This is a genomic window from Streptomyces sp. NPDC005820, from assembly GCF_040630255.1.
In the GTDB taxonomy this organism is placed as follows: Bacteria; Actinomycetota; Actinomycetes; order Streptomycetales; family Streptomycetaceae; genus Streptomyces.
The window spans coordinates 1-83,564 of the sequence record NZ_JBEXXE010000034.1 but is presented as its reverse complement, the minus strand read 5'-3'; the positions used below and the strand labels follow the sequence as shown (position 1 = coordinate 83,564).

Sequence of the window (83,564 nt, the reverse complement as noted above, 5' to 3'; positions counted from 1 at the left end):
CTCCCGGCGAACGCCGACGACACACCGCCGACCGGCTCGGCGCCCGCACTCCCGGCGAACGCCGACGACACACCGCCGACCGGCTCGGCGCCCGCACTCCCGGCGAACGCCGACGACACACCGCCGACCGGCTCGGCGCCCGCAGTCCCGGCGAACGCCGACGACGCAGCGCCGGTCGGCTCGGAGCCTGCCGGGCCGGAGACGGCCGGGTCGGCGCCCTTCGCCGCCGCGCGCCCCGCGCCTCCCCCGGCCAGCAGTGCCGCCCCCGCCCCGGCCACGAACGCCCGCCGTCCCAGAGGGTCACGGCCGCCGGTCATACGGCCTCCAGTCCCCGAGGTAGGTTCGCCGGGTGTGGAGGGCCGCCTCCTCGGCCGTCAGCTGGGGGCGGTTCTCCGGTGCCGAGATCTCCGCACCGGGGCCGGAGTTGGCGTACTCGCGGAAGCGCATGGTCTGCCAGGGGTAGGCGTCCCGCATGTTGGTGTAGGGGGCGGCCGCGTCGATGCCGGGGCCGATCCAGGTGTCCCGGACGACCAGGGAGGGCCAGGCGGTCGTCTCGTACGACGGCACCCAGGGCCGGGCGATCTTGTACGCCGCGTCCTCGGCCCCGGAGGTGATCCGGGAGCGGAGGGCGAGGAAGCCGTAGGGGTTGGCCCGGGCGGTGGAGGGGGCGAAGACCATGCCCTTGGGGGTGAAGGTCACGTCCCGCTGGAGGGTGTGGAAGCGGCAGCCCTCGAAGACGGCACGGGCACGCCCGAAGACGAAGTCGACGTCTCCTTCGATGTGGCAGTGGCGGTAGTACTGCCGGTCGAAGGCGTCCAGCGCGGTGGTGTCCGCGAAGAGGGTGTCCTGGTGGGCGAGGAGGCGCACGTTCTCGAAGTGGCTGCGGTCGCCGGTGACGTAGGCGGCGACGGCCTGGGTGCCGGTGATGTCGGGGTGGTCGGCGCGCAGCCAGTCGTTGGCGAGGGTGAGGCCGTGGACGGTGAGGCCGGGGGCGGCGGAGGTGAAGGTGGCGGAGCCCGCCGTGCCGTAGGTGCCGGAGCCGTCGGGCCGGGGCGTCCCGTTGGCGTTGTCGTGGACGATCACGGCGGCGCGGGGGTCGCGGCTCGCGCCCCGGAGCGTCAACTCGCTTGTCTGCGCAGGGATGTTGACGACCTCGCGATACGTCCCGGGATGCACGACGATCGTCCAGCCGGGTCCGTCGACCGCGTCCACGGCCGCCTGGACGGAGTCGCCGGGGCGGACGTGCAGGACACGGCGGGGGTGGGCGAGGGCCGGGGTGGCGGGGAGCAGGGCGGCGGCCGTGAGGCCCGTGAGGAGGGTGCGTCTGCGCAGTGCCATGTCAGCACTCCCCCTTCCAGGGCTCCCAGTCGCCGAGGTGGGCCGCGCGGGTCGCCGCCCCGGCCTGTTCGTCGGTGAGCTGGGGCCGGTTCTCGGGGACGGTGATCTCCGCGCCCGGGCCGGTGTTGCGGTACTCGGCGAACCGCTGGTTCTGCCAGGGGAAGGAGGCCGACATGTTCGTGTAGGGGGCCACCGCGTCGATGCCGGGGCCGAGGTGGGTGTCCCGGACGGTGAGCGAGGGCCGGGCGGTGGTGTCGGAGCTGGGGACCCAGGGGCGGGCCAGCTTGTAGAAGGCGTCGGGGGCCTCGCTGCTGACCCGGCTGCGGGTGACCAGGTACCCGCGCGGGTTGGCGCCCGCCGTGGAGGGGGCGAAGACGAACCCGTAGGGGGCGGCGGCCAGGTCGGTGCGGTTCAGGGTGCGGAAGTGGCACTGCTCGTAGACGGCGGTGGCCCGGCCGAAGACGAAGTCGACGTCGCCCTCGACGTAGCAGTGGGCGTAGTACTGCCGGGCGAAGGAGGTCAGGGCGATCGAGTCGGCGTACAGGGTGTCCTGGTGGCCGAGGAAGCGGCAGTGGTGGAAGGCGGAGCGGTCGCCCTGGACCTTGATGGCGACGGCCTGGGTGCCGGTGATGTCGGGGTGGTCGGCGCGCAGCCAGTCGTTGGCGAAGGTGATCCAGCGGGCGGTGAAGCCGTCGGCCTGCACGGTGGTGGTGGCCGATCCGGTGGTGCCGTAGGTGCCGCCGCCGGGTTTGGGGGTGCCTGCGGCGTTGTCGTGGACGATGACGACGGCCCGCGGGTCCTCGGGGGCGCCGATCCAGGTGGCCTCGGTGCGGGTGGTGTCGAGGACGACCGTCTCGCGGTACACGCCCGCGGCGAGGACGAGGGTCCAGCCGCTGCCGGTGGTGGCGGCGACGGCGTCGCGGACGGTGGTGACATCGCCCCGGCCGAGCGGGTCGACGTACAGGGTCTGGGGGGTGAGGCGGGCGGCCGGGCTGCCGTGGCGGCCGAACGGGCCGCGTCGGCCGGGGGCGGCCTGCGCGGCCGGTGCGGCCAGGGCGAGGGCGGCGGCCGTTCCCGCGGTCGCGGCGAGGAACCGCCTTCTGGACAGGGGGTGCATGCGGGTGCTCCTTGGCGGTGCGGCTCTGCTGGGGAGGTGGCCGGGGCGGCGGGCGCCGCCGCCCCGGCACGGGGGTGCGGACCGGTCAGCCGAGGCGTCCCGCGCCCGCGCCGCAGTCGACGATCCGGGGCACGGATTGGGTGGGGTCGACCTTGGTGCGCAGGGTCGGGGTCCAGCCCGCGCCGGACTGGAGGACCTCGCCGGGGATCTCGGCGTTGTGGACGGCGATCAGGTCGGTGGCGGTGCCGTTGACGTAGTTGTCGTCGGCGGTCAGCGGCGAGACGTTCCAGCGCTTGAGAACCTTGGCCGCGCTGACCCCGTCGGGCAGGGTGAACGCGTTGTGCTCGGCGACGAGCTGGGACTCCTTGCCGATGCCGAAGCTGTAGGCGTAGTCGCCGTTCGCGACGAAGTGGTTGTTGTAGGAGTCGACCTGGCCGAAGCGGACGCGGGGCGCGCGCTCGACCAGGTTCGAGAACAGGTTGTGGTGGAAGGTCACCTTCAGGTGGCCGCGGTCGCCCGCCGCGGTCGACTCGCTGTCGCTGTTGCCGATGAGGATCGTCTTGTCGTGCTCGGTGAAGACGTTCCAGGAGGCGGTGACGTAGTCGGCGCCGCGGACGATGTCCAGCTCGCCGTCGTGCTGCTGGTAGAGCATCCCGAAGTAGGTGGGGGCGGCGCTGTCGGGGTGGGAGCCGTCGGTGAAGGTGTTGTGGTCCAGCCACACATGGGTGGCCCCGTACACCACGGCGGTGTCGTACTCGGAGTTCCAGTTGCCGTTGGAGCCGTCGGTGGGGTCCCACTGCGGGAAGCAGTCGATCGGCGACTCGAAGGACAGGTTCCGGACGATCACGTTGTCGACGGCCTTGATCTGCAGGCTGACGCCCTTGAACCCGGCGTTGCGGCCGACGCCGACGATGGTGGTGTTGGAGGGGACGACCGCCTTGATGGCCTTGTCCTGATTGGCCTGGGAGGTGCGGCGCAGGCCCTCCGGGCTGTCGTCGGGCTCGGCGCCGAGGTCGGTGTCCAGGCCCCAGGCCTGCGGGGAGTACTTGGCGAGGTAGGCGTCGAAGTCGTAGCCGGGCGCGGCGAAGGCGTCGCAGCCCTCGGCGACGGCGTCGATGACGCCCTTCACCTTGATGATCTTCGGGGCGGAGCCGCCGGCCGCGAGGGCGGCCTTGAACTCGGCCCAGGTGGTGACGGTGTAGACGTGCTCGGCGTCGGCGGCCGCTCCCCCGGTGGTGCCGGTCCCGTAGGAACCCCAGCCGTCTCCGGTGGGCAGCGTCTGGCGGCCGAGGTCCCGGGACGCGGCGTGGGCCGAGGCCGCCGTACCGGTGACGGACAGCACCAGCGCGGTGCACCCCACCAGGGCAGCAATGACGCGTCCATGACATTTCTGTGTACGCACTGTGCGGTTCTCCTCTTACTTACGACGGGTCGGGCTACGACGGGTCGGGCTACGACGGGTCGGGCCAGGTGATCCAGGACGTGGGGATCTCGTCGTGCAGCCGGACCACGTCCCGAGGTCCGAGCACCCGGGTCCGCAGCAGCTCCCGCGCGACGAGCCGCGCCACGGCGATCGCGCCCGGCGGATTGAAATGCGTGTTGTCCTGCTCGGTGTCGGTCCAGTTGAAGTAGGTCTTCGTCGCCTCGACGCCCAGCTCCTGCCAGAGCGCCAGCGACAGCGCCTGGAGGTCGAGCAGCGCCACCCCCTCCTCCTCGGCGAGCGCCCGCATGGCCGCCGGGTACTCCCCGTGCGTCGGCAGCGCGTTCCCCTCGGCGTCGAAGCGCCGCCGCTCCACGGGCGTGGCGAGCACCGGCCGCGCCCCCTTCGCCCGGGCACCGGAGAGGTACATCCGCAGATAGTCCTGGTACGTCGTCCAGGGCTCGGTGTAGCGGGTGGGGTCGGTGGTCTTCTCGTCGTTGTGCGCGAACTGGACGATCAGGAAGTCGCCGGGCCTGATGGCCGCGAGGACGGCGTCGAGGCGTCCCTCGTCGACGAAGCTCTTGGAACTGCGCCCGTTGACGGCGTGGTTGGCGACGGGCAGACCGGAACAGAGAAAGAAGGGCAGCGCCATGCCCCACCCGGTCTCGGGCGCGGCATCGGAGTACTTCTGGGCGGCGGTGGAGTCACCGGCGATGAAGACGGTACGGGACCTTCGGCCCCCGGCATGAGCGGGCCCGGCCGCGACGGCACCGAGCGGAAGGGCGGCGAGCGCCGCCGTGGTGACCTGCCTACGGGTAAGAGACAACGAACGTCCACCTCATGTTTGTCGGGGGCGCGGGGAACTGCGCGACCGGCCACAACGGACCCGCAGCCGCCCCGCGCCCGAACCACCCGAGTTATCCGTGGTTCTTCTTCCAGTCGGCCTGAGCGGCGTTCAGCTGCTCCGCGAGCGTGTCCAGGAAGTCCTTCGCGCTCATCTTCCCGAGCAGCACCTTCTGGAAGTTCGGCTCGTTGTCGGCCTTGGAGATCGTGTTCCAGTCGGGCAGGTAGTACGGCAGCTGCACGATCTTCGTGCCGTCCCCCGACAGCGCCTCGGCGGCGAGCTTCGTCGGCTCCGAGGACTGCACCCAGCTGTCCTGCGCGGCCTCCAGGTTCGCCGGCACCTGCCCGGCGGTCTCGTTCCACTTGCTGTTCGCCTCGTGGCCCGCGGCGAACTCGATGAACTTCCAGGCGGCGGTCTTGTTCTTGCTCGACTTGAACAGCCCGAGCCCGTCGACGGGGTTGGACACCTGCACCCGGGTGCCGTCGTCCTGCGTCGGCGCGGGGATGCCCTTGAACTTGCCGGCGAGCGCCTTCTGGTGGTCGGCGTAGGAGCCGAGGTTGTGGCTCAGCATGCCGATGGTGCCGCTGTCCCACTGGGCGACCATCTTGGTGAAGTCGTTGTTGACGTCGGCGGTCGGGGTGTCCTTCTTGTACAGGCCGACGTACTTCTCCAGCGCGGCCACGTTCTTCGGGTCGTTGACCGTGGTCTTGTCACCGCTCCAGAACTCGGTGATGCCGCTCTGCCCGTAGGTGGCGTCCAGCGCCGGCGCGATCGAGCCCGCACCACCGCGGATGGTGTAGCCGAACGCGTTCTTGCCCTTGTTCGTGAGCTTGTCGGCGGCCGTGTAGAACTTCGTCCAGGTCGTCGGCGCCTCCAGGCCCGCCTGCTCGAACAGGTCGGTGCGGTACCACAGCGTGCCGTTGTTGGCGGAGGTCGGCACGCTGTACGTCTTGCCGTCGACCCCGGCCGCCTTGACGCTGTCCAGGAACTTGGCGTTGAGCTGGTCCTTGAGGTCGCTCTTGGCGAGGCGGTCGTCCAGCGGTTCGAGGGCGCCCTGCGCCGCGACCTCGGCGAGCATCGCGGCGCCCACACCGCCGACGTCGGGCAGACCGCCGCCCTGGATGGCGGTGTCGTACTTGGACTGGACGCTGTCGGCGGGGACACCGACGTACTTCACCTTGATGTCCGGGTTCGCCTTCTCGAAGTCGGCGATGATCTCCTTCCAGATGTCGGTGCGGACACCGCCGTTGTTGTCCCAGAAGGTGATCTCGCCCTTGCCCGAGCCCTCGCCTCCCTTGTCCCCCGCGCTGCCGCTGCCGTCGTCACCGCAGGCGGTGGCGGTCAGCGCGAGCACGGAGCCCAGGGCGACGGCCAGTGCGGCGCGCCTGCTTCTGCGGATGCTGCTCTTCATGTGGTCGGCTCTCTTCTTCTGGTTCTTCTGGATCCAACGGAGATATGAAGTTGTGGGGGGTCAGGGGGTGGCGGGGGCGCAGGGCGCCCAGCCGTCCGTGCCCGCGAGGTAGGCGGCGACCGTGTACGCCCGGGCGTCCTCGTCGCTCAGCTGCGGCCGGTCCGCCGAGACCGCCGCGCCCGGCCCGTGGTTGCGGTACTCGGCGAAGCGGGCGTCCCGCCACGAGAAGCCGCTCATGTCGGTCCACGGCGCGGACTTGACCGCGGCCGGCAGTTCGGTGTCCCGGATCAGCACCTGCGCGACCGCCTCCGGCTCGCCGCCCGGATGCCAGGGCCGGCCCAGGTGGAAGGACTGCTCGGGGGCGTCGCTGACGACCTTCGAGCGGGTGATCAGGAACCCGTACGGGTTGCCCGTCCAGGTCGAGGCGGCCGTCAGATAGCCGTTGTTGGTGGTGGAGCCCCGGCTGAGCAGCCGGATCACCGACCGCTCGATCACGGTCGTGGCCCGCCCGTAGACGAAGTCGACGTCTCCCTCGATGTACGAGTCGCGGAGGTACACCCGGCTGACGGTGGTCAGCTTGGGGCTGTCGGTCATCAACGTGTCCTGGTTGCCGAGGAAGGCGGTGTCCTCGAAGACGATCCGGTCGCCGGTCGTCTTCATCGCCAGCGCCTGCTCGCCGTTCAGTTCGACCGCGGCCTCGTCGAAGTCGTTGCTGAAGGTGAGACGGCGGGCGGTCACGTCGTTCGCGGCGATCCGCACGGTCGCACTGCCCGTCGAACCCCCGTACGCGGCCGGGGTGTCGTACACGATGACGGTGTCGGAGCGGTCGCGTCCGGTCCCGCGCAGCACCACATGCGGCTTGGTCGCGGGGATGTAGACCTTCTCGCGGTAGGTGCCGGGGGCGATCGCGAGGGTCACGGTGTCGGCGTTGCCGTCGGGCACGGCGTCCACGGCCGACTGCACGGTCGGGTAGGCGCCCGGCACGTCCAGCGTGACCCCGATCCGCTTCTGCGGGCCCGAGAACCGCTTCACCAGGGCGGGGACGGCCGCCGCCGGGTCCAGCCGGTAGGCGTAGAACTCCCGCGGATCGAAGGCCGTGCCCCAGGCGTCCGTACGCCCGCTCGTGTTCCTCAGGATCGAGCCCCGCTGCACCAGCTCCGCCGTGGCGTCGGCCTGGTAGGGGTGCTGGACCCCGTCGTAGTAGCTGTTCTCGATGACCATCCTCGTGCGGCCGCGCGACCAGTTCCCGTACGTCCACACCGGGTCGCCGTCCGCGACCTGGGCGGACAGGTAGTTGTTGTAGAGGTGGGCGTAGGCGCAGTTGTCCGCCGAGGGGTTGCGCTGCTTGGTGCCCGTGAACCAGTTGTGGTCGAGGGTGATCTGGGTGAGGACGTTGGTCGTCCAGCCGATCCCGAAGGCCTTGTTGTGGTGCGTGAACTGGTTGTACGAGACGGTGATGTACTGGCTGTCCTTGCGGATGTCGAGCAGCCCGTCGCCCATGTGCGTGAAGCGGTTGTGGTCGATCCAGACGTGATCGGCGGTGTCCATCTGGATCGCGTCGAAGTCGGTGGTCTTGCCGTCCCAGTCGCCCTCGACGTACGAGTCCCGGATCGTCAGATTGCGGATGACGACGTTGTGGGTGCCCGGGTTCAGGTGCAGCTCGCCGTGGACGATCTCGCCGGTGTCGCCGACGCCGATGATCGTCTTGTTCGAGCCGACCACGATGTCCGAGCCGAACGGCTCCACCGCCACCGACCCCTTCACCCGGATGACGTACGGCTCCTCGGCCGCCGCGTACCGCGCGAGCGCGGCCTGGTCGGTGACGGTGACGACCTTGCCGCCGGCCCCGCCCGTGGTGCCCCCGGCGAGGGAGGCGAATCCATGGGCGCGGTCGGTCCAGCGGTCGGGGGCCGACATCGCGGACTGCGAGGCGGTGGACCGCGGTGCGGCGGCCCTCGCCTCGCCCGCCACGCCCAGGCCCAGGGCGGCGAGCAGGCAGACGACGGCGGCCAGTACCGCACCCGGTCCGGGCGTCGGCCTTGGCAAGCGCTTGCTGGGGAAGTGCGTCATTGCGGCTCCCGACAGGCGTGTGGGGGGAAGGGGTCAGAGCTGTCTGATCCGGAACTGCGTGAACGAAGCCGCTCCGGCGTGCCCCGGTCCCGAGGGGGCGAGTGCGAAGAGACCGAGCAGGGCGCCGACCCAGCGCCAGGGGGTGGCGGCGAAGACGGGGCCGGAAGCGCGCGGGCCCTCGCCGATGTCGTAGGAGAACCGGCAGCGGGCGCCCGCGCCGATCTCGATCCGCAGCCGGGCCCGGCCCCCGGGGACGAGGAGCGGGTGGGCGGCGTCGCGTTCGTGTGCGGCGACCGGCTCGGCGAACCGGTGGACGAGGTGCACGCCTCCGTCTCCGGCGCGCTCCAGCCCGATCCAGGCGAACGCGTCGCCGAGGACCGCGAGTCCGGCGCGGGCGCCGGGCTCCTGACCGTGCAGGGTCAGCTCCACCTCGACGGCCGACGGGACGCCGGGCAGCCGCTGGGTGAGGACGCTCGGCAGCTTGCGCAGGTCGTGGGCGTCCGCCGTACGGACGCAGGACAGCCGCAGGCCGTCGCCGGAGTGGTGGGTGGCCCAGCCGTCCTGGGGGTTGGCGGTCCACTGCCACTGGCGGCCGAAGCGTCCGCCGGGGAAGTCGTCGTCGGTGGCGGGCGCGGCGGGCGGCTGCGGGGGCAGGGAGGGCTTCCGGTGTACGGCGACGGGGGCGCCCTCGGCACCGAGCACCGGCCAGCCGTCCGTACCCCAGCGCATCGGCTGGAGGTGGACGACCCTCCCGTAGGCGCCGCGCTGCTGGAAGTGCAGGAACCAGTCCTCGCCGGCCGGGGTGCGCACCCAGCCGCCCTGGTGGGGGCCGTTGACCTCGGTGTCCCGCTGTTCGAGGACGACCTTCTCCTCGTACGGGCCGAAGAAGTCCCGGGCGCGGAGGGCGCCCTGCCAGCCGGTCTCGACTCCCCCGGCGGGCGCCAGGATCCAGAACCAGCCGTCGTGCCGGTAGAGCTTGGGGCCCTCGAGGGTGAACCAGCCGGGGATGCGGTCCCCGTCGACGATCAGTTTGCCCTCGTCGAGGAGGGAGGTGCCGTCGGGGTGCATCCGGTGGCCGGTGAGCCGGTTCTTGACGCCCGAGCGGGACTTCGCCCAGGCGTGCACGAGATACGCCTCGCCGCTCTCCTCGTCCCACAGGGGGCAGGGATCGATGAGCCCCTTGCCCTCCTTCACCAGGTGCGGGCGGGTCCAGGGGCCCCTGATCTCCGGGGCGTTGACCTGGAAGACGCCCTGGTCGGGGTCGCCCCAGAAGATCCAGAAGCGGTCGTCGTGGTGGCGGATCGACGGGGCCCAGACCCCGCAGTCGTGCCGGGGGGCGGTGAACTCCGCGGCGGGTTGGAGGCGTTCGAGGGCGTGGCCGACGAGCGTCCAGTTGACGAGGTCCCGGGAGTGCAGCAGGGGCAGTCCGGGGGCGCGGCCGAAGCTGGAGGTGGTGAGGTAGAAGTCGTCGCCGACGCACACGACGTCCGGGTCGGACCAGTCGGCGTTCAGGATCGGGTTGGTGTACACGTCGTCGGTCACTGGCTGACCGCCTTCCGCACCAGCGCCGCCGCCTCGTCGCGGCCCAGGCGGCCGTCGGCGACGACGGTGACGATCCGGCGTACGGCGGTGTCGTCGGGGGCGATCGTGAGCCGGGTGTCCGAGGCCAGCGAGGAGCCGACGCCCGGGTACTCGGCGGTGCGCACGAACCAGGGGTCGCGGCGGGTGGCGTCGGTGGCGCCCGCGAAGACCAGGGTCCAGCCGGTGCCGGCCAGCGCCAGCCAGTCGGCCCGGCCGCCGTGGACCTCGGCCTCGCCCTCGGTGTGCGCGGTGAAGACGTCCGGGGCGGTGTCCTCCTTGCGGGCGCGCCAGAAGAAGCCGCCGTAGGCCGCGCCGGGGCGTCCGTTGGTCGCCGGGCTGCCGACGGACAGCGGGGCCCCGGTGACGTTGGTGAGGGAGAAGGTGAAGTCGAGCGCCCAGGCCGTGTCGGTGAGTTCGGTGGCCGCGACGGTACGCCGCTCACGCAGCAGCTCGGCGCCCGGGGCGACCCAGCGCAGCTCCTCCACGAAGCCGTCGGGGTCGCGGAGCTGGAAGGAGTGGTGGCGCTGGACGCCGTGGTTGTCGAGCTCGGTCGGGCCCCGGTCGCGGACGTAGGTGCGTCCGCCCCAGAAGTTGTGCCCCTCGACGTCGGGTACGGCTACACCGACGCCGAGGTGGTGGAGGTGGTCGGCGGGGGCGAGTTCGGTGACCTCGGTGCCGGCCAGGGTGGTGACGGGGTGGAGGTAGGGGCGGGGGGAGAGCCGGACGGGCAGCTCGGGCCGGGTGACGTAGCGGCCGACCGGGCGGCCCGCGACGCGCAGCACGACCGGTGCGTCGGCGGCTGGTGCCATCAGGTGCTCACCTCTTTCGGATGCGCGGTCGTGAGCGCCCAGGGGGCGCCCAGTTCGGAGTAGAGGGCGAGGGTGTCGGCGGCGGCGGCGACCAGTCCGTCGATGCCGGGGACGACCCTGCGGTCCTCGTCCTTCAGCAGGTGCCAGGTGTCCTGGTCGAGCTGTACGGGGTCGGGGGCGACGCGGATCGCCTCGACGACGCGCATGAAGGCCTCGGTGGCGGCGGGCGGGACCAGCAGGTCCGTGCCGTCGGCGAGGTGCTCGACGAGGTTCTCCAGCAGGTCGGTGCGGCCGTACTCGAACTCCTCGGGTCCGTGGCCGGCGCGCTGGAGCAGGACGCGGTCCTGCTTGTACCAGTAGGTGATCCGGCCCCGGCCGCCGTGCACGACGACGTACGGGTCGTCGGGGTCCTCGGCGCACAGGGTCGCGGCGACCACGATCGGCAGGCCGTCCTCGGTGGTGACGCGGACGCAGGAGGTGTCGTCGGACTCGATGGCGTTGGCGTGCGCCAGCTCGGTCTCGATGCCGCCGATGTCCTCGGCGCGGGTGGCGCCGGCCAGGGCGAGGGCGGTGGCGACGGCGTGCGCGAGCGGGTTGGTGAGGGCGCCGTCGATGACGTCGACCCCGTTCAGCCGTCGCTTGCCCGCCCAGGGGGCCCGCCGGAAGTACGCCTCGGCGCGGGCCCAGGCGCCGGCGCCGCCGACCCCGGCGATCTCGCCGATCACCCCGTCGGCGATCATCCGGCGGATCGCGGGCACGGCGTGCGAGCCCAGCGACTGGAAGCCGATCTGGCAGACCACGCCGGCCTCGGCGACCCCGTCGGCCATCCGGCGGAACTCGGCGTAGGACGGGGCGGGCGGCTTCTCCAGCAGCACGTGCACGCCGCGGGCGGCGGCCGTGAGGGCCAGGTCGGTGTGGGTCGGGATCGGGGTGCAGATCACCGCGATCCGGGCGCCGGTGGAGTCGAGGAGCGCGCCGAAGTCGGCGGACTGCTCCGGTGCGCCGAGGCCCTCGGGGATCTCGTCGGGGGTGAGCGGGGTCAGTTCGCAGATGCCCGCCAGCCGGACGATGCCCTTGTCCTGGAGCCGGCGGATGTTGTCCAGGTGCCAGCGGCCGTGGCCGCGCGCGCCCGCCAGAACGATGTCGATGGTCATGGGATCCTCCCTGCGCCCGCGCCGTGGGCCACCTCGCGGTCGGCCACCGCGGCGCTGTCGATCTTTCCGTGCAGGGTAGGCGTCCAGCCGACGTCCGCGGTGAGATCGCGCTCGCTGCCGCTGTTGTAGGCGTTGTGGATGGCGAGGAGGTCGACGGGCCAGCCGTTGAAGAGGGTGCCGCTCTGCTGCAGGGCGGTGCCGTTCCAGCTCTTGACCAGGTCGGCGACCTCGATGTGCCCGGGGGTGTGGAAGGCGTTGTTCTCGGCGTACATCCCGGATTCGGTCGACACGCCGAGCGAGTAGCGGTACTCCGCGCCTTCGGGGACGACGTACCGGTTGTCGTAGAGGTGCACCTGTCCGAAGCGGACCCGCGGGGCGCGCTGGACGACGGACTCGAACTGGTTGTGGTGCAGGGTGACCCGGAGCCTGCCCCGGTCCCCGGTGGCCGAGTCGCTGTTGCCGATCAGCATCGCCTTGTCGTGGTCGGCGAACCGGCTCCAGGAGACGGTGACCAGGTCGGAGCCGTTGGTGATGTCCAGCAGGCCGTCGTGGCGGAGGTAGTTGCGGGCGAAGTAGGTGGGCTCGTCCTCGTCGGGGTGGCCCCGGTCGCTCGCGGTGATGTGGTCGACCCAGACATGGGTGGCGCCGGTCAGCCAGACGTTGTCGTACGCCGTCTTCCAGTCGCCGAGGCCGCCGGTGTTGGGCTGCCAGACGGGGAAGCAGTCGTAGGCGTCACGCAGGTCGAGGTTGCGGAGGATGACGTTGTCCGCGTTCCTGACCTGGAGACTCGCGCCCTTGAGGACGGCTCCCTTGCCGAGGCCGACGATCGTGGTGTTCGAGCCGACGGTCAGGACGATCCGCTCGGCCTGCCGGGCCGCCGAGGCCTGCCGGGCCTCCTCCTGGGCGCCGGCCGGTTTGGCGGAGCCCCAGGTGCGGGGATCGTAGGCGGCCAGGTACTTCTTCAGGGTGTAGCCGTCGGTGGCGTAGTCGGCGCAGTCCAGGTGGTCGCCGTCGTCGTCGGTGCCGGCGTCGATCGTCCCGGCGATCTTGATGATCTTCGGGGTGGCGCTGCCGTTGTCGAGGGCGCGGACGAGTTCGGCGCGGTTCGTGACGGTCTGGACATGGGCGTCGTCGGCCGCGGCGCCGCCGGTGGTGCCGGTGCCGTACGCGGCCCAGCCGTCGTCCGGTGCGAGGGTGTCGCGGCCGATGTCCCGGGCCTCGGCGTGGGCCGGGAGGCAGAAGGCGCCCACCAGGACCCCCACGAAGGCGATCTGACGGAGTCTCATCCCTTCACCGCCCCCGCGCTGAAGCCGGTGATCAGCCACTTCTGGATGAAGGCGAACACGATCACGACGGGGACGGCGGCGATGATGCCGCCCGCGGCGAGCGCGCCGAGGTCGACGCTGTCCGCGCTCATCAGGGTGTTGAGGCCGACCGGGATGGTCTGCTTGGTCTGGTCGGAGAGGAACATCAGGGCGAACAGGAAGTGGTTCCAGGCGTGCACGAAGGCGAAGGAGCCGACGGCGATCAGGCCGGGGCGGAGCAGCGGGAGGACGACGATCCGGAAGGCGGTGAGCCGGCCGCAGCCGTCGACCCAGGCGGCCTCCTCCAGGGAGTAGGGCACGTTCCGGATGAAGCCGCTGATCAGGATCATCGACAGGGGCAGCTGGAAGACCGTCTCGGCGATGACGACACTGCCCAGCGAGTTGATCATCTTCAGCTCGGCGAAGATCTGGAAGAGCGGGACCAGCAGCAGCGCGCCCGGGACGAACTGGGTGCAGAGCAGGGCCAGCATGAAGCCGCGCTTGATCTTGAAGTCGAAGCGGGCCAGGGCGTAGCCGCCGGTCAGCGCGACGAGGGTGGTGAGCAGCAGGGTGGCGACGCCGGTGAGCACGCTGTTCTGGAAGTAGATCCCGAAGTCGCGTTCGTTCCAGACCTTCTCGAAGTGCTCGAAGGTCATCGGCCAGGGCACGAGCGAGGTCGAGCCGGCCGGGCGGAGCGCGAAGAGCAGGATCCAGTAGAACGGGATCAGGGTGAAGAGCAGGTAGATCGACAGGGGGACGTAGATCTGCCAGCGGGGGGCCTCGTCCCAGGCGCGGTGCTTCCTGCGCGGCCGCTGATCGGCGGCGGGGGTCACGGGCGCGGGTGCGGGCGCGACCTCGGTGGCCTCCTTGGTGATCACTTGCCTCCACCTCCGAACTTGCTGAGCCGCAGATAGACCATCGAGCAGAAGAGCAGGATCACGAACGCCACCGTGGTGAGAGCGGACGCGTAGCCGAAGTTGTGGGCGTCGACCGAGGTGTTGGCGATGTAGAGCGGGAGGGTGGTGGTCTCCCCCGCCGGGCCGCCGCCGGTGAGCGTGTACAGCAGGTCGACGTTGTTGAACTCCCACACCGCGCGCAGCAGCGTGGACAGGACGATCGCGTCCTTGAGGTGCGGCAGGGTGATGTGCCAGAACTGCTTGAGTCGGCTCGCCCCGTCGACCTCGGCGGCCTCGTACAGGTCCTTGGAGACGGACTGCAGGTCGGCGAGGATGAGGATCGCGAAGAAGGGGACCCCGCGCCACAGGTCGGCGACGATCGCCGCCGGGAAGACGGTGGAGGTGTCCGACAGCCAACTGGTGCCGTACTCGCCGATGCCCATGTCGGCGAGGTAACGGGTGATGCCCGTCTGGGAGTTGTAGAGGAGCACCCAGATCGCGGAGGTCAGCACGCCGGAGACGGCCCACGGGGAGAAGACCAGGGCGCGGCCCAGCGCCCGGCCGACGAAGGTCTGGTTGACGATCAGCGCCAGCGCCAGACCGAACAGCAGCTGCAGCCCGACCTCGACGACGACCCATTTGGCGCTGAAGGTCAGCGTGTCCCAGAACTGCGGGTCGTCGGTGAAGGCGTGGACGAAGTTGTCGAAGCCCGCGTAGCCGTTCCGCCACGGCTTGGTGGGGTTGTAGTTCTGCAGGCTGTAGTAGAAGACGCTGATCACCGGGTAGGCGATGAAGCCCAGCATCAGCAGGGCCGCCGGCGCGATCAGCAGGTACGGGAGCCTGCGGGGCGTGGCGGAGGCACGGCGCCGCCGGGGTGGCGCGGGCGGTTTCGCCACGGCTGCGGCTTGGGCCATGACTGTTCTCCGATCTCAGTTGCGTCGTGCATGCGTCGTGCATGCGTCGTGCATGCGTCGTGCATGCGTCGTACAGGAAGCGCTTTCTCCGTGTGCAGGGGTGTGCGAGGTCGTGCCGGGTGCTGCGGTCAGCCCGCGTAGGGGTCCTGCACCGTGCCCGGCCGTGCGAGGAACTCGAAGTCGCAGCCGGTGTCCGCCTGGGTGATCTGCTCGTTGTAGAGCGCGCCGTAGCCGCGCTCGTAGCGGGTGGGCGGCGGGGTCCAGGCCGCCCTGCGCCGCTCCAGCTCCTCGTCGTCCACGTGGAGGTGGAGGGTGCGCGCCTCGACGTCGAGGGTGATGGAGTCACCGGTGCGGACCAGGGCGAGCGGTCCGCCGATGTACGACTCCGGTGCCACGTGCAGCACACAGGCGCCGTAGCTCGTCCCGCTCATCCGGGCGTCGGAGATCCGGACCATGTCCCGCACACCCTGCTTGAGCAGGTGGTCGGGGATGGGCAGCATGCCGTACTCGGGCATGCCCGGGCCGCCCTTGGGGCCGGAGTTGCGCAAGACCAGCACGCTGTCGGCGGTGATGCCCAGCTCCGGGTCGTTGATGGTGCGCTGCATGGTCCTGTAGTCGTCGAAGACGACCGCGGGACCGGTGTGCTTGAGCAGGTGCGGCTCGGCGGCGATGTGCTTGATGACCGCGCCGTCCGGGCAGAGGTTGCCGCGCAGCACGGCGACCCCGCCCTCGCTCGCGACCGGGTTGTCGCGGGGCCGGATGACGTCGTCCTGGTGGACCTGGGCACCGGCGAGCTGCTCGCGCAGGGTGTCGTACGAGACGGTCGGCCGGTCCAGGTGGAGCAGGTCCGGGATCCGGGAGAGGAAGCCGGGCAGGCCGCCGGCGAAGTGGAAGTCCTCCATGAGGTACTTCTGGCCGCCGGGACGGACGTTGGCGAGGACGGGGACCGTGCGCGCGATGCGGTCGAAGTCGTCGAGGGCGAGGCGGACGCCGGCGCGGCCGGCCAGGGCGATGAGGTGGATGACGGCGTTGGTGGAGCCGCCGAGGCCGAGGACGGTGGTGACGGCGTCCTCGAAGGCGTTGGCGGTGAGGATCTCGGAGAGGACGCGCCCCTTGTGGACTTGTTCAACGATCCTCATGCCGGCTTGTGCGGCCATCCGATCGTGTCCCGAGTCCACGGCGGGAATGCTCGACGCCCCCGGGACGGTCACGCCCAGCGCCTCCGCGGCGGCGGTCAGCGTGGACGCCGTACCCATCGTCATGCAGTGGCCCGGCGAGCGCGCGAGGCCGTTCTCCAGCTCGGCCATCTCGCAGTCGCCGATGAGGCCGGCCCGCTTGTCGTCCCAGTACTTCCACATGTCGGTGCCGGAGCCGAGGACCTCGTTGCGCCAGTGGCCCGGCAGCATCGGCCCGGCGGGCACGAACACGGCGGGCAGGTCGACGCTGGCCGCGCCCATGAGCAGCGCGGGGGTGGTCTTGTCGCAGCCGCCCATCAGGACGGCCCCGTCGACCGGGTAGGAGCGCAGCAGCTCCTCGGTCTCCATCGCGAGCAGATTGCGGTAGAGCATCGGGGTCGGCTTCTGGAAGGTCTCGCTGAGCGTGGAGACCGGGAACTCCAGCGGGAAGCCGCCGGCCTGCCAGACGCCCCGCTTGACCGCCTGCGCGCGCTCACGGAGGTGCACATGACAGGGATTGATGTCCGACCAGGTGTTGAGGATCGCGATGACGGGCTTGCCGAGGTGTTCCTCGGGGAGGTAGCCGAGCTGCCGGGTGCGGGCGCGGTGGCTGAAGGAGCGCAGGCCGTCGGTGCCGTACCACTGGTGGCTCCGCAGCTCCTCGGGCCGCTTGCGGGGAAGATCGTCGAAGCGCTTCATATCGACCACCCGGCGGCGATGGCGGCGACCTCGGCCCGCTCGTCCTCGGGCAGCCGACGGCTCGGCGGGCGTACGTCGCTGCGGCACAGCCCAAGGGAGGCAAGGGCTTCCTTGACCACGGTGACGTTGTTGGCGGAGCCGTTCGCCGCCCGGAGCTCCTCGAAGCGGCGGATCTGCTCCCAGACCTTCATGGCCGCCGGATAGTCCCCTGATCGAAGCGCTTCAATCATGTTCAGCGAAACGGCCGGGGCGACGTTCACGAGCCCCGAGGTGAAGCCGGTGGCGCCCGCCGAGAAGTAGGAGGGGGCGTAGGGCTCGGCGAGTCCGGCCACCCAGACGAAGCGCTCCAGACCCGCATCCCGGGCGAAGGCGGCGAACCGGGACGCGTCCGGGACCGCGTACTTCACACCGATGACATTGGGGCAGGCGTCGGCGAGTTCGGCGAGGCGGTCGCCGTGCAGCTGCGCGTTGCGGATGTACGGGACGACGCCCAGCTCGGGCACGGCCTCGGCGATGGCCCGGTGGTAGTCGACCCAGCCGCGCTGGGAGACGTACGGGTGGACGGGCTGGTGGACCATCACCATCTGGGCGCCCAGGTCCCGGGCGTGCCGGGCGGAGGCGGTGGCGGTGGGTACGTCGTGCCCGACCCCCACGAGGATCGTTGAACGATCCCCCGCCTCGTCGATCGTCAGTTCCGTGACCAGCCGGCGCTCCTCGGGGGCGAGGGCGTAGAACTCTCCGGTGTTGCCGTTCGGCGTGAGCGTGGTGATCCCGCCGTCGAGCAGCCGGCGCAGCAGGGCCCGGTGGGCGGGCCGGTCGACGGTGCCGTCCTCGGCGAACGGGGTCACCGGGATCGCCACCACGTCGGCCAGGGCCGCACGCTGGGTCTCGAACGCCACGCTGCTCATTCCTGACCTTCCTGGTTCGCTGCCTCGGGGAACGCTCGCTCGACGAACGACGCGATGTGGGCGTACAGGGCGCGGGCCGCGCCGTCGGCGTCGCCGTCGAGGGCGAGCCGCAGGATCTCGCGGTGCTCGCCGGCCTCCCGCTCCCAGGAGGGGGAGGCGGCCCAGGCGACGGCGGAGACCAGGGCGGCCTGGTCACGGACCTCGTCGAGCATCCGTCCGAGCAGCGGGTTGCCGCAGGGCAGGTAGAGGGCGCGGTGGAACTCCCGGTTGGCGAGGGAGCGTTCGGCGGTGTCGGCCGCGTCGTCGGCCCGGGCGAGCGCGTCCCGGGCGGCGTCCAGCGAGGCCCCGCGCCGGACGGCCCGCTTGAGCGCCTCGGGCTCCAGCAGCAGCCGTACGTCGTAGACCTCGCGCGCCATGTCCGCGTCCACCATGCGCACCGTGACGCCCTTGTACTGGCTCATGACGACCAGTCCGGTGCCGGCCAGGGTCTTGAGCGCCTCGCGCACCGGGGTCTTGGACACCCCGAACCGTGCGGCGAGCTCGGTCTCGACCAGGGCCTGGCCCGGCGTCAGCTGCCCGGTGAGGATGCGGCGTTTGATCTCCTCCAGCACGTACTGCGTGCGGGAGGGGATCGGCGTGGGCACAGAGGTCATGCGCGCCTCTCGGATCTCAGATCTCGGATCGGATCTCACATATCGCGTCTCATATATGACGTACGAAGTACGACGCGTTGAAGGTAGGGAGGGGTCCCGTGTTTCGTCAATGCTTCTGACAAAGGAAGTTGGCGTTGCCGGACGCCGGCTCAGAAGGGGATGGTCTCGCCCTCGCGCGCGGTGCGGGTCGGCCCGCCGAAGGCCGCCGCGGCCCGTGCGGTCGCCTCCTCGCGGGTCAGCGTGGGCCCGACATGGGTGACGTACAGCTCGCGCACGCCCGCCTTGCGGGCCACGTCACCGGCGTCCTCCGGAGTCAGATGCACCTGTTCGCTTCCGCCAATTCCGTCCTGCCGGTCGATGTCCGCCTCGCACAGGAACAGGTCGGCCCCGGAGGCGGTCTCGGTGAGCGCGTCGCACGGGCCGCTGTCCCCGGAGTACACGAAGACGCTCCCCTGGGACTCGGCGCGCAGGGCGTACCCCTCGGTGTCGTGCGCCACCGCGCGCGAGGTGAGCCGCACGTTCCAGTGCCGGACGGTGTGGCCGTCGTACAGGGGCCGGAAGTCGAAGACCTCGCTCAGGAACCGGATGTCCGGCCGCCCGAAGAAGCCCGCCAGTCGCCGGGCGCAGTCCATGGGCGCGTACACCAGGATGGGCACCGGCGGGGTCATGCCGCCGTAGGCGAACGCGTAGGCGGCGGAGAGCAGATCGGCGCTGTGGTCGGCGTGGAGGTGGGAGATCCAGATCGCCGTGAGCCGTTCTGGATCAGTGTGCCGCTGCAACTCTGCGAACGTTCCGGGGCCCGCGTCCACCCAGATCTCGGCGCTCCCGCCGCGCAACAGATAACCGGAGCAGGGGCGGCCCGGGCGGGGGTACGGGGAGGCGGTACCGAGGATGGTGAGGCTCAGGGGCATGGTGGGGAGCGTACGGTCCGCCCCTGCCGGGCGGGCCCCGATTGCGTAGGTCTACGGCATCCGTACAAGACCGTCTACGGCCCGCCGGAGCCTTCTGCGGCGGTCACCGAGGCGTCCAGCCCGGGGCCCGGCCGCTCAGGCCGACCGCCCGGTCCAGCAGCGGGGCGTCCTGCGGTACGGGCACCACGGGGCCGAAGATCCCCCCGCCGCGGGTCGGATCGTCGGCGGCGGCGCGCAGGAAGGTGGACGCCGATCGGAGCGCGGCCGGGTCGGGGGTGTACTCCTGGCCGGTGGCCCGGGCCAGGTCCCACCCGTGGATCACCAGTTCGTCGGCGGCGACGGCTCCGGCGACCGCGCCGGGGAGGTCGACGCCGCCCGCGCGGGTCATGCCGGTCCAGGCGGCGGGGTCCCGCCAGGCCTCGGCCAGTTCGTCGAGGACCCGGGGCAGCTCGGTGCGCCAGCCGGGCGCGAGCCGGGGTTCGGCGTCGGTCGGCGGGGTGTCGGTGGTGGCCCCCAGGTCCTTGCGCGCGGCGTCCCGGAAGGCGGCGGCGAGGCCGGCCAGATGGCCGAGCAGGGTGCGCACGGGGTAGGCCGGGCAGGGCGTGCCGTCCGCGAGCTGCTCGTCCCGGACGGCCGCGGCGAGGCGCGCCACGATCCGGGTCTGGGGTCCGAGGTCGAGAAGGTGGGCCGTCGTATCGGTATCGGTCGTCGTGTCGGTCATACAGGGTGGACCGGCCGGGAAGCGGAAACTCATCGCTCCCGGACGGACCGGCACCCCGGGGGCACCCTGTTCAGCGCGCCGCCAGCGCCTCCCGTACGGCCGTCAGGTCCGCGTCCGACGCCAGGCCCGCGTGGTACAGCCGGATCTCCGTGGCGCCGAGGTCACGCGCGCGTGCCGCGTCCGCGGTGAGTGTGGCCGGGCTGCCGCCCATGCCGGAGACGACGCCGAAGTTGGCGGCGATCACCGCGTCCGCCCGGCCCTGCTCGGCGAACGGCGTCAGCAGGCCAGGCCCGCCGGCGCACGGCACCACCACGCCGTCCGCGACGGACAGGATGTGCGCGGGGTCGACGCCCGGGTTGGCGCCCACGTGGTGGGTCACGGGGTCGGCGTGCAGCAGCACCTGGAAGCCCTCGGGGGCGGCCGCGCGGACGGCGACGACCGCCGTCTCCTGGAGCGTGCGGGCGGTGTCGTCGCGCCACGCGCGCGTGGCCGCCGCCGTCTCCTCCCCCAGCAGCTTCTCGACGCCCGCCCAGCCTCCGTCGTCCGGCGCGGAGGCCGCGGCCCCCTGCCACAGAGGCTCCAGCGCCTCGCGCACGGCGGCGGCGAGCGCGTCGGCGTCCAGGCCCTGCGCGCCGTAGCCGGCCCGGCAGGCGGGGCAGAAGCAGAGCGCCATCAGGTACTGGCCGGCGTCGCCGAGACCGACCCCGCCGGTCTTGTCGTGGGCGTGCAGATGCTGGAGGCCGTACCAGCCGAGGGACTCCAGTTCGGTGCCGTGCGCGCCGGGGCGCACGGCGGCCTCGGCGGCGAGGTCGACGAGGTACGCGCGCGTGGCGGGCTGGGCGATGCACGGCGCCCAGGGGTAGCGGTCGCCGTAGGCGTTGACGACGGAGGTGTCCGGCCGGTCGGCGCCCAGCCGGGAGTTGTGGGCGAGGACCACCCAGGTGTGCACCTCCAGGCCGGCGCCCGCGAGGGCCTCGGCGGCCTCGCCGTAGGCGTCGCCCGGGGCCCAGTCGCCCGCCGGGTAGGGGCGCAGCTCCCGGCCCTCCCAGCGGGCGTCCGCCGGGTAGAGCACGGCCGCGTGCTCGGCGGTGACGATGCGGTGGCGCGGGTGGCGGGGGGTGAGGGCGCGGGTGGAGTGGTAGGCGGCGGCCAGGGTCACCTGCTCCACGCCGAGGGAGGCGATCCGGGCGGGGGCCGCGGGATCGCCGTTGACGTCCCAGGGGTAGACGAACGTAGACGCCTTCACTTGTTCTTGTCCTCCTCCAGGAGCGCGTGGCCGCGCTCGATCACCCGGGCGAGCTGCTTGATGTGATCCTCGCCCGGTTCGTGCAGCGGCGGGCGGACTTCGCCGACGTCGAGGCCGCGCAGCCGGACGCCCGCCTTGACGAGGGAGACGGCGTAGCCGCGGCCCCGCGCGCGCAGTTCGACGAACGGGCGGTAGAAGCCGTCGAGCAGTCGGTGGACGGTGGCCTCGTCGCCGGTGGTGAGCGCGCGGTGGAAGGCGAGGGCGATCTCGGGGGCGAAGCAGAACACGGCGGAGGAGTAGAGCGTGACCCCGAGGGCGCGGTAGGCGAGCTGGGTCTGCTCGGCGGTCGGCAGGCCGTTGAAGTAGAGGAAGTCGCCGGGGACCTCGGTGCGGACGGCGCTGACGATCCGCTGCAGGAGGTCGAGGTCGCCGAGGCCGTCCTTGAGGCCGATGATCCCGTCGGTGCGGGCGAGTTCGACGACCGTCGCGGGGGTGAAGACCGCGTTGTCGCGCTGATAGACGATCACGGGGAGCGCGGTGGCCGCCGCCACCTCCCGGTAGTGCCGCAGCAGGCCCTCCTGGGCGGCGGCGACGAGGTAGGGCGGCAGGACGAGCAGCCCGTCGGCCCCCGCGGCCTCGGCGAGGCGCGCGTACCGCACGGCGAGGGCGGTCCCGTACCCGGCGCCCGCGACGACCGGCACCCGTCCGCCGGTCTCCTCGACGGCCGCCCGGACGCAGACCTGGAACTCCTCCGGGGTGAGCGCGTGGAACTCCCCCGTGCCGCAGCAGGCGAAGACGGCCGCGGCGCCCGCCTCCACCCCTTGGCGCACATGCGCGCGGTAGACGTCGAGATCGAGGGCCCCGTCCCGGCCGTACGCCGTGACGGGGAAGAACAGCGGTCCGCTCGGGATGCGGAGGCGGGCGGAGAGAGGGGCGGCGAGCGGGGCTGACGTCACGGGCTCTCCCTGGAACGACTCGTACGACTCGTGCGTTCTTCTGACCGGTGTCCACATTTCTGAACACGCTCACCCTAGGGACGCCGTTCCGAACCGGTCAAGCTCGGACACCGCACCTCAGGGACGGAATCACCAGGTCCGCGGCACACTTGACGGAGGGCGCGGGAGATCCTTAGCGTGTCCACGCATGTGAATACCGTCCATGCATGCGGCCAGACCCAAGGAGACCCGAGGATGCCCGCTCCCCGCACCGTCCTGCTCACCGGGGCCGCCGGCGGCCTCGGCACCCTGATGCGGGACCTGCTCCCCGCCCACGGGTACGAGCTGCGCCTGCTGGACCTGCGCCCGATCGAGGGCGAGCCGGACGCGATCGTCGCGGACCTCGCCGACCGGGAGGCCCTACGGGAGGCCGTCCGGGGCGTCGACGCGATCATCCACCTCGCGGGCATCTCCCTGGAAGCCCCCTTCGAGAAGATCCTGAAGGCCAACATCGAGGGGACGTACAACGTCTACGAGGCCGCCCGCGAGGAGGGCGTCGAACGGATCGTCTTCGCCTCCTCCAACCACTCCGTCGGCTTCACGCCCCGCCCCCGGAGCGGCGACCCCCTGATCCCGGTCGACACCCCGCACCGCCCGGACACCTTCTACGGCCTGTCCAAGTCCTTCGGCGAGGACCTCGCCCAGCTGTACTGGGACAAGCACGGCCTGGAGACGGTGTCGGTGCGCATCGGCTCCTGCTTCGCCGAGCCCACCAGCGTGCGCATGCTGTCGGTCTGGATGAGCCCGGCCGACTGCGCCCGCCTCCTCCACGCGGCCCTGACCGCCGAGAACGTCGGCCACACGATCGTCCACGGCTCCTCCGCCAACACCCGCCTGTGGTGGGACCTCACCTCCGCGCGGGCGCTCGGCTACGCACCGCAGGACGACTCCGAGCCGTACGCCGAGAAGCTGATCGCCGAACAGGGCGAGCTGGACCCGGAGAACATCGCACACGCCTACCTGGGCGGCCACTTCGTCAGCGACCCGCCGATCTGGCCGTACTGACACCCCCACGAGGAGAACGGGCGGGCACCGAACGGGCCCGCCCGCAGGCATGTTCGGGCACGGCGGGCAGCCCCGACCGTGGCGCGACAGCGCCACGGTCGAGGTGCGCCACGCCCGAACGGGCGTTCCCGGTCACCATCACCCCCGTAACAGACCTGGTCACCACCACCCGCCACCGGTACAACTTCCTCCACGGGGCCCGAACGGGCAGCACGGCGCAGGAAGGCGGGTGACGCACTTGACCGGCACCGCGGAGGAACGCCAGCGGCACATCGTCCACGCCGCCCGCACCACCGGCTCCGTCGACGTCAACACGCTCGCCGCCCAACTGGGCGTGGCCAGGGAAACCGTACGGCGGGACCTCCGCGCCCTGGAGGACCACGGCCTGGTGCGCCGTACGCACGGCGGCGCCTACCCCGTGGAGAGCGCCGGCTTCGAGACGACGCTCGCCTTCCGCGCCACCAGCCACGTCCCCGAGAAACGCCGGATCGCGGCCGCGGCGGCCGGGCTGCTCGGGGACGCGGAGACGGTCTTCGTCGACGAGGGCTTCACCCCGCAGCTCATCGCCGAGGCCCTGCCCGCCGACCGGCCGCTGACCGTGGTCACCGCCTCCCTGCCGGTCGCGGGCGCGCTCGCCGGGAACGGCCACGTGTCCGTGCTGCTCCTCGGCGGCCGGGTCCGGGCCGGCACGCTGGCGACCGTCGACCACTGGACGACGAAGATGCTGGCCGGTTTCGTCGTCGACCTCGCCTACATCGGGGCCAACGGCATCTCCCGCGAGCACGGGCTCACCACCCCGGACCCGGCGGTCGGCGAGGTCAAGGCGCAGGCGGTGCGGGCGGCCCGGCGGGTGGTCTTCACGGGCGTGCACACCAAGTTCGGGGCGGCCGGCTTCTGCCGGTTCGCCGAGGTCGGCGCCCTGGAAACGATCGTGACGAGCACCCTGCTGCCCGTCGCCGAGGCCCACCGCTACACACTGCTGGGACCCCAGGTCATCAGGGTCTGACACCCCGACCGACCAGTTCTCGACGCGGCGGCGGTCCAGGAGGTCCTGGTAAGGGAACGGTAAAGCGGGTTCGTTCGTTCTACCCGGCATGACAGCTATGACCCCGGGCTCGAACATCCCTCTCCCCGCCTCCCGGGTGGCGGTGGACGTCGCCGCCCCCGTGCGGCTCGACGTGTCGGGCCTGCTGCTCACCGGCGACGGCAAGGTGCGCTCCGACGACGACTTCATCTTCTACAACCAGCCCGCCGGCCCCGGGGTGACGTACCGCTCCGGCGGCGGTACGTCACCGGACGCGATCACGGTCGACACGGCCGCCGTCCCTCCGGGCATCGAGAAGATCGTCGTCACGGCGAGCCCGGACGCCGCGGGACAGACCTTCCAGGGCATCGAACCGACGGCGACCATCCGCAACGCGGACGACAACAGCGTCCTCGCCACCTTCACCCCGCCGCAGCTCGGTGCCGAGACGGCGCTGGTGATCGTGGAGATCTATCTGCGCAACGGCGCCTGGAAGGCCCGCGCGGTGGGCCAGGGGTACGCCAACGGTCTGGCGGGCATCGCCACCGACTTCGGCGTGACGGTGGAGGAGCCGGCGGCGCCGGCCGCCGCGCCCGCGGCCCCGGCCCCGGTGGCCGCCGCCCCGGTCGCCCCGGCCGCCCCGCCGATGCCGCAGACCCCGCCGCCGCCCGCCCCGCCCGCGCCCGGCGCCGGGAAGATCAATCTGGACAAGGGCCGGGTCAGCCTGCAGAAGAACCAGACCGTGTCCCTCGTCAAGGGCGGCCGGCCGCTGCTCTCGCAGATCAAGATGGGGCTCGGCTGGGAGCCCGCCTTCCGGGGCGCGGACATCGACCTCGACGCGTCCGTGATCGCCTTCGGCCCCCAGCGCAACCACATCGACAGCTGCTACTTCGGCAAGCTGTCCATCGTGAACGGCGCGATCAAGCACTCCGGCGACAACCTCACCGGTGAGGGCGGGGGCGACGACGAGGTGATCGCCGTCGACCTGGGCCGGCTCCCGCAGGAGGTCAGCGGTCTGGTCTTCACCGTCAACTCGTTCTCAGGCCAGAAGTTCACCGAGGTCGCCAAGGCCTACTGCCGCCTCCTCGACGCCACCACCGGCGAGGAACTCGTCCGCTTCGACCTCACCAACGCCGAACCCCAGACCGGTGTGATGATGGCCAAGCTGATCCGCCAGTTCTCCGGGGAGTGGGACATGACGGCGATGGGCGACTTCGTCAAGGCCAGGACCGTACGCAACATGGTCAAGCCGGCGGCACAGGCGTTGTAACGGGTCGTCGTCCGGGTGCAGGTGGCGGGGGCTGGTCGCGCCCACGCGGCGGAGCCGCACAGCGCATACGGCCCCGCTCCCCTGAGGGCTATGCCCCCAGCCCCTCCACCAGCAGGCCCACATACCGCCGGATCACGGCCCCGTCCCCCTTCGCCAGCTCCGACGCCGTGGCCACCCCGTGCGCCAGCCGCAGCACATCGATCGGCTCGACGTCCCCCCGCAGCGCCCCCGCTCCCTGCGCCGCCGACACCAGCCGGGTCGCCGCCCCCTTCATGCTCGTCGCGCAGGCCGTCACCGCGGCCACGCTCCCGTCCGTGACGGTGGACCCCAGGAGCGCCTTCATCCCGCGCACCTCGATCGTCCCCACGCACAGCTCGTTGAGCCACTCCACCAGCGCCTCGCCCGGCGGCAGCGCCTCCCCCAGCTCATCGGCCCGCGCCGCGAGCGCCTCGATCCGGTCGACGTACGCCGCCTCCAACAGCGCCTGACGCGTGGGGAAATGCCGGTACAGCGTGCCGGAGCCGACCCCGGCCCGTTTGGCGATGTCGTCCAGGGACGCCCCCTCCCCATGCTCGGCGAAGGCCTCGGCCGCCACCTTCAGCAACCGCTCGTAGTTGCGGCGAGCGTCCGCGCGCATGGGTCTGACCTGCGTCATCCAGTTACTCCTTGCGAACCGGGGACTCTCTCCGTATTTTATCGAAGACTAAACGGAGACAGTCCCCGCTTACTGCGCTTGTCTCTGCGGGCTACGTCGTGCTGCCCGCATGCTCCACCACTTCACGCGGGGACACCAGACAGGGAGCACTCCATGTCCACCCCACCGTCCACCCCGCCCGCATCCCCCGCCGACGCACCCCCACACCCGGCACCCGAGTCCGCGCCCCGGCTGCGCGCGGTCCTCCTCGTCATCGTCACGGCGTACCTGATGGTCGGCGTCGACTCCACCGTCGTGAATGTGGCCCTCCCCGACATCCAGCACGACCTGGGCTTCACCCCCACGGGACTGTCCTGGGTGCTCAACGCCTACACCCTCGCCTTCGGCGGCCTGCTCCTGCTCGGCGGCCGCACCGGCGACCTGCTGGGCCGCCGCCGTACGCTCACCGTCGGCGTGCTGCTGTTCGCCGGCTCCTCCCTGCTGGGCGGACTCGCCGCGGACGACAGCCGGCTGCTCGCCGCCCGCGCGCTCCAGGGCGTCGGCGCCGCGCTCATCGCGCCCAGCACCCTCGCCCTGATCACCACCCACTTCCCCGAGGGCCCCCGCCGCCACCACGCCCTCGGCGTCTACTCCTCCATGGCCGGCATCGGCGCCTCCGTCGGACTGGTCCTCGGCGGCATGCTCACCGCGTGGGCGTCCTGGCGCTGGGCCCTGCTGATCAACGTCCCCATCGGCCTCGCGGTCGCCCTCGCCCTGCGCCGGTTCGTCACCGAGACCCCCCGCCACCCGGGCCGCTTCGACGCGGCGGGCGCACTGACCGGCACCGCCGGGACGACCTCACTGGTGTACGCCTTCATCCGGGTGTCGGAGGAGGGCTGGAGCGACCGCCAGGCGCTGTCCGCCTTCGGTGTCGCGACCGCGCTGCTGGCGGGCTTCGCCCTGATCGAGGCACGCGCACCGCAGCCGATCATGCCGCTGCGGCTCCTCGCCGACCGCGACCGCGCGGGCGCCTACGCCGGTGTCCTGCTGCTGCCGGCCGGAATGTTCGGCGCCTTCTACTTCCTCACCCTGATCTGCCAACAGGTCCTGCACTACAACCCGTTGCGCGCCGGGTTCGCCTTCCTGCCGATGACCGCGACGATGTTCACGACCGTACGGTTCGTGCCCCGGCTGCTGGCCCGGTACGGCGCCAAGCCGCTCGTCCTGACCGGTATGGCGCTGCTCACCGGGGCGGGCGCCTGGCTCTGGCGGCTGCGGCCCGGCGACGGTTACGCACCCGCCCTGCTGGGACCGCTCGTCCTCCTCGGTCTGGGCATCGGTCTGGCTCTGATGCCGCTGAACGCCACGATCCTCGCGAAGGTCCGCCCGCAGGAGGCCGGCGCGGCCTCCGGACTCCTGCAGACCGTGCAGTGGATCGGCGGCACGGTCGGTCTGTCCGCGCTGGTCACGGTGTACGGCACGGCCACCCGGCAGGCCACGGGCACCCCGGCGGAGATCCTCACCCACGGCGCCTCCCGGGCCTTCGGCACGGCCGCCCTGATCGCCCTGACCGCCCTCCTCACGGCGGCCTTCGCGATCAGGGCACGCCGGGGCGCCCCGGCCGCCGGTCAGAACAGCGCGCTGTAGGCGTTCAGGGCCGGCTGGCCGCCCAGGTGCGCGTACAGCACGGTGGAGTCGGCGCCGATCTCGCCGCGGGCGACCAGGTCGATCAGACCGGCCATCGACTTGCCCTCGTAGACGGGGTCGGTGACCATGCCCTCGGTGCGGGCGGCGAGGCGCATCGCCTCCAGGGTGGTGTCGTCGGGGACGCCGTAGACACCGCCGTGGTAGCGCTCGTCCAGTTCGATGTCGTCGACGGTCAACTCACTGCGGACGCCGATGAGTTGTCCGGTGCGGTGGGCGATGCGGGCGATCTGCTCGCGGGTCTCGGCGGGCTTGGCCGAGGCGTCGATCCCGATCACCCGGCGGGGCCGGCCGCCGGCCTCCTCCAGCGCGGCGAACCCGGCGACCATACCGGCCTGGGTGGAGCCGGTCACCGAGCACACGATCACGGTGTCGAAGAAGACGCCCGACTCCTGTTCCTGCCGCGCCACTTCGTACGCCCAGCCGGCGAAGCCCAGTCCGCCGAGCGGATGGTCGGAGGCGCCGGCCGGGATGGCGTACGGCTTGCCGCCCGACTCCTCGACCTCGCGCAGGGCCAGTTCCCAGCTCTCCTTGAAGCCGATCCCGAACCCGGCCCGCACCAGCCGTACGTCGGCCCCGGCCAGCCGGCTGATCAGGATGTTGCCGACCTTGTCGTACACCGCGTCGGGCCAGTCCACCCAGCTCTCCTGCACCAGCACGCACTTCAGTCCGGCGCGGGCGGCGACGGCGGCGACCTGGCGGGTGTGGTTGGACTGCACCCCGCCGATCGAGACGAGGGTGTCGCAGCCCTGCGCGAGGGCGTCGGCGACCAGGTACTCCAGCTTGCGGGTCTTGTTGCCGCCGTACGCGATCCCGGAGTTGCAGTCCTCCCGCTTGGCCCACAGGGCGGCGCCGCCGAGGTGGGCGGTGAGCCGTTCCAGCGGGTGGACGGGCGAGGGGCCGAAGAGGAGGGGGTAACGCTCGTACGAGGAGAGGGACTTCGCGGGCATGGAGCCTCCTTGGCTCATTCGGTGTCGGCCAGGTCGGCCAGGGTGCGCCAGATCTCCGCCGTGATCCGGACCGCCTCGTCCACGTCACCGTCGGCGCAGGCCCCGATCAGCCGCCCGTGCAGCCCGGCCGAGCGGCAGGTGCCGCCCTCGCCGAAGCGCCGTCGCTCCAGCCGCCGGATCAGGGGGGTGTAGCGGGCGATGGTCGCGGCGGCCGCGCGGTTGCCGGCGGCCCGGACGAGGACGTCGTGCAGTGCGTCGTCGGCGCGCAGGGCGGCGTCCACGTCCCCGACCCGTACGGCGGCCGTGAACCGCTCGTTGGCCGTGCGCATCGCCTCGACGTCCGCGGCGAACAGACGTGGCACCGCGATCCTCGTCACCAGCTCGTGCAGGGCGCCGACCACCGCCGCCGCGTCCCGTACGTCGGCCGCGACCACCGGTGTCACCCGGGTGTAGCTCTGCGGCTTGCTCTCCAGCAGCCCCTCGTCCACCAGCCGGGCGAACGCCTCCCGCACCGGCCCCCGGGACAGCCCGAGCCGCTCCGCGAGATCGGCGTCCCGCACCACCGCACCGGGCTCGATGGCCCCGGTCACGATGGCGTCCCGGATCGCGGCGTAGGCGCGGTCCCTGAGCAGGGTGCGGGGTACGGCTTCCATGAACTGAAATGTTAGATGTCAGTACGAGGCGCAACAAGGGTGGCGGACGAAGTGCGCCCCGCAGAGATGTGGCAAAGGTCAACGAACGGCGGGACCCGCCTGATCCCCAGCGCCCACCACAAGACCATTGATCAGGTACAGACGAGAGGGGCTTACGACAACGCTGTACACGGGGCGCACCCCCACTGGCTCAATGCTCTTCACTCGATCCAGCGCCACCGACTGGTCATAGCCGTGCATCTCACTGCGCGCCGGGGCGACGTGCCCGACGAGGCACACCAACTTCTTCAACATGGCCGCCTTGTAGCCGATGCGAAGCTCCAGAAGCCCGGCCAGACGGACGAGTGCGGAAGCCCTTGAAATCTCCACGATGTGGAGGGGCCTTCGACTTACAACGGCATATCCATTGATTGAACGCTGCTGTCCCGGTTTCCTCTGGACGACTCGAACCCTGTTGGCGACGCCGAGCCGCAAGAGGACATCCGACACCTGCATGGCCAACAGGAACGATACCGAGGCGAACTCGACAGATGCGTGAATTGTGCCTCGAGGGTTGACTCGTTCACGGACACAACCATCGGTGTCGACGAGACCCGAAAGACATCCGATCCAGAAGTCGCGACTCAGCAGCATGTCAGGGAGACGCTTCTTTTCACACCGTAGACCCCACACACCGTAGCTCCGAAGGATTTCTGTGATCGGGTTGCGATGGCCTGCCCTGAACGGGAACCGCACCCGCACGATGGTCCCCATGGGAATCTCGCGCAGCCCGCATCCGTGCTCCGCGGCAAAATCCCGCATGAACTCCACCGCTCCATCCAGCGGATCACCGTGGAACTCCGGAGTGCAGGACGTCATCCCACCGTCACCGAGCATGGCACCGACGAAATATCCATCGCGGGCGTGCCCCTCCGATCCGAACTGAGCGGCAGTCAAGGGAAACGGCACGCGATCGCCGGGGACCAGAGCATCGGTCCGCTTCCATTCCCATGCCTGCCGACCAGTCCGGCGTTGGGTCACCCATTGCTGATCCAACGCCGCTTCGAGGGTTCTACCGGAATCGAACCCAATCCTGCTCACTTCCCGGGAAGGCCCTGCGAACCAGGCGTCCGGAACCACCGGAAACGAGGTCACCGACAGAATGGTCCCGGGCACCTTGGTTGGGCCCGTATCGAACCGGCCTGGTATCCCATTCCTTACTGAACGAAAGAACGGGAAGGCGACGTTCGACGACCTCCTCGACCGCGCGAACCGATCCATCAGGAAGCCAAACCCGGGAGCCTTCGGTGAACCCTCCCCGTTCCTGAGATCTCACAGCCCCTCCCCACCTCGACCGATAACCAGTACGAGACAGAAACACTAAGCCGATGCAGGGAAGGGCTGGGCAAAGCAGGCGAGAGTCACTCGTACGAGCGAATTAAATCCTTACCGCTTCTGGCGCTTCCACGGGCCCGTGATCGCGAGCATGATGCCCGGGTCCTGGATGTTGGCGAAGAGGGTCTTGCCGTCCGGGGAGAAGGTGACGCCGGTGAACTCGCTGTACTCCGGCTCCTCCGCGGTGCCGATGTTGAGTTCGTTGCGGGCGATCGGGTAGGTGCGACCGCTGTCGGTGGCGCCGAAGAGGTGCTGGACGCCCTCGCCGTCCTCGGCGATGACCAGTCCGCCGTACGGGGAGACCGTGATGTTGTCCGGGCCGTCGAAGTTTCCGTCCACGTCCGGGTCCGGGTTGACGCCGAGCAGGACCTTCAGGGTGAGGGTGCGGCGCTTGGGGTCGTAGAACCAGACGGCGCCGTCGTGCTGGACGGGGCTCTCGCTGCGGGCGTACGAGGACACGATGTACGTGCCGCCGTCGCCCCACCACATGCCCTCCAGCTTGCGGGCGCGGGTGACCTTGCCGTCGGCGAACTGCTTGCGGACGGCCGTGGACTTGGCGTCGCGGTCGGGGACGGTGACCCAGTCGACGCCGTACACCGTGCCGATCTTCGTGGCGCGGGAGAGGTCGTCGACGAACTGGCCGCCGGAGTCGAAGCACTTGAAGGCCTCGAGGACGCCGGCGTCGTCGGCGAGGGTGCGCAGCTTGCCGCGGCCGTGGCAGAAGTGCTCCGGCGGGGTCCAGCGGTAGAGGAGGCCGTTGGGGCCGGCCGCGTCCTCGGTGAGGTACAGGTGGCCGCGCTTGGGGTCGACGACGACGGCCTCGTGGGCGTAGCGGCCGAGCGCCTTGATCGGCTTGGGGTTCCGGTTGGCGCGGCGGTCCTCGGGGTCGACCTCGAAGACGTAGCCGTGGTCCTTGGTCATGCCGTTCTGGCCGGCCTTGTCCTCGGTCTCCTCGCAGGTCAGCCAGGTGCCCCACGGGGTGTTGCCGCCCGCGCAGTTGGTGGAGGTGCCGGCGATGCCGACCCACTCGGCGACCTTGCCGCCGGGGCGGACCTCGACGACCGTGCAGCCACCGGAGGCGGCGGGGTCGTAGACCAGGCCCTCGGTGAGCGGCACGGGGTAGGTCCAGTTGGCGCGCGGGCCCTTGAGCTCGTGGTTGTTGACCAGCAGGGTCGCGCCGCGCGGGCCGTCGAAGGTGGAGGTGCCGTCGTGGTTCGAGGGGGTGAACTCGCCCGACTCCAGCCTGGTCCTGCCGCTGTACGTGATGATGCGGTACTTGAACCCGGCGGGCAGCGCGAGGATGCCGTCGGGGTCGGGGACGAGCTCCCCGTAGCCGACGCCGCCGTGTGCGGCCGCGGACTCCTCCGTCGCGCTCTCGGTCTCGGTGGAGGCGAGGGCGTTCGGCGCGGTGGCGAGGGCGCCGACGGTGCCGGCCAGTGCCACCCCGGCACCGGTGAGGGCGGATTGTCTGGCGAAGTCCCTGCGGGTGAGCGACATGATGTCTCCTGTGACGGTGGACGTGCCGTGGAGGGTGGCGGACCTCGGTTCGGGCGACACCGTCCCGCCCATGTCTGAACGGGAGTTGAACGACGGGAGGCGGGCGGGGACCCTGTTCCATGAATCCGTACGGATCCAGCCATGGAAGCCAAAAGAGACCTCTCCGGCTCCTCCTCCCCTCGCTCCTCCGACCGCCCCGGGCGGCCCCGGGCGCGGCGCGTGGGCCGCTCTAGCCGTTCTGCTGGGATCTGGCCTTGAAGGCCGCCTTGCGGGCCTCCTTGGCGATGCGCTTGTCCGGGTGGAGGCGGCCCATCGCCTCGAGGACGTCGGGGGTCGCCGGGTGGTCGACGCGCCAGGCCGCCGCGAAGAAGCCGCTGTGCTGGGCGGCGAGGCCTTCGACGAGGGCCTGGAGTTCCTCGGAGTTGCCCTCGGCGGTGAGCTGGGCCGCGACGGTGTCGATGGTGAGCCAGAAGACGAGGTCCTCGGAGGGCGCGGGGACGTCGGTCGCGCCCAGCTCGCTCAGCCACACCCGGGCGAGACCGCCGAGCTCGGGGTCGTCGAGGACCTCGCGCACGGCGGGTTCGGCCGCGACGCCGACGAGCGAGAGGGCCTCCTGGCAGCGGAGCCGGCGCAGCGGGGCGCCGGGGTCTGTGCCGCGGGCTGCGGCGAGCAACTCCCGTGCGGCGTCGAGGGGTTCGCGCCGCGCCAGCCACTGTTCGGTCTCCGCGCGGGCGGCCCGCGGGCCGTAACCCGCGCTGCCGTCGAGGAGGACGTCGGCGCCCTTGTCGGAGAGTTCACCGACGGACGGCGCCTGGAAGCCGGACTCCAGCAGGCGTGCGCGCAGCCCGTACAGGCCGAGCGGGGTGAGGCGGACCATGCCGTAGCGGGAGACGTCCGTCTCGTCGACGGGGGTCCCGGCGCCCTCCTCGTCCGCGTCGGTCATGAGGGCCTCGTCCACCGGCCGGTACGTGACGAGGCCGATCGGCTCCAGGAGCCGGAACTGGTCGTCGAGGCGCATCATCGCGTCGGAGACCTGTTCCAGGACGTCGTTGGTGGGCTCGCCCATGTCACCGGGGACGATCATGGAGGCGGCGAGGGCGGGCAGCGGGACGGGGCCGCCGTCGCCGGGGCCGTCCTCGCCGGCGGTGAGCAGATAGAGGTTGCCGAGGACGCCGTCGAGGAAGGCGGCCTCGCCCTCGGGGTCCCAGTCCAGCTTGGAGAAGTCGACGGCGCCGCCCTCGTCCATGGCGTCGATCAGACCGTCGAGGTCGGGCACGGCCGCGTCGGCGATCACCGACTCCAGCGCGCCGAGCCAGACGCCCAGCACGTCGTGCGGGGAACCGCCGGCCAGCAGGGCGAGGTCCTCGCCGGGCGTGACGGTGTCGGCCTGCTCGTCGACGACCTCCAGCAGGCCGATGTCCAGGGCCACCCGCCAGGCGTCGGCCACGTCGGCGGCCGCGTCGTCGCCGGTCAGTCCGAGCTCCTCGGCGGCGGCCGGCACCTGTTCCTCGGTCAGCCGGCCCCCGGCGTCGACCCGGGTGTCGGGGCCGGCCCAGCGGGCGAGCCGGGCGGCCCGGGAGAGCAACGGCGTGGACAGCGCGTCGCGCGCCAGCTCCGCTTCGGGGTGCAGCCGTACGGGCGGCAGGGGGGAGCTGTCTGACATCGGCTGGGTCTCCTAGGCGTCGTTACCGCTGAGGCTCAGCCTAGACGGATTTCGACCCATGACGTCCGGTTCATCTCCCCGTTGGGGACCGTACATGGCTCAATCCTTGACAACTGGCCTGATCAAGCAGGAGATTGACGCGCGTAGAAGTCGGGGGAACGACTGTTCACTCATTTCGCTCGCTCATTTCTACGCGCGTCATCCGCATCCCAGCTCCACCCTCGTCCCGGCACCCACGCATGTCCCCGGAGGGATCCCGTTGCCGAGCAAGAAGTCCGCGCGCGTCGCCGCGCTCACCGTCGCCGCCGTCTGTTCCGCGGCCTCCACCGTCGCCCTCACCTCCCCCGCGCAGGCGGCCACGGTGGCGATCCATGACATCCAGGGCACGACCCGGATCTCGCCGTACGCCGGCCAGGCCGTCACAGGTGTGGCCGGAATCGTCACCGGCGTACGCACCTACGGCTCCTCCAGAGGTTTCTGGATCCAGGATCCGAACCCGGACGCCGATCCGGCCACCAGCGAGGGCGTCTTCGTCTTCACGAGCTCGACCCCCAAGGTCGCTGTCGGCGACTCGGTCACCGTGAACGGCACGGTCTCCGAGTTCGTCCCGGGCGGCACCTCGTCCGGGAACCAGGCCGTCACCGAGATCACCAAGCCGACGGTGACCGTGGTCTCCTCCGGCAACGCGGTCCCGGCCGCCACGGTGATCGACGCACGGTCGGTCCCGGCCGCGTACGCCCCGGCCGGCGACAGCGCCGCGAGCAACTCGATCAACGCGCTCACCCTGGAGCCGAAGAAGTACGCCCTGGACTTCTACGAGTCCCTGGAGGGCATGAACGTCCAGGTCGCCGACGCCCGCGTGGTCACCGCCACCGACCCGTACAGCGAGCTGTGGGTCACGGTGAAGCCGCGGGAGAACGCCGGACGGCGCGGCGGCACGGTGTACGGCTCGTACACCTCGCAGAACACCGGCCGGCTGCAGATCCAGTCGCTGGGTGCGACGGCCGACTTCCCGGCCGCGAACGTCGGCGACAGTCTGACCGGCACCACCGCGGGCCCGCTGGACTACAACCAGTTCGGCGGCTACACCCTGGTCGCGAACACACTCGGCACGCTGAAGAGCGGTGGCCTGGAGCGGGAGACGACCAGGAAGCAGCAGAAGGGCGAGCTCGCGGTCGCGACGTACAACGTCGAGAACCTCGACCCGTCCGACACCACGTTCGCGGCGCACGCCGCCGCGATCGTGAACAACCTGCAGTCGCCCGACATCGTGTCCCTGGAGGAGATCCAGGACAACACCGGCGCGAAGGACGACGGGACGACCGCTGCGGACGTCACCGTGACCAAGCTGATCGACGCGATCGTCGCGGCGGGCGGCCCGGCGTACGACTGGCGCTCGATCGACCCGACGAACGACACCGACGGCGGCGAGCCGGGCGGCAACATCCGCCAGGTGTTCCTGTTCAACCCGCAGCGGGTGTCGTTCACCGACCGCGTGGGCGGCGACGCGGCCACGGCCGTCGGGGTGGAGAAGGTGCGCGGCAAGGCGCAGCTGACCGTGTCCCCGGGCCGGATCGACCCGGCGAACACCGCCTGGAACGCCAGCCGCAAGCCGCTGGTGGGCGAGTTCGTCTTCCGGGGACGGACGGTCTTCGTGATCGCCAACCACCTCAACTCCAAGGGCGGCGACCAGGCGCTGCACGCGCAGTACCAGCCGGTGGTGCGCAGCTCGGAGGTCCAGCGCCACCAGCAGGCGACGCTCGTCAACGCGTTCGTCACGGACCTGCTGAAGGTGCAGAAGAACGCGGACGTCATCGCGCTCGGCGACATGAACGACTTCGAGTTCTCCGACACCGCGAAGATCCTCGAGGGTGACGGCGAGCTGTGGTCGGCGATCAAGTCGCTGCCGAAGAGCGAGCGGTACACGTACGACTACCAGGGCAACCAGCAGGTCCTGGACCAGATCCTGGTCAGCCCGTCGATCCGGCGGTCCTGCGACTTCGCGTACGACAGCGTGCACATCAACGCGGAGTTCCACGACCAGATCAGCGACCACGACCCGCAGGTGCTGCGCTTCGAGCCGTGATCCGTCACCCCGTCAGCGGGCCTGGCCGTACACCTCGTCCAGCCAGGTCTGCCAGGCGGTCTCGTTGACCTCGGCGTCGGCGTCCGCGGCGAAGTCGTGGACGCTGATGCCGACGGGGGCGCCCCAGTGGTTGCGTCCGAAGACGCGGATCAGGGCGTCGTCGGTGCGCAGTCCGAGGAAGTACGGGTTGCGGTAGTCGAGCACGGCGTCGAACTCCCGCGGACCGCGCACGGTCACCCGGGCGCCCGCCACGGCGTCCCCGGCCAGGCCCAGCGCCCGCTCGACCTCGGTGAGCGCCCCGGGGGTGATCGACGCCTCGGGCCCGTTGAGCTGGGCGAACGTGACGGGGCGGGGCGCGAAGTGGGTGAGGTACTCGCGCAGGGTGTGCAGATAGAAGTCGGTGTGCCTGCTCGCCCCGTCGTACTGGTTGTCCCAGTCGTCGGTGAAGATCCCGCTGTGCACGTACCGCACCCAGGCGCGCCGGCCGCCGTCGCGCGCCTCGATGACGTGCTCGAGCTGGTTCAGGCTCTGGATCGGGATGCCGACGTCGTCGCTGCGGATGACGAGGTGGTGCGGGGGGTCGTACGCGGTGACGGTGGACCCGAAGGCCGCCGCGCCGCCGACCTTGGGCTCGGGCGCCTCCATCGGCCACAGGTAGGCCCCGGTGCCGTGGGTGATCGCCTCCCACACCTCCTGCGGAGTGGCGTCGACCTCAAACTCGCGGACGATCTCGAATTCCTTGGACATCTGCTGCTCCTGAACTGTGCTCACGGGTGGGGAAGCTCGGGGTCCTGCGGCTTGACCGTGGGATGGACGGCGACGACGATCCGGTGGTCGCGGCCGCCCTCCGCGTCCGGGGAGTCGTACTTGCGGACGAGGGCGGCGACCCCGGCGGTCAGCTCCTCGATGAACGCGGCGCGGTCGGCGGCGGAGGCGAAGCGGACCTCGCCGTCCAGCGCGTAGGTCGCCAGCCGCTTGCGGGCCTTCGCGGCACCGGTGATCAGCGAACCGACGTCGCGGACCAGACGGGCGCCGAGCGCGAGCAGCCAGCGCGCGGAGAGCTGGTCGCGGAAGCGGTCGGGGTCCGGCTGCACCTCGGCGAGGGCGAGCGGCGAGATGACGTACGAGGCGGCGGTGGCCCGCATCAGCCGCTCGGTGACATTGCCCTTGCGGCGCTCGCCGGCCAGCTCGACCAGGCCGTGCCGCTCCAGGGCCTTCAGGTGGTAGTTCACCTTCTGTCGCGGCAGGCCGACCTTGCCGGCCAGCATCGCCGCCGACGCGGGCCCCGCGGCCAGCTCGGCCAGCAGCCTGGCCCGTATGGGGTCCAGGGAGACGGCGGCGGCCTCGGGGTCCTCGATCACGGTCACATCCAGCATGCGTCCACCGTCTCACCGAAAACTTTTTTTGTCCAGGCGAGATTTGTGTTCGGTCCGCCGTTCTCGGTTTTCAGTGCTTGGCCCAGCGCCTCCCGAAGACCACCGCCGCCACGAACGCGGCACCCGTGGCGCCGACGATCACGACCGGCCTCGGATGCCGCATCGCGAACCGCACGGGTACGCGGACGGGTGCGGGTACCCGGTGCTCGACGCCGCGCCCGGCCCGGAGCGCCCGATGGTGGGCGGTGCGGCCCGTGTGGGCGGCCCTGTCCTGGAGAGCATGGCCCGCCTCGGCCGCGGTGCTGCGCAGTTGCCACGTCATCGCGCCCGCCCGGTCCCGGAGGTCCGCCGTGCGGGCCCCGGCCCGGCCGGCCAACTCCTCCGCGGTGGCCTCCAGTCGGCCCCCGGTACGGGCGATCCGCCGGCGCAGCCGCGCCGCCGTCTCCCTGGTCGATCCCCTGTCCGTCATCGGTGCGCCCTTTCCTCTGTCCCCCATCCCGGTTGCGGGACTCCGGGTACCCGGTACGGTCCGGACTCTCACCTCTCAGCTTTGCTTATCCATATCTCGTAGCAGATTTAAGTGGAGCTTCACGGTGGTGATGCCGAGACTGCTCTCATGACATACGCCGCTTCCCCGACCCCGCCCTTCGGCCGAGCCCTCTGCGCGATGGTCACGCCCTTCACCGCGTCCGGCGCGCTCGACCTCGACGGGGCGCAGCGGCTCGCCGAGTGGCTGGTGGGGCACGGCTGCGACGGGCTGGTGCTCTCCGGGACGACCGGCGAGTCGCCGACCACCTCCGACGCCGAGAAGGCGGAACTGGTCACGGCCGTCCGGGAGGCGGTCGGCGACCGGGCCTCCCTCGTCACGGGCGTCGGCACCTTCGACACCCGGCACACGGTCGAACTCGCCCGGTCCGCCGAGAAGGCCGGCGCCGACGGGGTGCTCGTGGTCAGCCCGTACTACAGCCGGCCCCCGCAGGACGCCCTGGAGGCGCACTTCCGGGAGGTCGCCGACGCGTCCGGGCTGCCGGTGATGCTGTACGACATCCCCGGCCGCACCGGCACCCGGATCGAACCGGAGACCCTGCTGCGGCTCGCCGCGCATCCCCGGATCGTCGCCGTCAAGGACTGCTCCTACGACTTCCTCGGCGCCCAGAAGGTCATCGGGCAGACCGGGCTGGCGTACTACGCGGGATGCGACGAGCACAATCTCGCCCTGTACGCGGTGGGCGGGGCCGGGTACGTCAGCACCGTCGCGAATGTGGTGCCGGAACAGCTCCGCGCCGTCCTGGACGCGTTCGAGGCGGGCGACACCCCCGTGTCCGCCCGCCTCCAACAGCGCGCCGCACCGCTCATCGAGTCGATGATGGCGGCGGGCCTGCCCGGCGCCGTCACCGCCAAGGCGCTCCTCGACGTGCTCGGCCTGCCCGCGGGCCCGGTCCGCGCCCCGCTGCGCCCGGCGGGGCGCGCGGCGGTCGACGGGCTGCGCGACGCCTACGAGCGTCTGGTCGCCTGACCGCGGGGATCGTCATCGGTCCGCGAACACCGGTGTCCAGCGGCCCAGGGTGTCGTCCTTCGTCGAGCGGAAGTCGCTGAGCGGGACCACCTTGTCGCTGTCGAGCGTCACCAGGACGAGCCGCTGGTGGTACTCGTTGCCGTCCTTGCCGATGTCCCAGGCGACGAGCGAGTCGTCGTCTGCCCACGCGAGCAGTTGCTGACCGTGCGTCTCGGTGATCTTCCTGCCGCTCCCGGGGTCGAGGATCCAGGACGACGTCTTGTACTTCTCGCCCGCGAAGTCGCCGGCGAGCAGGCTGCCGTCGGGCGAGAGGCCCGCTTCGACGTACCAGCGCAGATACTTCGCGTCGGCCGGCGGACCCACCTCGGTGCCGTCCCGGTCGTAGTACTGGTAGCCCGGATCCATGGGCATGCCGGACCAGATGAGGCTGCCGTCGCGGCTGAAGGCGAAGTCCTGACGGGTGTTGATCATGTCGGGGGAACCGGGACCGCCGCCCGCGTCGACCCGGCTCCACCGCTCCTTCCCGGACGCCACGTCGATGACGGAGAAGCCGGTGCGGTGCGAACTCGTCTCCACCGTCACTTCGCCGCCCCCCTTCAGCTTCTTCGGGATGGGCCTGAGATCCGGGTTCTCGCTGTACGTCGTCGCGACCAGCTCCCGTCCGTCACGGGAGAACGCGAGCCCGCCCACGGGGTGATCGACCTCGATCCACCGCTTGACCTCGCCGTCCGTCAGGTCGAGCAGGCCGATCCGGCTCACGGGCAGGTTCTGCTCCAGGACGGCGGCGGTCTCCAGCCCCGGGGCGACGGCGACCCACGACCACTTCGTCGTCTTCGCGTACTTCTTCGTCACCGGGTTCAGCAGCCAGTACGTGCGCGTCGCCACCGCCATCTCCTTCGACTGCGGGACCGAGACCGTCCCGTAGTACGCGGCCAGCGCCGTCCGCCCGGCGGCGATCAGGTCACGCGGCGGGGACTGGTCGGGGTGCGCGGCGATCCGGGTCGGCGGCGTGACGTCCGCGGGGCGTACGTCACGGGTCCCGCCGGACCGTGCCATCGGCACCGCCACGGAGACCGCCACCACGGCCGCGGCCGCCATCGACACCAGCCTGCGGGTACGGCGGCGCCTGCGCAGCCCCAGCACCCGGTCGGCGAGGCCCGGTGCGGCCGGCCCCTGGCGCTCGGCCTCTTCGCGCAGGGAGTCACGCACGAGTTCGTCGACGTTCACGGACGCACCTCCACGGGCGAGAAGTCACGGGAAGGCGGCTGTTCGGCGTCCGCGGGGCCGAGGGCGGCGAGTTCAGGTGCGAGGGAGCGCAGGCGGGCGAGGGAGCGGTGGGTGGTGGAGCGGACGGTGCCCACCGAGCAGCCCAGGATCCGGGCCACGTCGGCCTCCGGGAGATCCTCGAAGTAGCGCAGCACGAGGACCGTGCGCTGGCGGGCCGTCAGCCGGGACAGGGCCGCGCGCATCACGACCCGCAGCTCGGCGGCCGACGAGGCGTCCGGGTCCGCGCCGGGTTCCGGCGGCTCGGCGACACTGACCTCGCGCCTGCGCCACTTCAGGCGCCAGCGGCTGATCTGCTGGCGGTACAGCACCTGCCGTACGTACGCCTCGGGTTCGTCGATGCGGTGCCAGCGGCCCGCGGCCTTGGCCAAGGCGTTCTGGAGCAGGTCCTCGCCGGCGTGCCGGTCGCCGCCGCTGAGCAGGACCGCCGTCCTCAGCAGCCCGGACGACCTGCTGTCCACGAAGTCTCGGAAGCTCTCCAGTCCCTCGGCATCCATCGTCACCTTCTCTTCCCCCGGAGCGGGCCTACTGCCCGATCCCTGTGCCCCCTGTGACGCCTCCGGGCGGGCGCCGCTATGCCTGTCGTCCGGAGAAAATTCCGTCGGCTCGGGGATCGTGCCGTTTTACGGTGGCCGTATGAACCGGCCGCTGCTGTTCCTCGACGTCGACGGGCCGCTTACCTGTGCGCTTTGATCCTGTCTCGCTGTCTCACTAGCCAGCCCGCCCACGCCCGCTACGCCCTGTCCGTGTCTCACTCCTGGCTGCGTAGGCGAGAAGCGGTTCTGGCTCAGGTTCCGTGGAGGGGCCACCTTGAGTTGCGCATGGGTCGGTCTGTGGGCTGCCGTGTTCGCCAGGTCGTAGCTGGGCCGTACCGTCGGCCCGGCTCGACTCGGCAGCGGCCCAGCCGACCGCGACCGGGTCACGGGCTAGAAGAAGCCAGCGCGCATCTGCGGCGTGAGGTTGTCGAGGAACTCGCGCAGCCAAGGGCTGCGGACGGTCGGCAGCCGAACCAGGGTGTTCCGGAACGTCTCGGGATCGGCCCGGAACAGGTGACGCGGGCGCGGCGCGGGCGGATCAAAGTCGTCACGGAGGACGCCGTCGGGTAGGCCGCCCGACGCTGGTACTGGCAGGTCCGGCTCGGGGAAGGCCAGCCACAGCCATACCCCGAACGGCAGCGGCACTGGGTACGCCGCCGGGTCGGCCGCAGCCCAGACCTCCCCCGTCTGCGGATGGGACGGCACGAGCAGGATGTCGGCGTCCCCGTCGGGAGCCGGCCGTCCCGGTCCGGCCAGGACGGCGCGCCGCGCCTGCGGACCCGCGGGCAGCATGGCGTCGAGCGTGTGTTGGAACACCTCCCCGACCAAGCCGTCCGGGACGATCACCGGCTGGCCGTCCGAGGCCGCCAGCAGGTGGGCGAGCGCCCGGCCGGCCGCCGCCTCCCACTGCGCGCTCCACGTCCACAAGTGGTTCGACCAGTGGCCCGCCCCCATCCGCGACCCCCACGTGGCCATCGGCTCGAACGGGGGCGTGCCCTTCCCTGCCGCCATCAGGTCCGCCCAGGAAAGCGTCGCGGCGTCAGCGCCGTCGACGGGAAGGCGGCGCACGGCGTTCGGGGCGAGCCATATCGCCTGCCAGAGCGAGCAGTCGTCGATCCGGCTCGCCACGGGCAGGGCACACTCCAGGCAGGCCATGTTGGGGCCGGCGGCCCCGTCAAGGCCGCAACAGTAGCCGCCTCCGCGATTCTCCGGGATCAGCACGGTGCCGCGGGCATCGCCGGGCGCGATGACGATCGCGCCCGGCGCACCGTCGGACAGGGCGTAGACCGGAGCGTAGACACCGCGGGCGGCCGCCTCGTCCGGATGGATCTCCTCCCACGGCCGCCACGGCGGCCCCCAGGGCTCTGAGTCCACGGCGAAAGTGCCCGACTCCATGAGCACGGGGAGCTGAATTCCGTTCCCGTACTTCTGATGGGCGTGGACCGGCAGGTCGACCTGGGACAGCGGAGCGGTCAGCTCAGCGCCGCACCCCGCACACACGAAAACGAACAACTGCCCTCCGCCTGGGAAACAGAGGCATCATCGCAGCTCGGCAGCAGCAGGCAAATCAGTTTCGGGCAGGGCTGGAGGACGGTCGGGGTGGCCACAGCCTCGGCAACACCTGGGCCAACGAAGCGCAGACCTGCCGGAGGCTCAAGCCGCTGGCAGCCTCCACGACCGCGACCGCCGACGCCGGTGCCAGCGGAACTGTCACTTCGAGACACCACTACAGTCGAACTGCATCAACAACCATCACATGACTGATAGTTTCTCAGATATCGGGCACATCTGAATGTGTCCCACATACCGTGCAACGGTGATTCTCTTCTACTTCTCCAAAGCTGGTGGGGAGGATTGGGACCTCGCCTCGCCACCGCTCAACCGCGACGACATGCCGGTTCTCGTGGACGATGATCTCCGCTTCGAAGACGAGAACGGTCCCCGACCGGCGACGTTCGTCAACCGCTGGCTGCGAGGGCTACCGATCAGCGGAGCCCCTGCCGCGAGCTCATGGAAGACCTACGCCCTACAGCTGAAGCCTTGGGTCGAGTTCCTGTCCGCCCATGGCATCGCGCTGTTCTCCGACCGCCAGCGGCTGCGCGACGGCCTGTCCCTGTATTCCGAGCTCCGCCTGTCCGGCCCGCTGGAAGTTCGGCTTGGCCCGTCCAGTTGGAACCTTGCGGTCAAGACCATCGCGGCGTTCTACCAGTGGGCAGTGAGCGAAGGACACTGTCAGCAGGTGCCGTTCTCCTACGCCATGGGTTCGTACCTGCGCCCTGACGGCGTACGGATGGAGACCGCCCGTAACCTCGCAACCGTACGGGGTGCCAGACGGCACGCCACCCGGAAGTACCTGGAGCGGCCGTACTCCGATCTGCTGCTAAACGCTCTCGCGGGCAACGACCCGGACGGCGAACCCGATCACACGTTTCGGGGCCGCGAGACCGGCAGGAACGCCGCCGGCGGCTCGCTTGCGATCTCCACCGGCCTGCGGCTTAGAGAATGGCGGCTTCTCACGCCCTGGGAGATCCCGCCTCTCCCCCGCCAGCGCACCACTGTCCCCGTTCCGTTGTCGCTCGCGCCTCCGACCACCAAGGGGAGCAAGGGCCGACAGACCTGGGTGGAGTACGACGCCCTGGCCCGCGTCCACGACTACGCGACGCTGGAGCGGGCCGCCCATGTGGACGGATCCCGATGGCGCCCCGCCCACGCCCTCCACGTAGAAGACCCGACATACGAAGGCGCCTACCTCAACGGCACCTACCGTCGCTGGCACCTGCTCACCCCGGCCGAACGGCTCCGCCTCGTCGGCCCCGGCGGCGGGAGCGCCCTCCTCGCCGTCCAGTCCGACGGTTCACCGTTCCTGGACTGGGCGACCACCCTCCGTCGGACCGCCGTCCGCATCCGCGACCGGTGGGAACCCGCGTTTCCGCACGTACATCCCCATATGACACGCCACACGATGGCCATGGCCACCCTGGAAAGGCTGGTGCGCGGTTACTACCAGCAGGCCGCCCGCCTCGTCCTCGACACCGACGATGACAGCGCCATGGCTCTCTACCTCACCAAGGCAGATCCCCTGCTGGTCCTGAGGGACCTCCTTGGCCATGCCAGCGTCGCCACCACCCAGGTGTACCTCCACCTGCTGGACACCCAGCGGGTCTTCCGCCAGGCATACGAGGGGGCCGACCCCGACTCGGCCGCCCGCCGGGAGGCCGCCGCCGAATTCCAGGACTCCGATGCCCGCTGAAATCCGACAGCCGCTCGCCGTTCAGTACACGCTCCCAGGTCAGCGACCCTACCTCGGTACGCTTCACGAGCTGCCCGACTCAGTACTCGCCGGCGACCTCGCGCGAGGACTCACTGCAGCCACCCATCCCAATGGCCCGATCCGCACCTATGGCCAAGCCCGGCACGCCGTCCGGTGTGCGAGGCACCTCGCCCGCCACCTGCACAGGACCGGTTTCACCGGCACTCTCTCAAGTCTCAACGCGACACAACTCACCGCCTACTGGCTGGAGTTCGGGTTCACCTTCGAGCGGCACAGCCGTATCACCCTCAACGGCTTCCTCGCCAGTGGCGGCACACTCCACGACGGCGTCCAGGCCCACCTCGATGGAAGGCCGATCAACCAGCAGGCCGGGTCCACCCCTCATCGGCCCTACAGCGACGCAGAGTGGCGGCAATTCGATCAAGCCGCCCGCACCTCCATCGACACCGGCTGGCAGGACCACCTCAAGGCTCTGGAATCCGCTGAACGCGGGGCCGACCCGGTCACCCACGGCATCGGCCGGGACAATCTCGCCTGGCTGATCCGTAGAACCGGCCCCGTGCCGGTTCGCACGATCCGCGCGATGGTCCCCGGTTCTCCTTGGGCTATTACAACCACTGTCCTTGAGCTTCGCGACGCCCTGTTCCCATCCGGGTATACGGCTCTCGTCTACAACCTCCGGCTGGCCATGCTGACCGGCGCCGTGCCCGACGGTGTCGACACCCTTTCCGTACCCGATTTCACACACACCGGCCCCGCCACGGGCTTGCTGTCGTACCGGAAAGGTCGGTCCGCCCGCGAAGCCCTCAGCCTGCGCGGCCCCGCCGTACGGCTCCTGGACCAGTGGCTCACCCACTCGGCACCCCTGCGCGAGCATGCCGGAGAACTCTCCGACTCCATGTGGATCAACTACAACGGCACGGCACTGTCCGCGCGTCCCCGAACGCCGTGGCAGCGGATCAAGTGGGCGAAGACCGTCGGCCTGACCGACGACAACGGCCAGCCCATGGCCCCGCACGGCGGCCGGATTCGTACGACCTTCCATCACAGGCGCGACCGCTCTGCCTGGACCGGGCGCACCACCATCGACCCCAACCACACCCCGGCGGTCGAGGGCGATCACTATCTACAGCACCACACCCCCGCCCAGGTGGAGGCCATCGAGGGAGTCATCGAGGAAGCTCAGCGGGACATCCGCCGAAAGGCCGCGCCGCCGGTCATCGCCACCAGCCAGGACGCCGCCCGGTTCGCTGCCGACTTCCCCCGCCTCGTTGCGGACGCCGGACTCGACGGCGATGGCATTCAGAGGCTGCTGGCCGGCGAGCAGGACGTTTTCGTCGCCTCCTGCGCCAGTCTCTACAACAGCCCCCACGCCCCGGCCGGAACCGCCTGCCCAGCCCGTCCCTGGGTGTGCCTGCTGTGTCCTCTCGCCGTGTTCACCCCCCGGCACCTGCCCAACCTGCTGCGGCTCCAGCGCTATTTCGCCGAACAGGAAAGACAAATGACGAACGCACAGTTCCTGGCCATCTTCGGTCCCTACGCCGACAGGCTCAGTACCGACCTGCTTCCCCGTTTCAGCACGACAGCTATCGAGACCGCCGCCGAAGCCGGGTTCGCGGCCATGACACCGGAGGAAATCCCGTGACCGGATCCGACGCTCTGACCGCCGGCCCCGGGCACAGTGCCTTCACCGGCTTAGACGTCCTCCGGACTGCTGGATACCGCACTCGGCCCGGCGCTCGCCGCCCCCGCTTCGACCAGGATGTTTGGGACCTTTCCTGCGCCGCCGACGCCCCAGTGTCCTGGCCACGCAGCGAGCAGATCCTGGACTTCACCCAGATCACCAACCCCACCTGGCGAGCAGTCGCACGCACGTACTTGATGGCCCGCCTCGTCCCCACCCACCCGTCAGTCGCGGTCCTCCCGCACGCATACCGGTCCCCTCTCGCCTTGCAGACGCTGCGACACGAACTGGTCCGTCTCACAGCCTGGTTCAACCACCTCACCAAGACGGGACTCACCGGCCTCCACCAGATCCACCAACGACACTGTGACACCTACCTGCCCGTCGTCTCCGTCGGCCGCACCAACCCCAGCCAGCTGGTCACCCCCGGCACCATTGCCGGTTTCGTTCTGACCACTCAAGCCCTGACTGCGTACGGACCGCTGTTGCCCGAGGCCTACCCGACAGGGTTCCGCCCGTGGGGCGACCGCACCGCCGCCCAGGTCGCCGGATACCAGCGTCCCGACACCAACCAGACCCCTGCTGTCCCAGACGACATCCTGCGGCCCCTCCTCGCCGGCGCGTCCTATCTCATCGACACGATCAGCCCCCACCTCGTCGAGGAAGCCACCCGCGCCCGCCAGACCATCGCCCGCCGGCGCGGCGTCCGGTCGTTCCTTCGCGTTGAACACCACCAGCTCGTCATCGCAGAGATCGAACGGTGCATCGCAGCCGGTATCCCGGCACCCCGTGCTGCTCCCTCCGGCGTCTCCCGCAGGCTCAACGCGGGTTGGAACTCAACCGACCCCCTCCTCACACTCGCCCACACGTCCTTCACCAAGGACCTTCTTGCGCTCTCCTCCACGCAACGGGATCTGGAGAGGCTCCGGCCGCAGCTGGAGGCATGGATCGCCGCCTGCGGTATCGAGAACCCGTGGTGCCGTGATGCGGCGGCGGTGCCCCGCGCCAATGACGAAGAGCCCGTCCCCTGGTCGCTCCCGATGAATCACTTCACCCTGGACAGCACGGTGTTCGCCGCTACTTCCGCTGCCTACTACCTCACCTCGGCGCTGTCTGGCATGCGGAGCTCAGAGCTGGCAGAACTCACACATGGCTGTCGCCGCAGCGAAGACCGCACCTACGGCTCCCGCCACTGGCTGGACTCCCGCCGCGTCAAGGGTGAGAAGTTCGGCGGAGTGCCTGACTCATGGGTGGTCATCGAAGACGTACACCGCGCTGTCGGAGCCGCCGAAGCCCTCGGCGGGACGGACCTCGGGGACCTGATCTTTCCTGTCGCCAACAACTCCGCCAACAGGTACACCGCGCTCCGGGACTGGATCAACGGTCCCTTCGGACAGCATCTCGGCCTCGCCCCAATCCCCGATGGTCCTGTCCACCCGCGGGCTCTGCGTCGTACCCTCGCTCTGTCCATCGCTCAACGCCCCCACGGCCTCCTCGCCACAAAATGGCACTTGAAGCACGTCTCGGTGGCCACCACCGAGGGCTACACCGCTCGACCAGGCGGCCACCAGGCCGCGTTCCTCGCCGAGGTCCAGGCCGAAGAGGATGTTGAACACACCCGGCTCACGGTTGCCGCCTACCACGACTACCAGCAGGGCATCCTGCCCTCCGGCCGAGGCGCACGCGACCTGGTCGCCGCCTTTCAGAGCGTGGATCTGTCCCTAGCCGGGCACGACCCCGGCCCCGCCACCGTCGCTGACGACCGTCGCGTGGAGAAACTCCTCAAGACCAAGGCGAAGACCCTTCACATCGGCGTGGCGAACTACTGCTGGTTCACCGACCCCGCCAAGGCCCTGTGCCTCACCATGGCCAGCACTCCGAAAGCCAGCGAGCCTCTGCTCGGCATGTGCGACTCCGCTCGCTGTCCCCAAGCGACCCATCACCCTCAGCACCGGCAAGCGTGGGCCGCCCACGCCGAGAACACCCGAGCCGTGTTCCTCGGCAACCCCCGACTGTCCGCACCAGAGCGTCAACGCGCCCAGCAGACCTACGAGCGATCCATGCGGATCGTGGAGTCCATCGAGGCCGCCATGATCAATAAGGAGACCCCAGGTGCCCAATGATCGCCACGCCAACGCGGAGAGTCGTTTGAAGGCCGCCATGGATCAGCTCCTGGCCGGGGACATCCCCGAGGGCCTGCGATGCGACATCAAATCCCTCAGCATTCTTGCCGCTGTCCCCCGGGCAACGCTTTACCGCACCTACCCCCACGTCAAGGAGGAGTTCGAGAACCGGCTGGGCACAGCTCGAGAGGCGACGGGCGAGCCGGACCCTCGCCTCGCCCAGATCGACCGCCTCAAAGCCGAGGTATCCAGGTTGAAGGGGCGGCTCTCCCGAATGAAAGAGGAGGCGTCCGAGGCGTCCGAGTTCAAAACTCTGGCGCTTTCCCGGCTCGCCGAACAGCACGACGAAATCCAACGCCTCCGCGCAGCCCTCGAAGACAGCGGGAACATCCGCACGCTCCCGGTGCGGGCCCGCATTGCGGCGGACCGGTGAGAACTCCGTGCTAGCGCTGCCTGTCGCAGGCGGCCTGAGGAACCGCCGCCTTCCTTGAGGAGCCATTCCCTGACCGAAGGAGCACGGTCCAAGAGACGGCTGACCCGCATGCCTTCGTCTCGCGAAGTCACCCTTGGCAGCGGGGTGAAGTCGTCGGGAAGAAGGTCCAGCAGGCTCATCACATGGACTCCCGCACGCAGCGTGATCAACAGCTCGCACCGTAGCTGCCGCGGAATGGCTGGACGATGGGGCGTGCTGTTCCACAGGGCCGGCCACAGGTAGTGGGCCCCATCTGGCGCCGTATTCGCCATCACCCACCCTGGGTCCAACCGCTGGTTGAGGCCGAGCTCACCGGCCCGCTCCTCCAGCCTGAGCAGCGAGGCCGTATCGATGACCTTCACCTCACGAGGCACCGGCTGATCCAAGTCCATCGCCCCATGCTGCCCTACAACTCCTATGCCGAAGAGCCGACCCCAGCGAGGGCCTCATCCGTCGCGAGGGAGGTCCCCCCAGAGTCCGCGAAGCTCGGCGGGACATGTCTCATGCCCGCATAAGGCCGCTGAACCCGTACGCCGCCCAGCGTGAGCGGCGCCCCGACGGCTATACGACGATCAGGGCGTCCGTGCGACCCGGACGGCCGCTGCGGGTCTGGCTGAACCCGGGGCACGGGGCGGCACTGCTCTCGCTTCCCTACGAGCTGGTCTGGGCCACGACCTGGATGGCCCTCGCCAATCGCTGGATCGCGCCGGTGGTGGGGCTGCCCGACCTTCCGTACGTCGACTTCGGGCCGGCGCTGTTCGGGGAGCGGGCCGACGGTGTCCACTGGAAGACGGAGACCCTCGTCGCGTACGCCGGGGGCCGTCCCTTCGCCTGGGTCGACGACGAGCTCTCCGCCGCCGACTCCGACTTCGTCACCGGGCGGCACCCCGCTCCGGCACTTCTGCGTCGGGTCAGCCCACGGGTGGGGCTGGGGGACGGGGACTTCGAGGCGTTGCGGGAGTTCGCGAGGGGGCTGGGCGTGTAGGGGTCCCGAGGCGCCGGTCGTCGTCACGTCAGCACGTGCAGGACGCGGCGTAGGTGAGGAAGAGCGCGGCCACGGCGAACGTGGTCGCCGCCGCGCCGGCCAGTCGCCTGCGGCGTCCCTCCCTGGGAGGCCGGCTCAGTTCCCAGGCGCCGTAGCAGAGGAACGCCAGCAGGGCACCCCCGACGCCCTCGGCCGCGAGCGGGCTGCGCTGCCATCCCCAGACGAACGCCAGGGCCGGACCGGCCAAGGTGAGGCAGACGAGCAGCGTCAGCGCCGCCTCACCCACGAACTCCTCCAGGAGTTCCTTCACGAACGAGCCGATGCCGCGGATCACACGCACGTTTCGGGCTCCTCCCGCCGTCGCTGCGACCGGCGCACGCACAGCGCCCTTCCGGGGAGAAGGGCGCTGGGGGTAAGGGTTAGTTGTGGCTGTGGAGGATGTCGTTCAGGCCGCCCCAGACCGCGTTGTTCGGGCGGGCCTCCACCGTGCCGGTGACCGAGTTGCGGCGGAAGAGGATGTTGGAGGCGCCGGAGAGTTCGCGGGCCTTGACGATCTGGCCGTCGGGCATCGTGACGCGGGTGCCGGCGGTGACGTAGAGGCCGGCCTCGACCACGCACTCGTCGCCCAGGGCGATGCCCACGCCCGCCTCGGCGCCGATGAGGCAGCGCTCGCCGATGGCGATGATGACGTTGCCGCCGCCGGAGAGCGTGCCCATCGTGGAGGCGCCGCCGCCGATGTCCGAGCCGTCGCCGATGATCACGCCGGCCGAGATACGGCCCTCGACCATCGAGGTGCCGAGGGTGCCGGCGTTGAAGTTGACGAAGCCCTCGTGCATGACCGTGGTGCCCTCGGCGAGGTGCGCGCCGAGGCGGACGCGGTCGGCGTCGGCGATACGGACCCCCTTGGGGGCGACGTAATCCGTCATGCGCGGGAACTTGTCGATGGACGTCACCTGGAGGTGGAGGCCCTGCGCGCGGGCGTTCAGGCGGACCTTCTCCACGTCGTCGACGGCGACCGGGCCGAGGGAGGTCCAGGCGACGTTGGCGAGGTGGGCGAAGATGCCGTCCAGGTTCTGGCCGTGGGGGCGGACCAGGCGGTGGGAGAGGAGGTGGAGGCGGAGGTAGACGTCATGCGCGTCGAGCGGCTTGGCGTCCAGGGAGGCGATGACCGTGCGGACCGCTACGACTTCCACACCTCGGCGGGGGTCCGGGCCGATCGCCGCGGTCGCGCCTTCGCCGAGGAGCTCTGCGGCCTGGTCGGCGGAGAGGCGCTCGGTGCCGGAGGGGCCGGGGTCGGTCGCGAGTTCGGGGGCCGGGAACCAGGTGTCGAGGATCGTGCCGTCGGCGGCGAGGGTGGCGAGGCCGGTGGCCACCGCGCCGGTGGTGCTCGGAGCAGTCGTATCGGTCATAGGAAAAACCTAACCGGACGAAGAGTGCGGAGGCTAACCAGCGGGGCGTTGTCTCAGGTAGCGGGCCAAGGGGGGGCGGGGCCGGGGCGGCGGGAGGGGTGGGTCGGGGCCGTGGCGGTACGCCGCAGCCCGTCGCGCGTTGGGCGTACTGCTGCCCGTTGCCACAGTTCCACGGGGCAGAGACGGGCTAAGCGACGGGCTGCGGCGTACCGCCACGGCCCGCTCCCGCCGTCTTGCCGCCGTCCCGCCGTCGCGTTTTTCGTGTGGTGGTGAGTACTGCGGCTCCTGCCAGTGCTGCGAGGGTCGCGCAGACGGGCCAGAGGATGGTCGGGTGTGCTGCGTAGAGCGTGCCGCCCAGGGGGGCCGCCAGGACTACGCCGGTGATCGACGCGCCCGCGTAGAGGGACTGGAAGCGGCCCTGGACGTGGGGTGGGGCCTCGTCCGCCATGTAGGCGGTGGCCGTTGTCTTGTAGAGGAGTTCGCCGAGGGTGAGGAGGGTCATCATGGCGGCCGCCGTGGTGATGCTCGCGCCCAGGAGGAGGGTCGCGTAGCCGGCGCCCACCAGGAGGAGGCCCGCTCCGACCGTGCGGAGGGGGGCCGCGCGGCGCAGGGCCAGTGCCGCCGGGAGTTCCAGGCAGAGGAGGACCGCTCCGTTGACCGCCAGGAGTGCTCCGTACACGCCGGTGTCCATGTGGTGGTCGGCCAGGTAGAGGGGGAACGTGGAGTACTGCTGGCGGTAGACGATGTCGGTGATCACTATCGCCAGGAGGAGGGTGAGCACGGCCGGGCGGGTGCGTAGTTCCGGCCAGAGGCCGCCCGCCTTGCCCTGGGGTGGGCGGGGGGCGGGGGTGGTTCCTTCGGGGACTACTCGGGCCGTCCACGCCGCCAGGGCCAGGCTGCTGATGCCTTCGGCCGTGTAGAGGTAGTCGTAGGAGAAGTGGGTGGCCACGAAGGCGCCGAGGATCGGGCCGATCGTGAAGCCGCCGTTGGCCGAGGCGCGGATCAGGGCGAAGGCCTGGCGGCGGGCGCCGTCGGGGACGATCACCGCCACGAGGGCGGAGTTGGCCGCGCGTTGTACGCCGGAGGTGTACTGGGCCAGGGGGAGCGTGAGGTAGAGGGCGGGGGTGGGGAGGGCGGGTACGGCTGCCAGTAGGGCGCCGGAGGCTGTGGCCGCGGTGAGGAGGACTCTGCGGTGGCCCAGGTGGTCGCCGTACCAGCCGCCGGTGAAGTTGCCCGCCAGCAGGCCGATGCCGCCCAGGCCCACCAGCAGGCCCGCCTCGCCGGGGCTCATGCCGCGGGGGCCGGTGAGGTAGAGGAAGACGAAGACGAAACCGACGCTGACGGTCATGTTGGCGAACGTGCCGGCCGCCAGCAGCCACACCGGTCGCGGTAATTGCCGTAGTCCTCGCACCCTGGTCCCCCTTGAGTGAGTTCCTTTTGGGAACTCACTGTGTCAGCATGGCAGCCTCGAGTCAATGGAGAAAGGAGCCCTGCCATGGCCCGCAGGACGAGCCTCGAGGACTCCACCTGCGCGATCGCGCAGGCTCTGGACGTCGTGGGCGACTGGTGGACGCTGCTGATCGTGCGGGACGCGGCGCGCGGGGTGCATCGCTTCGACGCGTTGCAACGTGAACTCGGGTTGTCCCGGAAGGTGTTGACCGAGCGGCTGCGGTTGCTGGTGGAGGCCGGGGTGCTGGTGCGGGTGCCGTATCAGGAGCGGCCCGTGCGGTACGAGTACCGGCTCACGCCGAGGGGGCGTGCGCTGCTGCCGGTGCTGGTGGCCCTGCAGGACTGGGGGGACGCGTGGGTGTTGGGGGACGGGGGGACCACGGCCACGGGTGAGGAGGCCTCCGCCGAGGGGCGGCGGGTGCACGGCCTGGTGGGGACCCGGGTGCCGGAGCTTCGGCTCGTCGACGACCGGGGGGAACTGCGGGATCCGGTGGAGGATGGAATGCCGTACACCGTTCTGTACTGCTTTCCGGGGGCCTTCGCCCGGGGGGACTCCTATCCCCCGGGGTGGGCGGATATTCCGGGGACCGCGGGGTGCACGCTCGAGTCGTGCACGTACCGGGACCGGAGTGCGGAGTTCCGGGCGGTGGGCGGTGCCGTGCGGGGGGTGTCCACCCAACGGGCCGACGAGCAGCGGTCGTTCTCCGAGAAGGAGGGGCTCGGGTTTCCGTTGCTTTCGGATGCCGAGCTGTCGTTCATCGGGGCGTTGCGGCTGCCCACCTTCCGGGCCGCGGGCGCCACTCGGCTCAAGCGGCTGACCCTGGTCGTGGATCGGGAGCGGGTGGTGCGGGACGTGCAGTATCCGGTGACCGATGTGGCGGGGAGTGTGGAGGTCGCGCTCAGTGTGGTGCGGCGGCTGGGGACGGAGATGGGGATGGGGGCGGCGGGGGGATGACTCGGGCGAAGGCCTGTCGGGCGTACTCCTCGTCATAAGGGGTGTCCGTGAGGAGGACTTGGAGGCAGATGCCGTCCATGAGGGCCACCAGGGCGCGGGCCGTCAGTGGGTCGGTGCGGGGGGTCAGGAGGGCGGCCATCGCGTCGGCCCACTCGGCCGCCACCGGGCGCAGGGCGGGGCGGCGCAGGGCCGCCAGGTAGAGCTCGTACTCCAGTTCCACTCCGGTGCGGTCGCCGGCCAGCCATTCGCCGAGCCAGGCCGCCAGTTCCGTGGCCAGGTCGGCCTGCGGGTCCGACAGGGCGCCGCGGGCCGCCACCACCTTGGCGAAGCCCTCGTTGGCCTGGCGCAGGGCGGCCGTCATCAGGTCGTCGAGGGTGGTGAAGTGGTACGTGGTGGAGCCCAGGGGTACGTCCGCCTCGGCCGCCACCGAGCGATGGGTGAGGCCGGCCAGACCCTTGCGGCCGACCACCCGGATCGCCGCGTCGATGATCCGCTGGCGGCGCTCGGGGTCGTAACGGCGGGCCATCAGTGGGCACCACCGAGGTTGAGGACCACCACTCCCCCGACGATCAGCCCGATTCCGGCGATCTTGGTGAGGGTGAGGGACTCGCCGAAGAGGACCAGCCCGATCACGGCGATGGTCGCGGTGCCTACCCCCGCCCAGATCGCGTACGCCGTGCCGATCCCCACCGACTTCAGGGTCTGGGCCAGGAGGGAGAAGGAGATCACGTACCCGACGGCCGTCAGGAGAGTGGGCCAGAGTCTGCTGAAGCCCTCGCTGTACTTCATGGCGGTCGTCGCCGCGACCTCGGCGGCGATGGCTCCGGAGAGCGTCAGGTATCCCATGTGTACGAGCGTACACAACGAATGGGGTGATATGTACAGGCGTACGCACCTGGGATGCGGACAGCTGCGAAAGCGTTATCGAAAGCGCTCACTCAAACGGCTGAACGCGAGCCACGGCGTCCATTACTGTTTCACCGTTCATACACCGGGCCATCGCAGCCGCGGCCGCCGTAGCGCCGCTGGAGGAACTAGCGCATGCCAGAAAACAAGTCCCGGCCGCCCCAGGATCAACCGTGGGAGAACGGCTGGGCCCCGGACACCTCCCGGGCCCCCGGAACCCGACGGCTCTGGCTGGCCGGCGGACTCGCCGTGGCCACCGTCGTCGCCTGTGTGACCGCGATCGCGGTCAACGACCGGGATTCCGACGGGGGTTCGGAAGCGCGGGAGGCGCGGGCGCTGTCCGGCGACCCGAGCTCGGACGGGCTGATCTCGTTCGCCACACCGTCGGCCTCCGCCAGCGGTACCGCCTCCTCGACCGCGGCGGGCGGCCAGAAGGACGGCAAGAGCTCGTCTCCGTCCGCCTCTTCCTCGCCCTCGGCCGCGGGGGATGCCTCCTCGACCGCCGGGTCGGACGACGGCAGCCCCTCGCCGCACACCTCGGGCAAGGCCTCGGCGTCGCCGACCAAGAAGCCGTCCCAGCCCACACCGACCAGCTACGAGCGGTCGGTGCAGTCGGTCAACTACCCGGACCGCTACTGGCATCTGAGCAGTGGTCTGGTGAAGCTCGACCCGCTGCGCGGCTCGGAGTCCCGCGAGGACTCCACCTTCACCGTGGTCAAGGGGCTGACGGACAGCTCCTGTTACTCCTTCAAGACCGATGACGGCAGGTACCTGCGGCACCGCAACTTCGTCCTGCGCGCCGACAGCTACGACGGCTCCTCCCTGTTCAAGCAGGACGCCACCTTCTGCGCCCGCCCCTCCTCCTACTCCGGCGCGGTCATGCTGGAGTCGGTGAACTACCCGGGCCGCTATCTGCGCCACAAGGACTTCCAGGTCCGCCTCGACTCGTACCAGAACAGCCAGCTGTACCGCGCCGACTCGGCGTTCAAGTTCGTGGCCGGAGTGGGCTGAGGCCGCGGGAGCAACGACGAGTGGCGGCACCCCGGAAGGGATGCCGCCACTTTGTCGTTTCCGCCAGATGACCTCAGACGTTGAAGCCCAGCGCGCGCAGCTGCTCGCGGCCGTCGTCGGTGATCTTGTCAGGGCCCCACGGGGGCATCCAGACCCAGTTGATGCGGAGTTCGTTGACGAGGCCGTCCGTGGCGGACTTGGCCTGGTCCTCGATGACGTCCGTCAGCGGGCAGGCCGCAGAGGTCAGGGTCATGTCGATCGTCGCGATGTTCGCGTCGTCGATGTGGATGCCGTAGATGAGGCCCAGGTTGACGACGTCGATGCCCAGCTCGGGGTCGACGACGTCGTACAGGGCCTCGCGGACCTCCTCCTCGGAGGCCGGCTTCATCTCCACGGTGTCGCTCATGCCGTCTTCCTTTCGGCGTCCGAGCCCAGGGCCTGGGCCGTCGCGTCCTTCCACGCCATCCAGCTCAGGAGGGCGCACTTGACCCGGGCCGGGTACTTGGAGACACCGGCGAACGCGACCGCGTCCTCCAGCACCTCCTCCATCGCGTCGTCGGGCTCGATGCGGCCCTTGGACTGCATCAGCTCCAGGAAGGTCTCCTGGATCCGCTGCGCCTCGGACACGTCCTTGCCGACCAGGAGTTCGTTGAGGACGGACGCGCTGGCCTGGCTGATGGAGCAGCCCTGGCCCTCGTAGGACACGTCCTCGATCTTCGTGCCGTCGTACTTCACCCGCAGGGTGATCTCGTCACCGCACGTGGGGTTGACGTGGTGCACCTCGGCGTCGCCGTCCCGCAGACCACGCCCGTGCGGGTGCTTGTAGTGGTCCAGGATGACTTCCTGGTACATCGAGTCCAGCTTCACGGTTTCAGCACGCCCCTCAGCCGAAGAAGTTCCGTACGTGCTCCAGGCCGTCGACCAGTGCGTCGATCTCGGCCGGCGTGGAGTACAGATAGAACGACGCTCGCGTGGTCGCGGGAATTCCGTACCGGAGGCAGACCGGGCGGGCGCAGTGATGGCCGACACGGACCGCTATGCCCTGCTCGTCCAGCACCTGGCCCACGTCGTGCGGGTGGATGTCGCCGAGCGTGAAGGAGATCGCGGCGCCGCGGTCCTCGGCCGTGGTGGGGCCGATGATCCTCAGGTCCGGGACCTCCGCCAGGCGGCGGACGGCGTACTCCGTCAGCGCGTGCTCGTGGGAGAGGATCTTGTCCATGCCGATGGCGTTCAGGTAGTCGATCGCCGCGCCGAGACCGACCGCCTGGGCGATCGGCGGGGTGCCCGCCTCGAACTTGTGGGGGGCGGGAGCGTACGTCGACGAGTGCATCGACACCGTCTCGATCATCTCGCCGCCGCCGAGGAACGGGGGCAGGTCCTCCAGGAGTTCCTGGCGGCCCCAGAGGACGCCGATTCCCGTCGGGCCGCACATCTTGTGGCCGGTGAAGGCCACGAAGTCGGCCTGGAGGGCCTGGACGTCCAGGGGCATGTGCGGCGCGGCCTGGGAGGCGTCGATGCAGACGAGCGCGCCGACCTCCTGGGCGCGGCGCACTATGGCCTCGACCGGGTTGACCGTGCCCAGGATGTTCGAGACCAGGACGAAGGAGACGATCTTCGTCTTCTCCGTGATGATCTCTTCGATGTTCGAGAGGTCGAGGCGGCCGTCGTCCGTGAGGCCGAACCACTTCAGCTTCGCGCCCGTGCGCTGCGCCAGCAGCTGCCACGGCACGATGTTGGAGTGGTGCTCCATCTCGGTGATGACGATCTCGGTCTCGCGGTCCACCCGGTAGGGCTCGTCGGCCCAGCCGAGCATGTTCGCCACGAGGTTCAGCGATTCGGAGGCGTTCTTGGTGAAGATCACCTCGTCGCGGCTGGGCGCGTTGACGAACGCGGCGACCTTGTCGCGCGCGCCCTCGTACAGCGCCGTGGCCTCCTCGGCGAGCACATGCACACCGCGGTGGACGTTGGCGTTGTAGCGCTCGTAGTACTCGCTCAGGGCGTCCAGCACCTGGCGCGGCTTCTGCGAGGTCGCCGCGTTGTCCAGGTACACGAGCTTCTTGTCGTCGTGGACCAGCCGGTCCAGGACGGGGAAGTCCTTACGGATCGCCTCGGTGTCGAGGAGGCCCGGCAGCTGTGTCACTAGGATGCGCCACCCTTCGTGTGGACTACGTCCTGCTTCGCATAAGCCTCGTAGCCCTCGTTCTCCAGCTTGTCCGCGAGCTCGGGGCCGCCGGACTCGGCGATCCGCCCGTCGGCGAAGACGTGGACGTGGTCGGGCTTGATGTAGCGCAGGATGCGCGTGTAGTGCGTGATCAGCAGGGTGCCGACCTCGCCGGTCTCGCGGACGCGGTTGACGCCCTCGGAGACGATGCGGAGGGCGTCGACGTCCAGACCGGAGTCCGTCTCGTCGAGGATCGCGACCTTCGGCTTGAGCAGTTCGAGCTGGAGGATCTCGTGGCGCTTCTTCTCACCGCCGGAGAAGCCCTCGTTGACGTTGCGCTCGGCGAAGGAGGGGTCCATGTTGAGGCGCTCCATGGCCTCCTTGACCTCCTTGACCCAGGTGCGCAGCTTGGGGGCCTCGCCGCGGATGGCGGTGGCGGAGGTGCGCAGGAAGTTGGAGACCGAGACGCCGGGGACCTCGACCGGGTACTGCATCGCCAGGAAGAGGCCCGCGCGGGCGCGCTCGTCGACGGACATCTCCAGGACGTCCTCGCCGTCGAGCAGCACGGTGCCGCTGGTGATCGTGTACTTCGGGTGGCCCGCCAGGGAGTAGGCGAGGGTGGACTTGCCCGAGCCGTTGGGGCCCATGATGGCGTGCGTCTCGCCCTGCTTCACGGTGAGGTCGACGCCCTTGAGGATCTCCTTCGTGGCGTTGTCGGCCTCGACGGTGACGTGCAGGTCTCGGATTTCAAGCGTTGCCATGGTGGCCTCAGGACTCCTGGGTGAGGGAGACGAGCACGTCGTCCCCTTCGATCTTGACGGGGTATACGGGGACGGGGCGCGTCGCGGGAAGGCCGGACGGCTTGCCGGTGCGGAGGTCGAAGCTGGAGCCGTGCAGCCAGCACTCGATCTGGCAGTCCTCCACCTCGCCCTCGGAGAGCGAGACGTTCGCGTGGGAGCAGATGTCGTGGATGGCGAACACCTCTCCCTCGGTACGGACGACCGAGACCGGCGTGCCGTCGAGTTCCACCCGCTTCGGGGTGTCCTCCTCCAGCTCGCTGAGGCCGCAGGCGCGTACGAAGGCCGCCATCAGACCGTGGCCTCCAGCTCGGTCTCGATCTTGCCGAGCAGGCGCTCCTCGATGTCCGGGACGCCGATCTGCTGGACCAGCTCGGCGAAGAAGCCGCGGACCACCAGGCGGCGGGCCTCGTCGGCCGGGATGCCGCGGGCCATCAGGTAGAAGAGCTGCTCGTCGTCGAAGCGGCCGGTGGCGGAGGCGTGGCCGGCACCGACGATCTCGCCGGTCTCGATCTCCAGGTTCGGCACCGAGTCGACGCGCGCGCCGTCCGTGAGGACCAGGTTGCGGTTCATCTCGTAGGTGTCGGTGCCCTCGGCCTTGGCCTCGATCAGCACGTCACCGATCCACACCGCGTGCGCGTCGTCGCCCTGGAGCGCGCCCTTGTAGACGACGTTGGACTTGCAGTGCGGGACGTTGTGGTCGACCAGCAGGCGGTGCTCCTGGTGTTGGCCGGCGTCGGTGAAGTACAGGCCGAACAGCTCGGCCTCGGCGCCGGTGCCGGCGTACGCGACCCGCGGGTGGAGGCGTACGACGTCGCCGCCGAAGGTGACGACCACGGACTTGAAGGAGGCGTCGCGGCCGACGAGGGCGTTGTGCTGGGCCACGTGGACGGCCTTGTCGTCCCAGTCCTGGACGGAGACGACGGTGAGCTTGGCGCCGTCGCCGAGGACGTACTCGACGTTGGCGGCGAGGACGGCGTCACCGGTGTGGTCGATGACGACGACGGCCTCGGCGAAGGCCCCGAGCTGGATCACCTGGTGGGCGAAGGAGGTGCCGCCCTCGCCGTGCACCGCGATGCGGATGGGCTCGGTGAGGACCGTCTCCTTGGGGACGGTGATCACGCCGGCCTTCTCGAACGCCGAGTAGGCCTGGGCGGCGATCCGGTCCACGGGGGTGCCCGCCTTGCCGAGGCGCGGGTCGTCGCGGTCGACGGTCTCGACGGTGACGCCCTCGGGGGCCTCGACGGCGACCTTGACGCCCTCGCCGGTCGCGACGGCGGTGCCGTCGTGCAGCCCGCGCAGGCGCTCCAGCGGGGTGAACCGCCACTCCTCCTCGCGGCCGTGCGGGACCGGGAAGTCCGCGACGTCGAAGGACGGGGGCGCGCTCATGCGCGTGGCGACGGTCGACTCGGCGGCGACCGCGATCGCGCCCGCGGTGGTCGACCCCACGGGGATGTTCTGAGCCTCAGCCATGGCTGTCGTAATGCTCGCTTTCTTGCGTGTAGGGCTGGATGGGGGCTGCGGACCGGTGGTTAGCCGACCGCGCCTTCCATCTGCAGCTCGATCAGCCGGTTGAGCTCCAGCGCGTACTCCATCGGCAGCTCCTTCGCGATGGGCTCGACGAAGCCGCGCACGATCATCGCCATCGCCTCGAACTCGGAGAGACCGCGGCTCATCAGGTAGAAGAGCTGGTCCTCGGAGACCTTGGAGACGGTCGCCTCGTGGCCCATGGACACGTCGTCCTCGCGGACGTCCACGTAGGGGTAGGTGTCCGAGCGGGAGATGGTGTCGACGAGCAGCGCGTCGCACAGCACGTTGGACTTGGAGCCGTGGGCGCCCTCGCCGATCTCGACGAGACCGCGGTAGGAGGTACGGCCGCCGCCTCGCGCCACCGACTTGGAGACGATGTTGGAGGAGGTGTTCGGCGCCATGTGGACCATCTTGGAGCCGGCGTCCTGGTGCTGGCCCTCGCCGGCGAAGGCGATGGAGAGGGTCTCGCCCTTGGCGTGCTCGCCCATGAGGTAGACGGCGGGGTACTTCATCGTCACCTTGGAGCCGATGTTGCCGTCGATCCACTCCATGGTGGCGCCCTCGTAGGCGACGGCGCGCTTGGTGACCAGGTTGTAGACGTTGTTCGACCAGTTCTGGATGGTCGTGTAGCGGCAGCGGGCGTTCTTCTTGACGATGATCTCGACGACCGCGCTGTGCAGGGAGTCCGACTTGTAGATCGGGGCCGTACAGCCCTCGACGTAGTGCACGTAGGCACCCTCGTCGACGATGATCAGGGTCCGCTCGAACTGGCCCATGTTCTCCGTGTTGATCCGGAAGTAGGCCTGGAGCGGGATCTCGACGTGCACGCCCTTCGGCACGTAGATGAAGGAGCCGCCGGACCACACGGCCGTGTTCAGCGCGGCGAACTTGTTGTCGCCGGCGGGGATGACGGTGCCGAAGTACTCCTTGAAGAGCTCCGGGTGCTCCTTGAGGGCGGTGTCGGTGTCGAGGAAGATGACGCCCTGCTCCTCCAGGTCCTCGCGGATCTGGTGGTAGACGACCTCCGACTCGTACTGGGCGGCGACACCGGCGACGAGGCGCTGCTTCTCGGCCTCCGGGATGCCCAGCTTGTCGTAGGTGTTCTTGATGTCCTCGGGCAGGTCCTCCCAGGACTCCGCCTGCTTCTCCGTGGAGCGCACGAAGTACTTGATGTTGTCGAAGTCGATGCCGGAGAGGTCGGAGCCCCAGTTCGGCATGGGCTTCTTCGCGAAGAGCTTGAGGCCCTTGAGGCGGAGCTTGGTCATCCACTCCGGCTCGGACTTCTTCGAGGAGATGTCGGTGACGACCTCCTCGTTGATGCCGCGCCGCGCAGAGGCGCCGGCGGTGTCGGAGTCGGCCCAGCCGTATTCGTACTTGCCCAGACCCTCGAGTTCGGGGTGGGCAGTCTCCGTGGGGAGAGTCATGCGGGGTTCCTCCCGGCCGTGCTTGCAGATGCGTGATGAGTGGTCTGGGAAATCTTGGGGATGAACGTCGTGCAGACCCCGTCGCCGTGGGCGATGGTGGCCAGTCGCTGGACGTGCGTTCCGAGCAGCTGGGAGAAGACCTCGGTCTCGGCCTCGCAGAGCTGCGGGAACTTCTCCGCCACGTGGGCGACCGGGCAGTGGTGCTGGCACAGCTGCTCGCCGACCGGTGCGCTGCGCGCCGTAGCAGCGTACCCGTCAGCGCTCAGGGCCCTGGCGAGTGCTTCGGTGCGCTCCTCGGGGGCGGCGGCCTCGATCGCCGCGCGGTAGGCGTCGGCCTGTTCGGCGATGCGCGCGCGGGCGAAGGCGACGACGGCCTCGTCCCCGCCGTACTGCTGCTGGATCCAGCGCAGCGCGTCGGCGGCGAGCTTGTCGTAGGACTGGTCGAAGGCGTCCCGGCCGCAGTCGGTGAGGGCGAAGACCTTCGCCGGACGGCCGCGGGTGCGCGCTCCGTAGACCCGCTGCTCGCGGGGCTGTACGACGTCGTCGGCGGCCAGCGCGTCGAGGTGGCGGCGGACGGCCGCGGGGGTGAGCCCCAGCCGCTCGGCCAGCTCGGCGACGGTCGACGGCCCGTGGTCCAGGATGGACCGCGCGACGCGGTTGCGTGTCGAACGCTCACCGGTCGCGAGCTCCTCATGAGGGGCCCCCGTGGGGGTCCCCCGAGCCTCGCCGACGTTTTTCACAACGCCATTGTTGCGTAATTCCTCAAACGCAGGCAAGCCGCGTCCGGGCCGGCCGACGGTGCCCTGCGTCACTTAGGTATACCTAATGTGACCTGCGGAAACGATCACTGATCGATCAAGGGACCGATAAAACCAGTGGCCCCGACGGCGTCCTCCGGGGACACTGCACCACCATGCCCACACCCCCTCCGACCGGCCCACTTGTCACTCGGGAGACCCTGGCGGCACAGCTGCGGGAGCTCGGTGTCGAACCGGGAGAAATCCTCCTCGTCCACTCCTCCCTGCGCTCCCTCGGCTGGGTGTGCGGAGGGGCCGTCGCGGTGGTCCAGGGGCTGCGGGACGCCCTTGGTCCGAACGGGACGCTCGTGGTCCCGACGCAGACCGGCGAGCTGTCCGACCCGGCGGTGTGGAGCCGACCGCCGGTGCCACGGGAGTGGTGGGACACGATCCGCGCCACCATGCCCGCCTACGACCCCCTCGTCACCCCCAGCCGAGGCCTCGGCGTGATCCCGGAGACCGTGCGCACCTGGCCCGGAGCCCTGCGCAGCGCCCATCCGCAGACCTCGTTCGCGGCGCTCGGGGCGCGGGCCGCGGAGGTCGTCGAGGGGCACGCCACCGACTGCCGGCTGGGCGAGCGCAGTCCGCTGGCCCGGCTGGAGCGGCTGGGGGCGCGGGTGCTGCTGCTCGGGGCCGGATACGACACCTGCACCAGCTTCCACCTCGCCGAGTACCGGATACCCGCCCCGCTCGTGGAGATCGGCCGGCCGGGCCCGCACGGGTGGGAGACCGTGACCGAGGTGTCGATCGACTCCGACCGGTTCGACGAGCTGGGGCACGACTACGAGCGGGACCGGCCCGTCGTACGGGGCAAGGCGGGCGCCGCCGACGTACGGCTGTTCCCGGTCGCGGACGCGGTCGCCTACGCCGAGCGGTGGCTGGCCGTGCACCGCCCGCGCGAGGAGGAGTTCTGACGGCCGCTTCCGGACGGGTCCGGCCGGTTCCCGTACCCGGCGGTCGGAACGGCCGGCGGCGAACCTAGACTCTGGGGCCATGCGAACTGAGCCTGTCGTCTGGGTCCAGGCCCTGGTGAAGCGGTACGGGACGAAGACCGCGGTGGACGGCCTGGAGCTGACGGCCCGGGCGGGCGTCACCGCCGTCCTCGGACCCAACGGCGCCGGCAAGACGACCACGATCGAGATCTGCGAGGGGTACCGCCGTGCGGACTCCGGCACCGTCCGCGTGCTCGGCCTCGACCCGGTCAGACAGGCGTCCGGGCTGCGGCCCCGGATCGGGGTGATGCTGCAGTCCGGGGGCGTGTACTCGGGGGCGCGGGCCGACGAGATGCTGCGGCACGTGGCGAAGCTGCACGCGCAGCCGCTGGACGTGGACGCGCTGATCGAGCGGCTCGGGCTCGGCTCCTGCGGCCGGACCACGTACCGCCGGCTCTCCGGCGGCCAGCAGCAGCGGCTCGCGCTGGCGATGGCGGTGGTCGGCCGCCCGGAACTGGTCTTCCTGGACGAGCCCACCGCCGGTCTCGACCCGCAGGCCCGCCGCGCCACCTGGGACCTGGTCCGGGACCTGCGCGCGGACGGCGTCTCGGTCATCCTGACCACGCACTACATGGACGAGGCCGAGCAGCTCGCCGACGACGTGGCGATCATCGACGCGGGCCGGGTAATCGCCCAGGGCTCCCCCGATGAGCTGTGCCGCGGCGGCGCCGAGAACACCCTGCGCTTCACCGGCCGCCCCGGCCTCGACGTGGCCTCCCTGCTCAAGGCGCTGCCCGCCGACTCCTCCGCGGCCGAGCTGACGCCGGGCTCGTACCGGGTGATGGGCAAGGTCGACCCGCAGCTGCTGGCCACGGTCACGTCGTGGTGCGCGCAGCACGGGGTGATGCCGGACCGGATCTCGGTCGAGCGCCACACCCTGGAGGACGTCTTCCTGGAACTGACCGGCAAGGAGCTGCGCTCGTGACCGCCACCGGCACCTACACCCCCCGGCCCGGCGCGGCCCCGCTCCCCCGCATGATCGCGGCGCAGGCGGCGCTGGAGACGAAGATGCTCCTGCGCAACGGCGAGCAGTTGCTGCTCACCGTGGTGATCCCGACGCTGCTGCTCGTGCTGTTCAGCAGCGTGGACATCGTGGACACCGGCGCGGGCGAGGCGGTGGACTTCCTCGCCCCCGGCATCCTCGCGCTGGCCGTCATGTCCACGGCCTTCACGGGCCAGGCCATCGCGACGGGCTTCGAGCGCCGCTACGGCGTCCTGAAGCGCCTCGCCTCCTCCCCGCTCCCCCGCTGGGGCCTGATGGCGGCGAAGACCGCGTCCGTGCTGGTCACCGAGGTCCTCCAGGTGATCCTGCTGACGGCGATCGCCTTCGCGCTGGGCTGGGACCCGCACGGCAGCCCCCTCGCCGTCCTGCTCCTCCTCGTTCTCGGCACGGCGGCGTTCTCCGGCCTCGGTCTGCTGATGGCGGGCACCCTGAAGGCGGAGGCGACCCTGGCCGCCGCCAACCTGGTCTTCCTGCTGCTGCTCGTGGGCGGCGGGGTCGTCGTCCCGCTGGACAAGTTCCCGTCCGGCGTTCAGGACGTCCTCGGCCTGCTGCCGATCTCGGCCCTCTCCGACGGCCTGCGGGACGTCCTCCAGCACGGCGCGGGGATGCCGTGGGGGGACCTGGGGATCCTGGCCGTGTGGGCGGTGGTGGGGCTGGGGGCGGCGGGGAGGTTCTTCCGCTGGGAGTGAGTCGGGGGATGGGGCCGGATCCGGTCCCTGGGGTGTCCTGCGTCGTACGCCGTGAGAGTGACGCGCGTGCGAAGCGGGAAGAGACGCCCCGTGTACGAGTCCGCGGATTCCTCGAGTGTGCGTGCTCTGCAACCCCTTCTCCACGACGTGGTGATCTGCGTCGCGGCCCCGGCCTTCGCCGCCTCGCCCCGGGACGGGCAGCTGCGCGGGCTGCGGGCGGAGGGCTTCTACGGTCATGACCGCAGGCTGCTGCACACGGCCTGTCTGCTGATCGACCGCCGTGAGCCGGAGCCGATCGGCGTGCAGCCCCTCGGGCCCGACCAGGTGCGGTTCACCTCCGTGCACCGCTACCCCGCCGACCGCACGGACGACCCCACCGTGATCATCGAGCGGGTGCGTACGGCCGGCCGGGGCGAGAGCATCCTGCTGCGCAACGTCGGCACGGTCTCCCGGCTGCTGCACGTGGAGCTGGCGCTCGCCACGGACCTGGCGGACATCGCCGAGGTGAAGCGCGGCCGGACCGGCCCACCGGTGCGGTGCACGGCCGACGGCCGGGGTCTGGTGTGGGAAACACCCACGGGCCGGGCAGAGGTCCGCGCGGCCGCGCCGGAGCACCCGTCCGGCGCCCCGGAGCCGGACCGCGGAAGCGGCATGTCTGAGCCCAACCGCGGGCCCATCACCCCAGAGCCGGACCGCGAGAGCGGCATGTCTGAGCCCAACCGCAGGCCCGTCACCCCGGAGCCGGACCGCGGGAGCGGCATGTCTGAGCCCAACCGCAGGACTGGCGCCCCCGACGGCAGGCCCGGCGCCCCCGAGCCGGACCGCAGGACGGGCACCCCGCCGGGCCGCAGGACGGGCACCCCGCCGAACCGCAGGACCGGCGCCCCCGAGCCCAACCGCAGGACCGGCGCCCCCGACGGTCGGCCCGGTGTCCCCGATGGCTTGGTGGGTTCCTTTCCCGCCGCTCCGCCCGGTGTCACCGACGGGCCGGAGGGCGGAACCTTCACCTGGCCACGGCTCCTGCTGCGGCCCGGTGAGAGCCGGCAGATCAGGCTGACCGTCGACGGGGGCGCGGTTCCCGCCCCGCCCGGGCATCCGGGGGCCCCGAGCACGGGGGCGCCGTGGAGCGAGCCGGTGGTGCGCGGGGACCGGCGGCTCGTCGCCCTGGTCCGGCGCGGGCTCGGCGACCTGGGGGCCCTGCGGCTGGCGGACCCCGAGCGCACCGCGCCCGACGGCCCCGAGGACCAGTTCATCGCGGCGGGCTGCCCCTGGTACCTGGCTCTGTTCGGGCGGGACTCGATCTGGTCGGCCCGGATGATGCTGCCGCTCGGCACCGGTCTGGCCCGTGGCACCCTGTGGGCGCTGGCCCGCCGCCAGGGCACGGCCCACGACGTGTTCCGCGAGGAGGCGCCGGGCCGGATCCTGCACGAGCTGCGCCCCGCCGACGCCGAACACGGCCACGGGCTGCGGCTGCCCTCGCGCTACTACGGCTCGGTGGACGCGACCCCGCTGTTCGTGACCCTGCTGGTCGAGGCCTGGCACTGGGGTCTGCCGGAGGCGGACGTGGCGGCGCTGCTGCCGTACGCCGAACGGGCGATGGAGTGGGTGCTGGAGACGAGCGCCGGGGACGAGGACGGGCTGCTGCGCTACTACCCGCGTCCGGGCGGGCTGCGCCACCAGTCGTGGAAGGACAGCGAGGACGCGGTGCGGGACGCGGCGGGCCGCCGTATCGAACCGCCGCTGGCGCTGTGCGAGGTGCAGGGATACGCCTACCAGGCGGCGACCGGACTGGCCGAGCTGCTCGTGGCCCGGGGCCGCAAGGAGGACTCGGAACGGCTGCGGCTGTGGGCCCGGGGGCTGCGTAAACGCTTCTCGGACGCGTTCTGGCTGGACTCGCCGAAGGGTCCCGCCCCGCGCTATGTGGCGATCGCGGTCGGCCGGGGCCTGGACCCGGTCAGCGGGCCGGCGTCCAACATGGGCCAGCTGCTGTCGACCGGGATCCTGGACCCGCGCGGCTGCCGGGACGTCGCGGCCTGGCTGGCCCACCCGGAGCTGAACTCCGGCTGGGGTCTGCGCAGCCGCTCCGCCGCGCTGCACGGCTTCAACCCGATGAGCTACCACGGCGGTTCCGTGTGGACCCATGACACGGCGATCGCGATCCAGGGGCTGTGCGCGGCGGGGTGCGCCGCCGAGGCCGCCCAGCTCGCCGACGGCCTCCTGGAGGCGGCCGCCCACTTCGCCTACCGGATGCCGGAACTGTACGGCGGGGACGCCCGCACGGAGGGCTCCCCCGCGCCGCTCGCCTATCCGGCGGCCTGCCGGCCACAGGGGTGGTCGGCGGCTTCGGGGGTGGCGGTGCTGTCGGCGCTGCTGGGGCTGCGGCCGGACGCGGGGCGGGGGACGTTGCACGTACGGCCGACGCCCTTCGGCCCGCTGCATGTGTCGGGGCTGCGGCTGGCCGGAGAGAACCTCTCGGTGTGGGTGGACCGGGAGGGCCGCAGCGGGGTGTCGGGGCTGCCGGCGGACTGGACCGTCACGACGGGCTGAGCTGCTCCCGGTACAGGTCGAGCATCGGTTCCAGATAGAACCGCCGCAGGTCGAAGTGGCGTACGACGTGCTCCCGGGCGCGTCGTCCCACCGCCTCGGCGCGGGCGGGGTCGTCGAGGAGCAGCGCGATGCGGTCGGCCAGTTTGGCCACGTTGCGGTCGGGCACCAGGAAGCCGATCTCCTCGTCCGCCTCGATGCCCTCGTCCAGTCCGCCCATCCGGGTGACGACGACGGGCCTGGCCGCGCACATCGCCTCCAGCGGGGCCAGCCCCATGGGCTCGTCGAACATCGACGGATAGACCACCACGGAGGCTCTTTCGTAAAGCGCCCGCATATGGTCCACTCCGGCCTCGGTGAATTCGACGACCCCCTCCGGAATGTTCAGTTCATCAATGAGTTTTTGCAATTCTCCATAGAATCCGACCGTCTCCCCATGGAAATCGACCGTGTTCTCGACACCCGTCCGCATGAGCACCAGTCGGGGCGTCACCCGGGGGCCGGGCCGGTTCTGGATGATGTGGTGCACGGCCCTGATCGCCAGCTCGGCCCCCTTGTCGGGGATCAGCCGCGCCGGGAGCAGCACCATCCCGGGTTCCTGCACCCCGGAGACGGGCACGTCGAGGTAGGCCGCGGTGTCGATGCCCAGGTAGCGGCGCTTGACCTTGAAGCCGAACTGGCGGGTGCACGCCTCGCTGAGGAAGTCGGAGACCGCGAAGTGGAGATGCCAGTCGCGGCAGGCCTCGGCCGCCGGATTCGACTTCTCGTGCCAGATGCTGTGGTACGTGTGCAGGAGCCGCAGGCCGAGTTCCTCCCGGAGTCCGGCGAGCGCGCGGGCCGGGGCGGCCGAGAAGTGGTGCAGATTGTGGCCGTGGACGATCCTGATGCCCCGACGGATGATCAACTCTCTGAACCAGGACGTGAGTTCGGGTTCGTCCGGGGCGGCGAACGCGTCCGGTGAGAGGTCCAGTGCCGAGTGCCGCTCGATGGTGATCGTGCCCTCGCCCGCGACGCCGGAGCGGCCCGGCACCGCCGCCTCGGGCGTCCCGGTGAAGACCGTGACATCCACCCCCTGCGCCGCGAGCAGGCGCGAGAACTGCCACAGATGGGTCTCCACCCCGCCCACACAGGGGGGAAAGGACCAGTGCACCAGTCCCACATGCATTCTCTGATCCTCCGTAGGAACAATTCTGCTGCACATATATGGAAGACGGAGTATGGCCCTTGGACAATGAGGGGTTCAACCTCGACCGGCGCGGGAATCGTCGCACACACGGCGCGGGCAGGGGATGTCATACCGGGGGAGCCGCCATGGGAGCGTCCAGGAGCAACGGGGACGGATCGGGCAAGAGGCTGTTGGTCGGTCTGTACACGGCCACGACGGGTTCGGTGGCGGTGCTGCCGATCGTGGCCGACCATGCGAACGGTCCGGCCCTGTGGGCCGTCGTCTCGGTGACGGGCCTTCTCGCCGCCGCCTCCGCCTTCTTCACCCGGCACTCGCTCGGGCGCGGCGCGGCCTCCTCCGCCGAGGAGCCGGGCTCCGCGGATCCTCCGTACGTCCCTCCGCACAACCTCCCCTCCCTCTCCCGCTACTTCACCGGCCGCGACACCGAACTGGGGCGCATCCGGGAGATGCTGACGGACGACGCCCAGCCGGACACCCGGCGGCGGATCGTCGTCATCCACGGCATGGGCGGCGCCGGGAAGACCCAGCTCGCCGTGGCCCACGCCCGCACCCACGCGCAGGCCGACACCGCGACGCTGACCTGGTGGCTGCCCGCGACCAGCACCGAGCGGCTGCGCGACCGGCTGCTCGAGCTCGCCGCCATCCTGGGGCTGCCCGCCCACGAGAGCGAGTACGTGGTCCTGTCCCGGCTGTGGGGCTGGCTGCGCGACAACCCGGGCTGGCTGCTGGTCTACGACAACGTGCAGCCGGACGGCGACGAGGCCGGTACGCCGGCCGACGGCCCGCACGGGCTGGAGCAGTTCCTGCCGTCGGACCAGTGCCGGGGCACGATCCTGGTCACCACCCGGGTCCGCCAGGGCTGGGCCGAGCTGACCGAGCACCGGCTGGAGCTGCTCGGCCTCAGCCCCACCCGGGGCCGCGCCTTCCTGCGGCTGCGCATAGACGGCGCGGCCGAGGACACCGAGGACGCGTCGCTCGACGCGCTGGGCCGGCAGCTGGGCTGGCTGCCGCTGGACCTGGAGACCGCGGGCGCCTACATCGAGCGGGAGGGCATCAGCGTCGAGGACTATCTGGCCCAGCTGCCCGAGCACACCTCGACGAACGGGTTCGAGACGTTCCGGCTGTCGGTGGAGAGGATCTCGCGCGAGGCCCCGGAGGCGGAGAACCTGCTGCGGCTCTGCTCCTACCTGGCCTCCGAGGACGTACCGCACTCCGCGCTGTACGAGCACCGGGCGGTGCTGCCGGACGGGCTGCGGCGGGCGATGGAGAGCGAGCGGGTCTTCCATCCCATGGTCCGTGAGCTGGTCGAGCACTCGCTGCTGACGGTGAGCGGTGACCAGCGCAGGGGCTCGGTGACGTTCGGGGTGCATCCGCGGGTGCGCCAGTTCATCCGCAGCCGGATGGACCAGGACGACCGGGTCCAGTGGTCGCAGGTCGCGGTGCGACTGGTGGAGGCCGCGTTCCCGGCCTGGCCGGAGCAGCCGGAGGCGCGCAGCGCCTGCGAGCGTCTGATGCCGCACGCCGACGCGGTGATCACCGAGGTGTCCTGGGCCTCGGACGACCGGATCGCGTACGGCACGGCCCGCCGGGCGCTGATCGAGTTACTCCACCGCGTCGGCGTCTACCAGGAGCAACGGTGCAACTGGACGCGCGCGCTGACCTTCTTCCAGTGGGAGGCGGAGCTGCGCCAGGACTCCGGCGCCCCGAACGGCGCGGACGCGCTCGGCCGGGTCACGGCCCAGCTCGCGGTGGCCCGTCAGCACTATCTGCTGGCCCACCTCGACGACGCGCACGACGAATGCCTGAAGGCGCTGGTGCAGTGCCGCCGGCACACCGGCGACGGCCCCGCGTTCGTCGAGCTGGAGGCGCTGTGCCACCGCCAGTACGGGGGCATCCTGCGCGAGAAGATCCTCTTCGACGAGGCGCTGGACGCGGTCCGCGAGGCCATCCGGATCTACGAGGCCCAGGAGGACCACGAGCCGGGCTGGGAGAGCCTGGAGTGGGCGGTCGCCGAGCAGGAGATCGGCATGATCCACCGCAACGCGGGCCGGCTCGCGCTCGCCCTGGAGTCGTACGCCCGCGCCGAGGCCCGCATCCCGCAGCGGGCCAGCCAGGTGCCGGCCCAGCATGTGCTGTTCCAGGCGATGCTGCGCCGGGACGTGGGGATCGTCGCGCAGGACCGCGGGGACCTGGGCACCGCCGAGGCCATGCTGGAGGACGCCCTCGCGGTGTTCCGGGAGCACCGGGGGCTGGAGGACTTCGAGACGTCCCAGGTGGCGAAGTTCCTGGCCGACGTCCGCCGCCGGCAGGCCGAGGACCTGCGCGAGCGGGCCCGGGCCACCTGGCATCCGCTGCGCCGGCGCGAGCTGCGCGAGCAGGGCGAGGAGAAGCTGCGCTCGGCGGTCGAGCTGCTGGAACCGGTGCTGGAACTGCACTACAACCGCAGCGAGGCCGAGCCGCACAAGTACGCCGCCTGCCTGAACAAGATGGGCTCGCTGCAGGCCGCGCAGGGACTGCTGGTGGCGGCCCTGGAGACGTTCGACACGGCGCACGGCATCTACACCCGGAAGTACGGCGGCGACCACCACTACCGGGCGAAGACCCTCTCCCGTCTCGGCCCGGTCCTGCTGACGGCCGGGGACCGGGCGGGCGCGGAGGTGGTGCTGCGCGAGGCCGAACGCATCTTCCGGGCGCGCCTCGGCGACGACCACCCCTCGCTGGTCGCGGTGTACGAACGGCTCGCCGAGTGCACCGACGACGAGCGGGAGGCCGCCGACTTCCTGGCCCGGGCCGAACGCATCGGCACGGCCCTGTGGCACGGCACCCCGCCCCCGCCGCCCGACGACACCCGCGAGGACCCGGCCCTCGTCGCGGAGACCCGACCCTCGTGAAAGCGTGCACAAGCGGCGGCCTACGATGGTGGGCGTGCCAAACGTGACCCGCGCCGATGCCGTAGCAGCGCTGCGCAACCCGCTCGCCTTCATCTCCGAACGCTGGACCCCCGCACCCCGGACGGTTCGGCGGGCGGCCCTGTCCGCGCTCGTGATGTCGGTGGTCATCGTGGTCACCGGCGGTGCCGTGCGCCTCACCGGCTCCGGCCTCGGCTGCCCGACCTGGCCCAAGTGCACCGCCGACTCGCTCACCGCGACCAGCGCGATGGGCTTCCACGGTGCCATCGAGTTCGGCAACCGCATGCTGACGTACGTCCTGTGCGCCGCCGTCGGCTGGGCGATCATCGCCGCGCGCGCGGAGAAGCCGCGGCGCCGGGGGCTGACCCGGCTGGGGTGGGCGCAGTTCTGGCTGGTGATGAGCAACGCGGTCCTCGGTGGGATCGTGGTGCTGGTCGGCCTCAACCCGTACACGGTCGCCTCGCACTTCCTGCTCGCCTCGGCGCTGATCGCGGTCGCCGTGCTGATGTGGCAGCGCACCCGGGAGGGTGACGGGGAGCCCCGGCCGCTGGTCGGCAAGCCGGTGCAGCAGCTGGTGTGGTTCCTGGTCGTCGCCTCGTCGCTGCTGATCGCGGTCGGCACCGTGGTGACCGGCGCGGGCCCGCACGCGGGTGACTCCAGCGAGGTCGAGCGGATGCCGCTGGACTGGGAGACGGTGGCGAAGCTGCACGCCGTGCTCGCGTGGATCGTGGTGACGCTGACCTTCGCCCTGTGGTTCATCCTCAAGGCGGTCGACGCCCCGCGCGGCCCCCTGAACCGCACCCGGGAGCTGTTCCTGGTGCTGCTCGCGCAGGGTGTCATCGGGTACGTCCAGTACTTCACGAACCTTCCCGAGGTGCTGGTGGGCCTGCACATGCTGGGGTCGGCGCTGGTGTGGATCTGGGTGCTGCTGGTGCTGCTGGCGCTGCGCGAGCGCCCGGCGGCGACGGTCGAGCTGCCGGGTCCGGCGGCGGAGGCGACGGTCGGCTCCACCGCTTAGCGGTCACCTCAACCGCCCAGCGGTCGCCTCAACCGCCCAGCGGTCGCCTCAATCGCCCAGCGGTCGCCTCAACCGCCCAGCGGTCGCCTCAATCGCCCACCGGTCAGCTCAGCCCGTACACCCGCCGCGCGTTCCCCGCCGCCACCATCCCGGCCACCCGCTGGGCGTCCGTGAGGGACCACGCGCCCTCGGCGACCCAGCCGCCCAGGACCCGGCCGAGGGCCTCGCGGAACAGCCGGGCGCCGACCACGTGCAGTTCGGGCAGTGCCTGCGCCCCGCTGGAGAAGAGGATCTTCCCGAACGGGGCGAGCTCCAGGATCTCGGCGAGGACCGTCGCGGCGCGGGCGCCGGTGCGGACGAGCGCGGCGCCGGAGTCGGCGTGGACGTGCGGGAAGACGGCGGCGAGGTGGGCGGCCTGGCGGTGGTAGGGGTAGCCGTGGAGCAGGATCAGGTCGGTGCCGAGGCCGGCGGTGGCGCGGACGAAGTCGGTCAGCAGCACGGGGTCGGTGCGGTCGATGCGCAGGCCCGGCTCGCCGAGCCCGGCGTGCAGTTGGAGGGGCAGTCCCGAGGCGACGGCGATCCACAGCAGGTGCCGTAGCAGCACGGGGTCGCGGAGCTCGCCGCCGACGCGGCGGGCGGCCAGCCAGCGGCCCGCGGCGCCCCGCACCTCCCCCGGGCCGGGCGGTTCGGGCGCCAGTGCGAGGCCGTGCCGGATCCCGGCGACGGAGGTGAAGGCGACGGCGCCGGCGGCGGCCGAGTGGACGGCCTCGGCGAGATTGGCGAGAAAGGCCTCGACGGTGCCGGAGGTGTCGGCGACCTGTTCGGCCAGCAGTTCGAGGCGGACGATCTCACGGGCGTCGGCGGCCCCGGCGGAGGCCAGCTCTTCCGGGTGGGTGAGGTCGCCGGGCAGTCCGGTGTCGACGAGGTAGGTCGTGATGCCGCTGCCGCGCAGCAGTCTGCGGCCCGACTCCAGTACGCCGAGCTCACGGCGCCGGGCGAGATAGCGGGCGGGTGTGCAGTGCGGTTCCAGGCCGAGCAGCGGGGGGCACCAGCGGCGTACGGCGAACCCGGTCTGGGTGTCGAAGAGGGTCGTACCGGGGGCGGGCGGGCCCTCGGTACGGGCCAGCTGGGCCTCGAAGGTGCCGAGACCCAGCTCGGTTCTGAGCACGCCGTGGCAGTACTGGTCCACCAGGGACGGCGTTTCGATCATCGGGACTCCCGCGACTGGACCTCGTACCGCTGAAGGTCCTAACGGGTGAACCCGGTGTCAGGTGTTGGGTCGGTCAGCCGTTGCTCGGTCCGCCCACCTGGATTCCGGCCATGCGGGTCCATTCGTACGGCCCGGTCCGCACCTTGGCCGCGAACTCGCCGTCGAAGGACTCGTGGACGGTGATCCCGGCCTTCTCGACGGCCTTCCGGGCGATCTCCACCGAGGGCGCGACGAGGTCGCCCCAGCCGCCGTCCTCGCCGACGAGGACGATCCGGGCCCCGCGCTCCCCGATGTACGCGACCTGGCCCTCGGCCCCGCCGTGTTGCTTGGAGAAGGCGTTGATCTGCTGGGCGAGCCGGGCGATGCGGCGCCCGTCCTTCGCGTCGACCTGCTGCGTGTCTGCCGTGTCTGCCATGGTCAGGATGCTACCGACGGGTAGATCGATCGGCGACGGCCGGGGTGAGTGACGCTTGCCTCAAGGAGGCCTACCTCAGGAACGGGTCCACCGCGATCGCCACGAACAGCAGCGAGACATAGGTGATGGACCAGTGGAACAGCCGCATCTCCTTCAGCTTCCCGCCCGTCACCTCGGCCTTCGCCCGGTTCTGCAGGGCGTGCGCCTCCCACAGCCACCAGCCGCCCGCCACCAGCGCGACGGAGGTGTAGAACCAGCCGGTGTAGCCGAGCGGGGTGAGCAGCAGCGACACCGCGACCATCACCCAGCTGTAGATCACGATCTGCCTGGCGACCACCTTGTTGGAGGCGACGACCGGCAGCATCGGGACGCCCACGCGCGCGTAGTCGTCCCTGACCTTCATGGACAGCGGCCAGTAGTGCGGCGGCGTCCAGAAGAAGATGACCAGGAAGAGGATCAGCGGGGCCCAGGACAGCGAGTTCGTCACGGCCGACCAGCCGATCAGCACCGGCATGCAGCCGGCGATGCCGCCCCACACGATGTTCTGCGAGGTGCGCCGCTTGAGGATCATCGTGTACACGACGACGTAGAAGAGGAGCGCCCCGAGCGACAGCCAGGCGGACAGCCAGTTGACGGTCAACCCGAACAGCAGGGTCGAGACCACCGCGAGGGTGATGCCGAAGGCGAGGCACTCGCGCGGCGAGACCATGCCGGTGACCAGCGGGCGCTGCGAGGTGCGGTCCATCAGGGCGTCGATGTCGCGGTCGATGTACATGTTCAGCGCGTTGGCGCCGCCCGCGGACAGGTAGCCGCCGACGCAGGTGAGCAGCACCAGGCCGAGGTCCGGCACACCCTGCTGCGCCAGGAACATCACCGGAACGGTGGTGATCAGCAGCAGCTCGATGATCCGCGGCTTGGTCAGCGCCACGAACCCCATGACCCGGGCCCTCAGCGGCCGCCGGCTCGGGCTCTGGCTCGTCCCGATCTCCCCCACTGCCCGAAAGGCGTGGGAGGTGCCCCCACCTACCGGACGGGATTCAACGGCCGTCACGCACACCCCTGACAGAGACTCCCAGCAAGCCTCCCCATGTGAATGCGGGGTAAAGGCTCGCGCGTACCACGCCACTGTAGACGTTGCCCATACCCCGGCCTTCGCGGGGGTGGGGTCGTGTTGGCGGGGGCCCCGGGGAGGGGTGCGCGAGGGGGTTCCGATGAGTCGTACTGGGGCTCGATTGAGCAGTCAGATGAGCGGCTCCGTATTCAAGTGCCAAGTGCGGTTCCGGCCGTCCGGCGGGCGGATCGCGGCAAGGCCCGGCAGTCTGGAATGACTCGAAAAAACGCACGTCCCCGCAGGGGTAGGCTCGACAGCGGCCGGTGGGCATCCAGCCACCCGGCAGCCGGTGGGCGCGTGCCCGGAACAGCCGGTATTCGACATGTGGAGAGGAGCCCTGACCCAGGGTGAGCACCAAGCCGACCACCACAGACCTCGAGTGGACCGCATTGGACCAGCGGGCCGTCGACACCGCCCGTGTCCTGGCCGCCGACGCCGTACAGAAGGTCGGCAACGGCCATCCCGGTACGGCGATGAGCCTGGCGCCTGCCGCCTACACCCTCTTCCAGAAGGTGATGCGGCACGACCCGGCGGACGCCGACTGGGTGGGCCGCGACCGTTTCGTGCTGTCCGCGGGCCATTCGTCCCTGACCCTCTACACCCAGCTCTACCTGGCCGGTTTCGGCCTTGAGCTGGACGATCTGAAGAGCTTCCGCACATGGGGTTCGAAGACCCCGGGTCACCCCGAGTACGGCCACACGGTGGGCGTCGAGACCACCACCGGCCCGCTGGGCCAGGGTGTCGCGAACGCCGTCGGCATGGCGATGGCCGCCCGCTACGAGCGCGGTCTGTTCGACCCGGAGGCCCCCGAGGGCGAGTCCCCCTTCGACCACTTCGTGTACGTGATCGCGGGTGACGGCTGCCTCCAGGAGGGCATCTCCGCCGAGGCATCCTCGATGGCCGGCCACCAGAAGCTGGGCAACCTGGTCCTGCTGTGGGACGACAACCACATCTCGATCGAGGGCGACACGGAGACGGCCGTCTCCGAGGACACCGTCAAGCGGTACGAGGCCTACGGCTGGCATGTGCAGCGCGTCGCCCCGAAGCCGGACGGCGACCTCGACCCGCACGCCCTCTACAACGCGATCGAGGCCGCGAAGCAGGTGACGGACAAGCCGTCCTTCATCGCGATGCGCTCGATCATCGCCTGGCCCGCCCCCAACGCGCAGAACACCGAGGCCGCGCACGGCTCGGCGCTCGGCGACGACGAGGTGGCGGCGACCAAGCGCGTCCTCGGCTTCGACCCGGAGCAGACCTTCGAGGTCGCCGACGACGTCATCGCCCACACCCGGGGGGCGCTGGAGCGCGGCGCGGACGCGAAGGCCGAGTGGGAGAAGTCCTTCCAGCTGTGGCGGGACGACAACGCCGAGCGCGCCGCCGAGTTCGACCGGATCGCCGCGGGCGAGCTGCCGGCCGGCTGGGAGGAGAAGCTCCCGGTCTTCGAGCCCGGCAAGGGTGTCGCCACGCGTGCCGCCTCCGGCAAGGTGCTCCAGGCGCTCGGCGCGGTGGTTCCGGAGCTGTGGGGCGGCTCGGCCGACCTGGCCGGCTCCAACAACACGACGATCGACAAGACGTCGTCGTTCCTCCCGGCGGACAACCCGCTGCCGGAGGCGAACCCGTACGGCCGCACGATCCACTTCGGCATCCGCGAGCACTCCATGGCCGCGGAGATGAACGGCATCGCGCTGCACGGCAACACCCGTGTCTACGGCGGCACGTTCCTCGTGTTCTCCGACTACATGCGCAACGCCGTCCGGCTCTCGGCGCTGATGCACCTGCCGGTGACGTACGTGTGGACGCACGACTCCATCGGTCTCGGCGAGGACGGCCCGACCCACCAGCCGGTCGAGCACCTGGCCTCGCTGCGCGCCATCCCGGGCCTGAACGTGGTCCGTCCGGCCGACGCCAACGAGACCGCGATCGCCTGGCGCGAGATCCTCAAGCGGTACACCAAGGTCTTCGGCGAGGGCGCCCCGCACGGTCTGGCGCTGACCCGTCAGGGCGTGCCGACGTACGAGCCCAACGAGGATGCCGCTCGTGGCGGTTACATCCTCTTCGAGGCGTCGAACGGCGCGCCGGAGGTCATCCTCATCGCCACCGGTTCCGAGGTGCACGTGGCCGTCGAGGCGCGCGAGGCGCTGGAGGCCGACGGGGTGGCGACGCGGGTGGTGTCCATGCCGTCCGTGGAGTGGTTCGAGGAGCAGGACCGGGGGTACCGGGACAGCGTCCTGCCGCCGTCCGTGAAGGCGCGTGTGTCGGTCGAGGCGGGTATCGGTCTGACGTGGCACAAGTACGTCGGGGACGCCGGCCGCATCGTTTCCCTGGAGCACTTCGGTGCTTCCGCCGACGGCAAGGTCCTCTTCCAGGAGTACGGCTTCACTGCCGAGAACGTGGCGGCGAAGGCGCGGGAATCCCTCGCCGACGCCCGGCGCTGACGCTCACATACGACACGTAGGAGATGCATTTTCCATGACAGACGCACTCAAGCGCCTCTCCGAGGAGGGCGTCGCGATCTGGCTGGACGACCTGTCGCGCAAGCGGATCACGTCCGGCAACCTGGCCGAGCTGATCGACCAGCAGCACGTCGTGGGCGTCACCACCAACCCGTCGATCTTCCAGAAGGCGATCAGCGGCGGCGACGGCTACGAGCAGCAGGTCGCCGACCTCGCGGCCCGCAAGGTCACCGTCGAAGAGGCCATCCGCATGATCACCACGGCGGACGTCCGGGACGCGGCCGACATCCTGCGCCCGGTCTTCGACGCCACCGGCGGTCAGGACGGCCGGGTGTCGATCGAGGTCGACCCCCGCCTCGCCCACAACACACGCGCCACCGTCGCCGAGGCCAAGCAGCTGGCCTGGCTGGTCGACCGCCCCAACACGCTGATCAAGATCCCGGCCACCAAGGCGGGTCTGCCGGCCATCACCGAGGTCATCGGCAACGGCATCAGCGTCAACGTCACGCTGATCTTCTCGCTGGAGCGCTACCGCGAGGTGATGGACGCCTACCTGGCCGGTCTGGAGAAGGCCAAGGAGAAGGGTCTCGACCTCTCGCTGATCCACTCGGTGGCCTCCTTCTTCGTGTCCCGCGTGGACACCGAGATCGACAAGCGCCTGGACGCGCTGGGCACCGACGAGGCGAAGGCCGCGCGCGGCAAGGCCGCCGTCGCCAACGCCCGGCTCGCCTACGAGGCGTACGAGGCGGTGTTCTCGACCGAGCGCTGGAACAAGCTGGAGAGCGCCGGCGCCAACAAGCAGCGTCCGCTGTGGGCCTCCACCGGTGTGAAGGACCCGGCGTACAAGGACACCCTGTACGTCGACGAGCTCGTCGCGCCGAACACGGTCAACACCATGCCGGAGGCCACCCTCCAGGCGACCGAGCAGCGCGGTGAGATCACCGGTGACACCGTCGCCGGCACCTACGAGCAGGCCCGTGCCGACATCGAGGCCGTCGAGCGGCTGGGCATCTCGTACGACGAGGTCGTGCAACTGCTCGAGGACGAGGGCGTGGAGAAGTTCGAGGCGTCCTGGAACGACCTGCTCAAGTCGACGGAGGCGGAGCTGGAGCGCCTCGCTCCTTCGGAGGGCTGATTCCTTGCCTCCCCTTTCCGGTTCCGGAGCGAACCCGCTTCGCGACCCCGCCGACCGACGGCTCCCGCGTATCGCGGGGCCGTCGGGCCTGGTCATCTTCGGCGTCACGGGCGACCTGTCGCGCAAGAAGCTGATGCCCGCCGTGTACGACCTCGCCAACCGGGGTCTGCTGCCGCCGGGTTTCTCGCTGGTCGGGTTCGCCCGCCGCGAGTGGGCGCACGAGGACTTCGCGCAGGTGGTCCACGACGCCGTCAAGGAGCACTCCCGCACGCCCTTCCGTGAGGAGGTGTGGCAGCAGCTCATCCAGGGCATGCGCTTCGTCCAGGGCACCTTCGACGACGACGACGCCTTCGAGCGGCTGCGCGCGACGATCGGGGAGCTCGACAAGGCACAGGGCACGGGCGGCAACTTCGCCTTCTACCTGTCCGTGCCGCCGCGGTCCTTCCCGGTGGTCATCCAGCAGCTGAAGAAGCACGGGCTGGCCGACCAGACGAAGGACTCCTGGCGGCGTGCCGTCATCGAGAAGCCGTTCGGGCACGACCTGGCCTCCGCGGAGGAGCTCAACAAGGTCGTCCACGAGGTCTTCGCCCCGGACCAGGTCTTCCGCATCGACCACTACCTGGGCAAGGAGACCGTCCAGAACATCCTGGCGCTGCGGTTCGCCAACACGATGTTCGAGCCGATCTGGAACCGGTCCTTCGTGGACCATGTGCAGATCACGATGGCCGAGGACATCGGCATCGGCGGCCGGGCGGGCTACTACGACGGCATCGGCGCCGCCCGTGACGTCATCCAGAACCACCTGCTCCAGCTGATGGCGCTCACCGCGATGGAGGAGCCCGCCTCCTTCGACGCGGACGCGCTGGCCGCGGAGAAGACCAAGGTGCTCGGGGCGGTACGACTGCCCGAGGACCTGGGCCGGGACACCGTGCGCGCCCAGTACTCGGCCGGGTGGCAGGGCGGCGAGAAGGCCATCGGCTATCTCGAAGAGGACGGCATCGACCCGAAGTCGAAGACCGACACCTACGCGGCCATCAAGGTCGAGGTGGACAACCGCCGCTGGGCGGGCGTCCCCTTCTATCTGCGCACCGGCAAGCGGCTCGGCCGCCGGGTCACCGAGATCGCGGTCGTCTTCCAGCGCGCCCCGCACTCCCCCTTCGACCACACGGCGACGGAGGAACTCGGGAAGAACGCGATCGTCATCCGCGTCCAGCCCGACGAGGGCGTGACCGTCCGCTTCGGCTCCAAGGTGCCCGGCACCTCGATGGAGATCCGGGACGTGTCCATGGACTTCGCCTACGGCGAGTCGTTCACGGAGTCCTCGCCGGAGGCGTACGAGCGCCTCATCCTCGATGTGCTGCTCGGCGACTCGAACCTCTTCCCCCGCACGGAAGAGGTGGAGCTGTCCTGGAAGATCCTCGACCCGATCGAGCGGTACTGGGACGAGAACGGCCGGCCCGCGCAGTACCCGGCCGGTACCTGGGGGCCCGTCGAGGCGGACCAGATGCTCGAACGAGACGGACGGAGCTGGCGCCGGCCATGAAGATAGACCTCACGGACACCACCGCCAGCAAGATCAACAAGGCGCTGGTGCAGGGCCGCCGGGCGATCGGCACGCCGGCCGTGGGCATGGTGCTCACACTCGTCATCGTCACCGACGAGGAGAACGCGTACGACGCGCTCAAGGCCGCCAACGACGCCTCCCGCGAGCACCCCTCGCGCACGCTCCTGGTCATCCGGCGCGTCTCGCGCACGCCCCGCGACCGCACGCAGTCCCGGCTGGACGCCGAGGTGCGGGTGGGCGCGGACGCGGGCACCGGCGAGACGGTCGTGCTGCGGCTGTACGGCGAGGTGTCCGACCACGCCCAGTCGGTGGTGCTGCCGCTGCTGCTGCCGGACGCCCCGGTCGTCGTGTGGTGGCCGGTGCACGCCCCGCTGGACCCGGCCGCCGACCCGCTCGGCGCGCTGGCCCAGCGCCGGGTCACCGACACCTACGCCTCCGAGCAGCCGGTGCGTGAGCTCGGCGCCCGCTCCGACACCTACTCCCCCGGTGACACGGACCTGTCGTGGACCCGCATCACGCCCTGGCGTTCGATGCTGGCCGCGGCCCTGGACCAGGTCACCTGCGAGGTGGAGTCGGTCGAGGTGGAGGGCGAGGAGTTCAATCCGAGCTGCGAGCTGCTGGCGATGTGGCTCGCGGACCGGCTGGACGTCCCCGTGCGGCGCTCGCTGTCCGGCGGCCCGGGGCTGACGGCCGTGCGCATGGCCACCAGCAGTGGGCCGATCACCCTGGACCGGGCCGACGGTTCGCTGGCCACGCTCTCCATCGAGGGCCAGCCCGACCGCGCGGTGGCGCTCAAGCGCCGTGACACGGCCGAGTTGATCGCGGAGGAGCTGCGCCGCCTCGACCCGGACGACACCTATGCCTCCGCGCTGCGGTTCGGGGTGGAGCGGCTGAACGCGTCGGCGGCGGTGCCGGCGCCGGCCGGAATCGAGAAGGCCCGGGCCGCCCTGGAGAAGGCCGAGGCGGCGCTGGTGCAGGCCGGGGCCGCGGTGGAGCAGGCGGAGGTGGACGCCGAGCCGGCCAAAGGAGAACGGGACGGCGAGGACGGCGTCGAAGGCCCTGCGCAAGCTTCCGGGGCGGAAGGGTCGGCGCCGGAACCACTGAAGCCGGAACCGGTGCCGCCGGTCCCTTCCGGACTGTCCGGCAAGGCGGCGCGGTGACCGCCCCTCAGCTGGTCGTGCACCGCGACAAAGAGCTGATGGCGCAGGCCGCCGCGGCCCGCCTCATCACGCGGATCGTCGACGCGCAGGCCTCCCGGGGCTTCGCGTCGGTGGTCCTCACCGGCGGCCGCAACGGCAACGGTCTGCTGGCCGCGCTGGCGTCCGCGCCGGCCCGGGACGCGATCGACTGGGCCCGGCTCGACCTGTGGTGGGGCGACGAACGGTTCCTGCCCGAGGGCGATCCGGAGCGCAACGTCACCCAGGCCCGCGAGGCCCTGCTGGACGCCGTACCGCTGGACCCGAAGCGCGTGCACGCCATGCCCGCGTCCGACGGTCCGTACGGCGCCGACGTCGAGGCCGCCGCGGAGGCGTACGCGCGGGAGCTGGCCCGTGCGGCCGGTCCCGAGAACCATGGCGCCGTGCCCACCTTCGACGTCCTGATGCTGGGCGTCGGCCCGGACACCCATGTGGCCTCGCTCTTCCCCGAGCTGCCGGCCGTACGGGAGACCGAGCGCACGGTGGTCGGGGTGCACGGCGCGCCGAAGCCCCCGCCGACGCGGGTCACGCTGACCCTGCCGGCCATCCGGGCGGCCCGTGAGGTGTGGCTGCTCGCGGCGGGCGAGGACAAGGCGAACGCCGCGGCGATCGCCCTGTCGGACGCGGGCGAGATCCAGGCCCCGGCGGCGGGCGCCCGCGGCCGGGCCCGCACCCTGTGGCTCCTGGACCGGGCGGCGGCCTCTCAGCTGCCGAGGTCGCTGTATCCGCCGGCGTCGGCCTGACGGACCCGGCTCCGTGCAGAACCCGTACGGTCGGGCACCGTACGGGTTCTGTCCGTTGTGGGCGCTGTACCGGGGTACGGCGGGGTGGCCGGGTGGGCCATGAGACGGATGCCGTAGTGCTCTTTGAGGCGATGGGTCTCCAGCAGGGCGATCGCCGTGACCGTCACCGGGGCGGACAGGATGCACAGGACTCCGACGAGGTTGTCCATGCCGCGCTCTTCGGGGCTGATCAGGTCGGGAACGGCCATCACCCAGCTCGTCACGGTGGCGAGCAGCGGCGGCAGACAACGGTGCACCGCGGCGGTGCCGAAGAAGTTGCCGGTGAGCATGACCGCACCCCAGATCACGAAGAGGGCCATCCACAGGCCCAGCCCGCTCAGGACGATCTTCGGGATCGTGCCCACCTTGTCGCCGAACACGAACAGTTCGAAGCAGACGAGGGCCGAGGCGGTGAAGAGTGAGAGCAGTTTGACCGTGTCGAGGAGGCGCGCCCGCATCCGGCGCACGGTGCCACCTCGCCGCCAGACCAGGAGCATCACACCGGTCGTCAGCGGGGTGACGCAGAAGAGCACGATCGATGCGATCGTGGCGTTCCTCGGCAGATCCACCCAGGAGAACCCGGTCTCGATGACCAGGTGGACGCCGAGGGCCGCGACGAATCCGACGGCGACCCTGGCCTTCTTGAGCCGCTCCACCGTGGGGTCGAGCGCCTCCGGGATCCATGCGGGGTGGAACACCGCCCGGGCCGCGCGATGGGGCAGCAGGATGGACCCGGCCGTCAGGTCACCGTCGGTCCACCGTCTGCGGTGTGCGTTGCCCACGTGAGGCTCCCGGGCAGTCGTGTGCATGATCGCCCGGGAGTCTACACACGGGATGTTGTCGGCTAGTGGCCGCGCAGCTCGCGGTACTTGGCGACCAGCGCCCGGGTGGAGGCGTCCAGTCCGGGGACCTCGGCGCCTTCGGTGAGGGCGGGTTCGACGCGCTTGGCGAGGACCTTGCCGAGCTCCACGCCCCACTGGTCGAAGGAGTCGATGTTCCACACGGCGCCCTGCACGAACACCTTGTGCTCGTAGAGGGCGACGAGCTGGCCGAGGACGGACGGGGTCAGCTCGGCGGCGAGGATCGTGGTCGTCGGGTGGTTGCCCTTGAACGTCTTGTGGGCCACCAGCTCCTCGGGCACGCCCTCCGCGCGCACCTCCCCGGGCGTCTTGCCGAAGGCCAGCGCCTGCGTCTGGGCGAAGAAGTTGGCCATCAACAGGTCGTGCTGGGCCTTGAGTTCGTCGCTCAGCTCGTCGACCGGACGGGCGAAGCCGATGAAGTCCGCCGGGATCAGCTTCGTGCCCTGGTGGATCAACTGATAGTAGGCGTGCTGCCCGTTGGTGCCGGGCGTGCCCCAGACGACCGGCCCGGTCTGCCAGTCGACCTCCTTGCCGTCCCGGCCGACGTACTTGCCGTTCGACTCCATGTCCAACTGCTGGAGGTAGGCGGCGAACTTGGACAGGTAGTGGCTGTACGGCAGCACGGCGTGGGACTGGGCGTCGTGGAAGTTGCCGTACCAGATGCCCAGCAGGCCGAGCAGCAGCGGCACATTGGCCTCGGCGGGGGCGGTGCGGAAGTGCTCGTCGACGAGGTGGAAGCCGTCGAGCATCTCGCGGAAGCGGTCCGGGCCGATGGCGATCATCAG

73 protein-coding genes and 2 pseudogenes are annotated in these 83,564 nt (G+C 70.9%); 24 read left to right on the top strand and 51 right to left on the bottom strand.

What is annotated here, in order from left to right; all coding sequences use genetic code 11:
* From ABZ464_RS34915 to ABZ464_RS34820, 20 genes and pseudogenes are all read right to left on the bottom strand, one after another.
* A pseudogene (locus tag ABZ464_RS34915) lies at positions 1-317 on the bottom strand (hypothetical protein); the annotation flags it as partial.
* Positions 301-1,332 carry a pectinesterase family protein gene (locus tag ABZ464_RS34910; protein WP_359284005.1) on the bottom strand — a complete coding sequence of 344 codons (1,032 nt, stop codon included), beginning with the start codon at positions 1,330-1,332 and terminating at the stop codon, positions 301-303. The pseudogene ABZ464_RS34915 and the gene ABZ464_RS34910, both read right to left, overlap by 17 nt.
* A 7-nt stretch (positions 1,333-1,339) precedes the next feature.
* Positions 1,340-2,455: a pectinesterase family protein gene (locus ABZ464_RS34905; RefSeq protein ID WP_359283896.1), complete on the bottom strand. Its 1,116-nt coding sequence runs from the start codon at positions 2,453-2,455 to the stop codon at positions 1,340-1,342.
* Between the two features lie 85 nt (positions 2,456-2,540).
* Positions 2,541-3,857 carry a pectate lyase gene (locus ABZ464_RS34900; RefSeq protein ID WP_359283894.1) on the bottom strand — a complete coding sequence of 439 codons (1,317 nt, stop codon included), beginning with the start codon at positions 3,855-3,857 and terminating at the stop codon, positions 2,541-2,543.
* Positions 3,858-3,906: 49 nt separating this feature from the next.
* Positions 3,907-4,701: a rhamnogalacturonan acetylesterase gene (locus tag ABZ464_RS34895; protein WP_359283891.1), complete on the bottom strand. Its 795-nt coding sequence runs from the start codon at positions 4,699-4,701 to the stop codon at positions 3,907-3,909.
* A gap of 91 nt (positions 4,702-4,792) precedes the next feature.
* Entirely contained in the window at positions 4,793-6,130 is a 1,338-nt protein-coding gene (locus ABZ464_RS34890; RefSeq protein ID WP_359283888.1) for a sugar ABC transporter substrate-binding protein, read from the bottom strand.
* 60 nt (positions 6,131-6,190) lie between these two features.
* Entirely contained in the window at positions 6,191-8,200 is a 2,010-nt protein-coding gene (locus tag ABZ464_RS34885) for a pectinesterase family protein (protein WP_359283886.1), read from the bottom strand.
* A gap of 33 nt (positions 8,201-8,233) precedes the next feature.
* Positions 8,234-9,742, bottom strand: a complete 1,509-nt coding sequence (locus tag ABZ464_RS34880) for a family 43 glycosylhydrolase (protein ID WP_359283884.1) — start codon at positions 9,740-9,742, stop codon at positions 8,234-8,236.
* A complete protein-coding gene (locus ABZ464_RS34875) occupies positions 9,739-10,590 on the bottom strand; it encodes a PmoA family protein (protein ID WP_359283882.1) in 852 nt (283 codons plus the stop codon). Before ABZ464_RS34875 ends, ABZ464_RS34880 begins: the two co-directional genes overlap by 4 nt.
* Positions 10,590-11,744 carry a Gfo/Idh/MocA family oxidoreductase gene (locus ABZ464_RS34870; protein WP_359283879.1) on the bottom strand — a complete coding sequence of 385 codons (1,155 nt, stop codon included), beginning with the start codon at positions 11,742-11,744 and terminating at the stop codon, positions 10,590-10,592. Before ABZ464_RS34870 ends, ABZ464_RS34875 begins: the two co-directional genes overlap by 1 nt.
* On the bottom strand, positions 11,741-13,030 hold the full coding sequence (locus ABZ464_RS34865) for a pectate lyase (protein ID WP_359283877.1): 1,290 nt from the start codon (positions 13,028-13,030) through the stop codon (positions 11,741-11,743). Before ABZ464_RS34865 ends, ABZ464_RS34870 begins: the two co-directional genes overlap by 4 nt.
* Positions 13,027-13,926, bottom strand: coding sequence for a carbohydrate ABC transporter permease (locus tag ABZ464_RS34860; RefSeq protein ID WP_359283875.1), 900 nt, complete (start codon positions 13,924-13,926; stop codon positions 13,027-13,029). Before ABZ464_RS34860 ends, ABZ464_RS34865 begins: the two co-directional genes overlap by 4 nt.
* Entirely contained in the window at positions 13,923-14,858 is a 936-nt protein-coding gene (locus ABZ464_RS34855; protein ID WP_359283872.1) for a sugar ABC transporter permease, read from the bottom strand. The genes ABZ464_RS34860 and ABZ464_RS34855 overlap by 4 nt, the downstream gene beginning before the upstream one ends.
* Positions 14,859-14,986: 128 nt before the next feature.
* Positions 14,987-16,732 (bottom strand): L-arabinonate dehydratase, encoded by a 1,746-nt coding sequence (araD, locus tag ABZ464_RS34850; protein ID WP_359283870.1) that lies wholly within the window; start codon positions 16,730-16,732, stop codon positions 14,987-14,989.
* Positions 16,729-17,640 (bottom strand): dihydrodipicolinate synthase family protein, encoded by a 912-nt coding sequence (locus ABZ464_RS34845; RefSeq protein WP_359283868.1) that lies wholly within the window; start codon positions 17,638-17,640, stop codon positions 16,729-16,731. Before ABZ464_RS34845 ends, araD begins: the two co-directional genes overlap by 4 nt.
* On the bottom strand, positions 17,637-18,293 hold the full coding sequence (locus ABZ464_RS34840) for a GntR family transcriptional regulator (protein WP_359283866.1): 657 nt from the start codon (positions 18,291-18,293) through the stop codon (positions 17,637-17,639). Before ABZ464_RS34840 ends, ABZ464_RS34845 begins: the two co-directional genes overlap by 4 nt.
* Before the next feature lie 149 nt (positions 18,294-18,442).
* On the bottom strand, positions 18,443-19,204 hold the full coding sequence (locus ABZ464_RS34835) for an MBL fold metallo-hydrolase (protein WP_359283863.1): 762 nt from the start codon (positions 19,202-19,204) through the stop codon (positions 18,443-18,445).
* A gap of 103 nt (positions 19,205-19,307) precedes the next feature.
* Positions 19,308-19,925: a TIGR03086 family metal-binding protein gene (locus ABZ464_RS34830; protein WP_359283860.1), complete on the bottom strand. Its 618-nt coding sequence runs from the start codon at positions 19,923-19,925 to the stop codon at positions 19,308-19,310.
* Positions 19,926-19,995: 70 nt separating this feature from the next.
* Positions 19,996-21,171, bottom strand: coding sequence for a hypothetical protein (locus ABZ464_RS34825; protein WP_359283858.1), 1,176 nt, complete (start codon positions 21,169-21,171; stop codon positions 19,996-19,998).
* The gene (locus ABZ464_RS34820) at positions 21,168-22,127 is read right to left on the bottom strand and encodes a 5-dehydro-4-deoxyglucarate dehydratase (RefSeq protein WP_359283856.1); all 960 of its coding nucleotides are present in this window, start codon (positions 22,125-22,127) and stop codon (positions 21,168-21,170) included. Before ABZ464_RS34820 ends, ABZ464_RS34825 begins: the two co-directional genes overlap by 4 nt.
* A gap of 234 nt (positions 22,128-22,361) precedes the next feature.
* Between ABZ464_RS34820 and ABZ464_RS34815 the strand changes: the two genes are divergently transcribed.
* The 3 genes from ABZ464_RS34815 (at position 22,362) to ABZ464_RS34805 (ending at position 25,465) form a co-directional block, all read left to right on the top strand.
* Complete coding sequence (locus tag ABZ464_RS34815) at positions 22,362-23,171, top strand: NAD(P)-dependent oxidoreductase (protein ID WP_359283853.1); 810 nt, start codon at positions 22,362-22,364, stop codon at positions 23,169-23,171.
* A 238-nt stretch (positions 23,172-23,409) separates the two neighbouring features.
* Positions 23,410-24,177 carry a DeoR/GlpR family DNA-binding transcription regulator gene (locus tag ABZ464_RS34810; protein ID WP_359284002.1) on the top strand — a complete coding sequence of 256 codons (768 nt, stop codon included), beginning with the start codon at positions 23,410-23,412 and terminating at the stop codon, positions 24,175-24,177.
* Between the two features lie 97 nt (positions 24,178-24,274).
* Positions 24,275-25,465, top strand: a complete 1,191-nt coding sequence (locus ABZ464_RS34805) for a TerD family protein (protein WP_359284000.1) — start codon at positions 24,275-24,277, stop codon at positions 25,463-25,465.
* 88 nt (positions 25,466-25,553) lie between these two features.
* Here the strand turns inward: ABZ464_RS34805 and ABZ464_RS34800 are convergent, their stop codons facing one another.
* Complete coding sequence (locus tag ABZ464_RS34800; RefSeq protein ID WP_359283850.1) at positions 25,554-26,120, bottom strand: TetR/AcrR family transcriptional regulator; 567 nt, start codon at positions 26,118-26,120, stop codon at positions 25,554-25,556.
* Positions 26,121-26,273: 153 nt separating this feature from the next.
* Between ABZ464_RS34800 and ABZ464_RS34795 the strand changes: the two genes are divergently transcribed.
* The gene (locus ABZ464_RS34795) at positions 26,274-27,746 is read left to right on the top strand and encodes an MFS transporter (RefSeq protein WP_359283847.1); all 1,473 of its coding nucleotides are present in this window, start codon (positions 26,274-26,276) and stop codon (positions 27,744-27,746) included.
* Here the strand turns inward: ABZ464_RS34795 and ABZ464_RS34790 are convergent.
* From ABZ464_RS34790 to ABZ464_RS34770, 5 genes are all read right to left on the bottom strand, one after another.
* Complete coding sequence (locus ABZ464_RS34790) at positions 27,728-28,753, bottom strand: 1-aminocyclopropane-1-carboxylate deaminase (RefSeq protein WP_359283844.1); 1,026 nt, start codon at positions 28,751-28,753, stop codon at positions 27,728-27,730. The genes ABZ464_RS34795 and ABZ464_RS34790 overlap by 19 nt on opposite strands.
* A 14-nt stretch (positions 28,754-28,767) precedes the next feature.
* Positions 28,768-29,406 (bottom strand): GntR family transcriptional regulator, encoded by a 639-nt coding sequence (locus tag ABZ464_RS34785; protein WP_359283842.1) that lies wholly within the window; start codon positions 29,404-29,406, stop codon positions 28,768-28,770.
* Between the two features lie 78 nt (positions 29,407-29,484).
* Positions 29,485-30,540, bottom strand: a complete 1,056-nt coding sequence (locus tag ABZ464_RS34780) for an LAGLIDADG family homing endonuclease (RefSeq protein WP_359283841.1) — start codon at positions 30,538-30,540, stop codon at positions 29,485-29,487.
* A 291-nt stretch (positions 30,541-30,831) separates the two neighbouring features.
* On the bottom strand, positions 30,832-32,277 hold the full coding sequence (locus ABZ464_RS34775) for an alkaline phosphatase PhoX (protein ID WP_359283840.1): 1,446 nt from the start codon (positions 32,275-32,277) through the stop codon (positions 30,832-30,834).
* Positions 32,278-32,506: 229 nt separating this feature from the next.
* Positions 32,507-33,940 carry a hypothetical protein gene (locus ABZ464_RS34770; RefSeq protein WP_359283837.1) on the bottom strand — a complete coding sequence of 478 codons (1,434 nt, stop codon included), beginning with the start codon at positions 33,938-33,940 and terminating at the stop codon, positions 32,507-32,509.
* A gap of 259 nt (positions 33,941-34,199) precedes the next feature.
* On the opposite strand from ABZ464_RS34770, the gene ABZ464_RS34765 reads away from it, so the two are divergent.
* Complete coding sequence (locus ABZ464_RS34765; RefSeq protein WP_359283834.1) at positions 34,200-36,026, top strand: endonuclease/exonuclease/phosphatase family protein; 1,827 nt, start codon at positions 34,200-34,202, stop codon at positions 36,024-36,026.
* Positions 36,027-36,038: 12 nt separating this feature from the next.
* Here ABZ464_RS34765 and ABZ464_RS34760 read toward each other — a convergent pair whose 3' ends face one another.
* The 3 genes from ABZ464_RS34760 to ABZ464_RS34750 form a co-directional block, all read right to left on the bottom strand.
* Positions 36,039-36,773, bottom strand: coding sequence for an SRPBCC domain-containing protein (locus ABZ464_RS34760; protein ID WP_359283832.1), 735 nt, complete (start codon positions 36,771-36,773; stop codon positions 36,039-36,041).
* Positions 36,774-36,793: 20 nt separating this feature from the next.
* On the bottom strand, positions 36,794-37,402 hold the full coding sequence (locus ABZ464_RS34755) for a helix-turn-helix domain-containing protein (protein WP_359283830.1): 609 nt from the start codon (positions 37,400-37,402) through the stop codon (positions 36,794-36,796).
* Positions 37,403-37,472: 70 nt separating this feature from the next.
* A complete protein-coding gene (locus ABZ464_RS34750) occupies positions 37,473-37,871 on the bottom strand; it encodes a DUF3618 domain-containing protein (RefSeq protein WP_359283828.1) in 399 nt (132 codons plus the stop codon).
* 147 nt (positions 37,872-38,018) lie between these two features.
* Between ABZ464_RS34750 and dapA the strand changes: the two genes are divergently transcribed.
* Positions 38,019-38,918, top strand: coding sequence for a 4-hydroxy-tetrahydrodipicolinate synthase (gene dapA / locus ABZ464_RS34745; protein WP_359283826.1), 900 nt, complete (start codon positions 38,019-38,021; stop codon positions 38,916-38,918).
* Positions 38,919-38,930: 12 nt separating this feature from the next.
* Here the strand turns inward: dapA and ABZ464_RS34740 are convergent, their stop codons facing one another.
* The 3 genes from ABZ464_RS34740 to ABZ464_RS34730 form a co-directional block, all read right to left on the bottom strand.
* On the bottom strand, positions 38,931-40,145 hold the full coding sequence (locus tag ABZ464_RS34740; RefSeq protein WP_359283823.1) for a WD40 repeat domain-containing protein: 1,215 nt from the start codon (positions 40,143-40,145) through the stop codon (positions 38,931-38,933).
* A complete protein-coding gene (locus tag ABZ464_RS34735; protein ID WP_359283821.1) occupies positions 40,142-40,699 on the bottom strand; it encodes a SigE family RNA polymerase sigma factor in 558 nt (185 codons plus the stop codon). Before ABZ464_RS34735 ends, ABZ464_RS34740 begins: the two co-directional genes overlap by 4 nt.
* 429 nt (positions 40,700-41,128) lie before the next feature.
* The gene (locus ABZ464_RS34730) at positions 41,129-42,250 is read right to left on the bottom strand and encodes a hypothetical protein (RefSeq protein ID WP_359283818.1); all 1,122 of its coding nucleotides are present in this window, start codon (positions 42,248-42,250) and stop codon (positions 41,129-41,131) included.
* Between the two features lie 304 nt (positions 42,251-42,554).
* Between ABZ464_RS34730 and ABZ464_RS34725 the strand changes: the two genes are divergently transcribed.
* From ABZ464_RS34725 to ABZ464_RS34705, 5 genes are all read left to right on the top strand, one after another.
* Positions 42,555-43,988: a site-specific integrase gene (locus tag ABZ464_RS34725; RefSeq protein WP_359283817.1), complete on the top strand. Its 1,434-nt coding sequence runs from the start codon at positions 42,555-42,557 to the stop codon at positions 43,986-43,988.
* On the top strand, positions 43,978-45,654 hold the full coding sequence (locus ABZ464_RS34720) for a hypothetical protein (protein ID WP_359283814.1): 1,677 nt from the start codon (positions 43,978-43,980) through the stop codon (positions 45,652-45,654). Before ABZ464_RS34725 ends, ABZ464_RS34720 begins: the two co-directional genes overlap by 11 nt.
* 305 nt (positions 45,655-45,959) lie before the next feature.
* Positions 45,960-47,816, top strand: coding sequence for an integrase (locus ABZ464_RS34715; protein WP_359283812.1), 1,857 nt, complete (start codon positions 45,960-45,962; stop codon positions 47,814-47,816).
* Positions 47,806-48,249: a hypothetical protein gene (locus ABZ464_RS34710; RefSeq protein WP_359283810.1), complete on the top strand. Its 444-nt coding sequence runs from the start codon at positions 47,806-47,808 to the stop codon at positions 48,247-48,249. Before ABZ464_RS34715 ends, ABZ464_RS34710 begins: the two co-directional genes overlap by 11 nt.
* Before the next feature lie 535 nt (positions 48,250-48,784).
* A complete protein-coding gene (locus ABZ464_RS34705) occupies positions 48,785-49,273 on the top strand; it encodes a hypothetical protein (RefSeq protein ID WP_359283809.1) in 489 nt (162 codons plus the stop codon).
* A 28-nt stretch (positions 49,274-49,301) separates the two neighbouring features.
* Here the strand turns inward: ABZ464_RS34705 and ABZ464_RS34700 are convergent, their stop codons facing one another.
* The 3 genes from ABZ464_RS34700 to ABZ464_RS34690 all read right to left on the bottom strand — a co-directional run bounded on the left by ABZ464_RS34700 (position 49,302) and on the right by ABZ464_RS34690 (position 52,093).
* On the bottom strand, positions 49,302-49,613 hold the full coding sequence (locus ABZ464_RS34700; RefSeq protein ID WP_359283807.1) for a lysine transporter LysE: 312 nt from the start codon (positions 49,611-49,613) through the stop codon (positions 49,302-49,304).
* A gap of 79 nt (positions 49,614-49,692) precedes the next feature.
* Positions 49,693-50,682: a 2,3,4,5-tetrahydropyridine-2,6-dicarboxylate N-succinyltransferase gene (gene dapD / locus ABZ464_RS34695; protein ID WP_359283804.1), complete on the bottom strand. Its 990-nt coding sequence runs from the start codon at positions 50,680-50,682 to the stop codon at positions 49,693-49,695.
* A gap of 187 nt (positions 50,683-50,869) precedes the next feature.
* A complete protein-coding gene (locus ABZ464_RS34690; protein WP_359283802.1) occupies positions 50,870-52,093 on the bottom strand; it encodes an MFS transporter in 1,224 nt (407 codons plus the stop codon).
* An 84-nt stretch (positions 52,094-52,177) separates the two neighbouring features.
* Here ABZ464_RS34690 and ABZ464_RS34685 point away from each other — a divergent pair, with 84 nt between their 5' ends.
* Positions 52,178-53,086, top strand: coding sequence for a winged helix-turn-helix transcriptional regulator (locus ABZ464_RS34685; RefSeq protein ID WP_359283800.1), 909 nt, complete (start codon positions 52,178-52,180; stop codon positions 53,084-53,086).
* Here ABZ464_RS34685 and ABZ464_RS34680 read toward each other — a convergent pair.
* Both ABZ464_RS34680 and ABZ464_RS34675 read right to left on the bottom strand, forming a co-directional pair.
* Positions 53,031-53,612: a TetR family transcriptional regulator gene (locus ABZ464_RS34680; RefSeq protein WP_359283797.1), complete on the bottom strand. Its 582-nt coding sequence runs from the start codon at positions 53,610-53,612 to the stop codon at positions 53,031-53,033. The genes ABZ464_RS34685 and ABZ464_RS34680 overlap by 56 nt on opposite strands.
* The gene (locus ABZ464_RS34675; protein ID WP_359283794.1) at positions 53,612-53,932 is read right to left on the bottom strand and encodes a multidrug efflux SMR transporter; all 321 of its coding nucleotides are present in this window, start codon (positions 53,930-53,932) and stop codon (positions 53,612-53,614) included. The genes ABZ464_RS34680 and ABZ464_RS34675 overlap by 1 nt, the downstream gene beginning before the upstream one ends.
* Positions 53,933-54,127: 195 nt before the next feature.
* On the opposite strand from ABZ464_RS34675, the gene ABZ464_RS34670 reads away from it, so the two are divergent.
* The gene (locus tag ABZ464_RS34670) at positions 54,128-55,003 is read left to right on the top strand and encodes an AbfB domain-containing protein (RefSeq protein ID WP_359283791.1); all 876 of its coding nucleotides are present in this window, start codon (positions 54,128-54,130) and stop codon (positions 55,001-55,003) included.
* A gap of 73 nt (positions 55,004-55,076) precedes the next feature.
* Here the strand turns inward: ABZ464_RS34670 and ABZ464_RS34665 are convergent, their stop codons facing one another.
* The 8 genes from ABZ464_RS34665 to ABZ464_RS34630 are packed head-to-tail and all read right to left on the bottom strand — an operon-like array spanning position 55,077 to position 61,655.
* Positions 55,077-55,409 carry a metal-sulfur cluster assembly factor gene (locus ABZ464_RS34665; protein ID WP_055636909.1) on the bottom strand — a complete coding sequence of 111 codons (333 nt, stop codon included), beginning with the start codon at positions 55,407-55,409 and terminating at the stop codon, positions 55,077-55,079.
* Positions 55,406-55,870 (bottom strand): Fe-S cluster assembly sulfur transfer protein SufU, encoded by a 465-nt coding sequence (gene sufU / locus ABZ464_RS34660; protein WP_359283787.1) that lies wholly within the window; start codon positions 55,868-55,870, stop codon positions 55,406-55,408. Before sufU ends, ABZ464_RS34665 begins: the two co-directional genes overlap by 4 nt.
* 16 nt (positions 55,871-55,886) lie before the next feature.
* Positions 55,887-57,143, bottom strand: coding sequence for a cysteine desulfurase (locus ABZ464_RS34655; protein ID WP_359283784.1), 1,257 nt, complete (start codon positions 57,141-57,143; stop codon positions 55,887-55,889).
* Positions 57,143-57,925 (bottom strand): Fe-S cluster assembly ATPase SufC, encoded by a 783-nt coding sequence (sufC, locus tag ABZ464_RS34650; protein WP_359283782.1) that lies wholly within the window; start codon positions 57,923-57,925, stop codon positions 57,143-57,145. The genes ABZ464_RS34655 and sufC overlap by 1 nt, the downstream gene beginning before the upstream one ends.
* Positions 57,926-57,932: 7 nt before the next feature.
* Positions 57,933-58,253: a non-heme iron oxygenase ferredoxin subunit gene (locus ABZ464_RS34645; RefSeq protein WP_053847446.1), complete on the bottom strand. Its 321-nt coding sequence runs from the start codon at positions 58,251-58,253 to the stop codon at positions 57,933-57,935.
* Entirely contained in the window at positions 58,253-59,434 is a 1,182-nt protein-coding gene (gene sufD / locus ABZ464_RS34640) for a Fe-S cluster assembly protein SufD (RefSeq protein WP_359283779.1), read from the bottom strand. The genes ABZ464_RS34645 and sufD overlap by 1 nt, the downstream gene beginning before the upstream one ends.
* A 59-nt stretch (positions 59,435-59,493) precedes the next feature.
* Complete coding sequence (gene sufB, locus ABZ464_RS34635) at positions 59,494-60,915, bottom strand: Fe-S cluster assembly protein SufB (protein WP_359283776.1); 1,422 nt, start codon at positions 60,913-60,915, stop codon at positions 59,494-59,496.
* Complete coding sequence (locus ABZ464_RS34630) at positions 60,912-61,655, bottom strand: metalloregulator ArsR/SmtB family transcription factor (protein ID WP_359283773.1); 744 nt, start codon at positions 61,653-61,655, stop codon at positions 60,912-60,914. The genes sufB and ABZ464_RS34630 overlap by 4 nt, the downstream gene beginning before the upstream one ends.
* Positions 61,656-61,828: 173 nt before the next feature.
* Here ABZ464_RS34630 and ABZ464_RS34625 point away from each other — a divergent pair, with 173 nt between their 5' ends.
* The 4 genes from ABZ464_RS34625 (at position 61,829) to ABZ464_RS34610 (ending at position 66,943) form a co-directional block, all read left to right on the top strand.
* A complete protein-coding gene (locus ABZ464_RS34625; RefSeq protein ID WP_359283770.1) occupies positions 61,829-62,626 on the top strand; it encodes an AAC(3) family N-acetyltransferase in 798 nt (265 codons plus the stop codon).
* A gap of 79 nt (positions 62,627-62,705) precedes the next feature.
* Positions 62,706-63,629, top strand: a complete 924-nt coding sequence (locus tag ABZ464_RS34620) for an ABC transporter ATP-binding protein (RefSeq protein ID WP_359283767.1) — start codon at positions 62,706-62,708, stop codon at positions 63,627-63,629.
* A 50-nt stretch (positions 63,630-63,679) separates the two neighbouring features.
* Positions 63,680-64,396 (top strand): ABC transporter permease, encoded by a 717-nt coding sequence (locus tag ABZ464_RS34615; RefSeq protein WP_359283998.1) that lies wholly within the window; start codon positions 63,680-63,682, stop codon positions 64,394-64,396.
* 117 nt (positions 64,397-64,513) lie between these two features.
* Positions 64,514-66,943, top strand: coding sequence for a glycogen debranching N-terminal domain-containing protein (locus tag ABZ464_RS34610; protein ID WP_359283765.1), 2,430 nt, complete (start codon positions 64,514-64,516; stop codon positions 66,941-66,943).
* Here the strand turns inward: ABZ464_RS34610 and ABZ464_RS34605 are convergent.
* Positions 66,930-68,105, bottom strand: a complete 1,176-nt coding sequence (locus ABZ464_RS34605) for a glycosyltransferase family 4 protein (RefSeq protein WP_359283763.1) — start codon at positions 68,103-68,105, stop codon at positions 66,930-66,932. The two genes, ABZ464_RS34610 and ABZ464_RS34605, sit on opposite strands and share 14 nt — an antisense overlap.
* A 146-nt stretch (positions 68,106-68,251) precedes the next feature.
* On the opposite strand from ABZ464_RS34605, the gene ABZ464_RS34600 reads away from it, so the two are divergent.
* Both ABZ464_RS34600 and ABZ464_RS34595 read left to right on the top strand, forming a co-directional pair.
* Positions 68,252-71,017, top strand: coding sequence for a tetratricopeptide repeat protein (locus ABZ464_RS34600; protein WP_359283760.1), 2,766 nt, complete (start codon positions 68,252-68,254; stop codon positions 71,015-71,017).
* A gap of 25 nt (positions 71,018-71,042) precedes the next feature.
* Positions 71,043-72,053, top strand: coding sequence for a COX15/CtaA family protein (locus ABZ464_RS34595; RefSeq protein WP_359283757.1), 1,011 nt, complete (start codon positions 71,043-71,045; stop codon positions 72,051-72,053).
* 103 nt (positions 72,054-72,156) lie between these two features.
* Here ABZ464_RS34595 and ABZ464_RS34590 read toward each other — a convergent pair whose 3' ends face one another.
* The 3 genes from ABZ464_RS34590 to ABZ464_RS34580 form a co-directional block, all read right to left on the bottom strand.
* Entirely contained in the window at positions 72,157-73,263 is a 1,107-nt protein-coding gene (locus tag ABZ464_RS34590) for an amidohydrolase family protein (protein ID WP_359283754.1), read from the bottom strand.
* 73 nt (positions 73,264-73,336) lie between these two features.
* Positions 73,337-73,678: a hypothetical protein gene (locus tag ABZ464_RS34585; RefSeq protein ID WP_359283751.1), complete on the bottom strand. Its 342-nt coding sequence runs from the start codon at positions 73,676-73,678 to the stop codon at positions 73,337-73,339.
* Positions 73,679-73,748: 70 nt separating this feature from the next.
* On the bottom strand, positions 73,749-74,672 hold the full coding sequence (locus tag ABZ464_RS34580; protein ID WP_359283749.1) for a heme o synthase: 924 nt from the start codon (positions 74,670-74,672) through the stop codon (positions 73,749-73,751).
* Between the two features lie 464 nt (positions 74,673-75,136).
* On the opposite strand from ABZ464_RS34580, the gene tkt reads away from it, so the two are divergent.
* The 5 genes from tkt to pgl are packed head-to-tail and all read left to right on the top strand — an operon-like array spanning position 75,137 to position 81,880.
* The gene (gene tkt, locus ABZ464_RS34575; RefSeq protein WP_359283746.1) at positions 75,137-77,224 is read left to right on the top strand and encodes a transketolase; all 2,088 of its coding nucleotides are present in this window, start codon (positions 75,137-75,139) and stop codon (positions 77,222-77,224) included.
* Between the two features lie 34 nt (positions 77,225-77,258).
* Positions 77,259-78,377 carry a transaldolase gene (gene tal, locus ABZ464_RS34570; RefSeq protein ID WP_359283743.1) on the top strand — a complete coding sequence of 373 codons (1,119 nt, stop codon included), beginning with the start codon at positions 77,259-77,261 and terminating at the stop codon, positions 78,375-78,377.
* 4 nt (positions 78,378-78,381) lie between these two features.
* Entirely contained in the window at positions 78,382-79,920 is a 1,539-nt protein-coding gene (gene zwf / locus ABZ464_RS34565) for a glucose-6-phosphate dehydrogenase (protein ID WP_359283741.1), read from the top strand.
* The gene (gene opcA / locus ABZ464_RS34560) at positions 79,917-81,101 is read left to right on the top strand and encodes a glucose-6-phosphate dehydrogenase assembly protein OpcA (protein WP_359283739.1); all 1,185 of its coding nucleotides are present in this window, start codon (positions 79,917-79,919) and stop codon (positions 81,099-81,101) included. Before zwf ends, opcA begins: the two co-directional genes overlap by 4 nt.
* Positions 81,098-81,880 carry a 6-phosphogluconolactonase gene (gene pgl / locus ABZ464_RS34555; protein WP_359283737.1) on the top strand — a complete coding sequence of 261 codons (783 nt, stop codon included), beginning with the start codon at positions 81,098-81,100 and terminating at the stop codon, positions 81,878-81,880. The genes opcA and pgl overlap by 4 nt, the downstream gene beginning before the upstream one ends.
* On the opposite strand, the gene ABZ464_RS34550 is transcribed toward pgl, so the two are convergent.
* Positions 81,841-82,701, bottom strand: a complete 861-nt coding sequence (locus ABZ464_RS34550) for a hypothetical protein (protein WP_359283735.1) — start codon at positions 82,699-82,701, stop codon at positions 81,841-81,843. The genes pgl and ABZ464_RS34550 overlap by 40 nt on opposite strands.
* Positions 82,702-82,763: 62 nt before the next feature.
* A pseudogene (locus ABZ464_RS34545) lies at positions 82,764-83,564 on the bottom strand (glucose-6-phosphate isomerase); the annotation flags it as partial.

Coding starts and splice junctions, on each gene's coding strand:
- ABZ464_RS34615 (WP_359283998.1), top strand. CDS start 63,680: ATGATCGCGGCGCAGGCGGCGCTGGAGACGAAGATGCTCCTGCGCAAC.
- ABZ464_RS34670 (WP_359283791.1), top strand. CDS start 54,128: ATGCCAGAAAACAAGTCCCGGCCGCCCCAGGATCAACCGTGGGAGAAC.
- ABZ464_RS34585 (WP_359283751.1), bottom strand. CDS start 73,678: ATGGCAGACACGGCAGACACGCAGCAGGTCGACGCGAAGGACGGGCGC.
- ABZ464_RS34795 (WP_359283847.1), top strand. CDS start 26,274: ATGTCCACCCCACCGTCCACCCCGCCCGCATCCCCCGCCGACGCACCC.
- ABZ464_RS34645 (WP_053847446.1), bottom strand. CDS start 58,253: ATGGCGGCCTTCGTACGCGCCTGCGGCCTCAGCGAGCTGGAGGAGGAC.
- ABZ464_RS34755 (WP_359283830.1), bottom strand. CDS start 37,402: ATGCTGGATGTGACCGTGATCGAGGACCCCGAGGCCGCCGCCGTCTCC.
- ABZ464_RS34805 (WP_359284000.1), top strand. CDS start 24,275: ATGACCCCGGGCTCGAACATCCCTCTCCCCGCCTCCCGGGTGGCGGTG.
- ABZ464_RS34665 (WP_055636909.1), bottom strand. CDS start 55,409: ATGAGCGACACCGTGGAGATGAAGCCGGCCTCCGAGGAGGAGGTCCGC.
- ABZ464_RS34675 (WP_359283794.1), bottom strand. CDS start 53,932: ATGGGATACCTGACGCTCTCCGGAGCCATCGCCGCCGAGGTCGCGGCG.
- ABZ464_RS34830 (WP_359283860.1), bottom strand. CDS start 19,925: ATGACCGACACGACGACCGATACCGATACGACGGCCCACCTTCTCGAC.
- ABZ464_RS34835 (WP_359283863.1), bottom strand. CDS start 19,204: ATGCCCCTGAGCCTCACCATCCTCGGTACCGCCTCCCCGTACCCCCGC.
- ABZ464_RS34770 (WP_359283837.1), bottom strand. CDS start 33,940: ATGTCAGACAGCTCCCCCCTGCCGCCCGTACGGCTGCACCCCGAAGCG.
- ABZ464_RS34845 (WP_359283868.1), bottom strand. CDS start 17,640: ATGAGCAGCGTGGCGTTCGAGACCCAGCGTGCGGCCCTGGCCGACGTG.
- ABZ464_RS34680 (WP_359283797.1), bottom strand. CDS start 53,612: ATGGCCCGCCGTTACGACCCCGAGCGCCGCCAGCGGATCATCGACGCG.
- sufC (WP_359283782.1), bottom strand. CDS start 57,925: ATGGCAACGCTTGAAATCCGAGACCTGCACGTCACCGTCGAGGCCGAC.
- ABZ464_RS34840 (WP_359283866.1), bottom strand. CDS start 18,293: ATGACCTCTGTGCCCACGCCGATCCCCTCCCGCACGCAGTACGTGCTG.
- ABZ464_RS34760 (WP_359283832.1), bottom strand. CDS start 36,773: ATGTCCAAGGAATTCGAGATCGTCCGCGAGTTTGAGGTCGACGCCACT.
- ABZ464_RS34620 (WP_359283767.1), top strand. CDS start 62,706: ATGCGAACTGAGCCTGTCGTCTGGGTCCAGGCCCTGGTGAAGCGGTAC.
- ABZ464_RS34720 (WP_359283814.1), top strand. CDS start 43,978: ATGCCCGCTGAAATCCGACAGCCGCTCGCCGTTCAGTACACGCTCCCA.
- ABZ464_RS34875 (WP_359283882.1), bottom strand. CDS start 10,590: ATGGCACCAGCCGCCGACGCACCGGTCGTGCTGCGCGTCGCGGGCCGC.
- ABZ464_RS34800 (WP_359283850.1), bottom strand. CDS start 26,120: ATGACGCAGGTCAGACCCATGCGCGCGGACGCTCGCCGCAACTACGAG.
- tal (WP_359283743.1), top strand. CDS start 77,259: ATGACAGACGCACTCAAGCGCCTCTCCGAGGAGGGCGTCGCGATCTGG.
- dapD (WP_359283804.1), bottom strand. CDS start 50,682: ATGACCGATACGACTGCTCCGAGCACCACCGGCGCGGTGGCCACCGGC.
- ABZ464_RS34865 (WP_359283877.1), bottom strand. CDS start 13,030: ATGAGACTCCGTCAGATCGCCTTCGTGGGGGTCCTGGTGGGCGCCTTC.
- ABZ464_RS34775 (WP_359283840.1), bottom strand. CDS start 32,277: ATGTCGCTCACCCGCAGGGACTTCGCCAGACAATCCGCCCTCACCGGT.
- ABZ464_RS34685 (WP_359283800.1), top strand. CDS start 52,178: ATGGCCCGCAGGACGAGCCTCGAGGACTCCACCTGCGCGATCGCGCAG.
- ABZ464_RS34870 (WP_359283879.1), bottom strand. CDS start 11,744: ATGACCATCGACATCGTTCTGGCGGGCGCGCGCGGCCACGGCCGCTGG.
- ABZ464_RS34785 (WP_359283842.1), bottom strand. CDS start 29,406: ATGGAAGCCGTACCCCGCACCCTGCTCAGGGACCGCGCCTACGCCGCG.
- dapA (WP_359283826.1), top strand. CDS start 38,019: ATGACATACGCCGCTTCCCCGACCCCGCCCTTCGGCCGAGCCCTCTGC.
- ABZ464_RS34625 (WP_359283770.1), top strand. CDS start 61,829: ATGCCCACACCCCCTCCGACCGGCCCACTTGTCACTCGGGAGACCCTG.
- opcA (WP_359283739.1), top strand. CDS start 79,917: ATGAAGATAGACCTCACGGACACCACCGCCAGCAAGATCAACAAGGCG.
- sufD (WP_359283779.1), bottom strand. CDS start 59,434: ATGGCTGAGGCTCAGAACATCCCCGTGGGGTCGACCACCGCGGGCGCG.
- ABZ464_RS34595 (WP_359283757.1), top strand. CDS start 71,043: ATGGTGGGCGTGCCAAACGTGACCCGCGCCGATGCCGTAGCAGCGCTG.
- ABZ464_RS34750 (WP_359283828.1), bottom strand. CDS start 37,871: ATGACGGACAGGGGATCGACCAGGGAGACGGCGGCGCGGCTGCGCCGG.
- ABZ464_RS34905 (WP_359283896.1), bottom strand. CDS start 2,455: ATGCACCCCCTGTCCAGAAGGCGGTTCCTCGCCGCGACCGCGGGAACG.
- araD (WP_359283870.1), bottom strand. CDS start 16,732: ATGAAGCGCTTCGACGATCTTCCCCGCAAGCGGCCCGAGGAGCTGCGG.
- ABZ464_RS34890 (WP_359283888.1), bottom strand. CDS start 6,130: ATGAAGAGCAGCATCCGCAGAAGCAGGCGCGCCGCACTGGCCGTCGCC.
- ABZ464_RS34590 (WP_359283754.1), bottom strand. CDS start 73,263: ATGATCGAAACGCCGTCCCTGGTGGACCAGTACTGCCACGGCGTGCTC.
- ABZ464_RS34605 (WP_359283763.1), bottom strand. CDS start 68,105: ATGCATGTGGGACTGGTGCACTGGTCCTTTCCCCCCTGTGTGGGCGGG.
- ABZ464_RS34855 (WP_359283872.1), bottom strand. CDS start 14,858: ATGGCCCAAGCCGCAGCCGTGGCGAAACCGCCCGCGCCACCCCGGCGG.
- ABZ464_RS34790 (WP_359283844.1), bottom strand. CDS start 28,753: ATGCCCGCGAAGTCCCTCTCCTCGTACGAGCGTTACCCCCTCCTCTTC.
- ABZ464_RS34735 (WP_359283821.1), bottom strand. CDS start 40,699: ATGGATGCCGAGGGACTGGAGAGCTTCCGAGACTTCGTGGACAGCAGG.
- ABZ464_RS34705 (WP_359283809.1), top strand. CDS start 48,785: ATGTCTCATGCCCGCATAAGGCCGCTGAACCCGTACGCCGCCCAGCGT.
- ABZ464_RS34815 (WP_359283853.1), top strand. CDS start 22,362: ATGCCCGCTCCCCGCACCGTCCTGCTCACCGGGGCCGCCGGCGGCCTC.
- ABZ464_RS34600 (WP_359283760.1), top strand. CDS start 68,252: ATGGGAGCGTCCAGGAGCAACGGGGACGGATCGGGCAAGAGGCTGTTG.
- sufB (WP_359283776.1), bottom strand. CDS start 60,915: ATGACTCTCCCCACGGAGACTGCCCACCCCGAACTCGAGGGTCTGGGC.
- ABZ464_RS34885 (WP_359283886.1), bottom strand. CDS start 8,200: ATGACGCACTTCCCCAGCAAGCGCTTGCCAAGGCCGACGCCCGGACCG.